Consider the following 115,343-nt stretch of genomic DNA (forward strand, 5'->3'; position numbering starts at 1 on the left):
CCATGGGAGATTATTTTGATTACTATAAATATAACATAATCCGGGGAACCGGTTTGCGGGGTAAAATGAAGATTATCTAAAGCGAGTGTATGGCGTATTGTATAATATTCAAAGCTAGTGTAGTGGGGATTTGAGAATGACAAATGCGAGGGTATGGGCCTTTAGAGAATATTAAAAAAAGGATATTCCACAGGGTTTTAACGGGATCAAAAAAAATATCCGGGAATKCCAGGAGAAAAAGGCATTCCCGGATAGCTGATATTATTGTAACCGTTATATTGTTTGGTTTTCCGGTAGTTTATATGATGGTATACAATAAAAAAAAATATCGCATCATTAAACTTAATGCTTCAATACCCAAAGGCCCGTGCTACCTGGTTTTCTTTCATCTGTGGCTTTCTTTAACAGGGTATCGCCAACGGATATGTTGCCAAATATCTCAATGCCTGCATCCACAGTCATGCCTTGCCGGATGTCTACCCATTCTGCTTTACCTTGATGAACGCGGATCACAAACTTCTTTTCCTGGGTGGTGGCAACAGCAGCAAAAGGGACTATGAATGATGACGTACCGCGTTCCAGGGCTATCTTTACATAAGCGAAGGAGCCTGCTTTGAGTAAGTGATCACTATTATCTACCTGAAATTCCCATAACTCCGTGCGGGTGCCAGGGTCAATAGTTTCTGATTTACGGGTAAGCACTGCTTTGAAACGCTGTGTGGGATAAGCATCTACCCGGAAATCGATATTCTTTGAGATGCTGGCAGCAGCCGTATAGATTTCAGGAACGGCTGCACGAAGGCGCAGGGTCCGGTTATTCTGCACCGTGAGTAACATGGCATTGGAACCTACCAGCGATCCGGGGTCAGCTTTACGGGCAGTGATTACACCGTCGAAAGGTGCGGTGATATACAGGTATCCGGATACTTCTTTGTATGCCTGCGATTGTTTACTGGCAGCTACATAGGTAGCACTATCCGCCAGCATTAAATTGCGACTACGCTCCAGGTCTACAGGGGCTACAATACCCGGCGTTTTGGCCTGGGATGCCCGAAATAACCGGTCATAATTATCTCTGCTGGATGCCCATTTAGCCTTGGCAGACTGCAAAGCGGCTTCTGATTCTGCAAACCGGCTGTTAACTTCCGGTGCTTCTATAATGGCAAGTGTTTGTCCTTTTTTTACACGGTCGCCCAGATCTACTTTCATGGCACGTACAAAGCCCTGTACTTTTGCAAACAACTCTGCATTTTCATATGGAATCAGTTCCGCTGGTAACTCGATCGTTTTTTTAACGGTATCCTGTTTCAAAATAAATACCGGCACAGTATCCTGGACGGCATTTGCGCTTTCTTTTCCTGGTTGTTTCTGTACGTTACCACAAGCTGCTAATATTACAATGGCACTAATGAACGCGATGGATCGCATATAATTGAGTTTATTTTTATTATTGTTTATCATAGTGAGTACTGTTTGAATCATCCGGATCTAAAGAAACATATTTAAATGCCCTTCTGCCGATGATCAGTTGATATACATGAGGTAGAAAAAACAACACACCGATAGCGGAGAATAGCAATCCACCAATTACTGCGATGCCCAATGGGGCTGTTTGATCGCCTCCTTCCGAAATACCCGAAGCCATCGGGATCATTCCTGCTATCATTGCGGCACTCGTCATTAAAATAGGACGTAAACGCGCTTCGGCTGCCCGCATATGACCGAAGGGAATACTTTCTTTCCTGTTAAATTCAGCGTTTGTAATAAAAAGCACTGCATTTGCAATAGCCACGCCTACCGCCATGATCGTACCCATATATGACTGAATATTTAAAGAGTTGCCAGTAACTAAAAGGAACAACAACGAACCGGCAACTACCGCTGGTATAATGGATAAAGTAGCCAGTGCAACCCGGAAGGATTGAAAGTAAACGGCCATTACCAGGAAGATCACGATCACTGCTATCAATAATCCAAATTGCAGACTGGTAAGCGTTTGCTCCAGTAACTGCGGCTGACCGCGCAGCAGGATTTTGGCTCCGTTCGGAAGTTTTCCCATACCGGAGACCATCTTGTTTACTTTACTGAAAACGGTTCCCAAATCCTGTTTATGGACGTTCGCCGTAATAGTAATGTAACGTTGCTGATTAAGCCGGTCATATTCTCCTGCGACAATGGTGCGCTTCCAGGTGGCTACTTCACTCAAATAATGTGTATTACCAATGCCTCCGGATATTGGAATAGCTTCCAGCTGTGCGGTACTGTTCATCCGGTACTCCGGATATTGCACCTGCACCTGGTAAGCAGTACCGGTTGTTTTGTCCAGCCAGTAATTAGGCGAGGTAAAGCGACTGGATGAAGTGGCTATCGCAATTGAACGGGCTGCCTGATCTCCTGAAATGCCCAGCTGTCCTGCTTTTACTCTATCTACATCTAACCGGATGGCCGGGTAATCCAATGGAGTAGATATCTGAAGATCACGTAAAGAAGGAATGGCAGACAATTTATTTAATAATTCCTGTGCTGTCTTTCTTCCTTCTGCCAGGTTACGGTTCACCACAGCTATTTCTATCGGATTGGTACTACCAAGATTTAGCACCTGTTCCACGATGTCACCTGGTTCAAATGATATGCTTGCTTTAGGAATTTCTTTGGCAACTGCGGCCCGTAGTTTTTCCCTGAAAACAGCGATGGGAATAATATCTTTCTTCAGTTTTATTTTAGTCACCGATTCCTGTGGTCCACTTGTCCATAAGTGAATGTAGTTTACGGGGAAGCTGGAAGGCTGTGTTCCAATAAATGCCGATGTAATCTCCGTATTTCCTTTACCGGCAATGCTGTCAGACAATGACAAAAGTCGCCGGGTGGCATCCTCTGTTCGCTCAAAGCGCGTACCAACAGGAAGGCGCAAGCGGACCTGCGTTTGTCCACTATCGGTTTGTGGGAATAGTTCTGTTCCTGTAAATGAGAAGAGGAGCAAAACAAGACCGACTGAAATAACCAGGAATAATGTTGTGACCCATCCGAAACCTGATTGAAACCGTTGCCCTGCAGCAGCATACCGTTGTTTTATTTTAGCGTAAAATCCTTTATCCTGCTGTCCGTTTTTGTTATTCAGGTGATCTTTCAGCAACCAGTTGGAGACTACCGGTACAAAAGTCTGAGATAACAGGAATGATGCAATCATAGCGAATCCTACAGCCAATGACAGTGGCATGAACATGGCTTTAGGCACACCATTCATAAACATGGCAGGTACAAAAACGGCCAGAATACTCAGGAGGATCAGTAGTTTCGGTCCGGCTATTTCCCGACAGGCATCTGTGATAGCACGGGCTTTATTCTTGCCCATTTCCTGATGCCGATGTATATTTTCAATCGTTACGGTTGCTTCATCCACCAGTATTCCCACAGATAGGGCCAATCCTCCCAGCGTCATGATATTGATTGTTTGACCGGTGAGATATAATAAGGTGGCGGAAGAGAGTAGGGCCAGTGGAATAGTCATTATAACAATCAATGCACTGCGGCGATCCCCGAGAAACAATAACACCATCAGTCCTGTAAGTATGGCTCCTAAGCCACCTTCAAATAACAGGCTTTTCAGCGAGTTGATAACGTATCCTGACTGGTCAAATTCATAAGTAACTTTAATATCTGCTGGTATTGCGTCCTGCATATCCGGCAACGATGCCTTTACTCTCTGTACAACATCCCAGGTAGAGGCATCTGCACGTTTAGTCACCGGAATATACACAGATCGTTTACCGTTAATCAGCGCATAGCTGGTGGTAACGTCTGCTCCCAATGTTACGTTGGCAATATCTTTCACATATACTGCCGGACCTGCACCTAATTGCAGTGGCGTATTCTGCAGGTCCTGCAAGGTTTCGATGACACTGTTTTGTGGAGTGATATAGGTAGTATCACCGATGCGAACATTACCGGCTGGGGAGATGGTATTAAATTTAGCAATGGTCTGCACCACCTGGTCAGGTGAAAGATTATGTCCCCGTAGCTTTTCAGGATCTACCGTAATCAGCACTGTTTTTTGGTTACCACCGAACGGAGGAGGAGCAGATACACCTGGTAATGTAGAAAACATGGGGCGTACCTTAAACAACGCTAAATCCGATATCTCACCTAATGACCGGCTTTCTGAACTGAAAACCAATTGGCCTACGGGAACACTTCCCGCATCAAAACGGGTAACGAAGGGTGGTACAGTACCGGGGGGCATAAAAGCTCTTGCACGATTTACATACCCAACAACTTCCGCCATCGCCTGGCTCATATCTGTGCCTTCGTTAAATTCTATTTTAATAATAGCAGCACCCTGAATACTTTTAGATTCTACATATTTAACGCCTGTGATGTATAGAAAGTGGTACTCGTAATAGGAAGTAACAAATCCTTCTACCTGTTCGGGAGACAGCCCGCCATAAGGCTGTGCAACATATACTACCGGCAAACCAAGGCGGGGGAATATATCCACCTTCGCATTGCGGATAGACAGGAAAGAAAAAAAGAGGATGGCAATAACTGCTACCAGTATGGTGACGGGATGCCTTAATGCCGAAATGATTAGTTTCATAAAGAGCGTATCGTTATTTCAGTTTATCCGTAAAAACATTCAGGTTACCATTTGCCGCTGCCAGTTCCAACAGGGAATGCCATACCTGCAAAAATGTATTGGCTTCGCCAGCTTCGGCTTTTAGCAGATCATATTGCCCCTGAATCAGCCTTGTAAAATCTATCAGACCACTTTCATAACTAAGTTTCAATCCATCAAAGGCGAAACGGGCAGCGTGAGCCTGTACCAGTGATTGTTGTGCAATAGATAAATTCTGCTCATAATTAAATTGTGCAGTTTCTTTTTGCTTTTGTAGGTTTAGTTTGACCTGATCTAATTGTGCCTCGTCTGATTTAAGCAGCAGCTTGTACTGCTTTTTCTGGAGATTTACCTGTGAAAATTGCAGGATGGGAAAACTTATCTGTACTCCGGCGCCATAATTTCTACGGGATAAAGACCAGCCATCTGCTTTGTTGACAGATCCATCTGCCTGCACACCGGAACCACGCGCAAAGGCATTGGCCCAAAGATCAAGTTTAGGCCGCCATGCCCGTTGTACTTCTTTAAGGGCAGCTTCGCTGACTTCTTTTTTAGTCTGATAGTACTGAAGGGAAGGGTGGGAAGCAAAGCCGGAAGAGGTGTCTGCATCAACAGGCAATTGATTAATCAGCAAAGTATCTGATAATACAATACCATCCGGCTTTTCAGGTAAATTGGTTATCCGCGTGAGTTCAGAAATTTCTGCATAGTACTGACGCTGTATTGTCATCAGATCTGTTTGTGCCTGTGCCAGCACTGACTGAAACTGGGTAGTGTCGATACCTGGTCGCAAGCCTTGTTGTGCATATACCAGGGACTGTTGTAGCCCAACTTTAGTGCGTTCGATATTGGCTTCATAACTCTGCAGGAGTTGATGGAGATACACTGCATTCAGATAGGATGTTATGGCAAGGAACTGTTGCCGGAAAAGTGCATCATTGTAATAGGTGCCCGCCAGTTTATATTGTGCTGCTGCCTTTTCAACAGCCGCCTGCCGCTGCCCAAAGGTAAGCGGGTTCCATTTCAACAAGGCAGCTACGGCAGTACCGGGAACGGGATCATACACATTTCCGGCAGAAGGAGGGCCGGTCATTGGGGAGATTAACCCTGGGTAGCTTACCCCGATGATATTATTGTAAGTGGCATATCCAGCCTGGTAACCAGCTGTTAGTTCCGGCATCAGTGAGTTTTTCGCAAGACCTACATTATACTGTGCCGCCTGGGATTGTTGCTCATATGCTTTCACCTGCGGCTGCGATTGTACCAGGGATAGTAATTCCTTAATATGGATTGTCCTTTGTTGTGCTATAGCGGGTAAAGACAGCATGATTAAGCAACCATACATCCATACCTGCTTGTGGTAAACGTTCATTTATTAGTTATTTAGAATAGTCTTATCCGATCTTTCTGGCTGTATTCAGACGTTCTGTTTTTGGAAGTTTCTGCAATATAGCCTTTAAATTTATCCAACGTTTCCAAGGCTCCGTTAGCATCAATTAATTTTTCAATATTTTATTTTCCCGGAGGCTGTAAGCCAATGCACTGTTCGCATGTAAGATTCAGGCCCCTCCAAAGAGCAGTCCGGATTTAAGAAATTGGATGCTGTGCATATCATTGAATTTATGGGTGGTTATTGAATATGCTTTAGTAAAAGCCCGATACCTGCTGCCGCTAATATGATTACCGGCTCTGGCAATTTTTTAAATCGCAATAGCACTATCACTGTGATGATAGCCAGGGCAATCGTGTAAATATCTACCAGTGATCTTTTACCCAGTACAATCACAGCGCCGGATATGGCGCCGATGGCAGCAGCGGTAACCCCATCAACAAAAGCCTTTATGCCGGGATGTTTTCCATATTTCCTGAAATAAGGTGCAGGCACCACTGTAAAAACATAAGAGGGAAAGAAGGTGCCAAAAGCGGCCACACAAGCACCGGCCAAGCCGGCCACCAGGAACCCGATAAATGCTACGGTTATTACAACCGGGCCGGGGGTAATCATAGCTACTGCCACTGCATCCATGAATTGTTGCTCATTCAACCAGGCATGTTCTTTTACTACTCCACCATAGAGAAATGGAACGATAGCTAAACCGCTACCGAAAACCAAGGCTCCTGCTTTAGTAAAGTATAAGAGGATCTGCCAGAGCGTATTACCGGATGCACCGAATGAAAAATTGAACAATAGCGGGAATGAAAAAGATGTAATAAGTTCTCCGGCTTTTTTCTTCGGGGCGGATATTTTCTTCTTTGGAGATTTCACCCACCAGTAAATAATTCCGGCGCCGAGGAAAAGCAACACGTTTTCATTTTCTTTCCATATTGTATATGCGGCTGTAATGAGATAAATGGCGCCCAGCCACTTATCTGTGCCAATTGATTTACGGGTTAGTTTATAGGCGCTCATGGCGATAATGCCAATGACAGCTGCCCCAACCCCATAAAATACGGCCTGCATCCAGGGGATACCCTGCCACTGCGTATAGATGAATCCCAGGGTCACTACTATAATAAACGATGGCAGCACAAATGCTAAACCGGCGAGTGTTGCTCCCAGTATACGATAGTGTACGTATCCAATGTATATGCCCAACTGTGCGGCCAGTGGGCCGGGGGCAAGCTGCGCTAATGCGAGCCCTTCTTTATAATCTTCTTCACTGATCCACTTCCTTTTTTCAACCAGGTCACGGTGCATGTAACCTGCAAGAGCAACCGGGCCACCGAAGCCCCAGCTGCCTAACCCAAGAAAATAGCCTACTAATTGGCGTAGGCTATAAGTCGCAGTGCTATTATTGTCCATTACTATTTATTGATGTTTTATTCCAGGTATGTTTTTCGTCCTGGCGATATTTTGCCCGGCGATATAAGCATCATACACCTTTTTCCCTACGGCTGGTGCGGTAATCCACTTCACGATAGCTCCATTTGGCTACAAAGTCCGATTACCCGTTATTAATAAATAGAATGAAAACGAAGGTTTTGTATAGTTTTTACTTTTTCGGCAAACTTTTTTTGTAGGCAGATGGACTTTTGCCGGTATGGGTCTTGAAAATCCGGGTAAAATGGCTCTGATCTGAGAAGCCAGTCAGGTAAGCAATCTCCGTCATGGAGTGAGATGTATGGGTGAGTAGCTGAATAGCTTTGTCTATCCGTAGTTTGCGGATGTAATCTCCAAAGGTGAGATCATCAAAATATTTGGAAAACTCCCTTGAAAGATAGGCGGGGTGTACCTGTAGCGTTTCCGATAGTCCTTTCAGGCTAAGGTTGAGATTAGTATCTATCTGGTCCTGGATGATCTCCTTTAGTTCCTTTGCCCAATGAGGCACTTTTTTATTATCCTTTTCATCCTGAAGGAATTTCTTGAAAATATCCAGCAGTTGATTCTCGAAGGGTTGTTGGGTATGCTTTACGTGCTGAAGATATCTGGCCCAGCTATAGAGGGAATCATACAACAGCATTCCTTTCTGCAGCAATTGATAGTCATCCGGCTCATCATGCGCCATACCTGCGGAGATTGCCCATAAACCAGCAGCCTGGGGAGCAAGATCATGTCTGTCTGTATCTGCCCCCCGAATTATAGGAGCCAGGGCATGAATAGCCGGATCATCAATATTGTGTTTCTTTATGATGTAATCAAAGGTGCATAAATCATCGTAATGGGTATACTCAACACCAGCGAGATCAAATGGAATGGCATTCAATTCAGCAGCTTTGGTCAGCACTTCATTGAAGGGGACGTATATAAACTCTGCCTCCTGGTCTACAAATCTTTTGATCAGCCAGGGACAAGCCAGCCTGTCAATTTTGGGTCGCTCGCGGGTGATCCATTTCATATACAAATTGAATTCTACTTTCTTTAATTGTGCCGACACTGTCTACACAATTAAAGGCTAAATATTTTATCGTTGAGTATTTCCCCGTACAGGAGCGTACATCGGGGCATAAAAGGGAGAATAGCCACTGTAGCCGCCTCTGCTTACGCCAATGCTACCGGAAATGGAGAATGTTTTATCATTGCTGATATACATTACGCCTATTTTAGCATCTGAATAGGCGGCAAAGTTGTTCGTTTGCATAAAGCTATTGCCCTTGTTAACCGCAGGTTGATAAGGCAGGCTGTTGTAACGGAAAACGGAAGGTGTTATTGATACGCCTCCGAAGGCGTACAGGTTGTTGGTCAGTTGACGGTTAATCTGCAATGCCAAAGGTACTGACAGGAAGGAGCTGCTTCCTCCTTTAAATGCTACAAAGCCAGTGGAAACGCCTGCATATTTTGTAACAAACCATTTTTGATGGATGTTATTGGTATCGCCTACCTGGTGAGGGTGTTTGAAAGCAGACTCCATGCCATTCATAGCCCCGAAAGAGGAGTCTATCTGTGCATTTACAGTCATGCCCGACATTAAAATAGCAGCAAAAAAAATGGTCCGTAACATACAAATAAAGGTAAGTATCCTTTTTTATTTAAATGCTAACAAAATCACAATTATTGAATCTGGAAATTTAGACAGCGATTGTTACGCGTAAGGTGAAAACCTCATTATGAGCGCTGCCTCTATAGCAAAGTCACTGCAGTAGCCCCTCTTATTTTTGCTTTGAACATTACATGACACCAGAAAACCTTATACAGCTATTAAACCCTTTCTTCATTTTAAAACAACCCTATTTATGAAACGAATCAACTTCGTGCTATTATTTGCATTTCCCGTCACTTTATTAATGTCTTCCTGCAGGAAGGAAGCTGCGCCAGCTACTGCCGGAAAAGAAAAATCACCAGTACTGCCCGCCGCCGCAGCTGGTAATTCCATTGCTTCCTCGCTGGCCAGCTTGCCGGTGGGCCGCCTTAGTGGTCCTTACAGGATCGTCAACGAACAAAGCGGTAAAGTACTGGAGGTCGAATTGTCAGAGATCAATAACAATGGCGGAAAGGTGCAGCAATGGGAGTACCTGAATAAAGACAATCAAAAATGGATACTCACTGCCTTGGGCAATGACGCTTACATCATTACAAACGTCTGGAGCGGGAAGGTGCTGGAGGCGCAGGCGTCAACTGCTTACCAGAATGGTGGCCGGGTACAGCAATGGTCATGGTTGCAGTATGGCAATCAACAGTGGAAAATTTCCGGTAAAGCCTTCATCAATGTAGGTAGTGGCAAAGTTTTAGACCTTTCCTCTACTACTGTGTATGTTAATGGCGGGATTATCCAGGTATGGGACTGGGTAGATGGTGCCAATCAACACTGGACTTTACAGAATCCATGATCTGATGTAGATTCTTTATTTTTCGTTGTAGATAAGTTTTTTCTGTTGCTATTGTGGGAGGGGAAAAGCGTGGAATACATTTACAGCCATTCAGGCAGTATAATAAGAAACGTGTTCTCCTCCTTCTTCCAATGAACCACAAAATTAATAGCCCCTGATCCTTCCTCCATGCCTGGTTTTGGATGATGCCCCCAAACTGATCAATCAGAAAAGGTATACTTCTTTTGTAGTCATCTCAAAAAAAATAACACCAGGTACCCGAAATTTTCTATTTTAGAATATTGTTTTTATTTATTGTAGCCTGACCATATCATGCCAAAGTAATCATGTTTTTTATTTATTAAGTAACCATATCTCTTTTTTGAAACCTTTAAATTAAACATTGTTATGAAAGCCATGTCCGTAGGTGCGATTGCACTCTGCCTGCTATTCTTTGCCTGCTCAAAGAACGACAAGCCTCTTGAAAATCCTTCCACATCTGATCCGAAAGGAAAAGTAGCGGTTACATTCAGCGCAACAGGTTTTACACAGGAAACCGTAGATTTACCCAATAGCAGTGCGAAGCTGGCTGCTACCGATTCTATGGGAAGTTATGTCCGGTATTTCTGGTACCTGGCCTATGATAACCGCGGCAAAGAAGTAAGCAGGCAATTTCAGAAGTCTTCCATTGGAAGTGCCTTTGGAACCGTTAAAGATTCCCTTCAGCCAGGAGGGCCTTATACGATTGTGATGTTTGCTTCCCCCTTTAATATGCCGTTCAATGGCTCTGATACTTTGGGAAATGCCGGTTATCCGGATCGGAAGCCAAAGCCATTTCCGCTTGATTCAGCCTACCTGAGTTTTAGGGTGGTAAATTGGTATTGGCAAAAAGAAGCATTTTATAAGAAATTCACGATCAATATCAATACTGATACCATTGTGGCTGCAAGGGCACTGGACAGGATTGTTGGTAAAGTAGAAGTAAATATTTTAGATGCGAATGCCAACCAGGGTATTGAAGTGCGTCTGGATAAAGAATGTGGGTATTATTTTTTTAACACAGGTCTAACAGATGCTGTTTATACAGACCCGGCTATCCCCGACATCGACAGGCCCCAGATCATTAAACCTTTTGTGAGGGTGAGCGCCACAAAGTTCGAACGCTTTATCCTGAATAGAACGACACCCATGGTGGCCACTATTACGGCATGGGATGGAAGCGGTCATATAATGGCGGAGCGGAAAGTAAGATTCACTAATGAATGGAATAAGAAGGTGATCATTACCGGTAAGCTTTTCGGACCCGAGATTGATCCTCATTTTGGATTCAAGGTATCGCTGAATACTGATTGGAACGCGGATAGTACACAAATCGGGTTTTAGTAACCACGACGCGTATAATAATGAAACGGGATATAATTTAGCGATAAGTTATATCCCGTTTTTATTATAAACAACCTCAAAGACAGTCCTTATATTTCTTGTAATCAATAACTTAAAATTATTTCACAAAAACCCGATCATTTTGCGCGGCTCAATCGTCAATAAGAGAAAGCCAGACAAAATGGACAATTTAAAAGACAAAGTAGCCGTGGTATTTGCGGCATCGGGAGAAATAGCAGGAGCAGTTGCCCGCTCATTCGCCCAACATGGCGCAAAGGTGTATGTCACCGCACCCAACCTGGATGCAGTAAAAGCTTTGGCCAAAGAGATCGGGGCTAATGGGGGGCAAGCGGAAGCTGGCCAGGTGGACGCATTGAACGAGACGGAGATCGACAACTATTTACAAAAGGTTGTTGCGGACAACGGAAAACTGGATATGGTGTTCAATGGTATCGGGAGCTACTATAAGGATGCAGGTAGTGGCAGCCCCACGACAATGGTCACTTTCGGGCAATTTCTGAATCCTCTACAAAGAATTTGCGGGTCGCAGTTCCTTACTTCCAGAGCAGCTGCAAAGTATATGATCCAATCAGGGTCCGAGGGCACCATCTTACTGTTTACGGCTTCCATGTCGAGAACGAAGACCTCCAATATGGCAGGATTTGCCTCCGCCTGTGCGGCCATTGAAGGGCTGACGAGGGTAATGGCAGCCGAGTTTGGCCAGCATGGAATCAAATCGATCTGCATTTGCTCCGGCGCCTTGCTGGAAACAAAGAAGATTTCAGGAATGATCAGTGATTTTGCTAAACTATCAGGCATTTCCGAGGAAAAAATGGCTTTGCGATACACAAAATTTGATATCCTGAAGTCAGGGCCAACATTGAAACAACTAGGCGAGACGGCGGCCTTCCTGGTTTCTGAAAATGGAATGGCTTTCAATAGTCATATTGTCGATTTTGATTGCGGGAAACTTAATTTATTATAATATATTTAGTGGGTTGGAGGCTTCCTCTAAAGCCTGCAACCCGCTTTGTTATGAAGCACTAAATTGATTAAATGGAAAAAGAAGAAATACTTAAAAAAGCGTTGGCCGGTGATATCAACTCATTCCAAACGCTGTTTGCCGAATTTCAAAACCAGCTGAAATCATATCTCTATCGCTTATTAACCGATCGGAATGACGCGGATGACCTGACGCATGATACCTTCATCAGGGCATTCGACAAGATATCCACCTTCAACGGGGATTCCTCCCTCAAAACCTGGGTATTTAAAATAGGGACCAACCTGGCCTATGATCATTTAAGAAGATTAAAGAGATGGCCGGCAGATGCGCAGGATCAGGGCGCAAGTTTAGCCATCGGTACTAAGGAGATCCAGCAGTCGTTCAGGATTGTTCACCAGACTTTCAATGCCGGGGCTTATGAAATGAAAGAACATATCGATTTTTGTTTCACCTGCATCTCGAAAACCTTACCCATAGAAAACCAGGTAGCACTGATTTTAAAAGACATTTACGATTTCCAGGTCAAAGAAATTTGTCTCATTCTGGATAAGACAGAAGGAGTTGTAAAACATCTCCTGAACTTTTCCAGGGATACTATGACTAACATTTTTGATAACAGGTGTGCCCTGGTAAACAAAAATGGTGTCTGCGACCAATGCAGTCAGCTAAATGGAATATTTAATCCCAAGCAAGATCAGCAAGAGCAGCGGATGAAACTTGAATTGGTAAAAGAGTCGAAAAAATTTAACAGATCGGAGCTTTTTACCCTGAGAACAATATTAGTAAAAGCTATTGACCCGCTGCACAGTTCGGGCGCCGATTTGCAAGATATTATTATGAGATGTACGAGGACGGCTATCGGTGAAGTAAGTGATTTTTTTGACTCGTCTCCGGTTAACGCAGATTAAAATTCAATACCAGCGTTATAAGTCATCATCATTTCAGTAAGTCAATTTTAAATAAAACCACGATAAAATGAAAAAAGTAACCTTTCTTGCTGTATTCTTTTCTATTTATTTTTGTGCACAGGTAAATGCCCAGGAGCTTAAATCAAAATTTTTATTTGATTTGGAAATCACCGTCAACCCACCACAAGCGATTGGACCGGTGTTGAAAGGAACGCGACTTATTTTTCCGTTTAAAGAAGGTGCGATAAAAAGTGATAAAATTAACGGCAAAATGTTGGACTGTAGCGGAGAGTGGGGGCTTGTTGTAGATTCTACCACTTTTAAAATGGACGTTCGTGCCACTATTAAGACAGATGACGGTGCTCTTATTTACATCGCCTATACCGGGTATAACTACGCGAGTGCAGCAAATTCTGCTTTAATGCGTGTAGGGAAGGGCAATGAACTTCCGCCCTCTGAATATTATTTCAGATCAACTCCCGTGTTTGAAACCAGTTCTCCGAAATACGCCTGGCTCAATCATACTATTGCCGTTGGTGTAGGCCGTTTCCCATCACCAGGCAAATTAGTTTACCGTATATATGCCATTAAGTAAAAGGAATGAAAATTTGATATAAGTACGGCACTTATAGCCCTTATATTTTTATAAGCAACAAAACCCGCTACTATAGCGGGTTTTGTTGCTTGTGCCCTGTGTGTATATTAGATTGGCGGCTTCGTTCGCTMGGGCGGCAAACGATTACATCTTATTCACTTTTAACAAATGCTAAAATGGGATTTAATACCTGTTCCACATATTCCTGCTCCCGGGCGTTGCTTTTCTTACTGTTGGTAAAAGTATCGCTGATGGAATAATTTTTCATAAACTGCTTCTTCTGTTGACCAATGGCGTATTCCATGGTACCATGTTCCCGGGAAATATTGATAATCGTCATTTCTTCAAAGGTCATTAGCCGTTGTTTGAAAAATGGTGCGTTGATTTTGTAGATGACCTCCATATTCTTATCAAAAAGAAATTTCACATTGACATTAAACAGGTAATCATAGATCGCGTAAAAAACGAGTATAGCACCGATACCGTATGATATGTACCTGATATTGTAGTTCAGCCAACTGTCCGTAAAAGGAATTATCCCAAAAATTAAAACGGATAATATGGCGAATGCTTTTATCTTGGGCATAAAGCCATAATAGGGCTTAATGCTCAGTTCATGGGATGTTATTTTCAACTGATATTTATTCATACTTATCATCCATTTATGGCCTTCTTATACTATAGATGTTTCGCGTTATACCACCCGATCCTTCACTTTCTTTTTTGATGTGGTGGTATTCAAACTCTTTTAAAACAAATGTTTCGGGATGTGCGGCATCAAAACTGCCGGCATCCATTGAAAGCTTGCCGAAATCATTTGGAGAAGCTACCTGCCCGGTATGCGGGATCATGATAATGGTATTATTGGCCTTATCTGTTTTTACAATTTTAAACAGGGTGTATTTGCCCTCCGCGTTGGCGCTGGCATGTGCTTCAAAAATGCCCACCTGGCAAATGTCTCCTGCTTGTGGGTTCCTGATGTATTGCTCCGTATAGTCGCTTTCTATCTCATAAGATGGTTTCCCACTATTTTTTAAGATACCCAATTTATCCGCAGCGAATATTCCCGCAACGGAAACAATGCAGCCAATGAAAATGCCGATTACGCGCTTTCCTTGTTTGCTGAGTTTAACAGACGTTGTTAGTTTAGTAGTAGCTGCAGCTGTATTAAAGGCGGTGGTTATTTCAGGGCTCCAATTATTTTTGCTGATGGATTGCTTACAGGATGTGCAGGTGACGGTTGCCGATAGCTTGTTCAACCGTTGGATAACCACACCATCCTGCTCCTCCTGCAATAAAGTCATTTCAATAAATCCCTTCTGATGACAATGGGGGCAAGTCACATGCGCCAGGGGAAGGGTTTTTACCGGGAGATAATTTGTCGAAAATCCAAAAAGGTACATGCCTTGGTTTTTGTTCAGGTCAATAGGATCAGGTTAGGTTGCTTCAATTCCCATGATCTCCGTCACTTCATTGATCGCATTTTGCGCGGGTTGTTTGCTAAATAATCCCACTACTATAGGGACACGTTTCTCATTTCCATTCTGATCGAATATGAAAAAGGCGGTGCTATCCAGTGTTATAAAAAGATATTTGCTACTGAGTACATAAAAATTGTCAAAATTATCAAAGTGATAAATTACTTCGCCGCTCAGCGCATTGTTTTTATGGATAACGGTTTTTGCGTTGGGATCAATTGTTAGTTTTTTGGTTGTTTTTAATAAGTTGATCAACGCAAAAATGAGGAATAGTAGCGCCGCCCAGATGCCGATTTTCTTTTCTGCCGGAATAATAAAATACAAGGCTGCGCCTATAGCCAGGCATACTACCGAACGGACAACTGCCGTGGACATACTGGTTTTTAAATGAAATTTGTTCCCTTCCTGCGTGAAGTATTTATAATTACCCATGTTCTGATTTTTAAAGTGTTGACTATATCAATTGCAGCTGATGTAAAAAAATCTACAGGCGCTCCTGCATTTTTATCCGCTTCCATCGGGCATATGCTTTGTAAAAGAATACAGCGCCCACCAGTAGCAAAAGAGCAAGGATTCCCCATTTACCAGCATGTTTATAGAGCAGCTGCTGGAAGTCGTTCATTTCGATGATGCCGCCTGCTATTTCCCATTTTTGAATCCGGATAAATTGATAAATGCCGGCGCCTGCAAAAAACAGCCCAATGAGCAGATGGACGATCACCCTGGAATAGGGGTCTTTTTTATTGCCTTCATATATATGATCTCCGGCGAAATGTGGGTCATCTTTTTCTGTTTCAATTTTCATCTGCTTCAGTTTATTTCCTGTAAATCATTTGTACATTCCCTAAAAGTTTCTTATCGGGCGCAGTAAACCGGAGGCTTTTATAGTCCGTCCTGGAAAACGACATTTCATTTCCGGGTTTAAAATCCGCATCAGCTACAGGGGCTTCACTGGCATTGGCAGGAACGTCGATGCTTTTATCGGAGGCGATGGCCTTTACCACATCATTAGCTGCATCTATGGCCGTTATTTTAAATAATCCCTGTTGGTGGCTATCGAAAAGATATACCAATACCAAGTCTCCGGGTAGGGGACTGGCCGCATATTGTTCGGATTGCTGTACCTGCACTTCCCGGTTTGTGCCAGTTTTAGTTGTTTGCTTAGGCCCGATGCGGTGGTAAATAAATAAACCTGCAAACAGCAGGAAAATGGCGCCGAAGAACAGGATGTTCAGCCAGATCAGGATTCTCCCTACTTTTCCTGCATTAAAAGAGGACTTTACCTGTATCTGTTTCTTTTCAGCTTTGTAAAAGGCATCCAGTTCTTTGTCCCAACGCACCACTGGTACGTCCCGGTGGCAATTTTCACAAGAAACGGCAGCCGTTATTTTTTTGGTGTTGCGTACCCAACCTGCTTCCAGCTGCAGCTGATAGAAGGTCATTTTCATTTTGCCCCTGTCCTGACATAAAGGACAAGGGGCATCGGGTACTGGGATCGTTTTAAGGAAGAGATGATTTTTGTTTATTCTCGTAACTACTATCATGACATTAAAATTCCAGGGTCATTTCAGTACAGGCTCAGTTAATGAAAGCAAATTTGTCTTCGAACATTTTGCCAAATACCGGAACCGGCTTTTCAGCGCCGTTGCCGGCATTAATCATTCCGAGTATCCAGAATACTGTTAAAACATATCCCACGAGGCCCAGGAAAGACAGCGCCGGAACCACATAGGCAATAATATTCAGAATGATGCTGACAGCAATGCTGATAATCGCCAGACCTAAAGACTGCTTCAGGTGGTATTTAAGTAAATTGTCTGCCCGGTCTTTTCCGGAAAAATAGGCAATCAGCCATCCAATCAGTGTAATGTAGGAGATAATAGATAAGGTACGGTTGTTCATAAAATGTAAGGGTTTGTCGGGGCAATATTGCCTGGCACAAATATGCGCCTGCCACCCATGATTTTCCAAAACCTGCTATGCTACAAAGCGTCTACCCCTTTGGGCTAAGCGTCTACAATACGACTACATCTTAATAATATCATTGAATGTCAAATATTTATAGAGATGATAAATATTCATTTTATTATATTCTTACAGCCGCTTTTATCAATTTATAGTAATTTGCCGGCATGAAATTCCTGCTTCATTCGATATTAATATGCATTTACATTAGTTTGTCATTGGATGGTTTCGCACAAACAGAAGCTGCTGAAAATTCGCGAACTCGCAGTAAAAACGCATTAAACGGAAATGCCCAGCCAGATATATTATATCAGCAGGCCGAAACTTTTAGGGTCAATAAAAACTATAGTGCTGCGGGGTCGACAGCCAGACAAAGTATCCAGACAGCCTTACAAATTAAAAACTATACAGCGGCAGCCAAAGCGTACACACTGCTGGTAACTATTAAATACAACAGCCAGGAATTAGCCACCCTGACACAAACAAGCGACTCTGCCATGTTAATGGCGCATCGGGCGAATGATCCTGTAGCAATGGCCTATGCTTATTATGCCCGGGTGCTGGTATATAAAACCCTTGATGACCCGGAAAATATGGTAAAAAATTGCCAGTCTGGCCTCAAAGAACTGGAAAAACGGATGGACTATACCGTTGCCGGTAAATTATATTACCAGCTTTACGTGGTAAATTCAGACTGGAACAATGAAGCCAAAGTAAACTTTTATGCACGGAAAGCAACGGAAAATATCCTGCAAACGAAGGACTATAATATGTTGAGCAACTGCTATGCTGCCCTGTCGGTGGCCCATGAATATAACTATAACGCTCAAAAAGAAAAGCGGGAACTGGACAGTACCTTGTTTTATTTAAGTCAATCGGAGGCCCTTTACCGGCAATACCCCGGACAGGTGGCCGATTATACTTATGCCATTACCTGTATTAATATCGCCAATTGTTACATGAAATATTTTCCGGAAACGGACGACGGAGCCAAAGCTCAGGCTATCCATTTCGCCAATACCGCCAGAACCGTGCTGAAAGATGCAAGCAACTGCCAGGAAGTGATTGCCAGCAGCTTAGGCATATTAAGCGAATATGCCCGGAGGGAGAATAACAATGTACAGGAAGAGCGTTATCTGTTGGAGGCTTACGAGGTAATGAAAACAGAACAGCCGCCCTATTACTATACAATGATCAATGTGGTAAGAGGCTTATCTGGTTTTTACAAGCGCAAAGGCGATTATCAGAAAGCACTGGACTACCAGGAAAAAGTAACGGAATACAGTAATAAAAACTTTAGCCAGAAACAGGCGCAGAATGCACAAAAGCTGGAAATACAATACGAAACAGAGAAGAAGGATAATGAAATGCGGATCCTGAAAGAGCGGGAAAAAAGCCGGATGCTGCAAAACTATTTATACGCCTGTATCGCATTGGCTTCCCTGCTTGGCCTGATGTTTATGTTCCGTTCCTATCATTTCCGGTTACGCTACTCCATGCAACGGGAAAAGCAGCTGCAACTGGAAAAACAGGATTCCGAGTTACAGATAAAGCTGCAAAAAGAAGAACAGGCAAGGCTGAGGGCAGAGCAGCAGCTGATGGAAACCCAGCAGCAACAGCTTCAAAAGGAAGTAATGGCCAATGTATTGCACCTGGAACATAAGAATCGCATGTTGCTCGACATAAAAGATAAATTATCCGAAGGCGGTTCAGTAAACATGCAAAAGATTTTAAAAGAAGAACTGGTAATTGACAACGATTTTGAAAATGCAAAATTGCAGATCCAGCGTGTACATCCTGATTTTTTTAGCCTGATCAACGAAAAAGCACAAAGAAATCTCAGCCCACTGGACCTGAAACTATGTGCCTACCTCTATCTAAAAATGGATACGCGACAGATAGCCCAGCTGATGCATATCGAAGCCAAAAGCGTCCGGATGAGCCGTTACAGGATCAAGCAAAAGCTTGGCCTGGGAAAAGACGAAGACCTGAATATTTTCCTGCAAGGTTTGGGCAATTGAGCCTGGAAAGGCCCACATTAACTGTTCCCCAGTGATGTATTTGCTAACCAGGAACCGAAATCATTCGCCAGCCGCTTTGATTCTCCCGAATCGTGCATATAAATCCAAACCGAAAAGTTTCTTTTCAATTTTTTGTTCTATGAGTGCTATGATCATTTGTTTGATGTTCAGTTTTAACCTATAAACGTATAGTAATAGGAGGAGAAAAATCAAATTACAGTCATTCTTTTCTTTATTTTAATTAGCTTTATTGCCAACCAGTCCGGCATATATGAAACAGGAAATACTTACTCAGATTCAGCGTTTAGGCGGAAATATAGATCATGTGAAAGGCTTCTCACTGCAGGAAGACCTGGCTGCAATAACATTCCCGCATCCGTTGTACCCGGATTATTATGGTGACGAATTATATGGTGCAGACAAGTTTTATGCTGACCATCATCAGCTTTATATAGACGATAAGCAAAGCTTTTATAAAAAACTGGGAGATCACTTTTTTTCTGATCATGAAATTCCATATGGACAAGCATTCTTTAGGAATAGACTGTTCACTCCATTTAAAGAGGGGACATTTGACTTTGATGAATGGAATGATATGTTTATGGACGAAGAGGAAGTGGATTTAACCGAAATTTATAAGGTTACGGAGAGCACCACGCCCGACTTTATGCTCATTACCTATAGTTACGGTTTTCCTGATGAGTATTATGTTTGTCTGAATGATAGCAACCCCGAAAATCCAACTGTGTTTGGAACGGACCATGAAGTTTTTTTTAGTGAAATTACCAACAGCGGGACTTTAGAAGATTTTTTTAAACGCTTTTTGACAAAAGATGAATTTCTCAAAATAGTTGAAAACTATATTGAGCATCAAAAAACAGATAAGTAACAGGTTGTCAGCATTACTGCTTATAGATATATTCCAAAGCTTCATCTTTATTATTAATAAAATTTTCCGAACGGTAGGTGATGGCTTTGTCGGGCATTAATGCCCCTTTCTTGCCTTTCCAGTTCTCCCAGTACCTGGTGGAATAGTCGATCATCATTTTAGTATTAGGAAGCCTGAATCCGCGGACTTCTCCATAATGATTTATATTACCACTCGTCATTTGTCCAACCAAAATGGCGTGGGTATTTCTTTTAAGCTCAACGGCATTCATTAATGCAGAGGAGAAGGTTGACTTCCCGATAAGCACAAAGAAGTGCCCCTTTTTATTTAAATAACTATGCTCAATACTATCTATGAAAGGTCTCAAAACCCCCGAATTACCGCCATCATTAAAGCGTAAGTCAATAATTATTTTATGGGGTTGCGTGCTGGCGATTTTTGAAAACAACTCATTGCTGAACTGAGAGAATGGGTGATTATTATCTTCTGCACAACGTGCAAAATCAAAATAGAGTATCTTCCTTAAGGTGTCGTATTCATACCAATACGCTTTACCATCTTCCCTGTAAGGCAACATCGTCCGGTATTGGTTGGCCAGCGCTAATTTTAAACTATCCTTACTAAGGGAACCAAGTGTTACATTGAGCATTTCATGATTAGAATTTTGCAAAGTGAATACTGCACTTGTATCTGAATTCAGAATACCTAATCCTTTCAGGAAAGAAGGGTTGTTTAAAAATTGCTGTCTGTAAATCTCAAAATAGGATGTATTGTCGGCTTTAATTACTTCCCTGAATTTCCTGTTGATTTCATCTATAGGATGCCCGTTTATGGCCATCAGTTTAGATAAAAGACAGGTTGATTTTAGAGAATCAATACCGGTAACAAAAATGCCATCATCAAACATTTCAAATTTTATTGGCAGAAACAGATGGAATCGGGGCTCAATCCTGGTATGTTCATCGCCGATTGATACGTTTAACTTGAAAAGTGCTATCATGAAAGTTTCATAATCCAGGCTATCTGCTTTTGAAGCTATCATGGAAACTTTATGCTCAAATTCGGACTTGCTTATTTTATCATACAGGTTTTTATGCTTTACTGGCAATGTATCTCTGTAATACATCAGGTCTTCAAGCAATTCTTTTTTTGTCAGGTGCTGTGAAAAACAACAATCAGGAATTAAAAAAGAGCATACAAGTAAAAAAGGAAAGTACTTTTTCATCTGGCACTGTTTTGTTTTATTGTTAGCATCCGGGTTGGTATATACTTATCTTGAAGTGTTAACTTAACCTGAATTTCTGCCTATGCAGGTGTCCCCATCTTATCAATGCTTCTACTACAGGTAAAATAGTTTTTCCATGCTCAGTGATCCCGTATACAACAGTTACAGGTTGCGTATCGCAAACGGTTCTGGACACCAATTTATTTATTTCCAAATCCTTCAATTCACTTGAAAGCACCTTGGCAGAAATGCCACCGATGTCACGCCGCATTTGCATAAAAAACTGTTTCTCGTCTTTGCTGGCGGCAAGATATACCAGGATGATCAACTTCCATTTTCCGCCACATAGATCGAGGCTATCTTTTAAGGCGAGCAATGGGCCACGACATTGTTGGGTAGGTAATTCTTTTATCTCCGTCATTTTTTTATAGATAATAGTTACTTCCAGGTTATTAGTTACCTGCGGTTAACCTGTCGCTAAAATACATCAATTCGGTCGATTTTTGTATTACACCAAACAATCCATTAACCCATATTTAAATTTATGCAAAACAGTCAAAAATTAATTTTGGTTACAGGTGCAACCGGTCAGCAAGGTGGTGCGGTAGCCCGTCATTTGCTGGCAAAGGGGTACAGGGTCAGAGCCTTCACCCGCAATGCAGATACTTTTGCCGCACAGGTATTGCGCCTGGCTGGTGCAGAAGTGGTGGAAGGTGATCATGATAACCGGGAATCTTTAGACATAGCGATGGAAGGTATTTATGGCGTCTTCAGTGTTCAGCCTTCTGAATATTCACCCGGTTTTACACGGGTTGGTTTTGGCTATGCTGATGAAGTCGGGCAGGGCAGGAATATTGCTGATGCTGCACAAAAGGCGGGTGTCAGCCATTTTGTTTATTCATCAGCGGCAGGTGCTGAGCACCTGAAAGGTACCCGTAATTATAGTAAATGGGAAATGGAGGAGTATATCAGGGACCTCCGGTTACCGGCCACTATTTTACGCCCGGTTTGGTTCATGGAAAACTTTACCGATCCTCTTTTTGGTTTACAAACGGGTACCTTTTCAACGGCTATAAAACCCGACGTAGCAATACAACTTATCGCAGCAGATGATATTGGTGCATTTGCGGCCATTGCTTTCCAGGAACCTGATCATTTCATTGGAAAGAGCCTGGAGATTGCCGGTGACGCACTGACCCCATCACAGATTGTTAGTGCCATCAACGGCGTAAAAAATGGCCCCATCATTTCTTATACTCAGATTCCGGTTGAGATCATTCGTCAACATAGCAGCAGTGCAGCGCGCGTATATGAAGTAATCAATGAAACAGGTTATAACGCGGATATTCACACTCTAAGAACGCTGCACCCGGGATTAATGAATTTTGACAACTGGCTGCAGAAAGAAGGGAAAATAAAGCTCAATACGCTTATGCACACGAACGGATTTTAATCTGATGATGCCCCGGCCAATGCTTCCTGATATACTGGAAGGATGCATTGGTATTAACAAATTGCATAAATGAAGTGGGGTGGTATTCGCTGCTGATCTTGATCCTGACATTTTTATGTGGCGATTATTGATCCCGGTTACYACCTCACTCATTCATCCTTTAAACGKAAATACTTTCCCGATCAATGGTCTACCAATTTGGTATAGAAAAAGATTATTTTATTCAATAAAAAACTCTACATTTGAAATTGTCGGGCATGAAAAACTAACGCGCGTAATTTTAAGGTGAACATGAAACCCAGGGTATCAAAACCTTTATACCATTTTCTATGAGCATTTTCGACTAAATCTGTTATTTCCCGGATCTTATACTGTAGAAGGAAACCTTCGTCAACGAAGGGGCGTGCCATTGTTATACATATCTATCTCTCCTAAAACAAAACCAAAATCAATGAATCAGAAAAACAAAACTTCATCATCGTGTTTAATGCGTAGAATAGCCCATGCACTAAGGATCTGATAACGACTGTACTATTGTTTTTTAATATTCCCTTCAGCTACTACGTTGTGGAATAGCATTGCTATGCCTGGAAACGGCATACCGCGTTTACCTTATTTCCTAAAAGTAATCCTGATTATGAAAACAAAGCTACTCCTGTTTTTCGGGTGTTGTCTGTTATCGCTGTTTGTACGGGCGCAACAAGGCAACCCCACTGAAAGAGACTATCGTATTTTGCATGTTAATAAAAAATTCACTCCCGGAAAAGGATTCCAGGTAGATAATGTCGCCATCCGCTCCAGCGGCAAGAATGCAAAGGTCCTGTTTGCAAAGAATGACTATTTCCTGGTGCAGTTTGATCAGTTGCCCACAGAAAATCAAAAAGCAGCACTTAAAGGGCTGGGCATCACATTGCTGGACTATTTCCCTAACCTGGCCTATTATGCGCATTTCAGGAAGGAAGTTAATTCTGATCAATTATCAGGATTAGGAGTGCGAACGATATTGCCGGTAGATGAAAGCCTTAAGCTGTCGGACAACCTGTATAATGCAAAAGTTCCTGCTCATGCCAGGAGAGGGGATAATATAGAGGTGCAGGTGGTACTTTATGCCGGGGCTGATGGCAGCGCGGCAGAAAAAAGTATTCTTCGGTATGCTACCATTGTTGAGCGGACTTCCCCAACAAAGTTGAAATTGCTGGTGCCGCAGCATAAATTGAGCGCGCTGGCCAATGTAAAAGAGATCAAATTTATTGAGCCGGTTAGCGCAGAGCCCATACCGGAAAAGGAAGTAAATGAGCCACGGAAGGAAGATATATTCAGTAATGACTATGGCCGCTCCAATTACGTAAATTCAGGTTTCGGTGGCATATTGTATAATGGCGATGGCGTAAATGTGATGGTCCGGGAAAATGGGATGTATAGCGGTCCCGATCTACAGGGGCGTGTAATGGACGGAACTTATCAGCCTGGAGATCCGGGCAGCCATCCATCCGGAGTGGCCAGCTATCTGGGCAGTGCGGGAAACGTTAACCCGCGTGACCGCTCMAATGCCTGGGGTGCTAATATCCTGGCTGTTTCCGGTCAGGATACCTATACGCTGTATGATGATCCCGTAAAAAAGATCCGTGTTACAAATATGTCTTACGGCTGGTGGAATACCGATAATCATACTGTTACTGCGGGTTATAACAGTACTTCACAGGAGCACGATAATTTTGAACGTACCCGTCCTGAGGCGATGCTGGTATATTCTTCTGGTAACGTTGGCGACTATACGACCCTTGGCGGGAAATACAATGGTATGGCCGGATGGGGCAATCTCTCAGGGGAGGCCAAGAATGCAAAGAATATATTGACAGTAAGCGGTACAGACTATGAAGATAACTTCCTGGACTGGACCTGCAAAGGCCCCGCTTACGATGGCCGCATCGTTCCCCAGCTGGCTACAGAAGGCCAGGGCGGCACTTCTTTTGCTGCCCCTAAAATTTCCGGCATTTTCGCCATCCTTTCCCAGGCATATAAATCTGAAGTGCAGGCACCTGTACCCGCGGCTTTGATTAAAGCGGTGATGATGAATACTGCCGATGATGTTTATAATCCAGGTATTGATTTTAAAAGTGGTTTTGGTCGCCCCAATGTACGGCGAGCTTATCTGGCCATTAAAAACAGGCGATATGCTACTGATACCATCACGCAGGGCAGTCATAAAAGTTTTCCGGTTTCCGTACCTGCAGGTACTTCACAGGTACGCGTGCTGGTGTATTGGACCGACTATGAAGCCACACCAGGTGCAGCACAGGCATTGGTAAACGATCTTGATTTAACGGTAAGCGATCCGTCAGGCAATATTACACTGCCATGGGGACTGGATACTACTGCCAACGCCGTTAACCTTAATGCATTGCCTACCCGGAAGATTGATCATATTAATAACGAAGAACAGGTAACTATTGATAATCCATCAGCCGGTACCTATAATATATTTATAGATGGATTTAACATTCCACAGGGCCCGCAGCAATTTTTTGTCGTATATGAATTCATAAAAGACGAAGTCGTGCTGAGCTACCCGCTGGGTGGTGAATCAATGGCGCCGGGACAACAGGAATATATCCGCTGGGATGCATTTGGTACACCGGGGACTTTTAACCTGGAATACTCTGCTAACAACGGCACGAGCTGGGATACCATTGCCACCAATATTGCGGCAGCCAAAAGGCAGTTTAACTGGAAAATACCCGATCTCGCTGCCAACATACTGGTGAGGGTAAAACGGGGAACACAAACCAGCGCTTCTGCCGCAGTACATGTGATGCCCGTTCCATCCGGACTGAAAACAGACTGGGTATGTGATAATGCACTGCAGTTGTCGTGGAATAAAGTTCCAAACACCGGTGTGCACTATGAAATTTTTAAGCTGGGACAAAAGTACATGGACTCCATAGGCATCACCACAGACACCATCTTTAGCGTAAGCGCACCCAATGCTTCAAAGGAAGAGTGGTACGCTGTGCGTGCTGTTGGCGCCAACGGAGAAACAGGGCTGCGCTGTAATGCTATCCGGAAAGATATTGGCCTGTTTAAATGCAACAGCGTTATTACAGGTATTGCATTTAATGTCAGGAAAGACAGTGTATTATTAACCGGGAGCGTAAATGCATTAGGTAAAACGCTTAACAACGTGGCGTTTGAATATGGACCCACCACCGCATACGGGTCGGTCATCACTATCCCAGGCACTTTCACCGGTACCAGTTTTACCCCGCTTCAGCAACAGGTTCCTATTGCCATCCAATCCGGCGAAACCTGGCATTATCGTCTGAAAGGTAAACTGGATGGCATAGATGCATTTGGTGAAGACCATAGTTTCCAACCGGCACCGGGCAATTCTATGAAATTCAATGGTGCAGAAACCATGACGCTGGGGCCTAACAACGCCGTGAATGGGAATAAGCCAAGAACCATCGAATGCTGGGTAAAAACCAGTGTATATAACAGTGATGGTGGTGCGATTACCCTTGCAGGTGGCACCGGTACCACACTGGGAGATTTTACATTGGCCACCAATGGCGGCGATAACCTGTGGAAGTTATCATTGTGGAATGTAACGCGCTCGTATACACTGCCCAACAATAAAGGAGAATGGCATCATATGGCCATCACCTATAACCCGGCAAATACTACAGCAGAGCTGTATTACGATGGCACCCTATGGGATTCCTGGAGCACAGGCGGAGCACTTACCACCTTGCCTGGTAACATACGTCTGGGGGTTCGGGTAAACGGATCTTCTTTTTATTATAATGGCGAAATGGATGAAGTACGGATATGGAATACCGTACGGACTGCGGCACAGATCAGGGAGAATATGCATCACCCCTTAAAAGGAACGGAGACAGGATTGGTGTATTATGTAAACTTCGATAATACAGAAACAGAAAGTTATGATGTCACCGGCAAAACAGCGCTTTCTCAAACGGGGTCATTGCAGAAAGTAAAAGCACGTTATCCATTCGGAACCGGCGCTACCTTTGTGAGCACAGAAGCTGCCGGCAGTAATGTTTTTGGCAATGGCGCCGATGTAACGGCTTTCTATAATGCGCAGGATGGCAAACCAGCATCGTTTTCGAAGATTGATCTTACTTCCGCCGTTTTYAATGATTTTTCTCCTTCGGCCTTCCGTGTGGGGAAGGAGTTCTGGATAGGGCACCGTTATGCCACCACAGCCGGCGCTGTAAATATGAACCTGACGTTTACAACTGCAGCTAATATTACTACAGATGATGTTGCTCATCCCGGCAAAATACTGGTATTTACAAGATTGCCTTATACCGATGGTAAATGGCAATATAGCGGAACCGCCAATGCGGCGGATAGTGTAGCCCATACCGTTACCCTTAATAGCCAGACGAGCTACCAGCAATACCTGCTGATGAAAGATGAACAACCTTTTATGTATGCTTCAGCAGATTCGCTCATGCTGGCAGATGCAAGGGCCGGGGTAACTACCAGGCCGCAACAATTCACGTTATCGGGTGCTAACCTGCCGCCAACAGTAAGTATCACCGCCCCGGCGGGTTTTGAAATATCTGTCAACGATACCACTTACGTTAATTCATCCGCTGCGCTTTCTATTGCGACTACCGGAGGAACATTACAGCAGGCAAAAGTATTTGTTCGCTTTGCACCTGTTACGCCTGGCATATACCGGGGCAGCATACTTATCAGCGCGGGAGCTGCAACACTGGACAGCATATTATTAAAACAAGAAGCTGTTCCCGTGGAAACCACCGCCGGCAATGCGATGAGCTTTGATGGAAACGGTGATTACCTGGAGATACAAAACCTGAACTGGCAGCCTGCCGAATTTACTATTGAATGGTGGTTGAAACCAAGGTCATACAAAAATTATAACCAAAGCATCGGCAACGGCTGGGGTTCTTTCCTGGCACATGCCGACAGCGGTGGTGGCCTGAATATAGGTGTGGCTAACAATACCAATTCAAGACTCCTGGTAGCATCCGCATACACCGATCTGAATACATGGCACCATTACGCCTATACGTTTAAAAATGGTGCGGCAAAAATATACCGCGATGGAAGACTGATAGACAGCAAAGCAACTTCGGCTTATCCTCCTAACTGGACCACCTTCCGCATCGGCGCAGCTTCTGCAGATGCTATTGATGGAGAGTTGGATGAATTCAGGATGTGGACCATCGCCAAAACACAGCAACAGATCCGGGAAGGTATGCACCTCACCACCGAGGGCACTGAACCTGGGCTGAAGCTTTGTTTACAGTTCCAGGCCTCTCAAAACGGCGTGGTGGATATTTCCCCTAATGGTTATCCCGTGCGGGTAGTGAACGCGGTAAGAATTCCTTCCAACGCACCGATTGCCAAAGGAATCAGTGAAACCAAACAGATATTGGCGCCGGGTATCACCAGTTTCTCTCAAACTGGTATCAGTATGGATTTTTCTTCTGCCGGCACGCATCCAAACGGAGAAGTAGTAGTCAGTAAACTGAATGGTATTCCTGCTAATGATTTATTGCCATCCGTGCAGGATAGTACCTGGTGGGTAATCAATAATTACGGAAGTACCCCTGTTTTTACCGGACTAACAAAACTCAGCATCAGCAGTAATGCAGGCAACACAGATCCGGGTATCTATCGCTTATACCGCCGTGGCTTCAATGCCTTTGGAAACAACTGGGTATTCAATAATAAAACAACGGAAACTTCTGGCAACAACATCATATTCAACTTTAATGGGGCTGATTCACTCACCACTTTCGGACAACTGGCATTTAATAAAACCAGTGGTATTGAACAGGTGGATACGCTGCCCGGACAAGCCTATAAATTTGATGGCAGCGATGCTGGCATAACCGTTAATGGTCTTAACTGGAAGCCTGATGTATTTACCATAGAATGGTGGCTCAAGGCTAATACCGCCAGCAGCTGGAACCAGCAGATAGGTAATGGATGGGGAAGCTTCCTGGCGCATGCGAATAACGATAAGAGCATGAGCATAGGAGTAGCTAACAATACTGCCTCCCGCGTAGAGATACCAGGCGCGTTCAATGAACTGAATACCTGGCACCATTATGCCTTTACTTTCGACAATGGTGTGGTTAAAGTTTACCGGGATGGAGAACTGGCAGGTACTAAAACAGCCTCCTCTTTCCCTGCTCTCTGGTCAGGATTTATTGTAAACAATAGGGGTGGAGATGGCATAAATGGATCACTGGATGAATTCAGGATCTGGAGCACTGCCCGTACGCAATCGCAGATCCGTGAAAACATGCATCACACCATAGCCGCCGGTACTCCGGGATTAAAAGTATACCTGCAGGGACAAGGACAACAGCAGGGAGCATTTTTCACTGAGGTATCCGGGAACGCATATATCGTATCTGCCGACAGCAGCGTACAACGCGAGGTGTCTACTGCGCCTGTTGCCAAAGGTGTCAGTCAGTCACTAGTGATAGACAGTGCAGGACGGTATTATTTAAACCAGGCCGGACTGACCTTACAGTATAAACAGGAAGGTAGTTATCCAAAAGGAGAAGTGGTGGTAAGCAGGCTGAATGCTGTACCATATGCGGCTCCGGCAGGTGATAGTTATCATGGACAATATTGGATCGTCAGAAATTACGGCGACTCAACGGCAACGGCAGTCAGCACAATAACACTGTCTAATGCGGCGGATACCATGCGTAACCTGCAGCTTAACGGTCGTCCATTCAACGCATCCGGGAATTGGAGAACGATTGCAAACGGTGTCACTGCACCAGGAGAAGCAGATGTTACTTCGGGTACTGCAGCTACAGATATTCGTAATAACCAGTTGGTATTTATACAAACCGCCAATGCGGCACCCACATTTGCAGCACCTGCGAATATTACTGTTATCAGAAATGATAGTTGCCATTATAATATAGCGCCGGCTGTTACCGGTGTTCCTTCAGCTGTGCAGGATGATACGGATTCTCTTCCGGCTGTAAGTTATACCGACACCACTGCTGCAGGTTCCTGCACCTCAGCGCTGTTGATTACCCGTACCTGGGTGGTCAGAGACAATGCAGGAAGATCTGCACGTCACGCGCAATTGATCACCGTAAAAGATACCACTGCGCCGTTGATCAGCTGCAAAACTGATACATTGCGGCAGGCTAACAGTGGTGGTTGCACTTATACCGCCACCGGCACGGAGTTGGATATCACGGCTACTGATAATTGCAGTGCCATCAGTTTCAGCTACTCACTGAGCGGCGCCACTACTGGCAGCGGTGTAACCACATTGGCTGGCGTTGCATTCCATAGTGGTGTAACAAATATTAACTGGACAGCTGAAGATGCGTGCGGCAACTCAAGTACCTGCAACTTTACCCTGACAGTTAACAATGCGCAGCTGTCAGCAATCATTCCTGACGTATATGCAGTTAACCCAGGCGGAGAAGCGAACACTATCTATATCGGCTATGGTCCTTCATCGCTTAAACTTGCTACGCAGGTGACTGGCGGTAAAGCACCGTACACTTATAGATGGTCAACTGGTAGTACTGCTGCCACTGCACAGGTAAGCCCATCTGTGCCGGGTACATTTACCTATACCGTAACTATTACGGACGCAAATGGCTGTACTGCCTATGTAACCAAACAAATGAAGGTGACAGATATCCGTTGCGACCACGGTAGTGTAATGGTATGCCATCAAGCCGACGGAGGTTCATTCCAGCTATGCATTAATCCATCTGCCGTGCCGGCACACCTTGCACACGGTGATAAGCTGGGTACCTGTGTTGCTACCGGAGCTTTCAAAGCTACCGGCGAAAACACATTCCAGGTGATGGTAAGCCCTAACCCAAGCAGGCAATACTTTACACTGCAGTTGCCTACCTACGGGGAAGGTACTACGTATGTAAAGGTGTACGATCTCAATGGAAAACTGGTGGAAGAAGCCAGGGGGGCAGATAAAACAATCACCTTCGGAGAGCGGTTGATTCCTGGTACTTATATAGTAGAGATAGTACAGGGCAGGAACAGGGAAACAGTGCGAGTGATTAAACTATAGGAAAGTATGGAAGAGATAAAATGGCCGGGGAAATTTCTCCGGCCATTTTTGATGTCTGGTGGTCATTGCATATTCTTTTGTAAATGCCCGATACCCGCTGCCACTAATTTAGTCATGGACAGGTTATTCGATCCATCTTCGGACCTTCCAGGTAATCCATTTTATATACAAATTCGATTATTGTTCTTCTTTATTTATTTGCGCAAACAACCCGAAGTACTCCGTCAATACCGCTAAGAATTGTTGGGATTGTGTAAGATTTAAAACAATCGACTTCTCGAAATTATCTACGTTCTTAAAATCTTCGGTATAAATTCTCTGGCGTTCTTCCCACTTGCCTGCCACCTTTAGGTATAAATTTTTTATATAGAAATTTATTGCTTCACCTTGATGATTTTCAAGTGAATTATTGGAGGAGATTTTAAATAAAAATGCACGTAGATGAGGAATGGGTTTTAATTGTGTATCCCAGATGTGATTCTTTAAATGTGACTGGACAAATGTCAATATTTCGGACTGGTCAAAGGTTAATCCATGACTATATATGTCTTCCGGAAGATGCAGGTACTTGTGGTCAAATAACCATTTTGCCAGTAATAAATAGCTCTGTTGCACGGTATTAAACTCATTCTTTGGATTGAAACTGGAATGTGAAAATATCTCTCCTGCCTCAATGAGGGCCAGTTCAATAGCCGTTATTTCCATTTGATCCCGTACAAACCATACTTTTATTTTTGTTATATCATTAAGGGGCTTTTGGAAAAATATTTGATTGGAACTGCTGCTACTTTGATGATCAAAGTAAGCAAGGCATTCTTCGAGAGAACTTCCCGGATGGACAAAGCCTTCCCAAAAGTCCGAAGGTTTAGGGTCAGTTTTTTTTCCTTTACCTGATTTAGGAAATACGGAGATATTAGTAAGATAATTTTCGAATTTATATTGATCGTTCTTAGGGCTTACCGGGGGATAAAATTTATCATTGATGATCTTAAATTTGAAATTATATCGGATGGAATTTTGTTTGTCTTCAAAATCTTTATCTCTCTGATTGGTGGTAATTGTTTTAGGAGGGGTGCCTAGATTATGTTGTTCAAACCATTGGACAATCTTCGGATCGGTACTTTTTATTCCTATTAAGTTTACTAAATCCTGTATGATCATTGTTGTGATTTTTATAAATGCGATGTTATTATGTGTAACCGGCCGTTATTAAGACAGGCTTATTTGCATAAGCTTCAAAGTTAAAGAAATAATTAACTGTTTCTTGAATTAAGAAGTGATGCGCTACATTATGAAGCCTGTCTACGTGCAACAATTACCTGGATGATGACGTTGTACATATCGTCATTGTATTAGTACCAGGATACTGGAAAGAATAATAGCAGCAGACAACTATTTCCAGGATTTTGTCGTTTTTATCCAAACAGGAATAACCACCATTCTATAACTTTACAAAAAGCATAAGATCTATGGCAGACACTCATTCTGATAACAAGTTAAAACATGGGCAGGTACAGTATATTGAATTCCTGTCAAAAGACCTTAGCCGCGCCAAAAAATTTTATACAAAGAGTTTTGGATGGAAATTTGTCGACTACGGTCCGGACTATACGGCATTTGAAGGTGATTATGTAGATGGTGGATTCACTTTAGGGAAACCGGTAAAAGKTACTGTTTTAGTCGTCCTCTATTCAAACGATATTGAAGCGACTCAAAAAAAGATCATTGCGGMAGGAGGCACCATCGTGAAGGATATCTTTGATTTTCCGGGCGGTAAGCGATTCCATTTCACGGACCCTGATGGTTACGAGCTGGCAGTCTGGTCTTTGTAATAAACAAGGTACACCACCAGTGAATTACATAAAAGCACCCAACCCGCTATTATAGCAGGTTGGGTGCTTTCACGCAATACCGGTACTCCTTTCAGATTGTCTTGATGTGGTAAAAGAACAGGCGAGGTTCTTTGTTGCCAGGGTGATTTATATGGAAGATCTAAAAATCAACTTCTCCTAATTCTATTTCTCCAACTTTATATCCCAATTCCCTGGTTGCATTATGTTTAATCACCTTCACCCAAAGCTGCCACTCTGCATCTTCCATTAATCCCGAGAATTGCAGACCACCAGGTTCTACTGAGGCAGAGATATGCTTTTCTTCGTCATTATAACTAAACCAATAAGGTATTCCTTTTTGACCGAGATCGCCGCCCTTTCCGTACCCCAGCCAACCGTTCAGTTGGCTGTAAATCAGTGGGATTTTATCCCATATTTCGTCCTGGGCATCGTACCTGATATTTAAAATCATCTCCTGATATTGCATGACGACAAATTTAAGGATTATCGACCTTCAAACAAACCAAAGCAGTATGAACGTTTTAAGAATGCTTTGTTGTACATGAGGAGATGGAAAATTTGAGATACATTATTCAGCGCTCACAAATTAAAATGGATAAATCAGAGTTTATCCCAGTTTGTCCATTTTATTCAGTACAAATCAGTAGTGGTATGATGCTTTCATTGCCCCGTCAATCGCGCTGTCTGGCATATTTTAGTCTGTAACGCTTGTAAGCGTATTGTCCACCGCCTAACTGAGATCTGTCATTGTCCAGATAGGTAATCCAATAGTCTCCACCACTTTCAAAATGCCAGTTACTTTTTTCAAGTACAGTGTCGTTATTGCTGACCTGGTAGGTCTTGTCCTCTTTTAATTCCAGAATGCAATGGTCACAGTTAGGGTAGTCGGTCAGGTAATAAATGCCTACATGATCCAGTTGACCTTTTTCATATCTTTCCTTCAACCAGGAGTTGAACTTGAAAATTAAAAAGCAAAAGAAGGCACTGCATATTAACGTCCAGGGTTTGGCCGATCTGTTTGCCTTAAATGTCGATACCAGGAAAAAAATAGCGGCCAGTCCGAGGAAAACAAATATGAGGTATGGGATAAGGTCACTTATAGCGCTCAGCATTGTAATACCGATTTAAATGGAAAAGGAAATCCGCCATGGCCTATTTTAGGCGCTCATTGATCAGATCTACCAGTTGCTTAAATTCTTCCGGTGAATAACCAACAGACGAATAAATAACTTTCCCATTCTCATCTATCAGGAAATTTCTGGGAATATTCTGTGCAGCGAACAAGCTGAAAATCTTTCTTCCTTCATCCGGTAAAATAGGGAAATCAAATCCTTTCTTTTCTTTAAAAGGTTTTAATTTTTCCCATCCTTCTTCCCTGCCAAAAACAAAAAATGCAAAGCGCGGGTTATTCTTATGCGGCGTCCATATCTTTTTTTGTACTTCAGGGAGTTCTGCATTACATGGCGGGCACCAGGTGGCAAACAGATTCAGTAATACCAGTTTCCCTTTGTAGTCCGCGATATTCACCGTTTTGCCTTCTGTTAGTTCAAAACTGAATGAAGGGACATTGTCTCCTGTTTTGATATACGTGTCCTTATCTTGTGCATAGCTGCTATACGTGCTGAAGAAGGTAAATAAACAAACAAGGAATTGTTTCATGAAGCGTATTTTTAGAAGTTAAATTACAATATTTATAGGAATCCAATTGTCATAAGTGGGTGTCTTGAAAGCTTTATTCATGAAATATAATAGTGTAGGCTCAAATTTACCAGTAATGATGTGTCTAGTATCATGCGGACACATTTAGTGGATATTCGTAAAGCAATTGTGTTCCAGACAGGTGTTTCCAGGTATCATCTGCAGGGCCTGGAGAAGCGGATTGATAATGTGTTGGAAGGGAAAGATAAATAGCATGGATAAAAGGGTGGGGAACAGGAATGTCTCAGCCTTTTTTGTTTTTTATGAGCATCAGGTTGGAGAGTAAGTCGAAATCATGCTGATTGATTTCAAAAGAACCCGCCCGGAACGGATATCCCCAGCTTTTTTTATTTTGAATGAACTCGAGTTGATCTATAAGTGGTAAAATCGAAATATCATGATGAGGGAAGAAGTCCACATCTCTTCTGAATGCAGAAAAATCAGGCGAGAGCTGCACTTCATATATTTCTTTGTCCTTAATTTTCCCGATGGCGGTGAACTCCTGGCATTTATCCAATTCTCCAAAAGTTAGTTTGGACGAGTAATAAATAATAAAGTCGCCCGGATGCATGCGTTTTAACGGAGAAGATTTTCCGTGTCCTGCCTGTGCAATGCCTTCAGCAATCCCGTTTTTTACGTGGTCTTTGGAAGCCACAACAATCCAGTATTTAGGGTATGAGGTAGTAGTCATAAGATAAAGTAATCATTTTTTTTGATACTTTCAATTGTCGGATGTGATATATCCGGCGCTATAACATTATCCAATAAATGAAATTTGAGACTTACCAGCCATGTGATATTTTAAAGCCTTTTATCAGGTCTTTTGCTATCGCAGAAATCACCAGGGAACATACTTACACCGTGCTGCCAGATACCGGTCTGATTATTTGTTTACAATATAAAGTGCAGTCTTCCTTTCGTGCCAATCATTTGTTCCTTCCTTCCTCCGGACTTACCGGCTTGCAGGATAGTTACCGCACTTACAGCGGTGCCGCCAATATGGGGTCGGTGTTAATTCGTTTTAAAGCAGGAGGTGCTGCCGCTTTTTTTAAACAGCCCATGCATGAAATTTTTGGCGGAAGTATTTTGCTGGATGATTTTATGCGCCAGTCTGAGCTAATCCTGTTAGAAGAGCAATTATGCGAGGCGGCCACTGATATAGAAAAGATCAGCATCATTGAAGCGTTTTTGATAGCCAGACTGCAACATGATCCGTTAGATGAGCTGGTTACAGCTGCCATGAAAATTATTCATAGCAATAGTGGTAATATCAGGATAAAGGAATTGATGCAGCAGTTATATATCAGTCAAAGTGCATTGGAAAAAAGATTTCGCCAGGTGGTAGGGGCATCACCTAAAAAATTTTCAATGATCGTTCGCTTTAAACATTTCATTGAAAATTACAATCCGCAAGTTCCCTTGTCAGATCAGGGATGGGAAGCAGGATTTTATGACCAGGCTCACTTTATAAAAACATTTAAATCTTTTACAGGCGAAACGCCGGAAACTTTTTTTAGTAAAAGATGAGAAAAACGATTTTTTACAATGGCAGCTCACAGTGATTGCGGACCTTGCAGGACCCAATATGGGAATTACAAAAGCAGTATATATGAGTACATCCACCAGTATTTCAATTGAATTCAATCACCTGATTATCTTTGCAAAAGACAAGCAGCAGTCTGCCGTTTTTTTAACTACACTATTGGGCCTGCCTGCACCGCAACCGGCAGGATTCTTTCTGGCCGTGGATTTTAAGAACAATGTGACTTTTCAGTACGCTGAACCCGGTGTAGATTTTATCATGCAACACTATGCATTCCTGGTGTCGGAATCCGAATTTGATGAAATATTATCGCGTATTCAGGAAAGAAAACTCGAATATTGGGCCGATCCACGTCAGCAAAGGCCCAATGAATACAACTGTAATCATGGTGGGAGAGGACTGTATTTTCTGGATCCCTCCGGGCATGGGATGGAGATCATTACACAGCCCTATGGTAGTGGGGAGTAATAAGGATGATATGATTTCGTTTTTTGCAGGTATTGACAAGGTTTACTATCCTGGCCGTCATCATCAGCATATTTCAGAGGTGAATGAAGATCAATATGGGCCAATCCGCATATGCTTTTGAATATAGTCATCCAGCTGATTGTGATCAGCGGCTGATACTAACTTTTCCAAAGCTTTATTTTTCGTTATACCAATACCTTTTTTGTATACGTTGACCAGCGCCATCAATCCTGCTTTTGCGGGGGCTACGTTATCTTTGTAGGAGTTGTTGGCAATACAATAACTGGCATATCTTGCCATATAAATAATCGTGAGATGCGGGTTCTTTTCCATCATCTTAAAAAAGTCTTCCGATATTTCAATTTTCACCATGGGAGATCCGTTGACCCAGTCAAAAATAAAACCACCGGCTTCCCGCCTTATATCCGTTTGTTTATCAAGGTCCGTTTCTTCCAGCCAGTCAGCTACGTCTTTTACCAGCGATTCATATTTAACATAGTCTTCTTTTACGCGCAATTCTTTTTCACCGGGAAGGTCCGGCAATTGCTGTGCCTGTGCAGGATAGGCAGAGGCGGTAAATATGATAGCTACTATAGTGGCGAAGATAAATTTCATGGCAAACAGGATTACATTATTACTACTAATTTATTTATTATAGCGTAAATTAAGCCGTTTAATAATTAATAGTAGTTTCGTTTTTTTTACGGATAATCATAAGATGACCATGTCTGATAGTATTACATATTGTTATCCCGTTCCTTCTGTACTGCATACTGCCGGCGCCTCGCAGCAGCTGATGCTGGCAGGATACAGCGAAGTGGAGAAAGTGCAGGCCCGGGAGTTTTTCCAGGGCACACTGGAACAACCCTATATTACCGCCCGTTGCCTGATAACTTTATCGAACGTGGTGAAGTCGAATTTTACCTTAACACCGGCGCAGGCGTCTATGATGAAAGACCCGATTGTAACGGCAGGCGCAGATAAATTACGCTTCGAAGGATTTTCGCATTGCGCGGGCGTATACGCCCGGGTGGATGTATTGCCGGGCGGTCATCAGGGTATATTCCCGGCTAACGGTACGGTAAACGTAGATTTTAATCAGCCTATGATCAATGCCCTGGGTAGTGTTGGCAGAAATGCACACTTGCAGTTATCGGTAGGTGCACAGGAAATTAACCTGCAAAGCCGGCCGGAGGAAAGGATTACAGAACGTAAAGTGCCCCTGCCCATCAAGTGGATCAAGGGGCTAACTACTGTGCAGTTATTCCTGGCAGCGGCAGAATGTACCCATCAGTTTAATAAAATGCAGTTGCGACAATTGTTTCAGAGCATACCTTCCCGCAATGTAAAAGCTGATTATTACCTGGTAAAACAGGGTAATAAACCGGTGTTTACGCCAGCGAAATCAGCGAATGCCATTTGCATAGGAGGTATTCACCGGCTTAAGCTGCTGGAACCTTTGCTGCCATTGGCTGATGAATTAAGAGTGTTTGCCCACCCGGATATGCAGAGTACTACCTGGCAATTGTATTTTGGCAGCGTACGATTCAGCTTCACCTTATCACGTGAAGCCTGGAGAGGCTTTTCCGGCGAGGGCGCTGCCCTGGAATCTTTGATAGCCGATGTGCCGGATCACCTGGTGGTGGCCATCGACAAATACGGCTATGTGAACCAGGAATTTAACGCCACCTTGCTGGCGGTAAAAGAACATATCCCTTTTGAACAGGTGGATCAGCTTACCGGCCGCCTCGCGGCAATGGGCCTGCTGGGCTATGACCTGGATGAAAACAGCTATTTCTATCGCCGCCTGCCTTTTAAACTGAGCAGGATACTGAGCCTGAACCCCCGTATGAAAGATGCCGAACAACTGTTGGCAGATGACAAAGTACTCATCGTTGCCGATGCAGCGGGCAAGGTAGAAGCGCGTGTAGCCGGTACCGGTATCACGCATACGGTTATACTTGAAAAAGACAATGCCCGCTGTACCTGCACCTGGTACGCAAAACATCAGGGCCAACGCGGATCCTGTAAACATATCCTGGCAGTAAAAAAGAAAGTATACCAGGACTTTTGATTTCTTAACCCATATACAATTGCTGACAATGACGCATCCGGAAGAGCTGCAACAAATGCTGGAAAAGGAATATGAACAGGAAATGATTCCGTTCCTGCAAAGACTGACACCTGCTGAAAGAAAAGCATTGATACCCACCATAAAACAACAATTCAACTACTATAACGAAATAGTGGAAATCAGGCAAAACGTTTACAGCACAAGGATGTCTGTACCGCAGGGAAATATGCTGGCCATGGCGGCTTTCGTGTGTTATGACCGGGCTGCTGTGCAAAAGACTAACTTTCTGTCGCCTCTGTTCAGACATAAACTGCTGGAGAAAATTTCCCCCTGGTACATCGCTCCGTGGTTTGATTCAATGATGGCGGAACTGGCAGAGAAAGATGCTTTACCAGGTGACCTTCCTTATGAGACCATCATGGAGCTGGCGGTACAAAAGCTGCTGACACCTACCATTCCGATGGTCGTGAGCCGGCTTCCATATTCGATTTTTGTCAGCGGAAAGAGAAACCGTTATGATACGGCTATCCTCTTTAAACACAAAGAAACACTGTCTGAACATATCTGGTATCTATTCGAATACCCTTCCAATATTCATTTCAGCGATCGCTGGAATGCTGTGGCGGAGGAGGCGTACCCAAACGAAGAACCCAACTGGAGAGGGGTGATAAAAAGATTGACCGGAGATGGCACCCTCGACCGGATGCGGGTAATGGAAGAGAGCCTGAAGGCTGCTAACAGGAACTTTAATAAATTGCTGACAGGGTGGTTCATGGATCTGCTGGTAAGTCTTGAGCCGGTAAAAGCTGAGTTGCTGCAACTGCAACCGCTGTTGCTGTTAGCGCTTGACTCGCCACAAAGTAAAGCGGTCAGCACTGCCCTGAATTTCCTTAAAACATTATCCACAGAAGAAACCTTTAGCTATACCGAATTACTCGATCATCTGCCGCAGATCATTGCCACCGATAAAAAATCAATTCTTTCCACTACAATTCAAATACTGGAAAAAATCTGTAAAAAATATCCGGCAGTACAATCGCAGGTATGTTATGAATTATGCCAGGCCTTTATTTCGAAAGATGAAGAAGTGCAAACGAAAGTGGCTAAGCTGTTACTCCAGTTTGGCGATACCAACGATAGCGCACTGAAAGAACAACTGACATTGTTTAGAGACAGTATGCTGGTCGGCACTAAAAAAACACTGCAGTCGTTTTTTGACGGAAACAGTGTAGCCGTTACCGTGCCGGAAGATACAGCAGCGCCACGGTTGCCGCTGATAGGCGCTCACAATCTCATCCCGGAAATCACGGACCCTAATGAGCTCGTATTCCTGGCCAGCCAGGCCTTTGAGAATAACGAGACGTATCATATTGATCAACTGCCGGCGCTGCTCGTAGCGATGCAGGATAGTATCACTACAGACATCCTGTTGCAAATGGATCCCGCTTTTCAACGGGCCGCGACCATTTTTAAACAGCTGCCATCAGGTGCAGGTCTCCTGGATCAGGCACTCGCCCTGTTCTTCCTAAACTACGGCAAGTGTATGGCGGATGCCCGCCCGGAATATGCCGAACAGCTCAATATTATTAAACATGCAAAACATTGGTGGCGCAATCGCCTGGAGATCCCGGTACTATCCAGCTGGAAGGCTTCAAGGGATGAACAGGCGGTTTATATCCCTTACAAAAAGTTGCTGATAACGGCATTGCGGAAGATAACGGATAAGGATACACTGCCTTTATTATATACTCCTACGCATAGTCCTGCCTGGCTGGACCCGGTAGTGCTGGTACAACGTTTACAACTATACGAAGCTGCCCGGGTGGCGCCAGACGAATTCGATCTTCAGGTAGCGATTGCCCGTTGCGCATTAGAAGATACAGATGCGGCCCAAGCGCTGGTGGCCACAATGCCGCAAGGAGAGTATCAGCGTTTACTGTCATTCCTGTTGAATACCTCCGAGCTACCCCAGGCACCGTTTACCACCCCATCTGCCTGGATGCAGGCGGGTAACACCAAAGCCCCACTGATAGCATATGAAGCATTCCATGATTTTTCGTATAACCGTTTGCCGGTAGCCTTCAGGAATGGTAACTTCCCATGGAAAGTACATCGCCGGCCATATGAAGCCTATGGTGAATATAACCTGGAAAAGAAAGGATACGACCGCTATTGGTCAGAAGAAACGGTGATGGAAATAACTTTCGAAGAAGCAGGAGACCGGCTGTTAAAAGGCCCTGCGCCCTTGCTGCAGGAATATTTGAATGGCGTTGGAAAATATTTGTTTATTGCTATTGCCGATATTAAAAGGCTGCTGTTCCTGACGCCCAACAATCCTTCCGTACTGCTGGCCAGGGTCATGAATACCTGTCAGACTTACTCGAGCTACTACGAAGTACCGGAAACCTCTATGGTAACAGGTGCGCTGCAGGCCATTCAGGAACTGGATATAGTGCCGGATGACATCATCTACCTGTTTATTGCCTGCAGTATGCTGCATGCCGACAAAACCGTCAGGGCCTATGCGGCCGCGTATTGGAGCAGCCGGGTATCCGACCGGATCAACAGTGAACGCCTTGGCCGGATGATCAGCCACCTGGAAAGCATACAGTGGGCCCCTTTAAAGCGTTTCTGTGACCTGGTGCATGCCAGTATGGTAGCTATCAGTCGTCCCCATAATGAGGCCCTGGAAACGATGCTGACAGCCTCCCTGGAGCATTTTGAACCTACACCGGTAAAGGACCTGAAAAAACTGCTGGAGATTTATACGGAGGTACTGGCACTCAACGACAGCCGGATCAGGAGTCCGCACCTGGCGCGACTACTCCCGGAGTGGCAAACAAACAGTACCCTGAAGAAAGTCGCCGTCAGGTTACAGCAACTGTTGACCGTTTCCCAATAATCATCTCCTATATACAAATGCCCGGGCAGTAAATTTTATTTACCACCCGGGCATCTGCTTTAAAAGAAGAAAATACCCGTTTAACGCAATTCAGTATTAGCCTTGAACAATTCACTATTAGATTTGATCATACATTTTTAATTACTTTTGGTTGAATAACTAACAAGAGCCACTTGTTGATTAACGAACACGATTTCCACTATGAAAAGGGACTGCTGTCACGTATGTCCGCCCACGACCAGTCTGCCTTCCAGGCGCTGTACGAACGCTACCATCATGCTTTGTACCGGCAAGTCTTCCAATTACTGCGTTCCGATACAGAAACAAAAGATATTTTACAGGATGTTTTTATTACGCTTTGGGAAAAACGGGTAGAACTTGATGGAGATCGTTCCGTTGGCGGCTGGCTGTTTACAGTAACATTCAACCGTACTATGAATCACCTGAAGCAAAAACTCCGGGAGAAAAACCGGGCATTGGTAGCAGCGGAAATTCATGGCTCGCCGATCGACCGTAAAGAGGTGGAAGCCCAGTGGATGGTGCTGGAGAAAGCCGTGGCGCAGCTGTCGCCCCAGAAAAAGAAAGTGTTCCAGCTCTGTAAAATGGAAGGCCGCACCTATGAGGAAACCTCCCGGCTGATGGGTATTTCCCGTTATACTGTAAAAGAATACCTGGGAGAGGTGATGAGCGCTATCCGGAACTATGTACGCCAACATCCTCCATACGACGCATCTATTATTATATGGCTGGTGCTGGAAAATTTTTCCAGATATTTTTTTTAATACCCCCCCTTTTTCTCCTCCCCGTTGTATATATCATTAACAACCAGCAATCACACTTTTGAAAAGCGATGTACAAAAGCTAAAAGAATTACTGGCATCTGATCAACGGTCTGATGAAGAAGAGCAATGGTTGCTGAACTACCTGGAAACGACCGATACAGCGGAATTACGGGAACTGGTAGCAGCACAATACGAGAAAGACCTTTCAACAGGTGTCAGCATTACAGATACTACTTCCCGTCAGCTATGGGATCAGATACGCATGCGGTTAGACGAGAACCCTCGTGCGCAGGTGGTCCGCATGAAAAATCGTGGCAGGGTACTTAAGTGGGCTGCGGCAATTATGTTATTAGTGGCGGGAAGTTTTTATTTATGGTATCCGCGTACACGTAACTACGTGGCTGCGGTGGCAATAACACCAGGCAGCAGCAAAGCGATGCTTACGCTGGCAGATGGAAAAATAGTAAAGCTGAACGACACGGGCACACAGGTAATCCGGCAGGGTACTACTAATATCCGCCAGGATAATGGACAACTGCAATACGCAACCACAGGCAATGAGGGGGCCGCTGGTTATAATCTGCTGACAACCCCACGTGGAGGAGCGTTTCGTGTAACGCTGCCAGACGGTAGTAACGTGTGGTTAAACGCCGCCTCTTCTTTAAAATATCCTACCAGCTTTAATGGAAAAAGAATGGTAGAACTAAAAGGGCAGGCATACTTTGAAGTAGCAAAAAATGCCCGTCAGCCTTTCGTGGTAAAAGTGAACGATATGGAAGTACAGGTGCTGGGAACCAGTTTTGATATCATGGCATATCCGGACGAAGCAGCCGTGAACACCACCTTATTAACCGGTGCAGTGATCGTAAAACATCAGCACACTGAAAAAAAATTACAACCTGGCCAGCAGACCGTACTAAATACCACTTCCGGCGCCATGACCGTACAACCAGCGGACATAGAAAAAGCAATGGGCTGGAAGAATGGATTATTTGATCTGGAAGATACCGACCTGCCTACATTATTGCGTCAGCTCTCCCGCTGGTATGATATTAATATCATTGACCAGTCAGGAGGCCATGCCACCCAACGTTTTGGGGGGAGAGTAGGGAGAGATATGAGTTTAACCGATGTACTAAAAATATTGGAACAATATGACGTTCATTGCAGGATAGAAGGAAGAACGCTGACGGTATTGTCAGAAAAGTAGCGCATCACTGCATTTATAACATTGAAAACAGCATTGTAACATGAACCCGGCCCGCCGGAAAGTGAACACTATGCCCGTACTGTAAGAAAACCAAATCAGCACCAATTCCGGATTAAAACCACCGGAAATATATGATGACGAATAAATAAACAAACAATTACTTTTTTATCACCCAATTCCACTAACGTATGAATCTTTATGTTAAAAACAATCCTCCGGAGTTCCCGGAGTCAGACTCCCTTACGCGGTATCATTGGTGTAAAATCCCTGACAGCATATTTCGTGGTATGAAACTGACAATATTTCTCCTGCTGATAGTATCACTGCAGGTTTCAGCCCAGGGCACCGCCCAAACAATTACACTCACCGCCAAAAATGAGTCCCTTAAATCTGTATTAAAGAAGATTGCAAAACAGGCAGGCGTATACGTTGTATACGAAGAAAGTGATGTGCAGAATATTGCCCCTGTTAACATCGAAGTAAAAGCCGTTAGTTTGAAAGATGCCCTGGATATCTGCTTCAGAAATCAACCGCTGATATATGATATCATGAATAAAACAGTGGTGGTAAAAAAGAAAAAAGAAAGCATTGCACTGGCACGTGAACGGGAGCCCAGGGAACAGAGAGAACCCCGGGAGGTCCGCTCCATCAGGGTGCTGGGACGGGTACTGGAAGCAAAGGATCCGCCTGCACCATTGCTGGGTGCCAATATCACCATCAAAGGTGTGGCGAAGTCAGTGGCCACCGACAAAGACGGCGTTTTCCAGATCTATGTACCCAGGGAAAGTGTACTGGTGATATCGATGGTGGGATATAAAAAGCAGGAATACCTGGTGCGGGAAGAACAGGCTAACCTGATTATCTCCCTGCAGGAAGATTTAAAAATATTGGACCAGGTAGTGGTAACCGGTTTCGGTAGCCAGAAAGTAAAAAATATAGCCAGCTCCGTTAGTACGGTGAACATGGGCAATGTAAAGAATAAACCGGTGGTGCAACTGTCGCAGGCCTTGCAGGGCGGTGCTACCGGTATACAGGTATCACAAACCACCGGTCTTGTTGGTAGCGACCAGGCCAACATACGCATCAGGGGAGTGGGCACCTTACTCAATGCAGCCCCTTTGGTGATGGTGGATGGTGTGCCATTCGATATGAATAATTTAGATCCCAATACCATCGAAAGCATCACCGTATTAAAAGATGCAGCATCGGCTTCTATGTATGGTGCAAGAGGTGGTAACGGGGTGATCATCATCACTACCAAAAGGGGAGTAGCGGGTGTTCCCAACATGGAGTATAATGGTTTTTATGGTATTCAGCGGCCGCAGTATATGCCTGATTTTGTGGATGCCGCCACGTGGATGCGGTTAAACAATGAGGCGATGCTTAACTCCGGTGGTAACCCCATCTACTCGGATGCCGACATCAACGCTACAAAGGATGGCAGCGACCCGGTTAAATATCCCAATACCAACTGGCCGGATTTAGTGCTGCGGAAATCTATTCCTATTCAGCAACATTCCCTGCAGGTGTCCGGTGGTAATACCGCTGCACGGTTTGCACTCTCCCTCAACCAAACCAACCAAAAAGGACATGTACGTAATTCAGATTACAGCAGAACCACACTTCGCGCCAACACAACAGTCGATCTGCTGAAAAATCTGTTCATCTACATGGACATTTTTGCTTCCCGCACCAGCCAGAACCAGCCATATGCGAGTAACCGTCTCACTACAGATATTTACCGGAGAATGTACACCGTTCCACCAAACATTAATTCCAGGTATCCTGATAAAGCAGAAAATCCGGATTATACCTATTACGGGATCTACGGCGAAAGCTGGAACCCGGTAGCCATGCTGGAAAAAGGCGGATCACTGAATAAAACGAGGGATGAAGCATTGATTAACATCCGTCCACAATGGAATATTTTACCCGGCTTGAGTTTAAAAGGACAAGCCAGCTACCGCGTAGCTTCCGGTCTTGATAAAGCCGACCAGGAATCCTATATCTTCTTCGACTATTTCACCAACCGCACTGCAGGCGTAAATTATCCTACCGTAAAAACAGCTACGCTGACGGCCAGGGAAAATTATATCTATTTCGGTGGCAACTTCGATTATACCCATGCTTTCGGTAAGCATGATGTAAATGCCATTGCAGGATACACGCAGGAACTGAGGACCTACGAATCCTGGAAAGATGTGGCGCTGAGATCCCTGTTCGCCAAAGCTTTCTATACCTATGATAATCGTTATTTGCTGGAAGCTGGTATCAGAAGAGATGGTTCATCCCTCTTCGCCACCGGTAAAAAATGGGGCATCTTTCCTTCTGTAGCTGTTGGCTGGAACATAGATCAGGAAGCCTTTTTCAAATCCAAGGCTATCAACAGCTGGAAGGTGAGAGGCTCCTATGGCGTGCTGGGAAACAATGCAATTGATCCATATCTCTATCAAACTACCATTGATGGTGGTAATGGTACAGAAACAGTGATCGGTAATCCAAATGTTACCTGGGAAAAAGTGAATGAGCTGAATATAGGTACAGATATCAGTCTGAGAAACGGATTGAGTATGACGGCTGAATGGTACAACAAAATCACCACCGATATGATCATCACGCCGCAGCCTAACTATACATCCGGTATAGGGATCGGCAGCGGCAATAGTGGTGCACCTGTTAACGTGGGCAGTGCAAGGAACAGGGGGGCGGAAGTAAAACTCACTTACGTGAAAGCCGTTTCAAAAGATTTTGCTTTCAATGTAAGCGTAGGCTATTCCAAAAATAAAAGTGAAGTGCTGAAGCTGGTAGGCAATGACCAGCCTATCATTAGCGGTAATACTATTTTGTATGTAGGCGGCGCGCTGAAAGAGTATTATGGTTATGCTACCCAGGGCTTGTTACAGGAGAAAGACATGGCAGATGCAAAAGTGATGAAGATCAGTGGCCAGGGAGCAGGAGATATTCATTTTCTGAACAGCAATGGCGATAGTTTGATCAATAACCTGGATAGGGTACCGCTGGGAAGTACAGAGCCTACAGATGTATTTTTTGGTAACCTCGGTTTCCGTTACAAAGGTTTTGATTTTGAAACACTGTTTTCCGGCGAGTCCGGCGCACCACTATTCTACACCGGGTTAATGGCTATTCCTCTGAACATTGGTGGCGAAAGCGGCACCCCGCAAAAGTCGCAACTGAATTACTGGACGCCGGACAATCCCAATGCAGAACGTCCACGGTTAACGCCAACACCAGGAACGAACGGCAATTTCTCCGATTTCTTTAAGATGAACGGCAGATTTTTGAGAGTGCGGTATATACAGTTAGGTTATGCCTTACCTGCAAACGTTTGCGCGAGGATAAGAGCAAAGAGCCTGCGGTTTTATGTGAATGCACAGAACGTATTCACTTTTTCAAATGTAAAACTGATAGACCCGGAAAGTGGGGGCGATCAAACAACGGTGCCACTTCTGAAAACCTATACACTGGGTTTAAATCTTAGATTTTAAAACACCCGAAAATGAAAAAAGTAGCTATAAATATCGTCAGCGCATTTTTAATTACAACAGTTCTGTTCAGCTGTAATAAATCGTTCCTGGAAAGGGATAGTCCTACTGCCACTACAGACGCTAAGTGGTGGCGGCTGGAGTCGGATCTGTATAATTACCTGGAGGTGATTTACAACAACCAGGTTTCTCCCGGCGCATTGATCACGTCTTCTTCTTACCAGGCAAATTGTCGTATGCATATGTCGGGTACCACAGATGAATCTGTATTCCGTGCAAACTTCGGCAGCTGGAATTCTTTTCCATTGGGAGCCGTCACCGCAACAGATGGTTACCTGGCAGACCTGTATCGTCAGAACTATAAAGATATCAGGAATGCTTCCCGCATCCTGGAAAACTATTCGAAGATTTACATGGAGAACCCGGTGGTAAAAGAACAACGTGCCGCTGAAGCCAGGGCGCTGAGAGCCAGGGCTCACCTGACACTCTTCCAGTTGTTTGGACCGATACCCATTGTAGATACCAGCATTTCTCCTGCAGACCCACAAGCCATCCCGCGTAATTCGCAGGAAGAAGTGGTGACTTTTATTTCTACAGAACTGKACAAGGCAGCGGAAATTTTACCGGCTACTTATCCCACCAGTGATGCATACAGGATAACGAAAGGCGCCTGCTATGCCATGCAGGTGCAGCTTTACCTGACTATCAAAAATTATGAACAGGTTATTACCTACGCACGTAAACTGATTGACCTCAAAGTATATGACCTGCATTATGCCAGTGCCCCTGGTGTAAATAGTTATGGGCAGTTGTTCAGCTATGATGCATTGGAAAACAAGGAAAGAATCCTGTTCAGAAGAACCGGAAACTCCGGCGCCTTCTTCCGGCTGGCGCCTAAGAGCTTATCCGGGCAGGCGGCCAACGGGCCAACAGCGGCTATGGTGAACTCCTATGAAACACTGCAGGGCAAAACCTTACAGGAACTGGGCGATGATAGTTTGCAGTTGTACTGGAAAAACCCACTCTATAAAAATAACCGCGATCCCCGCCTGGCAGCGAGTGTATTATTCCCGGGGCAAACATTCGTAAACAGGCTGTTGGATCCTTTCACCGCCGGATCTGTTGACCAGATAGGTGCGGCGCAGTCAACACAAACAGGTTTCTGGGTAAAAAAGTATCTCGATGCAAGAGATGTTTCCCGGAATAACAGTGGTACCCTCAACTTTATGGTGATCCGCTATGCAGAAATGCTGCTGAGTTATGTGGAGGCCCTGGTAGAATCCGGACAATGGCAGCATGCCGATGTACTCATCTACCTGAATAAAATAAGAAACAGGGCAGGGATGCCAAATGTAGATGTCAACGTTTATAATACCCAGGAAAAAATACGCACCCTTTATCGCAGGGAAAGAAAAGTGGAACTGGCTTTTGAAGGTACCCGGTTATTTGATATCAGGAGATGGAAGATAGGAGAAGAGGTGCTGACCGGTCCGGCACAAGGTGCGATTAATCCTACAACAGGTAAGCCGGTGATCGTGGAAACACGGGTGTTCAATGCGGCAAGAGATTACCTGTGGCCTATTCCATTAACGGAGATTAATGGCAATACGGCTATGAAACAGAATCCTAACTGGTAAGATAATACGGCTGTTAATTTAGAATAAGGAAAGCCCTTTCATTCTTGAAAGGGCTGTTATTATTTTAATCATGTGTGGCTACGGCCGTTTTTTCTGCAGACGGCCCCTTTTCTTTTTCTTCTTCTTCCACCAGCCATTTGGTGACCTTATATTTTGGCAGTAATTGTTGCAGCTTTTTCGTCAGCCATTTGGAAACGATCTCGAAAACAATAAAACCAATCACAATGGTGATGATCCATTCCATGTTGCTGTAGGTATGCTTGTCTACTACCGTTTTACGTGCTGTAAGCCCCCATAAATTGCGGATGCTGCGGGTGGTGAAGTAATGCGATACCAGGCGGGTGGACATCATGCCTATGACGAATCCTAAAAAGTTGCCCACATAGTTATTGTATACGTATTCCAGGAATTTTCTGATCAGTTTAATTTTCATGTACAGGGATCTTTATATGCTAAGCTAATATCTAATTCGGGAAAATAACAGTGATCATTAAAAATTAACAGCCTCACGTACAGAAAAAAATATTTCCGTGTTACTGTCCAATTTGGCATTACTCAATACTTATTGTAGTGTAAACAGTCATTATTCGTCATAAAACAATATAACATTATGAATACCCTTGTTTCTTCCGCAGCGGCTTCCCGCACCCGTATCATTGCCTTCTGGTTAACCACCGGCATCATCGCACTGGAAACCGGCGTAGGGGCCATATGGGATCTCCAGAAAATAACATTTGTCCGCACGGTGATGGTGCAATTGGGTTATCCTGAATACATCCTCAACATTATGGGCATATGGAAGGTATTAGGCGTACTGGCATTGTTGGCGCCTGGTTTCCCTCGTTTGAAAGAATGGGTATATGCAGGGTTGTTTTTCATTTATACGGGTGCCTTTGCCTCGCACCTGGCAGTAGGCCAGTTTCCGGAGGCAGTAGGGCCTGTAATTTTCGCCGGCATCACATTGGCGTCCTGGGCGCTTCGTCCGGCAGAACGCCGCGATTTTGGGCCTTTATTGAAGGATTTCAAGACCTCCTGGCGTACTACTACAGCCTATTGGATAACAACCGCACTGGTGGTGTTTCAACTGGGATCCGGTGGCGTGGGCGATATCCTGCGGCCAGCCTACCTGGTGGAGGGTATGACGAACCTGGGCTACCCGGTTTACTTCTGTGTAATATTAGGCATCTGGAAAGTGCTGGGAGCCGTGGCCGTTATTATTCCCCGCTATCCCCGCTTAAAGGAATGGGCTTATGCAGGCGCCTTCTTTGATCTTACAGGTGCGGTTGCTTCTCATTTATGGTCCGGAGAGCCAGCTACCAGGGTAATATTTCCGATCCTTTTCACAGGGTTCGCATTGGTTTCCTGGGCACTGCGTCCGGTATCCCGCAGGGATCTGTCATATTAAGGAAGGAGGTTGCCGGCAGCAATAAAATAATTTTTTAGATGTTGGAATATAGAAGGCGATCAGGCTATGATTGTCTTCTATATTTTTTTATCCTTGTGATTTTTGTAAAGAAGAATAATGAATCGTTTGTAACCGCCCATTTCCAAATACATCAAATACCACTGTCTGCGAATGCTGCCCCTGCAAAGTGAGCGTCACTTTGTTGGCGCCTTTCTTTAAAGGGATGCGGGTGTAATAGATAGAGTGGGGGAGACTTTGCCAGTTCCTGGTATCTGCTTTTTCTGTTAGTATATTCAATAAATTAAGTGCTTCTCCCAGTGATTCATTTTCTTTTTTTACCTGTTGTTCTGCTAATTTTTTGATGGTCAGCCGTGTGAGTGCCAGGCCCATTTCTTTTAAAAATCTTTCCTGCAACGTGCGGAAGGCGAGCTGGTTGATGTCTTCCACTTTTTCCAGGGGCGTAATAAGACTGCTGTCTCTCTGTATGCTGGCATTGGTGAAATACAGCGGCTGCTCCACATATTTGGGAAAGGCAATCCGGAATGCATCAAAATGTCTGCGGAGTTGCTGGCAGGAATCGCGGGAAAGCAACTGGAAGTCGAAGGGAATAAAGATGGTGTTATCCGGGTCTGTAAATACAAAATTTCCCGGCCCCCGTTCGGTAAGGGTAAAGAAGAAATTGGCTTCCGCTTTAACAGGCGCCAGCCCGTTTTCCCAGAACACGAGTACTTCTCCGCCATCACTGCTATTTACAGGTATATAACGGCGTCCGAATTGTTGTTCGTAATAGGCCAGTTCCTGGTGAAAACCCAACTGCCATGCAGTGCGCAACAGATCATCCTGTAGTTGTACCGGTAAGGTAATACCATAATAAGTTTTGTCGGGTTTGCCGAGAAACAGGTCCGCCGCGTTGCGATAGGAGATAAAGGCATTATTGATATCACCACCGCTTTCATATACCACTCCTTGTATGATCATGGAGAATGCATCGTTGGCGTATTTGTTGGCGTTATTATTTTTGCGGTCATTGAGCGCATAGCCGCTGAGTGAAATACGTCTTGCTTCTACGGTGGCATCTTCCATCATGTTTAGCTGCAGGTAGTTGATGGACTTGTAATAATGGATCAGGAGTTTTTCAAAATCTTCTCCACGATATACCTGCATGGCAGGATTGGTAACGAGGCCCAGTGCCTGGTCCCAGAACTTATTCCTGCTGCCGTTGTCCAGCAAGGAATCGGCGGCGTTAAAATAGCTGTTGCTTTCCTGGTAATGTCCCTGCAGAAAAGTGGTCTTCCCTTTTTCGAGGTAAAACAATAGTTTGTTGCGGCCATATTGCAGAAACCTGTTGTCGTCCAGTTGCCGGGAAGCTTCCTCGAATCGTCCTGTTGAAATAGCGCCATAGTAGTGACCGATGGCATCATTGTAAGTACGGCAGGAGAAAAGGAAAGTCATTACCAATAACAGCGGCAGTAGCCACTTCCATTGATCTGATATCTTGTTCATTAATAATGATGATGTAGGTAAAAAGGCGCCGGCCGTATGCAGGACCGGCGCACAGTGGAACTGGTTGTAGGTATTAGTTCTTTACGTATTTCGCGATCTTCTTATTGCCAATCCACACGACCTCATTGCTTTGCAGATCTGTTAGTTCCAGATCTACCTGGTAGTACAATACCATTTGTTTCTTATGGGAGTCTACAATCGAGTTGATGGATCCCTGCAGAATATAGTCGGCTCCTACTTCCAGTCCCCATTTTTTCATGGTAGATGTGGACGCATTCTTTTGCTGATCCGCCCGTTCACCTCTCAGTTCCTCTCTTTTAGCGCCACCTTGTACCAGCCGTATTTTTTGGGTGGTAACAAAAGAGCGTTCCATATCTTTTACAAAAGTTTCGGCATCAATATGTTCATGGCTTTTGTTGGCTACCATACCTACTATCACTACGGGTTTCTTGCCCTGGTGCTGCTGCTGGAAATCAGACAACCAGTTTTCTCCCAGTACGCGGGTAATCATTTCTTCTGCTGCCAGGCGGGAGTCGGTATTGTTCCAGCGGCCACTGATATCTATCTGTTCTTTTTCATCTACCCGTGTTACTTTTCGCGGGGCACATCCCTGCAGTAAAATACCAGCCAAAAGAATCCCTGTAAATGCAGCTGCATTAATTTTAAACATCACGTAAGTTTTTATGAATTATGTTATCTGAAAAGAATATAGGCGCCTAAAGCGATGGCGGTAACGGCGGCCACATCATTCCATCTGAAGCCGGAGTTATAGGAATGATAGGAAGGATAACCGTAACTAAATGGCGTGCTATAACTATAGCCGCGTGCATAGTCGTTGTAGGAGTAGTCGCTCCAATAGCCGGTATTACGGGCCATCCGCCGATCCTGCCGCCACTGTCTGCGTTGGTCCTTACGCTCGCGCTTCGCCTCAAAATATTGGTAAGCTTTATAGGTTTGTTGCACGGTAGTGCCTTCATTCACAGTCAGTGAGTCCTCTTTCAACAGGTAATGCTGCAGACTTTCCTGGTAGCGGGGATTCTGATCGGGGAGCAGGGTCTGCGCGGATGCACCCATCGTAAGGGTCAGACATAGCATTGTAGCCAGACCCGGTAGCAGTAAGCGTTTGATTAAATCGTTATGCGTCATCATACAATAATTAAAAAGCTCCTTTGAAAGCTGCTTTGTTATATGACGCATGCAATTTACAGATCCCCTATCCGATGGCAGAATTTTTTTGATCTTATTTATGGAACGATTTAATCATTTCATCCAGGTCCTTATCCGGGGTGCTATGCATGATCTTTTCCTGCTGCCTTACTTCTTTTTTAAAGGCGCTGAGCACCGCTTTCAGGGCGTTTTCGCCGTATAGCGATTGTATCATTTCATCAATGCTGCTGTTCTTTTTGGCTATCCGGAGCTGCTCCTGTTTTTGAGTCGTATTTGTTAATATTTTTATAATGCTCTTTTTATCTTCTTCTTTAATATCATGATATAAAAGATAAGAGACTTTGTAGAGATAATAACCTATCTGTACGAGCAAGGCTTTGCCCTTATCGGTAAGACTCACCAGCCTCGCACGCCTGTCTGCCGGATCATCCTTTTCAACAATAAGCCCCTTTTTTTTCATACGGTTCAATATGTCAATGCCGGTAGACTGTTCCATATTACTCAGGCTGATGGCATCCGTTTTTTTCGCTTCTTTTTTAATACTGATCACATTCAATAAATAAAACCATTCCAGTTCTATGTCCGGCATCTCTTTGATCGCCATCCGGGCATAGGCTGTATGCAACCCGCCGGTTTTGCCAATCAGTGAAGCTAATACGGAGTCTGCCTGCTGGGTGGGGATGGCATCGGCTGAACTTCCGGCAGGATGTTTTTGGAGATATTTCTCACAGAAATCCGCTACTGTAGGCGATGTGGTCTTCGATGCGTAACTATCCCATTCGGTGATCAAGGCTACTAATGGCTTCATATTATAAAACGGTTTCGTTCTAATTATTAATCGGATTCGTTGTTTATTTAACGGGAATATCCTTTCTTTGCAAATATAAACAACGAATCCGTTCAATAAATCATGGGTATATGAATCATATCATACTGGAGCAATTATTCAGAGATAGCTGTGTGCAGGATCTCACAACGGGATTAACGGCAATAAAACAACTGGAACATCTCATTGAAAAGCATACCACCAGGCGGCTGGACGAAGAAGCGTACAAGCAGGTGTTTGCGCAGCGGGAAGAGCTGTTGCCTCTTCAACTGGAGAGCAACGATCTTACACGCATCACGTATTTCCTCTTTTATTTATTGATGAATTATCCGGACAGGTCGGCCGCTGCTGCCAGATGCCTGGTAAAATGCTACGATAAGTCCCTCATGGAAGGGATCTGTCAGGCCCTGGAAGTATACTGGCAGAAATGTGATGAAACCACCTGTTACCTCACAGACGCTATCACACATAGTTGCGCTTTTGAAGAATTCAGTCCACATGTACTCACCCTGTTTAAACAACTGAAACAGGAAGGGTTGCCGGAAACAAAAAAGGTGATGTCTGCCAAGTTCGCCTACTATAAAAAATTTTACGGGTTTATTGAATAACATATGAAGCCAGCAATTGCAGTATTAACACTGGGCGTGACCGACCTGCAAAGAGCGGTGCATTTTTATCGTGATGGTTTAGGCTGGCCTACCAACGGTATCACCGGCGGCGAATTCCCATATGCCGCCGTTGCATACTTTGAATTACAGCAGGGTTTGAAGCTGGCGCTATGGCCAAAGAAAAGTATTTCGTTTGATACTAAAATACCTGTCAGCACTCCATCTGCTACAGAATTGGTGCTGGTACATTATGTAGCCCACCAGGAAGAAATAGGCGTGATACTGGAGAAGGTAAGCGCCGCAGGCGGTACTATTATCAAGCCGGTAACCGACAACTTCTGGAAAGGCTGTGCTGCCTATTTTCAGGATCCGGACGGACATCTCTGGGAGGTGGCCTGGAATCCGGAAACGTCATCATAACATCTCAGAGGTTATTGTCTTGAATGACAGCTGGATATTGCGCCTATACCCAATGAGAGGACCGAGTTTTCCCGTAAAGGGAATGACAGACATTTGTTTTGCCATGGGAGATGATTTTGATTACTATAAAATATAACATAATTCGGGGAACGTGTTTGCGGGCTGGATGGAAGATAGCTAAGGGCGTGTAATGGGTATTTCCATGACGCAAAATCACGCTATAAATTTCAGTCGCAGGAGCTATTTTTGAGGTATAAATGTTAACCCTATGAACAGAATCGACAGATTAATGGGCTTACTCAGCGTATTGCAGTCCAGGAAGTATGTATCCGCCGAAAAACTGGCCGAAAAATTTGATATCAGCCTGCGTACCGTATACAGGGATATTAAAGCACTCAATGAAATCGGTGTCCCCGTCAACTTTGAAGTAAACCGCGGTTATTTTATTGCACAGGGATATTTTCTTCCCCCGTTATTGTTCACCGTAGAAGAAGCCAATGCCCTCATTTTATTACAAAGCCTGGCTGGTAGATTTGCTGACAAGTCTGTTTCTAAAAACAGTGTGTCCGCGCTTAATAAAATTAAAACAGTCGTGCGCTCACATGACGGAGAAGCGGTGGAAGAAATAGCTGCGCAGACGGACATATTTGTGTCTGCAAATGGACAACCAGAAACTACCTGGCTTACGGCCATCCAGCAGGGCATTGCCAGTAAGTATTGCATTAAAATAGGGTATACTGATACTAAAGGCAACCATACTGTAAGAGATATAGAACCGGTAGGCCTGGTATTTTATACCAGTCAATGGCACCTGATCGCCTGGTGTGACCTTCGCCTGGGTTATCGTGATTTTAAAGTACCCATGATCACGTCTCTCTTTAATACTACCGTCCCATTTACAAAACAACATACCTTCAAAATAGAAGATTATATCAAGTTTTTTTAGGTGGCCCAAGCGGGGTTGCTATTGGGCCGCAGGTATACTTTGTAAACGGTATCAAAATGTATAAGATAAACATTCCCTTCCATGGCGTGAATAGCCAGGGAAGGGATATGCGCCTGTTGTTTTAATGCAGACTAATTACCCTCGCCATTTTCCAGGTATTCCCATCCCGTTGCCACAACGTAACAAATTTACTGGCGTGAGAAGGTGCACCCGGTTCCTGGTTATTATGAAATCGATGATAACCGATTTCTACTGCGCCGTAATTAGGGATAGGATATACTTCTATACTACCAGGCATCAGCTCCCGCGTAACTTTGCCACAGATATTTTTCTTAATAGAGGCAATGAGATCTTTTTTAGAAGTAGTTAAGCCTCCTCTGTCGTGATAAAACTCAATGGAGTCGGAGGTCATCGCCGCCATCTTTTCCAGGTTACAGGTATTGTAGGTATCAAAATAAAGACTATCCATCCGTACAATCACATCATACAATGGCTCTCTCGAAGGAACATAAGGTGCAGGCTCATATCTTTTGGAAGGAGGGTCAAATTGCGTTTTTACCAGGAAATCCGTTTCCTGCGTCATCTTCCAGTCGCCTGCTGTTTTTTTCCAGGTGCGTGTAAATTTGGATGCTTCTATTAATTGCTCCGGCTGATTTTTCCGTATCACATACAAGTGTTGTACGCCTGTTTGAACGGCTTCATCGGTACCCACCGCAAATGCCTGTAAGCTGCCCTTTACAATTTCCCGCCGCATCTTGTTATCCGGGTTAGCGCAAAACTTTTCAAGGTTGGTGGTGAAGCTGGAGAGACTTTGATCCACCGTTACACCATCATATCCATTGTCGTGGAAAAACACGAAATCCTTTGATAAAACAGTGCCGATCGCTTTTACATTACAGGTGTTGAATGCGATATCAAACAGCATGCTATCCTTGTAGGCAAGTTGGCGATACAACTCATCTGAGGCTTTGGCATTTTGTGCATTTGAAGTTTGTATACGGAATCCGGTAATCAATATGGCTGTATTTAATAATATAAAGCAACTTTTCATGATGGTTGATTTTTAACGGCCTGTGAATAGGGCGCTAGTGTTATGCAAAGATATATGTTTTTAATAGTAGTATGCAATGCAATATACTGAAATTTATTTTACCTGATCAAATTGGTCCCGGAAAAAAGTTGAGCTGTCACATTTGTAAAGGGTTGTATCACATTCGGGAGGTTTCATCACGGGAGAAGACCATCTTGTACTAAAATCCGCCCGTATGAAAAGACTTATTTTAATCGGACTCTTATTTCATCTCTTCCTGAGTATCCATGCCCAGCATCTCGTATCCTTCGGACAACGGGACAGCGTTTATTCAACGATATTAGATGAAAACAGGCCGTTGTGGATCTATAGTCCGCCGGTAGATACCACCTGGTTTGTACAACCATCTTATCCGGTGTTATATGTGCTGGATGGCGACTTCCATTTTGCTACACTGCAAACAATGATACAACAGTTGGGGGTGATTAATGGTAATACTGCTTTGCCGCAAATGATTATCGTTGGCATTCCCAATACCGGCCGGAATCGTACAAGGGATCTCACACCGGCAACAGATAGCTCTGATGCCAGTGCTGGTGGAGGAGAACAATTCACCGCTTTCCTGGAAAAAGAATTGGTGCCCTATATCAATAAGAAGTACCCTGTAGCGCCTTATAGCATTATTGTAGGGCACTCCCTTGGAGGCCTGCTCGTCACCAATGCGCTGCTGAAACATACCCATGTGTTCAACGCATACGTAGCCATAGAACCCAGTCTTTTCTGGCACAACAGCCAGCTGTTAGGGGAGGCGGACAGCCTGCTGTCACAACATTTTAAGGGCAAAAAATTTTTCCTTGCAGTATCACATACTATGAAAGCAGCGCTGGACACGCAACAGCTGAAAAATAACCCCGATCGCGGCGCCATCCATACCAGCGCTATCCTGCAGTTGGGGGAGAAGCTGAAAAAATATAACGGGAATGATTTAAAATGGAACCTGAAATATTATGCAGACGATGACCATATCTCCGTGCCACTCATTGCGGAGTATGATGCCCTGCGTTTTATTTTTAAAGAGAACAGATTTCCTACTTATCTCTACTTTGAAAAAGATGGCAGCACAGATTCCCTGAAACAATTGATCATTCATCATTTTCAAACATTGTCACAGGAAAGAGGCTATCCCGTGCGCCCATCAGAGCAGGCATTCAATCAATTCGCATATGGGCATTTGCATGATAAACATTTTGATAAAGCAAAAATGTTTTTTCAGCTGAACATCGACTATTTCCCGGAAAGTTTTAATACTTATGATGGGATGGGAGATTACTGGATGGAACTCCATAATCCTGCACAGGCCATTATCTACTGGAAAAAAGCATTGTCCATCCGGTACACTGCTGAGATAAAAGAAAAGATCGAAAAGGCAGGACCAAAGCCATAAATAAACTACGTGTAAATACATTTCACAAGCAGGCAAGGGACTCCCTTGCCTGTACTTTTTAGTGTTACACACAAAAAAAGTTTGCTATTCATAAAAAAAGACAATAGCTTAGTGATAGTATAGGATAGTATAGCATAGTATACTGTTGCTAAAATTCCACGATATGGCAATGCCACGATTACCGGTACTACCAGTTTTTATATCACAACCATTGTACGCACCTGCAGGTGCCATCATTCACTATTTGCTGATTTGTAGCTATGCGGAATATCTATGAACAAATACATGAACTGGAAGGTATTCCCGGTTTATCCAAACATGAACAGTTTGTGCAAGGCATCATCAATTCCATCAACGCCAAAACATTGAGCCGCGGGGACCAGTTACCATCCGTAAATCAGCTGATCAATAAATTGGGATTTGCCCGGGAAACCATTGCCAAAGGATATAAAGAACTGGTAGCGCGGGGAATTGTGCAATCCAAAAACCGGAAAGGCTTTTACGTAAGCAGCGATGACACCGGTCAACAGCTGAAAGTGGCCTTGTTACTCTACGCCTTCGATACCTTCCAGGAAGCTTTCTATAAAACATTCCGCGCCAACCTTGGTATGAACATTCACATCGATGTATTTTTTCACCATAATAATATCGAAATCCTGGAGGCCATCATCGCCAACGTCAAAGGACGGTACGGCATGTATGTAGTAGCGCCTATTCCGCATCCTAAAACATCGGGTATCCTGAGCGCGCTCCCTATGGATAAGTTCCTGATGATAGACCGCTATGAACCACTATCTGCTAACTGTTCCTGTTCCTATATTGTACAGGAGTTCGGAGAGGCTTCCTACAGTGCTTTTGCAACATTGAGCAAAACTATTGAGACCTTCGATGAAATGATCTTTTATTATCGCCCGGCAACAGATACACCTATTGAAATATTAAAGGCGTTTAAAAAGTTTATCAGCGACTATAAAATCAAGGGTGTTATTAAAACCGAATATACCCCCGGCACCATAGAAAAAGGAAAAGTATATTATACGATCAATAATACGGAACTTTGGGCCATCCTGAAAGATTGTGTCGAACAGAAACTGGTACCAGGTAAGGATGTAGGCATTCTTTCCCATAATGATGATATCGTGAAAGAAATCATTTGCAACGGGATCACCACCTATTCCACTGATTTCCGGCTCATGGCAAAGAAAGCAGCTACTTTTGTATTAAACAGGGAAAAGATCCGGGAAGTATTACCAACGGTTTTAATCAGAAGAAAATCATTATAGCAGTTAATGCACGCATCAACCATTATAAGTTTTGTCATTTTTGTGGTGATTGTAACGGTGTTGTCCTGGTACATCACCAGGAAACACCAGATGAAAACAGCGTCAGATGTATTTCTGGGTAGCCGTAGTTTAAACTGGGTGGTGATAGGAGGGGCATTGTTCATGACCAACATCAGCGCCAACCAGTTTATAGGTGAAAACGAATCGGTGTTTATGAATAACATGTCGATCATGGCATGGGGCGTTACTTCCGTTTTTGCGATGCTTTTTGTAAGCGAATTTTTCATGCCGGTGTATCTTCGTATAGGCGCCGTTACCACACCCGATTTCCTTGCGGTGCGGTATGATCAGACCACTAAAAAAATTGTATCAGTCGTGTTCCTGGTGAGCTACCTGGTAAACCTGATCCCCGCAGTACTATACGGCGGCGCCGTCGCTTTTAACGGCATCTTTCACCTGAATGAAATACTGCACATCAGCTACTGGTCCACCATCTGGCTGCTGGCCTGCCTGATTGCCGTGATAGGGTACCTGTACAACGTACTCGGAGGCCTCAAGGTGATCACCATGTCAGATACCGTGCTGGGAGCCGGCATGATTGCCGGTGGTTTACTCTTACCTTACTTCGGATTTAAATACCTGGGCCATGGAGATGTAACAGAAGGACTGCGTATTGTACTTGGTACCGACACCAGTCATTTAAATGCTATTGGTGGTAAGCACGACCAGGTGCCTTTCTCTACCATTTTCACCGGTATGCTGCTGGTAAATATTTATTACTGGGGCATGGAACAGTTCATTGTACAACAGGCACTTGGGTCGGTCAACCTGGAACAAAGCCAGAAAGGAATAGCGCTGGCTTGTTTATGTAAACTATTGTCGCCACTGATGCTGAATATTCCCGGACTAATAGCGGTGCATCTGTATTTTCATCCGGAAAGTACAGCAGAGATTTTTCCGAGACTGGCCGCCGATGTATTGCCTCCGGTGTATACGGGTCTCATTGCCGCCGTAGTTTTTGGAGCGGCGCTCAGCACCTTTAATGCGGGGTTAAGCAGTGCGGGTACACTCTTTACCATGAACCTGTACAAGCCTTATATGACGGAGAAGAAGGGTAGCGTAACAGATAAAAAACTGCTCAGCACTACCTGGATCTTCCAGGTAATTGTGATACTGATAGGTATTGGTATTGCACCTTTTATTATGTTATTTAAAGGAGGATTTTATAATTATATACAGATGTTATCCGGCTTTTTCAGTATTCCTATCTTCACGATCATGATCGTAGGAATGGCTACCAGGCGTATTCCTGCCATAGCGGCTAAAATCGGCCTCGGATTCTTTTTTGTAGCGAATATATTTTTTCAACTGATCTTGGATACCGGATTACATTACCTGCACCTGTTGGCGATACTCTTTGTAGTCACTGCCATACTGATGCTGATAATAGGTAAATTATGGCCGATGGCTGTTCCCTATGCACCTGTCAGAACATCTAACCTGATACTGCAACCATGGAAACACCGTCACTGGTACAGTGCTGTGCTGATTATACTGATGGTGTTGTTGTTCGTACTTTTTTCTCCGTTGGGATTGGCCAGATAAGAGAATAGTAAATCATAAATAACGAATTATAATGGTGTTGTCCTTTAAGTATTGCAGATATATCCTGTTTGCCATGGCCTTGCTTTGTCTTGTAACAAGTTTATCCGCACAACAATCCGGGGATGTAAAGCATATCCCTTTCGGTAAAAATAGCCGGATCAGTTATGATTTGCATTCCGGTAAATACAGCGTATGGGTGAATAGCAAAATAATGATCAAAGATGCTTTCAGCTGGTATGAAGATGCCCAACAGCCGGACACCGAAAAGATCCGCCGTAGCTTCACTATAGCGCCGTTAAAAGATCAGACCGGCACAGGTAAACAATATGTAATCACATCTTCCGGAAATGGTATAAAAAAACAGCAATTCTTTTATGTATACAACGGAGACAACGGTTTTTATACCGCACTCGTATTGCGTGGTACCGGCGCCCGTTCCCGTTCTATGAGCCCTTTGACCACCACGGCTTTGCAGTTCCCTGTAAAAGATACCATACGCGCGGTACACGTGCCTTTCGATAATGATACCTGGGTGAAATACAGCACGGAAGACCTGCCGGCCGCCAGCTTCACCAGCGCCGAAGTAACTGCCGTTTATAATACGGTCAACAATAATGGACTGGTGATAGGCTCCGTGGAGCATAATAACTGGAAAACAGGTATTGCGCTGAAAGGGACTACTGCTCAGCAAACGATGCTTTCTGTGATCGCCGGCTGGACAGACAGCATCGGGACCCGCGATAACATACCGCATGGTATGGTCAGCTCCGGGGATACCCTTTGCGCCTCTCCTAAAATCTATGTACTACCCGGCAGCGACTGGAGAACCGGCATGGAGCAATATGCGCAGGCCAACCGCAAAGCAGAGCCGCGCTACATTTTTAACTGGACCGCCGCCAAACCTTTTGGCTGGAACAGCTGGGGCAGCATGCAGACAAAATTATCACTCGCCAAAGCAAAAAAGGTGGTAGACTTTTTCGCCGATTCCTGCAAAGGATTCCGCAACGCAGATCATACCCTTTACATCGACCTGGACTCTTACTGGGATAACCTCACCACCAATGGTATGACCGGCGATTTCAGTCAACTGGCGGCTTTCAGTGCCTATTGTAAAGCCAGAGGATTTAAGCCGGGTATCTATTGGGCGCCATTTGTAGACTGGGGCAAATCTCCCCGTAAAGTAGAAGGCAGCCAATTTAACTATCAGGATACCTGGACAAAAGTAAACGGACAATACCATGAGCTGGATGGCGCCAGGGCCATGGATCCTACCCATCCGGCTACCAGGGAAAGAATCGCTTTCCTCATCAAACGGTTTAAAGACGCCGGCTTCGAAATGATCAAAATAGATTTTATTGGTCATGCTGCCATTGAAGCAGATTCATTTTATGATCCCACCGTCCATACGGGCATGCAGGCGTTCAGAAAAGGAATGGAATACCTGGTAGATCAACTGGATGGGAAGATGCTGGTATATGCAGCTATTTCGCCCAATATAGCTACTGGCAGATATGTACATACCCGCCGTATTGCCTGCGATGCGTTTAAGAATATAGACGAAACGGCCTACACCATGAATGGTACCAGCTATGGTTGGTGGCAAAACTGGTTGTATGATTTTTCTGATGCTGATCACGTGGTGTTTGAAGGCGCCGCTGACGGTCCTAACAGGGCAAGATTGTTATCAGGCATCGTTACCGGCTCCCTCATTACCGGGGATGATTTTTCAGTGTACGGCCATGCTTCTGAAGCCGCTAAACAGTTCCTGCAAAACCAGGACCTGCTGGAGGTAGCCCGCCAGGGTGGCGTATTCCGTCCGGTAGATCATCACAGCCGAGATCAGTCTTCCAACATCTTTGTAAAAAATTCCGGGAGATATACTTATGTAGCAGTGATGAACTATGCACCAACATCCGCCACTTTTTCCCTGAACCTCCAACAGGCAGGCTTATCGGTAAAAGAGGCCTATACCGCGAAAGAATTATTCTCCGGAAAAATATCAACACAAAATAAAACTATGCAAATAACACTGCCGGCAGCAGATGCAGTGATTTATCGGCTCGAACGAAAATAATAGCAAAGCGGGGCTGGCCATTGATAATGGAGCAGCCCCGCCTATTTTCCGGCTGGATGATAATTCCTGTTTTTCCTTTATCTTTATAGCGATGTTTGATCCCAATAAGCCCTACTATGCCGGGTGATTGTCTTAGTACGGACCATTGATGTTTTTAATCCTTTATAAACCCTGAAGATGAAACGTCACTTTAGTAATTTATCCGTTTTAGTGATTTGTATATTCCTGTTGGCGATGGGTAGTAAAGCCCAGGCCCAGAAAGCATTTTCAAAACTACCGTCTGCTACGGACAGTACCTATGGATATACCAATACGAACCCGATAAGACTCAAAAAAGGGAATACCGAAAAGAGTATTATGCAGGAGATGAACTACCTGTCCGGGCTTACCACGAAGGATAAGCAACACCTGGTTCTGCTGCATCGCAGCGCTGTAGCCAATCCTGGTTATAAGGAGCCATTACTCAGGGATTTGTACAACAGTAAAGGAGGGGTGCTGGATAAATATGTTTTTTTAACGGCCAATACAAAGGATACCATTACGCTTTTCATCGATATTTACAGCAAAGGCACCCTGATGCTGCCGGCGGGACTGATGTATGAGTTGCCATAACAGCAGCCAGGGGCTTTAAAAAAAACGGCTGTCTCTAAAAGTAAGAGACAGCCGTTTAATTATGTGAAGTGTTACCTACTCAACAGGCGTCAGATAGGTCGCGGAAGCATATCCTTCTGCGCCGCCATCTGTACGGATCAACCACCACTGATCGCTTTGTTTGCTGATCAGGGAAACAGTTTCGCCATGTGCCGCTTTGCCTACGACAGGCTGGTCGGTACCCGGCCCCTTACGAATGTTGAGGTTGGTAGACTCAGTAGTTACCTTCAGTTTAGCACCTGCTACTGCAGTAGCTACATTAATATTCATTACCACGTCGCCGGTAAGGAAGTTGGGGTCAATCTTTCCATAGATATCCCATAACTGGTCCTTTACTGCGCCGCTCGGAGCTTCACCATCTATATGAAGTACACCATCTTGTTCATTAACCTGCAGATTGCTGGTGCCCGCAGATTTTGCGGCGTCAATCAGCTCTTTGTATTTATCCTGTAATGCCATGATTGTTGTATTTAGAGGGTCAGCGATTTACTTTACTTTCAAACCGGAAGCATCTACTTTTTTAGGCTTCAGTCCATCCAGTGCAACTTTCAGCTTTTTCCAACGATCAGCTTTAGATTCACCGGTAATAATGATCACGCCGTCTTTAACATCAGCGGTGATACCAGGAAAGTCCTTAACAATACCATCTACGGCTGTCTTCAGCGCTGCATCGGCAGGTGTAGCAGCAGCTGGTGCAGGAGGAGGTGGTGGTGGCGGCGGTGTTACAGTAATATTGTTGACAACGCTCTTTACACCCTGGCTTACTTTAGCTGCATTTTCTGCCGCATCTTTGTCTGCCTGGGTGGCTACCGCTCCGGTCAGCGTAACTACACCATCTTTAACATCAGCATTAACGCCTGGAGTTGACTGCAATGCAGCAACTACAGTAGCTTGGATGTCTGCATCTTTGGGTTTCCCTTTACAGGAAATCATAAATATTAATCCCATGGAAAGGATTACTGCTGTCAGGTGTTTCAGTTTCATAGTAATACTGAGGTTTTAATGATGAAAAAATACATCTTAAGTTAAGTATCTTTTTTCATCTGGCAATAATGCTTCAGTATGTTGTTTATTTTTTAATAAATGCCATCCCACACTTTTTGCTTTACCATCTCACCCGGTACACCTGGCAATGCAAAGGTGATTCCGGTAACGGTGTAGTATGTACGTAACGCCGTTTTTTCTCTCACGAAAAGATTTTTATATTTTTTTTCAGATCGCTTATGGAATTTTTTGCCTGCCTGCATCATGCGGCCAGAGAAGATTTTGTGCAGACAGATAAAAGTAGATATTTTATTTTACAATAATATGAATATCATTAACATACGAAGTATATATTCACGTTATGATAAAGAGTGGCCGGATTCAGGCTAGTACATATGCCTTATTGTTATACCTTATATTGATAATATAAAAACATATACCTTGAAATATTTCCTGATACTGCTGCTATCCCCTTTTTCTCTTTTAGCACAAAATAGTAAGGTAGTAAACCCGGTTTATTCGAATGCGTATCAGCGTTTGATAAATGCTGATACCAATACGGTAACCATACCAAAATCAAATCTGCATCGTACACTGCATGTAAAAAGTATTTTTACTACAGATACCCGGTTCAGGAAAGTAAGTTGCCATAACAACGAGCTGCTGCTGCGTCCGGGCTATAAGAAAGAGTTATTGATCTCTGGTAGTTACGCTGCCACTTTCGCACTTAAAACAATCAACCAGCTGCCGTCACTGCAAACAGATTTTGTACAGGGACGCTCACTGCAGGGAGCCCTGAGCTGGCAGGGTGCGGAAACAAACGAGTTATTTAGCTATGGACCATCCCGCCGCACACTAGAATATGATGGAGATCCTTATTTGTATGACAGCAACGGAAAACTGGTACCGGCAGGCAGTGGCAACGGGCATCACCCTACCGCCTATACGAATAACATATTCAGAACAGGCACCCTCTTTTCCCAATCCTTCAACCTGAAAGCAGTCCTGCTCGAGAATCAGATCAATGCACGGGAGTTTAATATTAACCTGGGGCAAACCAGTGAAAAGACGTTTATTCGCTACAACGATAATAATACAAAAAACCTGGATGCCTCCCTGGGCGCCAGAATAAAGTGGCTGCACCTCGTGGGCAAATACAGTTACTCGCAGGATCAGTTTTCAAATGCCAACAGAAACGGATTCCTGAATAAGGCTTACCAGCAATCGATCCTGACACCGGTGAGCTTTGATAACGGGCAAGGGTACACGTTGGGGAGTGGTCAGCGTAGCTATAGTAAACAGGCAGATAATACTGATTTTCTCCTCAGAGATAATGATAACAATTTCAACGCCACCCGGCAGCAGGTGAGCCTGCTCATGGAACGGAATGTATATAATCGGGTGAAATATGTGATCACACAATCGTTCGATGATAAAAGAGAAAACAGCCACGAAGGCTATAAGCCTGGTAGTGCAGACTTCCCCGATGGAAGACCACTGTACCGCAGTAAGGAAGACAAATTATACCAGTTAAAAGGAGAAGTAACCGGGACCGTTCTCTACAGGAAGCGGTTATGGTCAGGGGCTTTTACCGCCAATTATATTTTCACGGACGCGCATTCCGGCATCCATTATCAACCGGCATACGGCAACTATTTATACCAGCGCTCCGCACATGAGATAGGCGTTAACTACCGGAATATATTTAATAGCAGGAGATGGTATGCCGAATTCATGCTGGGAAATAAGAGTTATGTTTCCAACACGGTAGCGGCGAATAATTACTTCCAGCCTGCAATGGATATTACCGCAACATATCTTTCCCCAACAGGATGGTCGCTGAAATTCAGATCATCCTATGTGGAGGCAAATACGGAATTGCCGGTCAATAATTCACTTGCTTATGTGAACCTCCTGCGTTATTCCACCGCCGAAGCAGGACACTATTTTCCCACACAGGAAATAAGCAGCTTTGACCGCCTGTCCCCGGTACGTCACAGAGATTGGAGCAGCAGCATCAGCGGTGGCTATAAATCTCTGCTGAACTTTTCCGCCCGCGCATTCATAAGAAAAATAGAACAGGACTTGTTCCCCATATACGAAAATCAGGAGCTGGTATTAAAAAATATTGGCGACTACCGGACCAATGGAATAGATCTGGAGCTGCAACTACTGGATATAGATAACCGCAACTCAAACATCACCACGATGCATGTTCTGGGATTCTTTGCCTATAAAAACAAAGTCACCGATGCCTACGGCAGCGTTAACGGGATACCCCTGGCAGGTTTCAGAGATGTACATACTACGCTCGTAAAAGGGCAGCCACTGGGAGTAATCACGGGCAGCACCTGGGAAAGAGATGCCGCCGGCAACAGGGTAATAGGCCCGGACGGATTTCCGCTGGTAGCAAAAGCCCCCGCCATCATTGGTAATCCTAATCCCGATTTTGTGATGAAGTTGACGAACATGGTGCGCTGGAAAAAACTTACCCTGGAAGCAGCCCTGGAATGGAAGAATGGTGGCGAACGATGGAACGGTACACAAGCAGTACTCGATTACTACGGAAGATCACAGGCATCTGCCGAAGGCAGAACCATCACAAATTATGTTTTTCCCGGTGTACAAATGAATGGCGCCCCGAACAATACCCCCGTAGATTTTTACAACCCCAAGCTACCCATAGAAAACAACCGGTGGGTGAGATACGGTTATAGCGGCGTTGCAGCAGACTACATCGAGCGGGCCGACTGGCTACGCCTGAATGCCCTGAAACTAAGCTATCAGCAGCCTTTCAGGCATATTATTCAAAAGTTGACCCTGAGTGCCTACATCAATAATGTGATGCTGTGGACGCCATATAGCGGCGTGGATCCGGAACAGTTGTTATTCGATCAGGCAAATAGTACCGGCCTGGATTTCTTTAATCTTCCCGCTACTAAAACTTATGGCTTTAACGTAACCCTTCAATTCTGATACCCATGAAAAATATTATTACGCATATATGCATATACCTGTTGATGGCGGCTACCTGTTGGGGACAGTCATTTGATTATGCTAAGTACAAAGAGAAAATCTATATCCACACCAGCCACGTTTTTTTTCAACCCGGACAGGACGCGTTCTTTAAAGTATATGTGGTAAACGCGAAGGATCAGCAACCAGCCACATTAAGTAAGGTGGTTTTTGTAGAAGTACTGGACCCTTCCGGGAACATGCTCAAAAAATTAAATTATAAAATAACAGATGGATTTGCCGAAGGCTCTTTTACTTTTGAAGATAAAGCCCCCGGCRGTATTTATAAGCTCAAAGCTTACACTACGTGGATGCGCAATGAAAGCGACAGCACTTTTTTTGTAAAGGAACTGACGCTGCAAAAAGTAATCGCTCCCCGTATATTAATGAAACTGGATTTCCCCAAAAAGGGCTATGGTCCCGGCGATGAAGTGATCGCTGACTACTCCATCCGTAATTTATCTGATCAACCCATTGCCAATTATAAAGTAAATTATAAGGTATCGCTGGGTGGCAATGTAGTGAGTACCCAGGTGGTCACCACCAACGGCGACGGTAAAGTACAATTGAAGTTCAAATTACCGGATGACCTGAACACAACAGATGGTTTGCTGAATGTGACGATAAACTATGATGCCTATAAAGAAGCCATCTCCCGGAGTATTCCTATTGTGTTGAATAAAATAGATCTGCAATTGTTACCCGAAGGAGGCTCCCTGGTAGCAGGACTCACCAGCAACATTGCTTTCAGAGCCATCAACGAACACGGTAAACCAGTAGATGTAAAAGGAGAAGTATGGGATGATGCAGGGAATAAACAGGCCGACTTTGAAAGTTACTATGCAGGTATGGGACAGTTTCCTTTTACGCCACAGGCGGGGAAAAAGTACACGGTAAAGATCACTTCACCACTGCATATCACCAAACAGTATGCTTTTCCGGCCTTCACAGCAGAAGGTGTGGTCATGAATTTTATGAAGAGAGATGGAAAACTTTTCCTGAATCTGTCTGCTACCAGCAACCAGCGGGTTACTTTAACCGGGCAGACAAAAGGCATCACCTACGCCGCCAGTGACCTTATCCTGAAGAAAGGTACGCATACCGTTGAAATAGATCAGTCGGGATTTCCTGCTGGTATCGCCAGGTTTACCCTGACGGCCGGAAATGGATTACCAGTGGCAGAAAGACTGGTATTTCTGAATAAAGACAACACCCTGCAGGTTAAAATCACGACAGACAAATCACAGTACCTGCCACGGGAAAAAGTGGTGATGACCCTCAAAACAACAGATGCCAAAGGAACGCCACTGGCTTCCAACCTGTCGCTGGCGGTCATGGACGATAAGCTCTGGTCCTATGCGGATGACAAACAGGATCATATACTATCCTGGTTGCTCATGAGTTCCGAATTGAGTGGAAAGATTGAAGAGCCCTTGTTTTATTTTAAGAAAGAAGAACCTAAATCAGATCCGGCGCTCGACCTGGTAATGCTGACACATGGCTACCGGTATTTTAGCTATCTCCCTGAATTAAACGAAGGGAAAGCCCTGAAGTACCTGCCGGATGATGGTTACGTGATGAGTGGCACTGTCTTCAATGCACAGGATAAACCGGTAAAATCCACGGTATTCCTGATTAATATGGCGGAAAAAAGTAAAGCCATCCAAATGAATACAGCTGATGATGGACAGTTTTTCTTTGCCGGGCTGGACGAACGGGCCCATTATTACCTGATAGCGAAGTCAGTTAAAGGAAAAGAAAAAGTGAAGATCCGGGTGGAGCAGAACAGTATCGATTATAATGTTATCCGGACTAAAAAATTATTGGAAGAAGGGGTCAGCTTTAAGGAGTATGCCGGTATCCGGCCCGCGGCGCAAAAACAGGAATATGCAAATGCGGAAGAAGAAATAAAAAAGAAAGTAGATGCGTGGATAAAGAATATGGGTGATGATAAGGGACTGAATGAAGTGGTAGTTGTTGGCTACGGCGCACAACGAAAGGCGAATATGACTGGCTCGGTTACTTCGATTGTTGCCAATGAAATTAATGTTGTGCAGAACATGGATCAGGCGCTGCAGGGTAGGGTAGCAGGGGTACAGGTAGTGCCACAAGCCAATCCTGGAGCAGCCAAAGAAATCAGGATAAGAGGCAATAACTCACTGACCGGCAATAATCAACCATTGTTTATTATAGACGGGGTGGCATTTGAAGGAATGCTGCAAGACTTAAATCCCAATGACATCACCGCGATAGAGGTCTATAAAGATGCAATGGCATCAGCACTTTATGGAAGCCGTGCTGCTAATGGTGTGATCCTGATCACCACCAAAAATGCCGGAAGAGCAGCGATCAGGTTGAGATTGAATAAAGAAGACTATTACAACACCAAATACGTTCCCGGCATTGGAAATGCTTATGACGTGGCCAGGGTATTCTATGCGCCCCAATACGCCACTACGGTAACAAAAGAGCGGAGTGATTTCCGGGAAACGATTTACTGGAACCCGGTTGTGCAAACAGATAGTAGTGGCGCCGCCACGCTGGAGTTCTACAACTCCGATGCCGCCACTACTTTCCGGGCAGTTGCCGAAGGAATTGCCTGGAATGGTCAGCCCGGCAGAACAGAAGCCACCTGGTCAGCACGGAATGCATTGCAGATAGATGCGAAGATTCCTCCCTACCTGACAGTGGGCGATCGCGCGCTGATACCGCTGGTGCTTAAAAATAACAGCGCAGCCAGCGTGGAACTGGATATCACTATTGCATTGCCAGAGAAAATGAAAAAAGGAGAATATGAAGAGAGGGTTGTACTGGATGCGAACACTTCCAAACAGGTACTGATTCCACTGGAAGCCACCGCAGCCTGCCGGGGTGATATCAAATTTATGGTGAGTGGTAAAACGGGCACAGAAACATTATCTCTTCCGGTAATAGCGGCAGAGAAAGGTTTCCCGGTGTTTAAAACCTTCTCCGGTGATAAATCAGTCAGACTTCCTTTTGAGCTGGGCCAGCCGATAGCCGGCAGTATCAAAACAGACCTGAGGGTATTCGCTACATTGGAAGGGCAATTGCTCGATGGAATAGCATCTATGTTGAGAGAACCTTACGGCTGTTTTGAACAAACGTCTTCCAGCACTTACCCTAACATTTTTATCCTCAAATATCTCCGGGAATCGGGGAAATCCAATCCTGATGTGGTGGCTAAAGCCATGAACTATATTGAAACCGGGTACAAACGGTTGATCAGCTTTGAAACCACAGAGAATGGTTTCGAATGGTTTGGCCATGCACCGGCACATGAAGCGTTAACAGCCTACGGCTTACTGGAGTTTACGGATATGCAGACTTTCATCAACGTAGATAAGGATATGCTGGCCCGAACCAAAAAATTCCTGTTGAGCCGCAGAGACGGTAAAGGAGGCTTTAAACTGGCTTCCGGTGGCTATGATAAGTTTGCATCCGTACCCAACAGCGTGGCTAATCTCTATATCGTATATGCGTTAACGCAAGCCGGCATTGGTAAAGAAATACAACCGGAATATGAAGCCGGCGTACAAAAAGCATTAGCAACTAATGATGCTTACCAGCTGGGATTAATGGCGCTCGCTGCCAGCAATATGAAAAATACCACCGACTACAACCGGCTGATGCAGGCGTTAAAACAGAGCTATGAAAAAAACAACTTCACGGCAGCCACGACTGTGGTAAATTCCAGGGATGCTTCCCTGCGCGTAGAGTCGTTATCGTTATACGCACTGGCGCTGGCCAGGGAACAAACGCCTGATCTTGCCACCATAGCAGTAGTCATCTCTAAAGTGCTGTCAGATAAATCATACTACGGTTACGGCTCCACGCAGGCAACCGTGATGGCACTGAACGCCATCGTAGAATTCGTAAAGATAAAAGGACGCGCGGAAAATGCCGGTACTGTTGATTTCGAACTGAATACGCAGAAAGTGGCGCTGGGCAGCGATTTCAGCAATTTATTGAAAGCAGGTGCCAATACTTTTGCGGTGCATTACAGCAATGAAAAATCCGGTATTCCTTATCATCTGGAGGTTTCCTATTACACTATGCAACCGCCTAACAGTCCTAAGGCCGACTTACATATCAATGCTACACTGGCGGATACCCGCACTAAAATCGGGGAAACCGTCAGGATGAAAATTGATGTGAAAAATGAAAAAGGCATGCTACAACCTATGTCTATTGCCAAAATAGGCATACCTGCCGGCCTTTCTCTGCAGCCCTGGCAGCTCAAAGAACTGAAAGAGAAAAAAGAAGTCGCCTATTATGAAATCTTTGATAATTACCTGGTGCTTTACTGGATGGGATTCAGCCCGGATGAAACTAAAACTATCAACCTGGACCTGAAAGCAGATGTTCCCGGCACTTATAAAGCCAAAGCCAGCAACTGTTATCTGTATTACACGCCAGAGCATAAACATTGGAACGAAGGCACTGAAATAGAGATCCTGCCATAGTTTCATTATCCCTACACCTATTCCTTCCGCAGCGTTATCCCGAAAGGGAGCGCTGCGGAGTCATGTAATAACCCGCCGGTACCATCACCTGCTACGCATCTTCATCCGTTATTCGCTGTTGTCATCCGAAAATCATCTTTCCTTGTTGGGAATTACATTTTGCCAGTTTCCTGACTTCTCCTATCTTGGCATTTAGATAGTTGTCTAAATATATGTTTATATGAACAACGTGTTCAAAGCACTCAATGATAAAACCCGGCGGGACATCCTCGAGTTGCTCAAAACGGAAGACCTGACCGCCGGTCAGATCGCAGAGCATTTCAGCTTTTCCAAGCCCACCATCTCTCATCATCTCGACCTGTTGAAACAAGCGGAGCTATTGACCAGCGTGAAAAAAGGGCAATTCGTTTTTTATTCTCTCAACACAACGGTGATGGATGAATTACTGAAATGGATGCTCCAGTTTACCGCCGATACCTTACCACTCACAAAAAAAACAACAGCCCGGTATGAAGGAAAATAAATGGTGGAAAGAAGTACCATTGATAGTAGCCATGGCTTGCCCTTTCCTGGTATATTATTACCTGAAACCATTATTGCCGGAACTGGTACCTTCTCATTATACGATAGATGGCAGCGGGCAATGGGTGGTAAACGGACGTATGGCACCGGGAGGATTCGTGACTGCCATGTTCTTTGCCTGTTTGGTAGTCTACCTCTCATTGAGCTTTCCGTTGTTTGCAAAGAAATGGCAGGCAGGTCTCCGGCAGCAATCCGTTTTGCTAACCCCCATATTATATTCACTGAAAGCAGGACTGATCCTGTTGTTCAGCGCTATCCCGGTGTATGAAATGCTGGTGGCTGCCGGTAAATTAACCGGTGGAAGTGCTACTATGTGGAGTTATATTGGTGGCATTGCTTTACTGGTGTTGCTCAATCTGTTTATTTACAGGTTATATTCGGTGCTGTATCGTCATAGCGAAGAAAAGCCGCTGGCACGTAAATCCTATGTGATCATCTGGGTCAGCACACATGTAGTCGTGTCGATTGGTCCGCTATGTGTTTTGCTGGTAGCAGGACGAATAAGTGCCGACAAAATGATTCCGCAGTTTATCCTGGTATTCCTCGCCATTTGCGGCAACCTGCTGTATAATGTACGCCCCAATCCTTACCTGGGCATCCGTACTCCCTGGACGCTGAAAAATGAAACGGTATGGCGTAAAACGCATCGGATGGGAGGGATCATGCTATTTGTATCTGGGGTGGCTGGCTTTATCGCTACACTCATTGCCAATGAACACCAGTCGCATTATATCCTGTTGTCGGTGCTGTTCATAACTGCCTTGGTGCCTGCAGCTTATTCGTATATTATATACAAAAAATTGATTCATCAACCCTGAACATATGAAACGCTTCTTCTTTTTCGTCCTGTCGTTCTGCCTCATTCAACACGTTGCTGCACAACAGCAAAATGTGGTAGTCAAAAGCTTCTTTGAGCAAATGAGCAAAGCTAACTGGACCAACGCAATGCAATACATGGCGCCCGCCATGAAAGAAAAACTGAATGCAGACATGCTGAAAGGTGTATGGTCGCAGGTGGAACAGGCCAATGGAAAGTGGGAGGCGCTGACCTCGCAAAAAACAGTACGGGAGGGGGAACATTATATCGTTACCGCAGAGAATAATTTTGAACGCGCTACCCTGACATTCCGCGTGGCATTGGATAATGACAACCGGATAGTGGGCTTTTTCATCACCGGATCTAAGCCCAAACACATGGTGCTGAATGCTAACGAAATAACAGATACTGTCAACACTATTGACGGTGGGGTGTTATACGGCACGCTTACACAGCCGGAAGGTCAGCAGCATGGCCCGGTAGTGCTGATCATCGCCGGTTCAGGCCCTACAGATCGTAATGGAAACAGCCTGTTTCTTCCGGCGGCGGAAAGCTTTTCCTATCAGCAACTGGCCCAGGGACTGGCAGCCAACGGTATCGCTTCTTTGCGGTATGATAAACGTGGTACCGGGCAAAGCACCGCCTTCCAAAAATCACTGGCTACCCTGACAATGGATGATTATACGGCAGATGCGGAGGCCTGTATAGCCCATCTGCAGCGAAGCGGGAGGTTCTCCAGTATATCCGTTATAGGGCACAGTGAAGGCGGCATCATTGGACTCATACTCGCGCAGCATAGCCACCTGAAATGCCTGATCCCCTTATCTACCCCAGGAGAAACGACTGATAAAGTGCTGCTGGAACAACTGAAACCAAGATTGTCGGACTCGTTATATCAGCAATCTGTCAGCATTTTAAATGACCTTCGGCAGGATAAAACGCCCGCCAAAGTGCCCGCGGACTTACATATTTTGTTTAACACCGGTAACTTTAACTATTGGAAAAGTACCTTCCGTTTTGATCCCTGCGCCTTACTGCCAACCCTGACAATGCCGGTGTTGATAGTGGGTGGAGCGGCTGATGTACAGGTGTCACCCGCCCAGGTAACCATGCTGCAGGACTGCAAACCCGGTACTAACCTGGTGCTGATAGAAGGCATGACACACGCATTAAAAAACAGTAACGGTATTTCTCCGGATAAAAAGACTCCATTACCTTTGTCGCCTGAATTAATACCGGCACTGGTATCTTTTATCCGCCAATAATTATTTTTCAGGCACGTAAGGGTTTATGACCATTCAGGTGTATTAGTAGTATATATAACAGCAAAAGTGGCCATTGGAGAAAGATAAACACGATGATAAACTGGCTTTACAGGTTGAACAATACTTTCATAACCATTATGAAGGATTGCATCGTTACGCCTTTACTATCCTCAAAGACAATGATAACGCCAAAGATGCTGTGCAGGCAGTGTTCCTGAAATTATGGGAGAAGAGAGACACATTAGACGAAGAGCAATCTGTAAAATCATACCTGTATACAGCAGTATATCATTATTGCCTGAACATTAAAAGACACGACAAGGTCCGAGCCAGGTATGAATCGGAAAATGACAGCGCAGTGCATGATACAGGGAATAAACTGATCAGTAAAGAAATTAACCGACAAATCATGGATCATATTGCAGCCCTCTCACCTCAATGCCAGCTTATTTTTACCAAGAGCCGGTTTGAAGGAATGAAGTATGCAGACATTGCAGTGGAAATGGGACTGTCCATAAAAACAGTAGAAGCACAAATGGGCAAAGCATTAAAGATCTTACGTGCAAAATTATTTGATATTATGATCAGCGTTATTATATTATTTTTCATGTGAAAAATAGAAGTTAGAACTTTAAATGATGAATAATCCCGGTCACATACAAGAAGAGGATKAATTACTGGCAAAATATCTTTCCGGGGAAGCTACTCCGGAAGAAGCCATGGCTGTGGATAATTGGGTAAAAGCTTCCAGTGAAAACCATGCTTTGTTTGTGCAGGCAATGGCGGTGTGGGAGCAAACAGCTGCCGGGAGTACCTGGCAACTGCCGGATAAACTAAAACTATTAGCCGCGATCAAAAGAGACAGAAAGCCCGTCAAAACGGGTACTGTGAAAATGCTCCGCTGGAGCATCGCTGCGGCCATCCTGCTGCTGTTGGGCGCTGCAGGTGCCTACTGGTGGCTGCAGCCATCACATGTCACCGTCCCTGACTCGTTCGTAATACGGCAAGCCGATAAACAAATGGTAAGGGATACCCTGCCCGATCAATCGGTAGTGGAAATCGCCACCGGAGCAGCAATAAAATATAAAAAAGACTTTCTCGGCAATACCCGAAGTATTCACCTAACCGGAGGCGCTGTTTTCAATGTAACATCGGATCCCGTGAAGCCGTTTATAGTAAGCGTGGGAGACATACAGGTAAAAGTATTGGGCACTGTTTTTCAAGTAGCAGAAGATACTGCCCAAATAATGGTAGTCGTGAAATCAGGTGCAGTTAGTATGTATAGAGGAGACAGCGGTATTACATTAAAGGCGGGGGATACCGGCACCTACAATAACAGTAGTCACCATTTTGGTCTGACAGTGGCGGATAGCACCCACCAGCAAATTAGGTCTTTAAATTTTACCAATGCCAGTCTGAAAGAGATCGCCACTCAAATGGAAAAAGCTTACGGCATCAAAGTCATTTTTAAAAATAAGAAGCTGGAAGCCTGTACCATGAGCAGTTCTTTCGATAATAAATCTATTGAATTCATTTTTGAGGTTATATCAATCACGTTGAATGTCCAGTATAGGATCGAAAAAGATACCGTGTATATCAGTGGTATTGGATGTAATTAAATATATAGCAGCACTGTTAATCCCGATTATAGCAGTTTCTGTTTGCAGTGCACAGCAAAACCGGATTAATTTGCGGCAGAAAATAGTATTGCCAGCGAAGCAAATCCGTCTGGATTCCCTGCTCAGTATCGTCAGCCGTCAAACCGGTGCGAGATTTTCACTGAACACCAGCAAGTTTCCTCCTTCGCGTATCATTCACGTTCCCAACGGCCCCATGCCGGTAGCGCAGTTGCTCACTGCCATCAAAGAAGATACCGGTATCTTTTACACCGTCCTGGGAGGACATATCATTTTTATTGATAACCCGCCCCGCAAGCCTAACCCGCTGCCAGCTAAAAAATATTCGACCAAAAAAGAATCTGTCAGAAAGAACACCAGTGAAAAATCACTTGCGAAACAAGCCATGAAAACAGGGCCCGCATTACCGGATCTGCAGTCAATACCCACCATTTATTTTGTTGCTGATACATTGGTAACTTCAAGTGTGGTTATCCCGCCCGATTCTGGCAGGCTCGTTTCCGGAGCGGTTATCCCAGCTGACACGATCAGAAAAACAGATTCCGTCTTTGTATGGGGTGGCTCAGGTGATACCATCAGGAAACCAGATTCCTTAAAAGCTGGCTTGGCTGGTAACCTCAAACGCGATTCCATCAAAAAAGAAGACACGCTGCGTATTGCCTTTGCATCCGGTAACCGATACGACGGTATTAAAACAACAGGCTCCCGGCTAACCTATTATTCTACCCCCGCAGATGCTGCACACAATCGATTGTTACGCTTCAGCAGCTGGCAGTTGGATTCATCATTGCTCTGGGGCTGGGGTAGGGGCACAGGAGATACACTGCGCAATAAAATAATCACTATTACCGGGAAAGATTCAACGAATATAGCGAAGCAACAGTCCGCAAATGATGCAACAAATCAAATTTTAAAAGTCGCAACAGACAATAAAATGAAGAATACGGAAATAGTTACTGCATCTGCATCTCCCCGGGATATAATAATACAGCAGTCAACAACCACCGCCAAAACTTCACTGGTAAAATCGATCCTTCAAAATACATTTTCCAACCGCTATCAAAATCCCGGTGGACAAGGAGTACGAAGGAGTGGAGAAAAGGGGCCATTTTCTTTTTTACTGAATCTGGGCGTTACCGGAGATGAAAGTTATTACGTTAACCCCACTATACAGATAGGACTTCCTTTTCTTTATGGTATTGCTTCCGCCAGCACTAATTTTAATCTGGTGGGCTTTAGAGTCGGAGCTGGTATTGCTGCCCGCATATCCGAAGACTGGCGAATACACCTACAGATGACTACTGGTAAACAGCTTCACGATTTCAAATACGGGAACTTCGCGGATACCGTCGGAGAACATATATCGGGATCGGTGAACATGCGTTTAATGAAATTTTCCCTGGTGGCCGAAAGAAAGCTGGGTGAACGCTTTCGTTTGCAGGCCGGTCTTGTATTCAACAGCCAACGGCTGTTATATAGAGCAGACAGTAACACGGTTTATACGCCGCAGATGGTTTATCAGAGGATTAATATCATTCACGCGCCTTATACCATTAGTGATACTTATAACGGCTATCGCAATACCAAAACATGGATAGGTTTTCAGGTAGGGATATTTTATAACATAAATTTTAAGAGAAGAAAGTAAGGATTTTTTATTTACAGCGTGTAATAATAAGAGACCTGCAACTGTTTATTCTACACTGACAATACTGCTTTTCAGCAGTATGTATTGGTATACAAAATAATTCCTCTTCAAGCTATTCGGCGTAAATGGTACATACTGATTTTTATCAGGATGGGAGCGGGTTTCACTGTCCTGATTATTTCGCAACAACCACCCAATGATATACCTCTTAGCACACCAACACCGGTATTAGCATTTTTATAACATAAATTTTAATAACAGACTATAAGGGTTTTTTATCTATTGCGTGTAGTAGTAATGCATCGGTATAATGGAGATGTCCGTTGTACTTTTTTTTCATTTTAAGATGGTTTTACAAATGATCGCATTATTAAAAACGGCAGAAAGAACCAATAATTCGTCTTACATTAATAATTACGTATTTCAGCGGCATGTATTCGCCTATAAAGCAATTCCACTGGAAAGCCTGCAGCACAAACAAGTGCTTGAGCTGGGCTGTGGGGAAGGATATGGGATGGAAATGCTGGCGCCTCATACGGCACATTATCGCTCTGTAGATAAAAAGAAACCGATCAGTAAATTACCAGATAACGCTTCTTTTCAACAGTGCAATCTTCCGGCCCTGGCAGGTATTGCAGATAATAGTTATGATACGGTGATCTGTTTCCAGGTAATTGAACATATCAAAGAGGACAGTGCTTTACTGCATGAAATCAGACGTGTGCTGAAACCTGGTGGCCGCCTGTATTTAACCACGCCTAACCGGCTGACATCTCTCAGCAGAAATCMGTTTCATATAAGAGAATACCTGCCCAGGGAGATGTTTGCTTTAATGAATTCACATTTTCCTACTGCAAAAGTAGAAGGAGTTTATGGTAATGAAGTGGTGATGGCCTATTACGAGGAAAACAAACGCAGTGTAAATAATATTGCACGATTCKATATTTTTCGGTTGCAATACAGACTGCCTGCTTTTTTACTAAGAATCCCCTACACGTTACTCAACAATATGAATCGCTTACTGCTGCTTAAAAAAATGGAAGATGTAACTGCAGGGATCAGCTACGATGATTTTTATCAGCATAGCTTACGCGATGACTGTCTCGATTATTTTGTAACAGCTGTCAAATAGCACTTTTAACTATACCTGTTTACCTATTCCTATTAACTATACCTATCATTTCGCCATGGATATGCCGTATTGGAATAACCCCTTTCCTCCCAGAAGCCCAATTTGTTGGTAGTAAGGAATTCTATGCGGCGTATCCATTTCGCGCCTTTCCAGGCGTATAGTTCAGGGGTAATCATTCTTACCGGGCCACCGTGCTCCATCGGCAGCGGGGCGCCTTCTATGGTATGCACGAGCAGCACATCCGGCTTGAGCGCTTCTTCCAGGGAAACGTTGGTGGTATAGTCATCATATCCATAACAAAGGATATGCGTGGCGTTATCTGCCGGCTGCACCAGTGCTGCCAGATCCAGCAACCGTACACCTTTCCAGTTCATATTCAGTTTAGACCAGGAGGTCACACAATGAAAGTCGGAGGTATCTTCCGTTTGCGGGAGAGCCATGAACTCCTCCCAGGTTAATTCCACAGGGTGTGCTACTGCACCATTCAGGATCAGCCGCCAATCTGCTGTTTCCACCTCAGGCTGTATGCCCAGATCCAGCACCGGCCATTTATGTGTAATGGTTTGTCCTACCGGTATTACCGGCATACCGTGCCGGTTAGGATTTCCCGAACCCTTCGGTTTGCTGTCGGCCATGGAGGGTGTTTGCTGCATCTTCGCCTCAAAGCGGGCTTTTAGCTTCATCCTCGCTTCTACTACGCGTTTCAGTTTATCGGAGTCTTCCATAAAACGGTCTTTCCATAAAGATACGGCTTTAGCCGCAGGCACGAAATGCTTTGAATATTCCGGTTTAATTTGTACTTTGTTTAAACAATATGTTACTTTGTACGAACAAATGAATTTCCGCCCGTTCCACCTATTTAAATAACAGCGTTATGGCCTTCTTTCAGACTTTATTCCACGAACTGATTTCTTTCCTGGGCATTTCACAACTAATAGAAGTGTGTAAAACCGGTAACTATAAAGTCTTACTGACATTAAACGGTATTTTCTCCGTCATTTCTCCCCTGATTCCTTTCCTGTTACTATTGGAAATTTTCAGGGCCATCTTTTATAAACGCTTTAAGATAGAAGACTACAAAATGCCTTTCTTCATCTTTGTGGCGAACCGTTTCATCTCCCGCTTTATCTCTATTGCAATGGTGGCGTTTTGTATCGGTGTGCTGGAAAAATATGCGCTGTTCAATACTTCGCTGAAATGGTACTGGTTTATTTATGGTTATGTGATCTGGGAGTTTTCGCATTTCATCTATCATTATTTCGGGCATAAGGTGCGCCTGTTCTGGTGCTTGCACTCTACGCACCATGCCCCGCAAACCATGAACCTTTCTGTGACCTATGCGCATTTCTTTTTGGAAGCACCCTATGCAGATGTGATCCGTACCAGCATCTGTATTTTAATGGGCGTAAATCCGCCGTTGCTGTTCATCATCATGTTTATTGATGGTACCTGGGGTTCGTTTATTCATGTGGGTGAGAACCTGATTAAAGACGGGCGGCTGGGCTTTCTGAATTCCATTATTCTGACACCTTCACATCACCGGGTGCATCACGCAAAGAACCCGTTATACATGGATACCAACTTCTGTAATCTGCTCAATATCTGGGATAAGGTGTTTGGTACCTTCCAGCACGAAAAGCGGGAAATGCAGATTGAGTATGGTATTTCAAGGGAAATAAATCCCGATAGTTTCCTGGATGTATATTTTGGGGAGTTGTATTGTCTCTGGAAAGATCTCCGGAAAGCACCGGGTATAAAGAATAAGTTCCTGTACATCGTCATGCCGCCAGGATGGAGTCATACCGGTGATCATAAAACGGCTAAAGTGGTGAAACAGGCATACCTGCAGGAGGCATCCGATCAGGTCATCTGATCAAACAGGTAATACAGCGGCGACTCTTCGAGTACAATGCGGCTGGGTCCATTTTCATCTTTCTTCCACTTAATCAGGCGGATAAATCCTTCTGCTATTTCAATGCCGGTGATGTCGCCATCACTAAAACAGCAACAGCCGGTGTTGAAGTAGGAGGGATGGGCCATGGTTTTTACAAATTGTTTGCCTGTATATTCTGCTTGTCTTGCTGATAAAGCTTTTTGTAAGATGCTTACCTGTGCGGCGTCTCCTTTGCTTTGTGCTTTTTCCAGTTGCTTTGTGAGGCGGTCTATATGATCCAGCGAAGCAAATACGGGTTTATGTGTATGGCCGGAGATGAGGAAGGTATGCTGATACTGCATACTCCACTCATACATGATAATGTTGTGGCGGTCGGCCAGGTCGAAAGAGTCGGAGAGGGTATCGGTATGAACCTTAAAGAATCGCTGCACTGGTGTCCAGATAGCGGCTACAAACCATTTGCTGAAAGCATTGCCATCGCTGCGCATGTCGCCCTGGTGACCATGTGTCAGGAAAAGGCGAAATTCATTGTCCTGGTACCGGGTCTGTAAAATAATGCCTTCATATACTTTCAGCTTCTTGCCAAACAGGGGCTTCAGGAATTGCTGCCGGGGTACATTATAATGCCACTGCAGATCATGGTTGCCAAACACCCGGAAATAGCGTTTCTGTTGCAGAAAACGGGCTTCTTCGAGCAGGGAAGTACGGTTTTCTGCGATCACCTTTGCAGGCGGGCATTCCCATAGCTCTTCACAGTCGCCCAGGTTAATGAAGGTAAAGCCCTGGTCGTAATAGTAGCCGAGGGCGCTGAGGTAGTTCTGCTCTGCGGCCATGAAATCATCTGCTCCATCTTTACCTCCTTTATGCTGATCCGAGAAGATAATAAAACGGGCGCTTTCCTGGTCAAAGGGAATCACCAGGCCTTTCTGTCGGTTGCCTTGCAGAATTTCCTGTTGCAACCGCGATAAAGAGGCAAAAACCTGTTGTCTGTCTGGTTTGGAAGAGAATCTGTTGGATAGCCAGATAATAGGGCGTTGGAAGAGTTTTTTCAGCGGATTTGGCACGGCATGTTCTTTTAGGTGTTGTGGGGCATCTCATCCTTACCACGCACAAAAATGAGCGGTTATCCATAACCGCTCAGATTCTATTTATTTCAAAAAGGGCAGAMCTACTGCAGACTACTGTTGCTCTTGTTGTTGCTGCGGCGGTGGTGGTGGCGCCTGTTGCGCTTGCACCTGCACTTTAACTTCTTTCTTTACATTTACAGCACTTGGACCTTTCTGTCCACGCTCTACTTCAAAAGTAACTTTGTCTTTTTCCTTAATCAGTTCTGTTAACTGGTTAATGTGCACAAACACGCTGTCCTGCGTTTGCTGATCAATGATGAATCCGTAACCTTTGGATTCATTGAAGAACTTTACCACACCTCTGCGTATCAGCTCAACCGGTTCAGAAGGCTCATGCCTGGTGGCACCTAACTGAATGTCTTCCACATTGATTTCTTTTCTCTTTCTTGGATCGGGAGGAGTAGAGGAGATGTTGCCGTTTTCATCGATGTACGCCATCATGTCTTCCAGACTCTTTCCTTTTCCACTGTTTGCTTTGCGTTCTTCCTTTCTTTCTGCCTTGTCCTGGCGTTGTTTCGCTTTTTTCTTTTCTTTTTCTTTTTTACCAACTGTTTCCTGGGATCTAGCCATATTTTGATTATATATTTTGATATGCTGCAAAGATCGGCTTTTTTTGCGTAAGCAGCCGGAAATATAAGCGTCTGCAGGCGTTATGCACAGCCACTTTCCGCCAGGATGTACTGCAGGGGCTATTCTATCTTTTTTGCACATTCCCGAAATGGATAGCCTCACCTGCTATAAATGCGCTAAATACCATTAACTTGTTACATATAACATTAACAATATCTTTTATCAGATTTACATAGATTAGCAAATCGATTTTATAATACGCAACAACAAATCAGACCACCAAAAGTCTGTTCAAACATCTAAACGCTTATGATGAAAAGAGCTGCCCTGATTTTTCTCGCCGCTATGGCAGGGAAACAGGCAATGGCACAGGTAGATGCAGGCCTGTTCCGCTATCCTGACGTGTCCCGGTCACAAATTGCATTTTCCTATGCAAATGATATCTGGATTGTGCCAAAAACAGGTGGTACCGCCATCAAACTGATTTCTCCTCCCGGCGTGGAAACATTCCCTAAATTTTCTCCGGATGGCAGCAAACTCGCCTTCAGCGGCAACTACGACGGCAACACAGACGTATATGTATTACCGGTAGCCGGTGGTGTACCATTGCGATTGACCCAGTTCGGCGGCGCCGATCGCGTGGTAGACTGGACCCCGGATGGGAAACAGGTACTCTTCGCTTCAGGCAGAGAAAGCACCAAAGAACGCTTTAACCAGTTTTACACCATCCCGGAAACAGGTGGCAGTGCTACCAAACTACCACTGGCCTACGCAGAATTCGGATCTTACTCACCCGATGCCGGCAAAATAGCCGTCACCACCCGCTCCCAGAGCTTCCGCAACTGGAAACGCTACCGCGGCGGTATGAAAGCAGACATCCACGTATTTGACTTTGCGAAACAACTCTCTGAAAATATTTCCGCAAAAAGTGAAGCCGGTGACGAATTCCCGATGTGGTACAACAACTACATCTACTTCCTCTCTGACCGCGGCGCCGAGAAACGCATGAACCTCTGGCGCTACGATACCAACACAAAAGCATACGATCAAATCACTACGTACAAAGACTATGATGTACATTTCCCTTCCATGGGACCAGCCGATATCGTGTACGAAGCCAATGGCAAATTGTATGTGATGTCATTGGCAACACAACAATCCACCGAAGTGAAAATTACGATCACAACTGATCTGGCTGCGCTAAAACCCAGACTCGTTCGTACAGTAAAGTACATACAATCCACGGCTATCAGCCCCGATGGACAACGGGCATTGATCAGCGCCCGCGGTGATGTCTTCTCTGTACCCGCCATCAACGGATACGTAAAAGACCTTACCCGCAGCAGTGGTGTTGCAGAACGGTACCCTGCATGGTCTCCCGATGGCAAAAACATTGCCTGGTGGAGCGATAAATCGGGCGACTATGAACTGTGGATGGCACCTGCCGGCAAAGAAAACGAAGCCAGGCAAATCACCCACTATGGCCCCGGCTTCCGCTACGCCCCATACTGGTCACCGGATAGTAAACAACTGGCCTTTATCGATCAAGCCATGAAAATATGGGTACTTGATGTTACCACCGGAAAAACCACCGCAGTAGATCAGGCCCTCCACTATTCACCAAATGTATTTGAGGGCTTCCGCTTCAGCTGGACCCCCGACAGCAGATGGCTGACCTATAGCCGTGACCTGGATAACCTGCACGAAGCGGTATTTTTGTTTGATACAAAAAACAACCAACGCCATCAGGTCACCAGCGGCTTCTACGACTGCAGCAGACCAGTGTTTGATGAGGAAGGCAAGTATCTTTATATACTCACTAATCAATCTTTCAAACCTACCTACAGCAGCATCGACAATACCTTTATCTACGCTAATGCCACTATGATAGGGGTGATCGGCCTGGAGAAAGCAACGCCTTCTTTACTCGCTACCCGCAACGATGCAGTAGATGTAAAAGAAGATAAAAAAGAAACAACACCTGCTGCCAAAGAAAAAGGGAAGAAGGACAAAGAAAAGAAAGACAAAAAAGAAACACCAGCTGCAGAAAAAAAAGGAACTAACATTGACCTGGACAACATGGAAGCCAGGCTCGTGTTACTGCCGATACCCGGTAGTAACTATTCCCGCCTCGGCGCCACCAAAGGAAAGATCCTGTTTCTCAACAGCACGCCACCGGATGATGAAGAAAGCAGCGGTGAATCTACCCTGCAGTACTATGATATCGCTACCCAACAGGTGAAAACGATCATCAAAAATCCAGGCTCTTACGAGATTTCCGCCGACCGTAGCAAAATATTGGTTAACAATGGCCCCTATGGCATCATTGAACCGGCAGAGAATCAGAAAATAGATACGGCCATGCGGGTGGAAGAAATGGAAATGACCGTTGATCCGAAAGAAGAATGGAAACAATTATTCATGGATACCTGGCGCATGGAAAGAGACTTTTTCTATGATCCACATATGCACGGGGTAGACTGGAATGCGGTGAAAGAGAAATACCTGCACCTGCTGGAAGGCGCCCGCACCCGTGATGAAGTGAGTTTCGTGATCAATGAAATGCTGGGTGAAATGAATGCTTCCCATACTTATAACTTTGGCGGTGATGTGGAAGAAAGTAAAACAGAAAGTGTCGGCTACCTGGGTGTAGACTGGCAGGCCGATGGTCAATACTATAAAATCAAACGGATCATCCGTGGTGCTCCCTGGAACGCGGAAGCCCGCAATCCACTGGATGAGCCAGGCGTGAATATCAAAGAAGGTGACTATATTCTAGCAGTGAATGGTGTACCGCTTACTACCGCACAGGAGCCTTACAGCGCGTTCCAGTCGCTCGCAGGCAAGGTAGTAGAGCTGACTTACAACAGCCGCCCTTCCCTGGAAGGTGCTAAGACTGCTATCGTAAAAACAATAGGGAAAGACTACCGGCTGCGCCACCTGGCATGGATAGAGAGCAATCGCAAACGCATTGCAGATGCCACTGATAACCAGGTAGGCTATATCTACGTACCCAGCACCGGTATTGACGGACAGGATGAATTGATCCGTCAGTTCAATGCACAATGGGATAAAGCCGCGCTGATTATTGATGAGCGATTCAACAACGGCGGGCAAATCCCCGATCGCTTCATCGAAATGCTGAACCGCAAGCCACTGGCGTACTGGGCTACCCGTGATGGTAAGCCTTCACCATGGCCGGGATATGCCAACTTTGGTCCCAAAGTAATGCTTATCAATGGATGGAGCGGCTCCGGGGGAGATGCATTTCCTGACTACTTCCGTAAAGCAGCACTGGGCCCCATTATCGGAACCCGTACCTGGGGCGGATTAATTGGTATCAGTTCCACACCCGGATTAATCGATGGCGGCGTTATCACCGTGCCGTCATTCCGTATGTTTGAAAGAGATGGTACCTGGTTCCGCGAAGGACATGGCGTAGACCCTGATATCGCAGTAGATGAAAACCTGGGCGATATGGCTAAAGGAATAGATCCGCAGATAGAACGTGCTATTACTGAAATTAAAAACCTGTTGCAGACAAAGTCTTATAAGGCCCCTGCACAGCCGCCTTACGAGGTAAGATAAAAAGCCGGATCATCGTGATAGCTGGTAATCATTGCCAGCTATCACGATGATCCGCTATTTGTTGCAGTATATGGTTGCCCCAGTGAAGATCATTTTCAGCTATAATGATGGTGTTGAAATGATGCCGATCCCCCTCGATAGCTACGCCTGGGGAATCATCTATATGCACATCAATATTAAACGCCGGTGGATATTTGGAAATAAGAGTGGCCTTTTCCCGTAATGTTTTATCATGCAGGGTTTTATTGATGATCTTCTCCGGATAAATACCATAAGAAAAAAACAAACGCCTGATATAAGCCGGAGACCTGTAAGAAGTAGTATATACAAATATCCTGTGTTCCCCGGCCTTTAGCGCCTTCATCAAATCAATTGTACCTGCTCTGATTTTTTCACGACTGAAAAGCTTTTGCCATATTCCCCTTTGTTCTGTAGGAAATTGTTTCATACCAGGTATGAGGGTATCGTCCAGGTCAAAGGAGATAATCATGAGATGTTATGCTGACAGTTGTTGTAATACCTGCATCGCCTTTTCGGCATCTTTGCTGGCTACAAAGATATGATCGTGGTAATAGGCGGCGACTACGTTGCAACTAATATTTTGCTCAGATAATGCGGATGAAAATGCTGCCGTTAAACCTACTGCCTCAAGAGAGGAATGCACGGTTAACGTAATCCAGGCGGCTACAAAGGAATAGGGCAGCTGTAACTGGTCGGCCAGTTGCCGCGGAATGATGATGGCAACAGCTTCCTGTTCACGGAAAAAACAAATTATATCCGCAGGGTTGATAGCAGAGATATCTGTTACCGTACAGAAAGCATACTCTCCTGCATTCAATACAGGCGTCATTGTTTTAAGCAGGGTGCTGAGATTTGTAATACCTGTTGTCATAAGTGCTAAGATAGTAAGTAAAGAGAAATATCTGCCCCACACCAGTAAACTGATATAAGGCAGACAAGTTTTTGTGAATCTGTTAACGTCTTGGCTGGAAATTCCATTTCAGTCCGCCGCTGAAGAAATAATTGGTGCCGAGACGCGCATTGGGTTTGTCGCTGAACATTTCAGATAATTTTTTCTCGTTGAAGCTGGTTTGGTTCAACAGGATAGAACCGCCCGTTGCTACAAAATCTATGTGCTTGCTCAGGTGCCAGGTGTTCTCCAGTCCAATGCTCATCTCAGTATGACCCATCAGTCTTTTTTTGTCTGCACCTCTTTCTACATCATATGCCGCACCATTCATACGGAAGGCCAGTCCCAGGTCTGTGTATTTATTTAAACTGGTGGATACACTTATTTTTTCAGGGAAGTTGATATCGATTCTGTATTTATTCTGCGTCTGCCATTTGACCATGAATGCAGGTAATATCATAGGCGTACCAAAGCTATTGGTGAGCATAGCGCCCAAACCGTAGGAGAACCTGGGATTCACCTGTTTTATAAACAGCACGCCGCCATTGATGAAAATATCGTTCTGGTCAATTTTTTCCATATCGGTGAAAAGCCCTACGGATAATATGCCTACCATACCCCAACGCTTGTTGATGTTACGGTAATGCTGCAGTGCTAACTGCGCGCCCAGTAATTCTTCCGGGAATATTTTACTATCATAATCTTTATTGGTGAGTTTAGTGTAACTACCGCCAGCCGCGAGAGACCAGTTTCTAACCTTGCCGGTAGCGGTATCTACGCGGTTGCTCAACATAAACATCGCACCAAAATTGTAGCGAACCTGGGTAGTAGTGGATTTTGTTTTCACACTATCTTCTCCTCTGATATAGTGGGAAGGAGGCAAATAATCTATACTGAGGCCTATTCCGGGACCATTCGGTGTAGCGGCGCCTAATTGTGCCCACAGGCGTTGCGCGGGAGTGAGGGCGAATAATGCGAGTAACAAACAGGTGTAACCTTTCTTGTGATTCGATTGTTGCAGGTGTGTTGGCTTACGGCTCATAATGACGTTCTTACTTAAAGTGATTTTTTATTGCTTTAGAGTACGACAGCATGAGTACCTTCTACCCCTACGGGGAGAGGAAAAATTTTTTTAGCTTTTAGCCATTAGCTTTTAGCTTTTAGCAAAAATGCAGCGAAGGAAAACATAGCTATTATGTTCTTCGCTGCATTTTTGCTAAAAGCTAAAAGCTAATGGCTAAAAGCTATTTTTATATTTTCCGGAAGACAACAATACCATTATGTCCACCGAATCCGAATGTATTGCTCATGGCTACGGATACTTTTTTTTCTATTGCAGTAGTCAATACAATCTGCAATCCTGTAGGTATAGCCGCATCCAGTTGCTGCGTATTAATAGTAGGAGGGATGATGCCCTGTTCTATACTCTTGACGCTTGCAATGGCTTCTATAGCTCCTGCAGCGCCCAACAGGTGGCCTGTCATCGATTTGGTGGCACTGATGTGCAAATGATCCGGTGTGACCCCAAATAGCTTACCGATAGCGGCAATTTCACTCAGGTCACCTACAGGAGTAGATGTAGCATGTGCATTCAGATAGTCTACCTCTTCTTTATTCAGTCCTGCATCTTCCAGGGCGAGCTGCATGGCGCGGAAAGCGCCCAGTCCTTCGGGATGAGTGGCGGTCATATGATAAGCATCGGCTGTCATGGCTGCACCGGCGACTTCTGCGTAGATATGTGCGCCTCTGGCTTTGGCATGTTCGTATTCTTCGAGAATGAGGGCGCCGGCGCCTTCTCCCATCACAAACCCATCCCGGTCCACATCAAACGGACGCGATGCCGTGGTAGGATCTTCATTACGGACAGACATGGCTTTCATGGCGCAGAAACCACCTACGGAAGCCGGGGTAACGGGAGCTTCGGACCCACCTGTTACCATCACTTTCGCCTTACCTATACGGATATACGTTAACGCATCCATAATAGCCGTGTTGGAAGTGGCGCAGGCAGATACGGTTGTATAGTTAATACCCATCAATCCGTATTTAATGGAGATCATGCCGGAAGCCATATTGGTAATGAGTTTGGGCACAAAATAAGGACTGAAGCGAGGGTTGAAATCGCCTGTAACATACTCTGTTACCTGCTCTTCGAAGGTTTGCATACCACCCTGGCCGGAGCCCCAGATGACGCCTGTATCAAATGGGTCCATGCTGCTAAAGTCCAGTCCGGAATCCCTGATGGCCTGGTCTGCAGCCACCAGTGCATATTGTGTAAATGGATCCGTTTTGCGTACTTCGGCTTTGTCCAGTAATGCAGTGGCATCAAAGCCTTTCAGCTCATGGGCGAAGCGTGTACGGAAACGGCTGGCGTCAAAATGGGCAATAGTGGCAGCACCACTTTTCCCGTTTATAAGACTATTCCAGAAATCCGTTACGGTGTTACCGATAGGAGACACCGTCCCCATTCCTGTAATGACAACTCTTTTCATAGTATGTTATTTTTGACACAGATCTTCCAGCAACTGATCCGTAATACTGCGGAAGGCTGCCGGTCCCATTACCCTGGATAATAGCAGGGAAGACTGTAAATTGGACATGATGATAAGGGCCCGCGCCTGGGCAGGTCCTTTAAAGTGAATACATTTATTTTTCCGGCCCTGCTCCAGGCAGTTAGTCAGCCAGGATACAATGCCATCGGCCATTTCCTGCACCTTCGCCTGCATAGCGGGTGAAAATGTTTCAAAGTCCGTAGCCAGTGAGCCCATCAGGCAGATATTGCCCTGGTTATTGTGTTTACGAAATACATCCACCAGTTTGGCCAGCTGCTCATTCTCCGGCAACTGTTTCCATTTAACGGTGAAGCTGTTAAATTTTTCAATCTCCTGGTCAATCACTTCCACTCCCAGGTCCGATTTGGCCGGGAAGTGATAATGTACTGCCGCATTTTTAATATCCAATGGCGCTGCAATATCCTTATAACTAAAGGCATTGAAGCCTTTTGTCCGTACCAGCCGGTCAGCCATGGATATTATTTTATCTTTCGTTTCTGACATATATATGCCTTTTGGCGTCACAAATATACTTACTTAGTAGTAAGTAAGCAAATGAGACAAAAAAACGACTAATTGCGGTAGTGCAATTTTTCTTCTATCAGCTGTAGGATCCGCGTGAACTGTTGCCGGTTTTCAAGTAAGAGTGGAAGATAACATTCCTGCCAGGTAGTATGGAGCAATATGCTGTCGCCAAATAGTTTAGAGGGTACCAGCTCCACAGACTTTATATCGCTGTAGGCTATAAAGCGGTATTTCTTTTTGAAATAGATGTCAATGATGGGGTTGTTGTTACTTCCACGGCTCCAGCCGGACCTTCCCCATACCATATCTTTAAAGAGAAGGCCGTTTGTTCCGATTTCCAGTTGTATGATTTTTTGTCTGAAAATGAGGATACACAGAAAGAGTAAGCCTAAACCCAGCAACAGGAGACAAACGGATAGTATAAGGATAAATAGATCCGGATGACCGCCGAACAGGTCAATGATCATGTTGATGGACATCCACAGCAGCATACATCCCATGAAAAATAAGGCGCCGGCGAGTAAGTATTGTCTGAAGGGAGAAATATAAATCCGGGTGCCGTTACCAGGTAAACCAGGTACTACTGTTCCCTTGTCTGCGCGTGGTTCCGGGGTGGTTTTTGAAGCGCCCTGCTGGCTGCCCGTTTTGGTGGTGATTAAAGCAGCCAGTAGTTGTATATCTTTTCCGGAGAAATTATCCAGCCTGAGGTGTACGGACGCCCCGGTCTTCATATTCAGATCCAGCCGGTAAAATTTGTACCCGTTGATAACAGCATCTGTTAGGGTACAATGATGGATATCTCTGTAATAATAAAAAGTTTCCCTGTTTCCTGAATTCTTCGCCGCCAGGCCATCAGCATAAGTGTCTATATAACTGATGCTATCGGCTTTATAATGGGAGTCATATACATACCAACCCATTGCAGCCAGCAGGAGGGCGATAAAATAGTAAACAGGGATTTCATAGTTTAGGTTTGGGACAAGGTACCAGTATAACAGGTAGGTTAAGGCAGCAAAAATGAAGAACAGGAATATCAACTTATAATGGCGGAAGGAGAAACGCTGTTCTTTCATTTAGTTTGCTTTTGAGCTGGCCACGATATATGGCACAATGGAATCCTTGTAAAACTTCTCAGCTTCTTTGGCGGCACCGGGCAGGGTTTCGAAATAAATCTTATTGTCTGCCTTGTTTTCGAAGCCTACAAAGGTGTACGGACCATAGTCCTTAAAATTCAGATTAAATGAAAAGTGGGCATAGGTTTCATTGGTTTGTATAATATAAAAGCGGCTTTTGCTGAACTTTACTTTTACCTGGTGTATGCCCTTCGGAATGTTGATGACCCCGGTGGGAAATACGGTTTTTACTTCCAGGCTGTCAATACTGGTGATCTCTATATTATTACCGGTATAAAGTGATACACTGCTGTCGCCATGTATCAGATGTTTCAGTGAACGGATATTACTGCGTCCTTTGATTTCTGTACGTGCAAAGAAAAATACGCCCAGTAACAGGAGCAGGATATAAATAATATTCTTTAGTATTTTCATCAGTCAACGGTTAAAATCTACGGCTAAACTAATGACTTCGCCTGTTGCTGACCGTTCTTAATGCATATTCGTAGGTACCTATTGTATATTCGTCTTATCTAGTAGGATCTGCGTGATAAAAGTAATGGCCGGCTCATAGTTTCCCATGAATGACCGGCCATTGCCTTTGTATCTGTTGAATAGATTATTCTGCTTTTAAGCTCTTTACTGGGTTCATGAGCGCGGCTCTGATAGATTGGAAGCTGATCGTCAGCAGGGCTATCATCATGGCTGCCAGGCCCGCCAGTGCAAATACCCAGTAGTGAATCGTTACCCGGTAAGGGTATTTCTCCAGCCATTGGTCCATGGTATACCAGGCCACCGGGAAGGCAATGAGTGCTGCAATACCCACCAGTTTCAGGAAATCGGCAGACAGTAACCGGGTGATACCCGTAACACTGGCGCCCAATACCTTGCGGATACCAATTTCTTTTGTTCTGCGTTCAGCCGTATACGCTGCCAGGCCAAATAAGCCAAGGCAACTGATGATGATGGCCAGGGCGGCAAACAAACGGGAAAGCTGCTGCATCAATGTTTCATTTACAAACATGTCATTGAACTGATCGTCTGTAAACCGGTAAGTAAAGGGATAGGCAGGGTTGTATCGCTTCATCACTTCACCTATTTTAAGGAGGCTGGCTTCTTTGTTGGTGCCGGCATTCATTCGTACATACATGAGGGTAGCTTCTTCCGGCATGCAGTAAAATACCACCGGATCAGGGGTACCATACATATTGCCGTATACGTAATCTTTTATGACACCCACAATCCTGGAATGGACAACGCTGTCGCCATGAGGAGTCAATAAAGTTTTGCCAACAGCACTTCCTTTCCCCATTGCCTTTTCCAATGATTGGGTAATCAGTACATCCATGCCATTGGCCGCCGCTACCGGCTTGAAATCACTACCGGACACTATTTCCATACCGGAAGTACTAACAAACTCCGGACTGATGAGTCGTTGGGAGATCAAAATTTTATCCGTTTCCGGTTTGCCTTCCCAGGTAAGAGCATTTGTATTATTACCGCCGTCAATGGTAGCATGATCGGCCAGTGCCACATTTTGGACGGTACCAGTGGCCAGCAATGCATTTTTTATAGCGGGGAAATGCTGCACCATATCTCCTTTTACTTCCATGGAAATCAGGTTATCCTTATTGAATCCCAGGTTCCTGTTTTTTACATGTTGTATCTGCTGGTAAATGATCGCCGTACAAATGATTAATATGATGGACACGCTGAATTGCGCTACTACCAATCCTTTACGGATAAAAGTGGCACTGCCGGCCTTTATTTTCATGCCTTTCAATACAAAAACCGGATTGAAGGAGGAGAGATATAACGAAGGATAACTACCCGCTACCACACCGCAAACCATGGTGATCAACAATAGCGATCCGATGTGCATCGGATTGTTGAGACCCACAACGAGGTTTTTATCTACCAAAGCATTAAAACCCGGTAATACCACACATAATATTAAGAGGGCTATTCCTGCTGCCAGCAGCGACATGAATAATGCTTCGCTGATGAACTGTATGATCAGTTTACCTTTTCCGGCGCCCATTACTTTTCGGATACCCACTTCTTTTGCCCGCTTTTCACTCCGCGCGGTAGCCAGGTTCATGAAGTTAATACAGGCAATAAAAAGAATAATCCAGGCAATCAATGAAAACAGGTGCACATATTCAATCCGACCTCCGCTTTGCTGCCCGTTTTGAAACCGCGCCCGCAAACGCCAGTCGTTCATCGTAAATAAAAAAGCATGATTGATAGCCGCTGGATCATATCGCTGTATATAATTCTGCAGTTGATGATTAATCTTCCCCAGATCCGCATTAGGAGCCAGTTCCACATAGGTGCTTACGGCGTTGGAGTTCCATCTTTTTAAGTAACTATTGGCATTAACAGCTACATCAAAAGGAGCCACCCAGTCAAACCGGATACTCGAATTCTCCGGTATATCTTTTATCACACCAGATACCACATAAGGTTGTTTATTATCTACCATCACCGTTTTGCCAATCACATTTTTGGTATCACCAAAGAATTTCCGGGCAGTTTTTTCAGTAAGAACAATGGAATATAACTGCGGAAAGGCAGTGGCAGCATTACCGGATACAAATGGCAGCGTGAAAATATCAAACAGGCTGGAATCTGCGTACATACCTCCTGCATACAATGCTTTATCACCAATCGTAAACAAGGCGGTCGTCAATTCTTCTGTTGTGCGACAGGTTTGCCGGATACCGGGTATGTCTGCTTTAATGGCTGGGGCCATCGGACCGGGAGTAGACGAAAAGGTGCGGATACCATCATAATTCCAGTTCTCCATCACCTGGTAAATCTGATCTTTTTTTACATGACTATTGTCGAAAGTCACTTCATCTTCAATCCATAAATAAATAACCCCTGCACAAGCCAAACCTATTGCTAACCCAAAAATATTTAGGAAGCTGTAAGTCTTGTTTTTCCAGAGTGTTCTTAATGTGATTTTAAAGTAATTTTTAAACATCATGATATGTTCACCTTTTACAATAATGGTGAGGTTTGCATAAAAGACCAAGATAATGCCATGGTACTAATTATTGATAATTAATTATTTAGATAATGATCCCTGTCCGCTTTTAATGATACGGTGTCCGGTTTTGAACAATTAGTTTTTTTGATGATATCCCTTCTCACCATACGGCTCCAGCTCCATCATCGCCAGTTTTTCCATGGTCTTCACTTCCTGTTTCACGTCCACTGCGGGATCATTATTCTCTTTTATTACGGCTACTACCTCATACGCAAACTCTGATTCCCCCAGTTCCAGCCAGTCCCGCTGCAGTTGTTCATTAAAATGATTGCCCGTTTGTAACTGTACCCGCAGGGAGTTCCAGGCCCTGTCCAGGTCCATACTGCTGCCAATAAATACTTTGTTATTACGTGTATTGCGCAACTGATAAACCCCTTTTCGGAAAGTCATTTCTCTATATGCCTGCTTCAGTTCTTTTTTTGATGTCATGTGTTTAATTTTTTAATTGTCCGTCTATTAAATTGCCCGCCTGTTTCAGAAAAGCCGTGTAGCTTTCCGGATGCCGCCTGTTCAGGTATAAGGTGAGTAAGCCGATAATGCCATACAATAGGGCGGCTTTTTTTAACCCTGCATCCCTGGATGTCAGCATGCGCTTGTCGATACAGTAGGTCCAGTCGGCAGCGCACAGATCTTCGAGTAAGGATGTGACCAGCGCTGTGGTGGCTCCTTTGTTATCCATATCAGATAGCTTCTCCACAAAAAATAGTTCAAAGATGCCCGGGTATTGAATGAAGTATTCCATATAAGCCAGCATAATGGCTTTTAACCGTTTGTTGCCCGGTGTTATAGCCGCAGTATGACTCACCACATGCTCCCGGCACTCTTCCCGGAAATCCTTCACACAGAGGAATACCAGGTCCTTCACATCCTTGAAATAATTATACAGGGTAGCAAAAGAATAGCCGGCCCTGTCCGCAATATTGCGCACACTCACACTCTTCAGTCCCTCACTTTTCAGGATGTCTTTGGTGGCGGCAATAAAGTATCCTTTCACCCTTTGTTCCTGTATTTCCTTTTTATTCATAATTGTGCAAATATATTGAACACTGTTCAAAATGTGAAATAGTGTTAAATAAAGATACTTTTGCAACCTTGTAAGCGATTCATTGTTATGTGAATGCCTGTTTGATACGGTGCGCCAAATTGTTGGACTATGACACATAAAAAAAAGTGGAAGGTGGTACTGCTGATCCTGGTTGGCGGCTTTATTGGAATACAATTTATCCGCCCGCAGATAGATCATCCGCCGGTAACAGCAGATATGGATGTGCCACCCGCCGTAAAAGCAGTGTTACGAAAGGCTTGCTACGACTGCCATTCCAACGAAACCCACCTGGCCTGGTTCGATAAGATAACGCCCGCCAACTGGTTGGTCGCCAGCCACATCAGGGAGGGGAGGCAACTATTGAATTTTTCTCAATGGGATAGTATACCCAAAGACCAGCAAAAAGCAAAGCTCTTCGAATGCTTAAATCAGATGTCCTTTGACAGAATGCCCATTCCACAATATACCATGCTGCACCCGGAAGCAAAACTCAGCCCTGCCGATATCACCGTGCTGAAGGACTATCTATCCGGGCAGTTCGTGGCAGGGCCACCGGACAGTACCAAAACAATCGCTGCCAATAAACAATTCAATGCCTGGCTGGCGGCACCTTTAACACCATCAGTCAAGCCTGCGCCCAATGGCATCGGCTTTTTCCCGGAATATAAAAACTGGCAGGCTATCAGCACTACACAACGACTCGATAATGGCACCATGCGTGTAATTATGGGAAATGAGGTGGCCGTAAAAGCTATCCGGGAACAGCAAATCAATCCCTGGCCAGACGGCGCCACCTTCGTTAAAATAGCCTGGGATGAACAAACAGATACCCAGGGAAATATTATTCCGGGTGAGTTTAAGCAAGTGGAGTTTATGATCAAAGACAAACATAAATACGCCGACACGGATGGTTGGGGATGGGCCAGATGGAAGGGAATGCAATTGCAGCCCTATGGGAAAAATGCAATGTTCACAATGGAATGCACTGGCTGCCATAAACCCATGCGTGACAATGATTTTGTGTTTACCAAGCCCATTAACCTTTCAACGAAATAGCCATGAAGTATCGCTTATTTTTCATCGCCAGCATGGTACTGCTTAGCTGCGGTGGCAAGCATAGGACCAACGATTACAATACCGCTGCCGCCTTGCCGGATACCTTGTTGCTTCAACCGCAGGAATGGAAAGTTATTACCAGTAGTATCAATAAAACTACCCAAACCATGTCTACACTATATGGTAATGAGCTGGCAGTGAAAGCCGCCAGGAGCGGGCAGAGGGTCTATCCCGCCGGTGCATTGCTGTCGTTGGTTACCTGGAAACAACAACCGGATGATCACTGGTTTGGTGCCATTATTCCCGGCGCAGTGGAGTCTGTAGAACAGGTGTCATATACTGCAGGTAACATCTCCCCGGTATATACAAAGTATACAGGTAACAGGCTGGCGAAAAGTACGGAAAGCCCGGAAGATAGCCATAACAGGGCGAACTGGATCATACAACAGCGCGCATCTGTGATGCCGTGAAACATGCAAGCGGTATCAACTTATCCGTTTCGCCTTCTTCAACGCAATTTTAAAAACGAACATCATGTAAAGTGATCGATAGATATATATGGAAAATTGCTGAACGGTGAAATGCTGCTGCTTTTAATTACCAGCTCTCCGGCAAACGGTTTGTTCAGTTCTTTCACGGCCATCTGGGTGAGCCGTTCCTGCTGACTATACAGGACACCACCTGCTATAGTCACTAATAACACAAACACGCCTATGATGATCAATAGTAGTCTGATGATTTTTTTTCCCCTCTTCATGTAAACTGCCTTTCTATGCGATAAAAGTATGAAAAAAGCATACTGAAAATTTATCATCTCTAAAACGCCACACGTTTTTTATTATTTTTAACGATTCATATTAATTGCAGCTACATGAAAAAAATAATAGCGTTGTTACTATTGGCGGGAAGTGCGCAAATCAGCACGGCCCAGCAGAAGAAGTTGGATAAGCTATCCGGCAACCCCGTATTCCCGGGCTGGTACGCTGATCCGGAGGGCGTGGTATTTGGTAAAACATACTGGATTTATCCCACCTGGTCTGCTGCCTATGAGCAACAGGTATTCTTTGATGCTTTCTCTTCTCCTGACCTGGTTACCTGGACAAAGCATCCGCAAATCCTGGACACGGCTGCCATCAAATGGGCGAAACGTGCCATGTGGGCGCCTGCCATCGTAGAAAAGGGCCAGCGTTATTACTTATTCTTCGGAGCGAACGATATTCAAAGCAATCAGGAAACCGGTGGTATTGGTGTGGCGGTAGCAGATAATCCTGCCGGCCCCTTTAAAGATTACCTCGGCAAACCCCTCATCGATAAAATCATTAACAAAGCCCAGCCTATTGACCAATACGTTTTCCGGGACAGTGACGGGAAGTATTACCTCATCTACGGTGGCTGGGGACATTGTAATATTGCCCGGTTAAAGGATGATTTCACGGGCTTCCTGCCTTTTGAAGACGGCACCACCTTCCGGGAAATTACGCCGGAAAAATATGTGGAAGGCCCTACCATGTTCAAGAAGGACGGTAAGTACTACTTTATGTGGTCAGAAGGCGGCTGGACAGGCCCCGACTACAGCGTAGCCTACGCAATCGCTGATTCCCCCATGGGGCCCTTTAAACGGATCGGCAAAATACTGGAGCAGGATCCGGCTATCGCTACCGGCGCCGGTCACCATTCGGTGATTAGCATACCAAACGAAAATCGCTGGTATATTGTGTATCATCGCCGTCCACTCACCGAGAAGGCCGCCAATTCCCGCGAAACCTGTATCGACAGAATGTATTTTGATAAAGACGGACACATAAAACCCGTGAAAATTACGCGCGAAGGCGTCACCAAAGCCGTGATCCGTTAGACAATTTCCGGATTGCGTAAAAAAGATTCCGGATTGGATCACCGGGCCAGTCTTGCCTGCACCAATTTTGCACCACTAAAAAGCAAAACATGAGCAAGCAGACTGGCTTTGTATTTCTGATAATGGCCTTCCTCTTTACTTCAGTGCGGGTAATGGCAGAAGATGAAAATGGTGGTACTATCAGAGGTAAAGTGTTGACTACAGACGGTAAAGCCGCTACAGATGTCGTAATTCTCCTGAAAGAAACCAACGAATCGGCCATATCTGAAACAGACGGTTCTTTTACATTTGACCACGTGAAGCCGGGTAGTTATCACCTGATTGTTACCCTGATGGGATATACTCCGGTAGAAGAACAGGTGATGGTAAATGCCGGCAAAACCACTAATATCCGCCTGCAATTGGCCGTATCCAGCAAAGCACTCAAAGAAGTAGTGGTAACAGGCACCCATAATAAACTAATCAAAACATCCAGCTATGATGTGGCTAAGATGCCACTGAAAAACCTCGAGAATCCGCAGGTATATAGTACCATCACAAAAGATCTGCTGCAGCAGCAGGTAATATTTTCGGTAGATGATGCACTGAAAAATGCACCCGGATTAACGCGCATGTGGGATGCTACCGGCCGTGGTGGCGATGGTGGCGGCTATTATAACCTTCGTGGTTTCATTGTACAGAGTAAACTGCGCAATGGCCTGGCAGGAAATGTAACAGCTAAAATTGATGCCTATAACCTCGAACAGGTGGAAGTGATCAAAGGCCCTTCGGCTACCTTATTTGGTAACAGCCTCACGTCTTATGGCGGATTAATTAACCGCGTCACCAAAAAGCCTTACGATCATTTTGGCGGAGACGTGACTTATGCCATGGGGAGCTATGGCTTTAACCGCGTAAGCGCAGATGTAAACACGCCACTGGACAAGGAAAAAGATGTATTACTGAGAATCAATACCGCTTATAATTATGAAGGCAGCTGGCAGGACTATGGCTTCAATAAAAACTTTGCTTTCGCTCCCAGCTTATCTTACAGGGTCAACGATCGCTTGTCGTTTCTCTTCGACGCGGAGTTTTCTACCGGACAAAATACAGGTCTGAATGTGTTTTTCTTCCCTTATCAGCAAACCGTTGCATCGCTGGGAACTAATCGTGCCGATGAGCTGAAAATAGATTATAACCGTGCCTATGCCCGGAATGACCTGTACCAGACCTCCCGTAATACCAATATTTTCGGGCAGATGAAGTACAAAATATCTGAACAGTGGAACATGAGTACCAATATCAGCTCCACCAACAGCTTCTCAAATGGTCCTTCGCCTTACTTTTATCTCTTGTCGGATGCTGCGGCCACCGGCGTATCCGGCGCGACAGGCAGTAATTACATATCCCGCAACGACCAGTTTACCGATAACAGTAAAGATAATATCCTGGAGATACAACATAATTTCAACGGCGACTTCAAAATCGGTAGCCTGAGAAACCGGTTTGTAGGTGGACTGGATTATTTCTATCATAATTCCAATCAGTTCTTTGGTGGAGGGACTTACGATACCATTCCTTCTCATGGTGAAATTCCAACTTACGCCAACTTTAACCGACGTAACCTGGACACCTTGTATGCTAATCACGCTCTTGGATTTACGTTTCCATCCCGTGCCCTTTCCAGTACCTACAGTGCTTACGTTTCGGATCTGCTGAACCTCACGGACAACCTGATGGTAATGGCCGCTCTGCGCGTGGATTATTTTGATAATAAAGGCAGCTATAATGATGTGAAAGGAATCTACGAAGGGGGCTATAATCAGACGGCATTCTCTCCTAAACTGGGTATCGTGTACGAGCCACTGAAAGACAGGGTTTCCCTGTTTGCCAACTACCAGAACGGATTTGCCAATCAGACAGGTACTACGGCAGCAGGTAAAGCATTTAAACCGGAGCAGGCCAATCAGCTCGAAGGTGGTGTGAAACTGCAGTTATTTAATGGTCGTATCAATGGTACCTTCAGTTATTACAACATCAAAGTAAAAGATGTGCTTCGTCCGGATGCTGCCAATCCCAATTTTTCTGTACAGGATGGAACGCAGGTGAGCAAAGGGTTTGAGGCAGAAGTAATTGCTAACCCTTTCCAGGGATTTAATGTGGTGGCAGGTTTTGCTTACAACGATTCTAAATACGAAGCGGCTGCGAAAGACGTGGAAGGCATGCGGCCCGCTACCGCCGGCGCACCTTCTGTGGCGAACCTCTGGCTCAGCTATCGCATTTCTGCAGGTGTGGCCGATGGATTAGGGTTTGGATTTGGTGGTAACTATGCCAGCGATAATAAAATTCAGAATGACAGAACAGTAGGTACTTTCTTCTTACCCTCTTACACTGTGTTAAATGCCAGTATCTTTTACGATCAGCCACGTTTCAGGGTAGCATTGAAAATGGATAATATTACTGATAAACACTACTGGATCGGCTATACGACAGTGAATCCACAGAAACCAAGAAGCGTTACCGGTACGGTATCGTTTAAGTTCTAATATCATTGTAATCCGGATCAGGCAAGTGTTTAGGGGATTAAAAAGGGGGCTTAGCCCCCTTGATAGTTTATAAGTTTGGGTTACCAGGCTCAGAACTATAAACCTGGCTAACGATTAAAAAAACCTTTCCCGGGTGTGGTTGACATCTGCCTCAGGTGCCAAGTTCCAGCTGGTTCCGGATAAGCTCAAAGTATTTGTTTCTGCTTTGAACCAGCTCGGTATGCGTACCGTGTTCTATTATTTCTCCTTTTTCCAGCACAATGATCTGATCGGCATTCTTAACGGTACTCAACCGGTGCGCAACGATGACTACTGTCTTGTTTTTCATGAAACTATCAAGGTTATTAATAATGGCCTTTTCATTTCTGGCGTCAAGAGAGCTGGTGGCTTCATCTAAATAGAGGAAGTCGGGATTTTTATAAACTGCTCTTGCAATCAATATTCTTTGCTTTTGCCCACCGCTGAGATCCGCTCCGGAATTACCTATTTTAGTATTGAATTTCATTGGCAGGCTATTAATGAAATCATCAAGACAAGCAATTCTCAGCGCTTCCCAGAGGCGTTGGATATCAGGGGTCTCGTCCGATAATGCAATATTTTCCAGTATGGTACCGCTAAAAATATATCCATCCTGCATAACGATACCACAACGGTTTCTCCAGTGATCTGTATTCACGTTTCTCATATCAGTGTTATCAATTGAAATGCGCCCGTTTTGTAGCGAATAAAACCCAAGTAACAATTTAAGGAGGGTTGTTTTACCGCTCCCACTGCTACCTACAATGGCCGTAATTTGCCCTTTGGGAATGTGTAGGGAGATGTTTTTAAGCACATAAGGCTGATAACTCCCATCATATTTAAAACTCACATCCTCGAGGAATATTCCATCGTGTATCACATCCGGAGGAGGGACTTTGTCCGCATTGTTTTCGTCCTCTTTCCTATGGATTTCGTCAATGCGTTCCACCGAAATGATTGCTTCCTGTGCTATGCGCATAAAGTCAGCGAGCGACTCTATGGGTGCGGAAAGCATGCCGGTAATATAGCCTATGCCCATCATTTCGCCTATGGTAATGTTGCCGTGTATCACCCAAACGGCGCATAAGGCATTGATGATAATATTTTTAAGCTGGGTAATTGCACTTACGCCCATCGTTTGATAAAGATTAAGGCGAAGTGATTGCAATTTTAACTGGTAAAGCTCCAGTTGTATCTTTCTCCAGGTACTGACCTTATTTTGCTGGGCATTATTGATTTTCACCTCGCGCATACCAGTAATCAACTCCATTTGTGCATTTCGGTTTTCTGAAGCCAGCCGGAAATTGTAATAGTCAATATTCTTTCTTTGCGCCTGGAATAAGAATATCCAGGTGATGGAAAACGCGCTCATAAAGAAGAATACCGGGAAGACCGGCGCATTATAATGAAGTAGCCGGACAGACAGTATTGTTATCAGTACAATGGAAAACAATGTCTGAATGATGCGTTGAGTGAGGAATAATTCTATCCTCTGCTGATCATCAATTCGTTGAAGTATGTCAGCGTTCATTCTGTTGTCAAAAAAACGTACCGGCAGCCTTATAAGTTTATAGAGGAACTGTGAAACCACTTCCATACTCACCTGAGTGCTGAAACGTACACCTATCAAACCACGCAGCCAGTCAAATAAAATCTGCCCCATCAGAATCCCCCCCTGGAAAAGCAATACCGCCCATACTACATTGATGTTTTTTTGGTTGATACCTTTATCAACGAGTTGCTGCATTGTAATGGGCAACAAATAGGCCAGGGAAGTACTCAAAAGAAGAAAGACTATGAGCAGTAGCAGTTTTCCGCGGTGCGCCCGAAGATGATGCACCGTAAAGGCTATCCCTTTTTTTAAGGCTTCCCATTTTTGCACCGGCGGGCAAGGCGCAGCAAGAAATTCTTCTGTCGGTATTAATAGCAAGGCAACGCCTTTTTCATTGTTGCCTTGCCACATACGCACAAATTCACGGGCCGGCATTTTTATTCTGCCATAACCGGGATCTGAAATATAGAAATAACCTTTTTCTGATATTTTATATAACACCACAAAATGATCCTGCTTCCAGTGCAATATACATGGCAGTACTTTGTTCCTGGTCAGGCTTTCTACCGTCATCTGGTATACCGTTGCATTAAAATGCAGTGCCCGGGCTGCAGTGATCAGGTCGCCCATTGTAATTCCGGATCGCGTTACAGCACAGATGTCGCGCAGGTGGGCAAGACTACAATCTTTTCCGTAGTACTTCAGGATGATTTTCAGGCAGGTTGGGCCGCAATCTGAAAACTCCAACTGTGTGAAGTGAGGGAATCTTTTCATCATCATGCAGTAGTTTAAACGGTTGGCGCCGTAATAGCCGTGGGGCTTACGCCCAATTTTTTCTCCAGGGTATTACAGAACATTTCATAGTTGTTATGCTTTGTAATATCGTATTCATACTGTAACAATAAATCCAGAAAACAACGGATGACCAGCTTCTGTACGTTCTTGGCAGCTTGTCTGAATGAGTCAAAGCAGTCGTTCAGCATCCCGATAAATTCAACAGGGCTTCCATGATAATAAGTATGCAATAGCATCACTATATCAAAGCCATCCTTGTTAATAGCCGGTGCCGCTATTTTCTCGTAAATGGAAGCACATAACAGGCGCATAAATGTGTCCTGCTCGCTGCTGCTAAAAACACCGGGGCGCTGCAGTTCCATCAGCATCTGACGGAAGATATGCCAGAGCATTGTACGCTGATCGTCCGGTTGCAGGGCGAGCAAAGCAGTTGTTATATATTCCTTTCCTGGTTTCCGGATTCCCGTGAACGTGAAGCAGAAGAGGCTTTCTGCTTCTATACGTGCAGCTTCCAGGTCTTTTTTCCGGAACTGCACCCGCAACCTGTTCAGCCATTGTTCCTGTATAGAGGATACTATCAAAGGAAATAGCTTAGCCTGTTCTTCACAATGCTGTATGGCTGTGTCAAGTTCCTGAAGAGCTACATCCAGGTTGCCCTGTACATGTTGCCGGTAGGCCGACATCGCCCAGAAGATTAGTTCCATCCCGGCTTTTATGCGACTATCAAAATTCCGGTCAAGTGCAACAATTTTTCCAAACAGCATCTCAGATGTATGCAGCTCCCTTTTCTTCAGGTGTTGCAGGCATGTTTCATAACAATAGAAATGATAGAACATCTTCCTGATTTCATCATTACTCAGTTCTTCGCTGTAGGCTTCTTCCAGCTTATTATAAATATGATAGGTGGCACTTTTGCCGGAAGGGGCATCAATGGCTTCTATTGAACCAAACTGATACAGGAAGTTATCAATCGCATTATTCATTTCGTAGTTGTTCATATATCGTTGTATGGAGGTGAGGAATAATTGAAATAATGAAAGGGGCCATCCGTTTATTGGGTTAGCATTTTTCTCAAAAACAACCGCTCATCGATATTGAATTTAAATGATGGGCATGCAGGAGTACCAAAATTCCACTCTTTGGGGCAAGAGCCGCCGCAAACAGGAAGAAAAGTACATTTCTTGCACCAGGTGTCGTTGGTAGGGATTTCGTCGTACCAATGTCTCATAATAGCATTGCTGGTGTCTACTTTTTCGACCTGCCGAAGATTTCCTGATACGTAGGGTGTATTAAAATAGGAGGTAGTATAGGGTACATCCCAACAGGTTGAAATATTGCCATGCGCATCGAACACTTCTGCGGATTCATCAACCACCATACAGGTATAGGTACTGCGTTGAGGTATCAGGTTGCCGGGATTGAGTGCTTTGTATTCCTGCAGCTTCATAAAAACTTCTATCTCGAACTGTGCAAAGTCTTCTTTACTGATACCATGCACTTTGCTGGCTCCGTTATCCCCCCAGTCATGCACCGCTGAGATATAAAAACCAACTTTACCCAGTATACCAGCTGCATTCATCTGTTCCAGCAGTTCAAATACATTTTCTTTATTCTCTGCGTCAACATTGCAACGGATATTAATGCGCGCGCCGGATGTGGCAAAGAAATCAGACAAGGCTATGGCCACCACATTATTGAAAATGATCTCAAAAGAGGCAGTACCATTTTTCAGCATCCTGCGTTTATCGTGAAAATCGGCGGTCCCGTCAATGGTAATCTGGTAGTCCATTATTTTATATTGCGTTACCAGTTTTTCAAAGAGGTCTTGCTTCAGTGCCAGCGCGTTGGTGATAATTTCTGCTTCATATCGCAGGTTATGTACAGCGGCCAGTTGCATGAGCCTTTGCGAGTTGTATTCAATGCTGCTCAGCCCTGTGATGGGTTCTCCGCCATACCAGGTAATATACAGTATACTGATATCCTTTCCTTTGGAAATAATTTTTTCTTCAATCCTGCTGATCATAAGGTCAGCCACCGTTTCATTCATCACATGCTTGGTATGGCTTTGTCCGCAGTAATGGCAACCTAACTGGCAATTGGCGGAAGGTTGGATGGTGTAACTAAGTGTTTTACGATCCTTTACTTCTGTTTTATTATATTCAAGAATACTCTTCAATTCATCTTCTCCTTCAGGAACCAGCACTTCGTTGCGTATCAGTTTTTTCTGCAGATCTATGGAAAGTTGCTCATATTCGCCTGATTGAAGCAATGCCACATGATTGTTTGGCAACTCAATGGCAACACCTGTTCTGGTAACATATACGAGTGAGTGATCAGGCATTATATCAGCATCCTGGCTCACGTATACATACCTGGATAATTTAAATTTCATAATAAATATTTTATGTGAAAAACGGATCATTAAAGAACAATACTGCCTTACGGGGCGGTATTGCCTGGAGATGATGTAATCATTCCTGGTACAGATGACTAATAAATCTTACAGCCATTATCAGTACAGTCGCAACTACTCTTATAGGTTCCGCAGGTATTGCCGGCGCAGGTGCCATCAGATTCTACCTGATCTATACATGGGCCGGCAGCGTTACCACCCTGCAGGTGAAACGTACTTTCTTCATTGATGATCAGAAAATCATCCTGGTTCTCTTTTTGTTGTTGCAGCGCAATATTCTGCCGAAGCATCAGCGCTTTGAGTTTTGAATTTTTCATAAATTGAGTTTAAGGAAAAATAACAGGCATAGCGATTTACATCTGTATGCCATTCAGATGCACCGGGTGTTGCAATCAACCGGTTTTTATATATCCGGAATATATTTCTTTGTTACCAGGTAATAACTTTGCTATGCATTGCAGGCAGGTCCTTTACGACGATGCCTGGGGTTACTTCATATGCCTGTCTATCGTTGGGTTAACGCCGGAATGCTATTGAACTCTATTGGCTTCTTCTCCGTTACTGGTACTTTTTCTTTTTACCGCTTTTATTTTGTTGCTTCCTATCTTTTGGGTTATTGTAATTCTTATAAATCGTGTATCGCTGAATCCAGTCATATCGGATACAGAGAAATCATTTATGCTATAAAAGTGTTTTAATCGTTGCGTGTTAAATATATCTCCTGCATATAAGGAAAGCTGTGTATTCCAGGCGGGTATCTTTCGTAAAAGGCCGATTCCCACCTCTCCGAATCCTGTAATTTCGCTGTTGGCGCTCACTATCTTACTCAGGTAGCTTCCGTTAAATGAAACATCAATTTTACTGTTAAAGACATTGCTGAATTGCTGTGACAGGTTACACATATATAAGAAATTCCTGGTATTGCTTATGACCTGCGGCACATCAACGCTTTGTTTAAAGAGGGAAAAAGAATTGGTTAACGTGATTTTCCATCTGTTTTTCATCAGTGATTTATTGATGATACTTGTCAGGCCCCATTCATCAGAATTGCCATAGTTAAACCTGTCCAATAAAGTGGTGTCGGGTGGAATTACAATAGCTATTTGTTCAAAAAGGTGATTCTCCCTGGTATATCGTGCTATGAAAATATAGTCCTTATGGAGCGTATAAGTGATCTCTGCAATCATGCTGTTGGACGGCCTTAGCTCCGGATTCCCTTTTACCAGGTATTTATCACTGATGATATTTATGAAAGGGTTCAGTTGCGAGTAGGAGGGGCGCCGGATATCACTTCTCACAGCAAACGAGAGTACATTTTTGTCATTGATGGTATAATTGAGGTAGGCTGTGGGGAAGAAATTAAAGTATTGGCGGGAGCTGGTTTGTTTTGATGTTATTTGTGCTGTTTCCAATGATGTTTCTTCTATTCTTCCTCCAGCCTTTACTTCTACATGTTCATTAAATTTCCTGTATAAAGAAACATAGGCAGCTGCTATACTTTCTTTGTACCTGAACTTATTGGATCGGTTTGTATTGATGATCCATTCTCTGGATACATAATTATCTGAGAGGAGGTCGTTATTTGTTTGTGTCCGTGAAAAACGTACGCCGGTCTCCAATTTAATATTACCTGAAAGCGTCTTTGTGTAGTCCGCCTTGACAGCATAGTTACGGATATGCTGCGAAGTCGCGTTACGATATCCGCTATGAACGCTATCAGGATTGCTCTTGTTATATGACAGAAATCGTGCAAGCTGATCGTTCTGATAATTGAAGTAGTCAGCACTGATCATTAGTTCCTGTTTCCTTTTAGTATCAGTAAACTGGTAGTTAAGGTTGAAGGATAAGTAATTAGTATTTCTCCTTTCCGGGTTCTCATTATAATACTGTTCTTCCTTCTGACCACTATCAATGTAATTAATAATATTATATCCACTGTTATCATCATTAGCGTGGGCTGTTCTGTATTCTGCTACTGCACCTATAACGGATTTCGGGCTGAGGATATAATCTGCAGATGTTGAGAAGCCAACATAATTTTCGGGTTTCTTTATGGTCTGGTTATGGATTAGTTCTTTTTGTTTACCGGTATAGGTAATGTCATTGTCGCTATAATAATACCCTTTGCGGGAGCCACTATTTACCGTCAACTGCTGGCCATACTTTTTACTACGATAGTTCAGGGCTATGTTTCCGCTTTGTGAATTATAGGTGGCCTGGTTATCTGTAATGCCAACGGATCCATTCAACCCTTCTGTTTCATTTTTTTTGAGCACAATATTTATGATCCCTCCCGGGTTCCCTGCTTCATATTTACTGGGCGGCATGGTAAACACTTCAATCTGTTGAATGTTGTCGGAGGGTATACTACTCAGGTATTGTTGCAGGTCTTTCCCGCTTAAAACGCTTTTCCGGTTATTTATATATACAGAAACGCCTTGTGTCCCCAGGAGCGATAAGGTACCCGATTCCTGTGCATTCACCATGGGGGTCTGCGTTAAAACACCCCAAATATTGTTTCCCGCAACCAGGCTGGTGTTTTGAACATTAAAAACAAACCGGTCAATCTCCTTTTTAAAAACGGGCCGGCTTGATGTGACGGTTATTTCTTTTAATGTCCTGGTAGGATCCGAAAGATTTACAGTAATGAAAGTATCCCGTTGCATAGGGATTATCAGCTTGCCGGCAAGCTGATAATTTACGCTATTAATTTTCAGTTGATAACGCTGCCGGGCGAGATTATTAAAAGTAAACTTTCCGAGTTTATCAGTGACGGTATTGTACTGCCTGGCACTATCAACAGACACGAGTTGAACAGGTATATCGGACAACAGATGATGCGAACTGTCGGACATTACGCCTTGCAGTGTATGTTGCGCTAATGCTGTGGTACAACAGATAGATAAAAGAAAAAATAAACAGATAGTTCGTACAGTTGTGGTATAACAGGGTCTATTCGTCATATCATCTGTTTTCAAAGGGATATGACTATTGTATGGTATTTAATGTCAGTTTTCCTCTCCTGGTTTAGGATAAGAGTAAGGATATATTCAATCACCTTAAATCGTAGAATGGCTAACAATGAGAAATACATAAAATAGGGTTGGATAATTGGGTCAAGTTCATTCCGTGATGAAATTAATTATTTCCGTTGGAATTATTCATCAAATCTATATCAAGATAATAAATAAGTAGAATTACGTGCCATAAATAATGCGTAGACATACTTATTTATGTATTTTCTATATATAATAATAACATTATCTTTTTAGATAAGCTGGAAGACGTACAAAACGAAGAGGCGGGAACAATCACGCTGCCATTTTCGCACCATTTGGTATCTCATATGGCGTGGTGCGTATTTTTTTACGGTAGTTCACAAAGATTACGGTAGCAATGGCGCCTGCCAAACCAGCTACGAATACGGTTAACCGGGGACCAATAAAGTGAGCCAGCAATCCGGTAAGCAAGCTACCCACCGGGATAATACCCTGGAACGCCATGATATAATAACTGATAGCCCTGGCCCGCATTGATGGGATAGCATGTGTTTGAATGTAGGTATTGATAGACGCCGTTTGTGCCATCATGCCCACGCCGGAAAGCATCATGAATAACAATGCCAGTGGCAACCAGCCGGAAAAGGCCAGCAACAATACACTCAACGAAAATACCAGGCTGGCGGTTATCAGGATCTTCACCAGGTCTTTATTGGGCTTTAGTTTGGCCATGTAGATGGCGGACATAATAGATCCCAGTCCGGCGGCACTTTCAAACCAACTGAATGTTTTAGCATCTCCATTGAAAATATCTTTTGCAAATACCGGCATCAGGGTATTAAAAGGAATGACGAATAAACTGCTGGCACTTAGCATCAGCAGGAGGGAGGCCAGGTCTTTATCTCCCGAAATATAATGAAAACCTTCCTTCAGCTCCGCCCATATACTCCTGTCGGATTTAATGACGGGAGGCAATACAATTTTCATCATCCACAACGAAATCAATACGGGTATATAACTCAGAAAGTTGCTGACAAAACAGATGTCCTCACCAAAAGTACTCAGTATAATCCCTGCCAGCGCCGGACCCGCAATACGCGCAAAGTTTGCCATGGTAGAATTCAGGGCGATGGCATTGGGGAGGTCTTCTCTTTTCTCCACCATCTCTACCATCAGCGACTGACGGCAGGTGACATCGAACGCATTGATCACGCCCTGTACAAGTGAAAGAAAAATGATCCCCGGGATATTGTAGTTACGTAACAGGATCATCAACGCCAAAGCACCCGCCTGCAACATCGAAATGATCTGCGTGATCATGAGTATGCGGTAACGGTTATGACGGTCTATAAAGCTACCCGCATAGGGCGATAGCAGCAGGGAAGGAATAAGACTTACAAAGCTCACTACTCCCAGCAACACGGCCGAATTAGTGAGGCGGTATACGAGCCAGCATACCGCAGTTTTCTGCATCCAGGTACCTATAAGTGAAATTGATTGTCCGTAGAAGAAGAGCCGGAAATTCCGGGAATTTAAAGCACGAAAAACATCCATCTGATTAACATATTTGAGGCAGTAGGCCATTTATAATCTGATGCAAATTTCGGGAAGATCGATATATTTGTTAAATAGATTGTTTTAATGATATTCATTGAAAAAAACGATTGATATATGGAGCTACGCCAACTGATGTATTTTGTTAAGGCCGCCGAAACAGCCCATTTCACGGCCGCTGCAGCAGCGCTGTATATTACGCAGTCGACTTTATCGCAGCAGATCAAGCAACTGGAAAATGAGCTGGGCATGTTGTTGTTCGACCGGATTGGCAAACATGTACACCTCACGGAAGCCGGCGGCGTATTCCTGCTGCATGCCCGGCAAATATTGCTGGACGTAGAGAAAGGGCGACAAGCTATCCAGGACCTGCAAAATATGCTGAGCGGGGATTTACGTATAGGCGTTACGTATGCTTTTACTTCTTTCCTGTTGCCTGCACTGACTACCTTCCCGGTAAAGTATCCTGGTATCAAAATATATATTGAATATGGTACCACGGAGTTGCTGGAAAGTAAACTGCGGGCCTCGGAACTGGACCTGGTACTGGCTTTTCACCAGGAAGCCTTTTATAAAGATCTGGAGACAAAGGAACTGTTTCGCTCCAAGATTGTAGTTGCCGTATCGAAAAAGCACAAGCTGGCAGGAATGAAAAAAATCAACCTGCAAAGTCTGACGGGCATGGACCTGATCTTTGCCTCCCGGGGCTTCAGCGCCCGCGACTCTGTAGATGAAGTGCTGGAGCGGAATAAGATTCAACCGGCTGTTAGAATTGAAATGAATGATGTACACTCTATCTTGTCGCTGGTAGAAAAGGGACATTGGGCCACGTTACTGAACGAGCGGGCATTGCTGGGCTGGAAAAACCTGGTGGGCATTCCTCTCGAGGGCAGGGAGTTACAACGCCGTGCTTATATTATCTGGCAGAAAGAAACCTATCATAAAAAAGCGGCAGATCTGTTTATCCAGGAACTATTAAAAGGATTACCCGTAGAAGGGAAGTAGCTGCAAATATTTTCCGGCAGGCATGACCGGAACAGCAGATGTCAAATGGCACTCAGCAGCGGCATAGTGCCGCCGCCGGGTGACCACAAGTAGGGGTTATTGTGCTTTTCGCAAATCCGCGATGTTACATTTATAATATTGTTCAAATTCCTCCGTCAGTTCTTCCCAACTGTTATGTTTGGTGAAGGTGGAAATATACGTGAGGGTATGATTTGTTTCGGTGATCATTTTAAACGCGAGCGCCATGTTTTCCTGCTGTATCAGTGCATTCACCGGAATATGGTATTCCTGTTCAAAGGGTCTGTCCAGGAACTCAGGTACTACGCCGAATTTGCTGCAGAGATTTTCTACGCTGCCCGCTTCTGCTGGGTGCTGAATAATATAATGGGCAATTTCCCGGAGTTGTTGCTGGTGACTTTCCTTCAGCATAACCGGAGCTATGGGAGCGAGGTAACGCAAATAAGTACTGTAGAAGTCAATGGCACTGCGCCGGAAAAAAAGATCCGCAGCTTTGCCAATCAGCTTACAGTTCAGTATCCGGTTCATCACCTGGTAGTTCACCTCATTCAGCCGGAATGGGAGCCTGTTGGAAGGGTTTAACGCTTCTTTTACGCCTACTTTGTTAATGATGCCAAAGAGGGGAAATTCTTCTTTCAAAGCTGTCAGGTGGTGAATGTTGAGGTTTACGTGGAAGTTCATGATGAACTCTCTTTCCGTAACCACCGTACCATCGTCCGAGGCCGGGTTGAAAGCATCCCCTGCTTTTTTGCTGAGCCGCATTTTCATGGAAACGGGCGTGTTGTTGTCAGCAAAACCGGATACGGTGGCTGGTAGCAGGTATTTGGATGGAGGCACCGTTGTTAGTTCCACCCCTTCTTTCAGATGTATCAGGTGGTAATAGATACTAAGCCCGTCCATTTGCAGTTGCTGGTCTATAATAATGCCGTTATCATCAATATCTGTATAACATTTGGCATAAGGGATCAGCTGGGACTGGAGGTAGCTGGGAATGCACTCGTAGGTGGTGTAGACGCGATCATTCCTGTCAATCAGGAGGTACTTGTTTTCTGGTTGCTTCATGGTTACTTGCCTTTGTGTTGCCTATTATTTGAAATGCAGTGTGCTGTCTGCGGTAAAATAATAATCAGTTCCGGTAGTGGCTTTTATCCCTTCGAGGAGAAAACCGATAGGCGTTTTCTTGTCCAATAAGCCGGTAAAAGGTCTGCTGGCGATTTCAGGATTGTCCAGGGATGCGTGGACGCCGTACCAGCGGAAAATAACGTTACATATTTCATCCATTCGTGTGTCTGAGAAACAATAAAGTCCCTTCTGCCAGCCCAGTTCAACGGTGGCGTTAAACGGTTGTGTATCAATGGTGGCGTTTTCCTTATGGAAGATGGCCTGTTGTCCGGGTTTCATCATAACGGTCTTTTTCCCGGCTTTCATTCTCACTTTACCATCTACCAGGGATACTTTTACCACGCTGCTATCGTAGCTGTTCACATTAAAGGTAGTACCCAATACTTCTACAGTACTATTGGGAAGGTGCACCAGAAAAGGCTTACCTGCCTGTTTGGCTATTTTAAGATAGGCTTCCCCGTTAAGCGTGATTTCCCTGTTGTTGCCTTTAAAGCTAAAAGGGAAGTCCATTCGGGTGGAAGCATTGAGCGTTACTACGGAGCCATCCGGGAGGGCTACTTCATAGCTCTTACCCTGCGGCACGATCAGTGAATTCATACCTGCAGGTAATTCTTCACCGGTATTGAGAAAGAGCGTATTATCCTTGTTAATAATTTGTTTGCCGCCAACGTTGATATTGCCGGTAGATTTTGTAAGATTGATGGTAGGCTGACCGGCTATTTCCAATAGTACATCGGGAATGACCACCGCTGCCTGGGCTTGTTTACGGGGGAAGATAGCGTCCCATTTCCAGGCTGTCAGGGCTACCAGTGCCAGCACGGCCGCTGCTGCCGACCATGTCACGAGTACGCGGCGCAGGGATTTCTTCGGTTTAAAATCGATCACCTCCAGCCAGGGGGCCGGTGGTGGAGGTATGGGGATCATAGAAAGTTGTTCCCATTTCTCCCGTACTGCAGCATCTTCTTCGATTAGATCCTCCAACAATTGATCATCCGCTGCGGAAATTATTCCCGCAAGCTTTTCAGTCATTAGCCTGTATATTTCGTCTGCGCTGTTCATGTACACTATTAACCGTTTATTTAATTGGCCGGGGTATTAAAAAAGGATTTTTTTTAAAGATGCCCGTAAAGTTTTCAGCGCGGTGGCGACTTGTTTTTTCACAGTTTCTTCACTGGTGTCCATGAAAGCCGCAATTTCTTTGCGTGTTTTGTGCTCCTGGTAAGCCAGTCTGAAGGCGATTGATTGGCGCTCCGGCAGCTGGCTGATGGCGGTTTCCAGCTGTTCCTTCAGTTCGTTGTTTTCTAACCTGCTTTGTGGATATGTGTAGGTTTCAGGCAGAATGATGTCTTTTAATCTTTTGCTTCGCGTGGCATCCTTAGCTATTTTATTCAGACAGCGGTTACGGATGCTGACAAATAAGAAATTTTTCAGAGAATTGGTGGTACTTAGGTCTATCCGCGCACTCAGGTCTTTTTGCCAGAAATCAATAAAAAGATCCTGTACCAGCTCCTGGGCCTCCGTTTCGTTTTTCAGTATAGACACAGCAGTTACGTACAGCCACTGACGGTAGGCACTGTAAAAATACTGGAAAGCCGGAAGACTGCCCGTCTTCAGTTGTGCAAGCAATTCAATATCGTTGATAGATGCACTCATGCTGGGATTTAGTTGATAATGGCAAACCCGGTATCTGGTTGCTGATTTTTCAAGGGTGTTATTACGCGGTTATTTAATGGTAACTGTCAGTCAAATTCACATAAAGCACTGAAAATGACCTTCTGAAAGACAGTTTGTTTTTTCGATACACTTACATGCACATGTTTATATTCGATGCAATTGGCGGGACGGATTTTTATTTACCAGCGAAGTTTGTTAATGAATTGTTATTCCATTAACAAATGCTTCTAAAATCCCCCGCCGCTGCTTTGCCGCAAAAAATCAGTTGTCCGAAACCTGGGCATCAAGTCCACCTCTGCTACAGTGCTTTTATAGGTACATAGCGGGCACTAAGCGTCCCGGCATCAAGCCCACCTCTGCAGCAGTGCTTTTATAGGTACATAGCGGGAGCTAAGCATCCCGGCATCAAGTCCACCTCTGCAGCAGTGCTTTTATAGATACATAGCGGGTGCTATGCATGGGATCGACAGCGTCTGCATCATGAAAAGCTAACTATCACGCGCTGGATGCCCTGAGTCGCCCGGCAGAGAGCGCAGGATATATGTAACAGGAGACGTTACACAAATATGCTGAAAGCAAAAAGCCATTGTGTAGTAGCATAAAGCGTAAATTATTCGCTTATATCTCGTACACAATGGCTTTCAGCTTTCAGCCTTCAGCTATTTCTTTTTGGCACCGCGCTTTTTAGGCTTGCCATATTTCAACATCATCTTTTCTTTATGTGTCACCTTCTTGTTGGTCTTCCTGTTTTTGGCCAGCTTTTCGTGGAAAGCCGGGCCTACATCCTCCCGTTTAGGTGCTTTCACCAGTACATTACGCATATGTATCTTCGGTTTTTCATCTTCCGTCAACACATCAGAAATAGTTAAATCCTCTGGTAAAGGTTGTTCAGGAATCACGTAATTCATCAGGCTTTCTATCCGCGACAGATTTTCTGCTTCTGCGTCTTTGGTAAAGAGAATAGAAATACCTTTTTTATCCGCTCTACCGGTTCTGCCTATACGATGTATATAGCTTTCGGGTACTTCCGGCGTGTCAAAGTTAATGACATGGGTTACCTCGGCAATATCAAGTCCACGGGCAATGATATCGGTAGCAATCAGGAAACGGTATTCATTCGCCTGGAATTTGCGAACAGTATTGAAACGATGATTCTGTTCTTTATTGGAGTGAATGATACCTACTTTACCGGGAAATTCTTTCTCCAGCTGCTCATGCAGGTCATCGGCCAACTGCTTGGTTGCCGCGAAGATGAGGGTTTTGGTCATCGTCTGATCTTCCGTAATCAGCAATTCCAGCAGGTTTACTTTCGTATAGAAGTTAG

95 protein-coding genes (1 of these 95 running past the window's edge) are annotated in these 115,343 nt (G+C 44.5%); 43 read left to right on the forward strand and 52 right to left on the reverse strand.

The genetic code is table 11. From position 1 onward, the window contains the following. Window positions 1-342: 342 nt before the first annotated feature. From AC1DCV_RS28045 to AC1DCV_RS28070, 6 genes are all read right to left on the reverse strand, one after another. Window positions 343-1,428 (reverse strand): efflux RND transporter periplasmic adaptor subunit, encoded by a 1,086-nt coding sequence (locus tag AC1DCV_RS28045; RefSeq protein WP_477026284.1) that lies wholly within the window; start codon window positions 1,426-1,428, stop codon window positions 343-345. Between the two features lie 19 nt (window positions 1,429-1,447). Next, window positions 1,448-4,594 carry an efflux RND transporter permease subunit gene (locus AC1DCV_RS28050; RefSeq protein WP_477026285.1) on the reverse strand — a complete coding sequence of 1,049 codons (3,147 nt, stop codon included), beginning with the start codon at window positions 4,592-4,594 and terminating at the stop codon, window positions 1,448-1,450. Between the two features lie 13 nt (window positions 4,595-4,607). After that, window positions 4,608-5,984 carry a TolC family protein gene (locus AC1DCV_RS28055; protein WP_477026286.1) on the reverse strand — a complete coding sequence of 459 codons (1,377 nt, stop codon included), beginning with the start codon at window positions 5,982-5,984 and terminating at the stop codon, window positions 4,608-4,610. 258 nt (window positions 5,985-6,242) lie between these two features. Further along, the gene (locus AC1DCV_RS28060; RefSeq protein ID WP_477026287.1) at window positions 6,243-7,415 is read right to left on the reverse strand and encodes a chromate transporter; all 1,173 of its coding nucleotides are present in this window, start codon (window positions 7,413-7,415) and stop codon (window positions 6,243-6,245) included. A gap of 190 nt (window positions 7,416-7,605) precedes the next feature. Continuing rightward, entirely contained in the window at window positions 7,606-8,487 is an 882-nt protein-coding gene (locus AC1DCV_RS28065; protein ID WP_477026288.1) for a chromate resistance protein ChrB domain-containing protein, read from the reverse strand. Between the two features lie 27 nt (window positions 8,488-8,514). Continuing rightward, entirely contained in the window at window positions 8,515-9,051 is a 537-nt protein-coding gene (locus tag AC1DCV_RS28070; RefSeq protein ID WP_477026289.1) for a hypothetical protein, read from the reverse strand. Between the two features lie 232 nt (window positions 9,052-9,283). Here AC1DCV_RS28070 and AC1DCV_RS28075 point away from each other — a divergent pair, with 232 nt between their 5' ends. The 5 genes from AC1DCV_RS28075 (at window position 9,284) to AC1DCV_RS28095 (ending at window position 13,748) form a co-directional block, all read left to right on the forward strand. Next, complete coding sequence (locus tag AC1DCV_RS28075) at window positions 9,284-9,877, forward strand: RICIN domain-containing protein (protein ID WP_477026290.1); 594 nt, start codon at window positions 9,284-9,286, stop codon at window positions 9,875-9,877. A 387-nt stretch (window positions 9,878-10,264) separates the two neighbouring features. Beyond that, window positions 10,265-11,239: a hypothetical protein gene (locus tag AC1DCV_RS28080; RefSeq protein WP_477026291.1), complete on the forward strand. Its 975-nt coding sequence runs from the start codon at window positions 10,265-10,267 to the stop codon at window positions 11,237-11,239. Between the two features lie 142 nt (window positions 11,240-11,381). Continuing rightward, window positions 11,382-12,224, forward strand: a complete 843-nt coding sequence (locus AC1DCV_RS28085; RefSeq protein WP_477026292.1) for an SDR family NAD(P)-dependent oxidoreductase — start codon at window positions 11,382-11,384, stop codon at window positions 12,222-12,224. Between the two features lie 71 nt (window positions 12,225-12,295). Further along, window positions 12,296-13,153 (forward strand): RNA polymerase sigma factor, encoded by an 858-nt coding sequence (locus AC1DCV_RS28090; RefSeq protein ID WP_477026293.1) that lies wholly within the window; start codon window positions 12,296-12,298, stop codon window positions 13,151-13,153. A gap of 67 nt (window positions 13,154-13,220) precedes the next feature. Continuing rightward, window positions 13,221-13,748, forward strand: a complete 528-nt coding sequence (locus AC1DCV_RS28095; RefSeq protein WP_477026294.1) for a DUF3237 domain-containing protein — start codon at window positions 13,221-13,223, stop codon at window positions 13,746-13,748. Window positions 13,749-13,899: 151 nt separating this feature from the next. Here AC1DCV_RS28095 and AC1DCV_RS28100 read toward each other — a convergent pair whose 3' ends face one another. The 6 genes from AC1DCV_RS28100 to AC1DCV_RS28125 are packed head-to-tail and all read right to left on the reverse strand — an operon-like array spanning window position 13,900 to window position 17,128. Continuing rightward, complete coding sequence (locus AC1DCV_RS28100) at window positions 13,900-14,397, reverse strand: hypothetical protein (protein ID WP_477026295.1); 498 nt, start codon at window positions 14,395-14,397, stop codon at window positions 13,900-13,902. A 13-nt stretch (window positions 14,398-14,410) separates the two neighbouring features. Further along, complete coding sequence (locus AC1DCV_RS28105) at window positions 14,411-15,151, reverse strand: hypothetical protein (protein WP_477026296.1); 741 nt, start codon at window positions 15,149-15,151, stop codon at window positions 14,411-14,413. A 33-nt stretch (window positions 15,152-15,184) separates the two neighbouring features. Next, entirely contained in the window at window positions 15,185-15,658 is a 474-nt protein-coding gene (locus AC1DCV_RS28110; protein WP_477026297.1) for a hypothetical protein, read from the reverse strand. 52 nt (window positions 15,659-15,710) lie between these two features. Beyond that, window positions 15,711-16,031 (reverse strand): hypothetical protein, encoded by a 321-nt coding sequence (locus AC1DCV_RS28115; protein ID WP_477026298.1) that lies wholly within the window; start codon window positions 16,029-16,031, stop codon window positions 15,711-15,713. A gap of 10 nt (window positions 16,032-16,041) precedes the next feature. Further along, window positions 16,042-16,770: a hypothetical protein gene (locus AC1DCV_RS28120; protein WP_477026299.1), complete on the reverse strand. Its 729-nt coding sequence runs from the start codon at window positions 16,768-16,770 to the stop codon at window positions 16,042-16,044. A 34-nt stretch (window positions 16,771-16,804) separates the two neighbouring features. Next, the gene (locus AC1DCV_RS28125) at window positions 16,805-17,128 is read right to left on the reverse strand and encodes a magnetosome magnetite crystal formation protein family (RefSeq protein ID WP_477026300.1); all 324 of its coding nucleotides are present in this window, start codon (window positions 17,126-17,128) and stop codon (window positions 16,805-16,807) included. A 230-nt stretch (window positions 17,129-17,358) separates the two neighbouring features. Between AC1DCV_RS28125 and AC1DCV_RS28130 the strand changes: the two genes are divergently transcribed. Then, window positions 17,359-19,212 carry a helix-turn-helix transcriptional regulator gene (locus AC1DCV_RS28130; RefSeq protein ID WP_477026301.1) on the forward strand — a complete coding sequence of 618 codons (1,854 nt, stop codon included), beginning with the start codon at window positions 17,359-17,361 and terminating at the stop codon, window positions 19,210-19,212. Window positions 19,213-19,483: 271 nt separating this feature from the next. Continuing rightward, window positions 19,484-20,101: a hypothetical protein gene (locus AC1DCV_RS28135; protein WP_477026302.1), complete on the forward strand. Its 618-nt coding sequence runs from the start codon at window positions 19,484-19,486 to the stop codon at window positions 20,099-20,101. A 13-nt stretch (window positions 20,102-20,114) separates the two neighbouring features. Here the strand turns inward: AC1DCV_RS28135 and AC1DCV_RS28140 are convergent, their stop codons facing one another. Continuing rightward, window positions 20,115-21,008 (reverse strand): S41 family peptidase, encoded by an 894-nt coding sequence (locus tag AC1DCV_RS28140; protein ID WP_477026303.1) that lies wholly within the window; start codon window positions 21,006-21,008, stop codon window positions 20,115-20,117. Between the two features lie 376 nt (window positions 21,009-21,384). After that, on the reverse strand, window positions 21,385-21,747 hold the full coding sequence (locus tag AC1DCV_RS28145; RefSeq protein ID WP_477026304.1) for a winged helix-turn-helix transcriptional regulator: 363 nt from the start codon (window positions 21,745-21,747) through the stop codon (window positions 21,385-21,387). Between the two features lie 123 nt (window positions 21,748-21,870). Between AC1DCV_RS28145 and AC1DCV_RS28150 the strand changes: the two genes are divergently transcribed. Next, on the forward strand, window positions 21,871-22,779 hold the full coding sequence (locus AC1DCV_RS28150) for an NmrA/HSCARG family protein (protein ID WP_477026305.1): 909 nt from the start codon (window positions 21,871-21,873) through the stop codon (window positions 22,777-22,779). 637 nt (window positions 22,780-23,416) lie between these two features. Then, on the forward strand, window positions 23,417-30,859 hold the full coding sequence (locus AC1DCV_RS28155) for a LamG-like jellyroll fold domain-containing protein (RefSeq protein ID WP_477026306.1): 7,443 nt from the start codon (window positions 23,417-23,419) through the stop codon (window positions 30,857-30,859). A gap of 177 nt (window positions 30,860-31,036) precedes the next feature. On the opposite strand, the gene AC1DCV_RS28160 is transcribed toward AC1DCV_RS28155, so the two are convergent. Next, window positions 31,037-32,020, reverse strand: coding sequence for a hypothetical protein (locus AC1DCV_RS28160; RefSeq protein WP_477026307.1), 984 nt, complete (start codon window positions 32,018-32,020; stop codon window positions 31,037-31,039). Window positions 32,021-32,328: 308 nt separating this feature from the next. On the opposite strand from AC1DCV_RS28160, the gene AC1DCV_RS28165 reads away from it, so the two are divergent. Further along, window positions 32,329-32,691: a VOC family protein gene (locus AC1DCV_RS28165; RefSeq protein ID WP_477026308.1), complete on the forward strand. Its 363-nt coding sequence runs from the start codon at window positions 32,329-32,331 to the stop codon at window positions 32,689-32,691. A gap of 160 nt (window positions 32,692-32,851) precedes the next feature. On the opposite strand, the gene AC1DCV_RS28170 is transcribed toward AC1DCV_RS28165, so the two are convergent. The 4 genes from AC1DCV_RS28170 to AC1DCV_RS28185 form a co-directional block, all read right to left on the reverse strand. Continuing rightward, window positions 32,852-33,178, reverse strand: coding sequence for a hypothetical protein (locus AC1DCV_RS28170; RefSeq protein ID WP_477026309.1), 327 nt, complete (start codon window positions 33,176-33,178; stop codon window positions 32,852-32,854). A 205-nt stretch (window positions 33,179-33,383) separates the two neighbouring features. Continuing rightward, window positions 33,384-33,824 carry a hypothetical protein gene (locus AC1DCV_RS28175; protein WP_477026310.1) on the reverse strand — a complete coding sequence of 147 codons (441 nt, stop codon included), beginning with the start codon at window positions 33,822-33,824 and terminating at the stop codon, window positions 33,384-33,386. A gap of 40 nt (window positions 33,825-33,864) precedes the next feature. Further along, window positions 33,865-34,371, reverse strand: coding sequence for a TlpA family protein disulfide reductase (locus AC1DCV_RS28180; RefSeq protein WP_477026311.1), 507 nt, complete (start codon window positions 34,369-34,371; stop codon window positions 33,865-33,867). 283 nt (window positions 34,372-34,654) lie between these two features. Beyond that, the gene (locus AC1DCV_RS28185) at window positions 34,655-35,101 is read right to left on the reverse strand and encodes an EVE domain-containing protein (RefSeq protein ID WP_477026312.1); all 447 of its coding nucleotides are present in this window, start codon (window positions 35,099-35,101) and stop codon (window positions 34,655-34,657) included. A 77-nt stretch (window positions 35,102-35,178) separates the two neighbouring features. Between AC1DCV_RS28185 and AC1DCV_RS28190 the strand changes: the two genes are divergently transcribed. Together AC1DCV_RS28190 and AC1DCV_RS28195 are read left to right on the forward strand one after the other, a co-directional pair. Continuing rightward, window positions 35,179-35,937 carry a helix-turn-helix domain-containing protein gene (locus AC1DCV_RS28190; protein WP_477026313.1) on the forward strand — a complete coding sequence of 253 codons (759 nt, stop codon included), beginning with the start codon at window positions 35,179-35,181 and terminating at the stop codon, window positions 35,935-35,937. An 82-nt stretch (window positions 35,938-36,019) separates the two neighbouring features. Next, window positions 36,020-36,421 carry a VOC family protein gene (locus tag AC1DCV_RS28195; RefSeq protein ID WP_477026314.1) on the forward strand — a complete coding sequence of 134 codons (402 nt, stop codon included), beginning with the start codon at window positions 36,020-36,022 and terminating at the stop codon, window positions 36,419-36,421. Between the two features lie 90 nt (window positions 36,422-36,511). Here AC1DCV_RS28195 and AC1DCV_RS28200 read toward each other — a convergent pair whose 3' ends face one another. Next, window positions 36,512-37,036, reverse strand: coding sequence for a hypothetical protein (locus AC1DCV_RS28200; RefSeq protein WP_477026315.1), 525 nt, complete (start codon window positions 37,034-37,036; stop codon window positions 36,512-36,514). A gap of 109 nt (window positions 37,037-37,145) precedes the next feature. On the opposite strand from AC1DCV_RS28200, the gene AC1DCV_RS28205 reads away from it, so the two are divergent. The 6 genes from AC1DCV_RS28205 to AC1DCV_RS28230 all read left to right on the forward strand — a co-directional run bounded on the left by AC1DCV_RS28205 (window position 37,146) and on the right by AC1DCV_RS28230 (window position 48,529). Then, complete coding sequence (locus AC1DCV_RS28205) at window positions 37,146-38,495, forward strand: SWIM zinc finger family protein (RefSeq protein WP_477026316.1); 1,350 nt, start codon at window positions 37,146-37,148, stop codon at window positions 38,493-38,495. 28 nt (window positions 38,496-38,523) lie between these two features. Further along, the gene (locus AC1DCV_RS28210; RefSeq protein WP_477026317.1) at window positions 38,524-41,397 is read left to right on the forward strand and encodes a DUF6493 family protein; all 2,874 of its coding nucleotides are present in this window, start codon (window positions 38,524-38,526) and stop codon (window positions 41,395-41,397) included. 173 nt (window positions 41,398-41,570) lie between these two features. Next, window positions 41,571-42,179, forward strand: a complete 609-nt coding sequence (locus tag AC1DCV_RS28215) for an RNA polymerase sigma factor (RefSeq protein WP_477026318.1) — start codon at window positions 41,571-41,573, stop codon at window positions 42,177-42,179. A gap of 58 nt (window positions 42,180-42,237) precedes the next feature. Continuing rightward, window positions 42,238-43,389, forward strand: a complete 1,152-nt coding sequence (locus AC1DCV_RS28220) for a FecR family protein (RefSeq protein ID WP_477026319.1) — start codon at window positions 42,238-42,240, stop codon at window positions 43,387-43,389. Window positions 43,390-43,676: 287 nt separating this feature from the next. After that, a complete protein-coding gene (locus tag AC1DCV_RS28225; RefSeq protein WP_477026320.1) occupies window positions 43,677-46,895 on the forward strand; it encodes a SusC/RagA family TonB-linked outer membrane protein in 3,219 nt (1,072 codons plus the stop codon). 11 nt (window positions 46,896-46,906) lie between these two features. Then, the gene (locus AC1DCV_RS28230) at window positions 46,907-48,529 is read left to right on the forward strand and encodes a RagB/SusD family nutrient uptake outer membrane protein (protein WP_477026321.1); all 1,623 of its coding nucleotides are present in this window, start codon (window positions 46,907-46,909) and stop codon (window positions 48,527-48,529) included. Window positions 48,530-48,593: 64 nt separating this feature from the next. Here AC1DCV_RS28230 and AC1DCV_RS28235 read toward each other — a convergent pair whose 3' ends face one another. Further along, window positions 48,594-48,962 (reverse strand): hypothetical protein, encoded by a 369-nt coding sequence (locus AC1DCV_RS28235; RefSeq protein WP_477026322.1) that lies wholly within the window; start codon window positions 48,960-48,962, stop codon window positions 48,594-48,596. 177 nt (window positions 48,963-49,139) lie between these two features. Between AC1DCV_RS28235 and AC1DCV_RS28240 the strand changes: the two genes are divergently transcribed. Then, on the forward strand, window positions 49,140-49,934 hold the full coding sequence (locus AC1DCV_RS28240; RefSeq protein WP_477026323.1) for a DoxX family protein: 795 nt from the start codon (window positions 49,140-49,142) through the stop codon (window positions 49,932-49,934). Between the two features lie 87 nt (window positions 49,935-50,021). Here AC1DCV_RS28240 and AC1DCV_RS28245 read toward each other — a convergent pair whose 3' ends face one another. From AC1DCV_RS28245 to AC1DCV_RS28260, 4 genes are all read right to left on the reverse strand, one after another. Further along, complete coding sequence (locus tag AC1DCV_RS28245) at window positions 50,022-51,437, reverse strand: COG3014 family protein (RefSeq protein WP_477026324.1); 1,416 nt, start codon at window positions 51,435-51,437, stop codon at window positions 50,022-50,024. 73 nt (window positions 51,438-51,510) lie between these two features. Continuing rightward, window positions 51,511-52,107 (reverse strand): penicillin-binding protein activator LpoB, encoded by a 597-nt coding sequence (locus AC1DCV_RS28250; protein WP_477026325.1) that lies wholly within the window; start codon window positions 52,105-52,107, stop codon window positions 51,511-51,513. 23 nt (window positions 52,108-52,130) lie between these two features. Continuing rightward, complete coding sequence (locus AC1DCV_RS28255) at window positions 52,131-52,586, reverse strand: hypothetical protein (protein ID WP_477026326.1); 456 nt, start codon at window positions 52,584-52,586, stop codon at window positions 52,131-52,133. Window positions 52,587-52,677: 91 nt separating this feature from the next. Beyond that, window positions 52,678-53,412, reverse strand: coding sequence for a MarR family winged helix-turn-helix transcriptional regulator (locus tag AC1DCV_RS28260; RefSeq protein WP_477026327.1), 735 nt, complete (start codon window positions 53,410-53,412; stop codon window positions 52,678-52,680). Between the two features lie 110 nt (window positions 53,413-53,522). Here AC1DCV_RS28260 and AC1DCV_RS28265 point away from each other — a divergent pair, with 110 nt between their 5' ends. From AC1DCV_RS28265 to AC1DCV_RS28275, 3 genes are all read left to right on the forward strand, one after another. Then, window positions 53,523-54,038: a hypothetical protein gene (locus AC1DCV_RS28265; protein ID WP_477026328.1), complete on the forward strand. Its 516-nt coding sequence runs from the start codon at window positions 53,523-53,525 to the stop codon at window positions 54,036-54,038. A 3-nt stretch (window positions 54,039-54,041) separates the two neighbouring features. After that, window positions 54,042-54,458 carry a VOC family protein gene (locus tag AC1DCV_RS28270; protein WP_477026329.1) on the forward strand — a complete coding sequence of 139 codons (417 nt, stop codon included), beginning with the start codon at window positions 54,042-54,044 and terminating at the stop codon, window positions 54,456-54,458. Between the two features lie 268 nt (window positions 54,459-54,726). Next, a complete protein-coding gene (locus tag AC1DCV_RS28275; RefSeq protein WP_477026330.1) occupies window positions 54,727-55,404 on the forward strand; it encodes a helix-turn-helix transcriptional regulator in 678 nt (225 codons plus the stop codon). Window positions 55,405-55,525: 121 nt separating this feature from the next. On the opposite strand, the gene AC1DCV_RS28280 is transcribed toward AC1DCV_RS28275, so the two are convergent. Then, window positions 55,526-56,455 carry a nuclear transport factor 2 family protein gene (locus AC1DCV_RS28280; protein WP_477026331.1) on the reverse strand — a complete coding sequence of 310 codons (930 nt, stop codon included), beginning with the start codon at window positions 56,453-56,455 and terminating at the stop codon, window positions 55,526-55,528. Between the two features lie 214 nt (window positions 56,456-56,669). Here AC1DCV_RS28280 and AC1DCV_RS28285 point away from each other — a divergent pair, with 214 nt between their 5' ends. The 5 genes from AC1DCV_RS28285 (at window position 56,670) to AC1DCV_RS28305 (ending at window position 63,452) form a co-directional block, all read left to right on the forward strand. Beyond that, window positions 56,670-57,878: an alpha/beta hydrolase-fold protein gene (locus AC1DCV_RS28285; protein ID WP_477026332.1), complete on the forward strand. Its 1,209-nt coding sequence runs from the start codon at window positions 56,670-56,672 to the stop codon at window positions 57,876-57,878. 260 nt (window positions 57,879-58,138) lie between these two features. Continuing rightward, the gene (locus AC1DCV_RS28290) at window positions 58,139-59,161 is read left to right on the forward strand and encodes a GntR family transcriptional regulator (protein WP_477026333.1); all 1,023 of its coding nucleotides are present in this window, start codon (window positions 58,139-58,141) and stop codon (window positions 59,159-59,161) included. 6 nt (window positions 59,162-59,167) lie between these two features. After that, a complete protein-coding gene (locus tag AC1DCV_RS28295) occupies window positions 59,168-60,766 on the forward strand; it encodes a solute:sodium symporter family transporter (RefSeq protein WP_477026334.1) in 1,599 nt (532 codons plus the stop codon). A gap of 31 nt (window positions 60,767-60,797) precedes the next feature. Continuing rightward, complete coding sequence (locus tag AC1DCV_RS28300; RefSeq protein ID WP_477026335.1) at window positions 60,798-62,840, forward strand: alpha-galactosidase; 2,043 nt, start codon at window positions 60,798-60,800, stop codon at window positions 62,838-62,840. Between the two features lie 177 nt (window positions 62,841-63,017). Further along, window positions 63,018-63,452, forward strand: a complete 435-nt coding sequence (locus AC1DCV_RS28305; RefSeq protein WP_477026336.1) for a hypothetical protein — start codon at window positions 63,018-63,020, stop codon at window positions 63,450-63,452. 75 nt (window positions 63,453-63,527) lie between these two features. Here the strand turns inward: AC1DCV_RS28305 and AC1DCV_RS28310 are convergent, their stop codons facing one another. Next, window positions 63,528-63,950 (reverse strand): SH3 domain-containing protein, encoded by a 423-nt coding sequence (locus AC1DCV_RS28310; RefSeq protein WP_477026337.1) that lies wholly within the window; start codon window positions 63,948-63,950, stop codon window positions 63,528-63,530. A 27-nt stretch (window positions 63,951-63,977) separates the two neighbouring features. Further along, window positions 63,978-64,475, reverse strand: coding sequence for a BON domain-containing protein (locus AC1DCV_RS28315; protein WP_477026338.1), 498 nt, complete (start codon window positions 64,473-64,475; stop codon window positions 63,978-63,980). Between the two features lie 441 nt (window positions 64,476-64,916). On the opposite strand from AC1DCV_RS28315, the gene AC1DCV_RS28320 reads away from it, so the two are divergent. The 9 genes from AC1DCV_RS28320 (at window position 64,917) to AC1DCV_RS28360 (ending at window position 79,055) form a co-directional block, all read left to right on the forward strand. Beyond that, window positions 64,917-67,451, forward strand: coding sequence for a hypothetical protein (locus AC1DCV_RS28320; protein WP_477026339.1), 2,535 nt, complete (start codon window positions 64,917-64,919; stop codon window positions 67,449-67,451). A gap of 5 nt (window positions 67,452-67,456) precedes the next feature. After that, a complete protein-coding gene (locus AC1DCV_RS28325; RefSeq protein ID WP_477026340.1) occupies window positions 67,457-71,974 on the forward strand; it encodes a TonB-dependent receptor plug domain-containing protein in 4,518 nt (1,505 codons plus the stop codon). Window positions 71,975-72,194: 220 nt separating this feature from the next. Further along, entirely contained in the window at window positions 72,195-72,497 is a 303-nt protein-coding gene (locus tag AC1DCV_RS28330; RefSeq protein WP_477026341.1) for an autorepressor SdpR family transcription factor, read from the forward strand. Beyond that, window positions 72,484-73,374 carry an SdpI family protein gene (locus AC1DCV_RS28335; protein WP_477026342.1) on the forward strand — a complete coding sequence of 297 codons (891 nt, stop codon included), beginning with the start codon at window positions 72,484-72,486 and terminating at the stop codon, window positions 73,372-73,374. Before AC1DCV_RS28330 ends, AC1DCV_RS28335 begins: the two co-directional genes overlap by 14 nt. Before the next feature lie 4 nt (window positions 73,375-73,378). Then, window positions 73,379-74,638: a serine aminopeptidase domain-containing protein gene (locus tag AC1DCV_RS28340; RefSeq protein ID WP_477026343.1), complete on the forward strand. Its 1,260-nt coding sequence runs from the start codon at window positions 73,379-73,381 to the stop codon at window positions 74,636-74,638. Between the two features lie 73 nt (window positions 74,639-74,711). Further along, window positions 74,712-75,251, forward strand: coding sequence for an RNA polymerase sigma-70 factor (locus tag AC1DCV_RS28345; RefSeq protein ID WP_477026344.1), 540 nt, complete (start codon window positions 74,712-74,714; stop codon window positions 75,249-75,251). Window positions 75,252-75,273: 22 nt separating this feature from the next. Next, a complete protein-coding gene (locus AC1DCV_RS28350; RefSeq protein ID WP_477026345.1) occupies window positions 75,274-76,257 on the forward strand; it encodes a FecR family protein in 984 nt (327 codons plus the stop codon). A gap of 70 nt (window positions 76,258-76,327) precedes the next feature. Next, on the forward strand, window positions 76,328-77,923 hold the full coding sequence (locus AC1DCV_RS28355; protein ID WP_477026346.1) for a hypothetical protein: 1,596 nt from the start codon (window positions 76,328-76,330) through the stop codon (window positions 77,921-77,923). A gap of 358 nt (window positions 77,924-78,281) precedes the next feature. Then, window positions 78,282-79,055 carry a class I SAM-dependent methyltransferase gene (locus AC1DCV_RS28360; RefSeq protein WP_477026347.1) on the forward strand — a complete coding sequence of 258 codons (774 nt, stop codon included), beginning with the start codon at window positions 78,282-78,284 and terminating at the stop codon, window positions 79,053-79,055. 32 nt (window positions 79,056-79,087) lie between these two features. On the opposite strand, the gene AC1DCV_RS28365 is transcribed toward AC1DCV_RS28360, so the two are convergent. Beyond that, window positions 79,088-79,780 carry a sulfite oxidase-like oxidoreductase gene (locus tag AC1DCV_RS28365; protein WP_477026348.1) on the reverse strand — a complete coding sequence of 231 codons (693 nt, stop codon included), beginning with the start codon at window positions 79,778-79,780 and terminating at the stop codon, window positions 79,088-79,090. 149 nt (window positions 79,781-79,929) lie between these two features. On the opposite strand from AC1DCV_RS28365, the gene AC1DCV_RS28370 reads away from it, so the two are divergent. Further along, window positions 79,930-80,928: a sterol desaturase family protein gene (locus tag AC1DCV_RS28370; RefSeq protein WP_477026349.1), complete on the forward strand. Its 999-nt coding sequence runs from the start codon at window positions 79,930-79,932 to the stop codon at window positions 80,926-80,928. Here AC1DCV_RS28370 and AC1DCV_RS28375 read toward each other — a convergent pair. Both AC1DCV_RS28375 and AC1DCV_RS28380 read right to left on the reverse strand, forming a co-directional pair. Then, window positions 80,916-82,013 (reverse strand): metallophosphoesterase, encoded by a 1,098-nt coding sequence (locus AC1DCV_RS28375; protein ID WP_477026350.1) that lies wholly within the window; start codon window positions 82,011-82,013, stop codon window positions 80,916-80,918. The two genes, AC1DCV_RS28370 and AC1DCV_RS28375, sit on opposite strands and share 13 nt — an antisense overlap. A 114-nt stretch (window positions 82,014-82,127) precedes the next feature. Beyond that, entirely contained in the window at window positions 82,128-82,646 is a 519-nt protein-coding gene (locus AC1DCV_RS28380) for a cold-shock protein (RefSeq protein ID WP_441576941.1), read from the reverse strand. A gap of 309 nt (window positions 82,647-82,955) precedes the next feature. Here AC1DCV_RS28380 and AC1DCV_RS28385 point away from each other — a divergent pair, with 309 nt between their 5' ends. Next, window positions 82,956-86,234: a S41 family peptidase gene (locus AC1DCV_RS28385; RefSeq protein WP_477026351.1), complete on the forward strand. Its 3,279-nt coding sequence runs from the start codon at window positions 82,956-82,958 to the stop codon at window positions 86,232-86,234. Between the two features lie 28 nt (window positions 86,235-86,262). On the opposite strand, the gene AC1DCV_RS28390 is transcribed toward AC1DCV_RS28385, so the two are convergent. The 10 genes from AC1DCV_RS28390 to AC1DCV_RS28435 form a co-directional block, all read right to left on the reverse strand. Next, complete coding sequence (locus tag AC1DCV_RS28390) at window positions 86,263-86,724, reverse strand: hypothetical protein (protein WP_477026352.1); 462 nt, start codon at window positions 86,722-86,724, stop codon at window positions 86,263-86,265. A gap of 6 nt (window positions 86,725-86,730) precedes the next feature. After that, window positions 86,731-87,126 carry an ACT domain-containing protein gene (locus tag AC1DCV_RS28395; protein ID WP_477026353.1) on the reverse strand — a complete coding sequence of 132 codons (396 nt, stop codon included), beginning with the start codon at window positions 87,124-87,126 and terminating at the stop codon, window positions 86,731-86,733. 82 nt (window positions 87,127-87,208) lie between these two features. After that, a complete protein-coding gene (locus tag AC1DCV_RS28400) occupies window positions 87,209-88,186 on the reverse strand; it encodes a DUF6268 family outer membrane beta-barrel protein (RefSeq protein WP_477026354.1) in 978 nt (325 codons plus the stop codon). A 208-nt stretch (window positions 88,187-88,394) separates the two neighbouring features. Then, window positions 88,395-89,636 carry a beta-ketoacyl-ACP synthase II gene (fabF, locus tag AC1DCV_RS28405; protein ID WP_477026355.1) on the reverse strand — a complete coding sequence of 414 codons (1,242 nt, stop codon included), beginning with the start codon at window positions 89,634-89,636 and terminating at the stop codon, window positions 88,395-88,397. Between the two features lie 6 nt (window positions 89,637-89,642). Then, the gene (locus AC1DCV_RS28410) at window positions 89,643-90,200 is read right to left on the reverse strand and encodes a TetR/AcrR family transcriptional regulator (RefSeq protein WP_477026356.1); all 558 of its coding nucleotides are present in this window, start codon (window positions 90,198-90,200) and stop codon (window positions 89,643-89,645) included. 68 nt (window positions 90,201-90,268) lie between these two features. After that, a complete protein-coding gene (locus AC1DCV_RS28415) occupies window positions 90,269-91,294 on the reverse strand; it encodes a hypothetical protein (protein WP_477026357.1) in 1,026 nt (341 codons plus the stop codon). Further along, entirely contained in the window at window positions 91,295-91,768 is a 474-nt protein-coding gene (locus tag AC1DCV_RS28420; RefSeq protein WP_477026358.1) for a hypothetical protein, read from the reverse strand. Between the two features lie 184 nt (window positions 91,769-91,952). Then, a complete protein-coding gene (locus tag AC1DCV_RS28425) occupies window positions 91,953-94,325 on the reverse strand; it encodes an ABC transporter permease (RefSeq protein WP_477026359.1) in 2,373 nt (790 codons plus the stop codon). 138 nt (window positions 94,326-94,463) lie between these two features. Further along, window positions 94,464-94,817, reverse strand: coding sequence for a GIY-YIG nuclease family protein (locus AC1DCV_RS28430; RefSeq protein WP_477026360.1), 354 nt, complete (start codon window positions 94,815-94,817; stop codon window positions 94,464-94,466). A 4-nt stretch (window positions 94,818-94,821) separates the two neighbouring features. Beyond that, complete coding sequence (locus AC1DCV_RS28435; RefSeq protein ID WP_477026361.1) at window positions 94,822-95,412, reverse strand: TetR/AcrR family transcriptional regulator; 591 nt, start codon at window positions 95,410-95,412, stop codon at window positions 94,822-94,824. 129 nt (window positions 95,413-95,541) lie between these two features. On the opposite strand from AC1DCV_RS28435, the gene AC1DCV_RS28440 reads away from it, so the two are divergent. Together AC1DCV_RS28440 and AC1DCV_RS28445 are read left to right on the forward strand one after the other, a co-directional pair. Continuing rightward, window positions 95,542-96,489, forward strand: a complete 948-nt coding sequence (locus tag AC1DCV_RS28440; protein ID WP_477026362.1) for a heme-binding domain-containing protein — start codon at window positions 95,542-95,544, stop codon at window positions 96,487-96,489. 2 nt (window positions 96,490-96,491) lie between these two features. Continuing rightward, window positions 96,492-96,959 (forward strand): cytochrome P460 family protein, encoded by a 468-nt coding sequence (locus AC1DCV_RS28445; RefSeq protein ID WP_477026363.1) that lies wholly within the window; start codon window positions 96,492-96,494, stop codon window positions 96,957-96,959. A 62-nt stretch (window positions 96,960-97,021) separates the two neighbouring features. Here AC1DCV_RS28445 and AC1DCV_RS28450 read toward each other — a convergent pair whose 3' ends face one another. After that, entirely contained in the window at window positions 97,022-97,246 is a 225-nt protein-coding gene (locus AC1DCV_RS28450) for a hypothetical protein (protein WP_477026364.1), read from the reverse strand. Window positions 97,247-97,360: 114 nt separating this feature from the next. Between AC1DCV_RS28450 and AC1DCV_RS28455 the strand changes: the two genes are divergently transcribed. Both AC1DCV_RS28455 and AC1DCV_RS28460 read left to right on the forward strand, forming a co-directional pair. Beyond that, the gene (locus AC1DCV_RS28455; RefSeq protein ID WP_477026365.1) at window positions 97,361-98,344 is read left to right on the forward strand and encodes a glycoside hydrolase family 43 protein; all 984 of its coding nucleotides are present in this window, start codon (window positions 97,361-97,363) and stop codon (window positions 98,342-98,344) included. Between the two features lie 89 nt (window positions 98,345-98,433). Beyond that, entirely contained in the window at window positions 98,434-100,869 is a 2,436-nt protein-coding gene (locus tag AC1DCV_RS28460; RefSeq protein ID WP_477026366.1) for a TonB-dependent siderophore receptor, read from the forward strand. A 151-nt stretch (window positions 100,870-101,020) separates the two neighbouring features. On the opposite strand, the gene AC1DCV_RS28465 is transcribed toward AC1DCV_RS28460, so the two are convergent. From AC1DCV_RS28465 to AC1DCV_RS28490, 6 genes are all read right to left on the reverse strand, one after another. Further along, the gene (locus AC1DCV_RS28465) at window positions 101,021-103,219 is read right to left on the reverse strand and encodes a peptidase domain-containing ABC transporter (RefSeq protein ID WP_477026367.1); all 2,199 of its coding nucleotides are present in this window, start codon (window positions 103,217-103,219) and stop codon (window positions 101,021-101,023) included. A gap of 8 nt (window positions 103,220-103,227) precedes the next feature. Further along, window positions 103,228-104,232, reverse strand: coding sequence for a hypothetical protein (locus AC1DCV_RS28470; RefSeq protein WP_477026368.1), 1,005 nt, complete (start codon window positions 104,230-104,232; stop codon window positions 103,228-103,230). A 53-nt stretch (window positions 104,233-104,285) separates the two neighbouring features. Then, window positions 104,286-105,626 carry a radical SAM protein gene (locus AC1DCV_RS28475; RefSeq protein ID WP_477026369.1) on the reverse strand — a complete coding sequence of 447 codons (1,341 nt, stop codon included), beginning with the start codon at window positions 105,624-105,626 and terminating at the stop codon, window positions 104,286-104,288. A 98-nt stretch (window positions 105,627-105,724) separates the two neighbouring features. Beyond that, the gene (locus AC1DCV_RS28480) at window positions 105,725-105,964 is read right to left on the reverse strand and encodes a hypothetical protein (RefSeq protein ID WP_441576962.1); all 240 of its coding nucleotides are present in this window, start codon (window positions 105,962-105,964) and stop codon (window positions 105,725-105,727) included. Between the two features lie 213 nt (window positions 105,965-106,177). After that, window positions 106,178-108,610, reverse strand: coding sequence for an outer membrane beta-barrel protein (locus AC1DCV_RS28485; protein ID WP_477026370.1), 2,433 nt, complete (start codon window positions 108,608-108,610; stop codon window positions 106,178-106,180). A 348-nt stretch (window positions 108,611-108,958) separates the two neighbouring features. Next, window positions 108,959-110,200, reverse strand: a complete 1,242-nt coding sequence (locus tag AC1DCV_RS28490) for an MFS transporter (protein ID WP_477026371.1) — start codon at window positions 110,198-110,200, stop codon at window positions 108,959-108,961. Window positions 110,201-110,317: 117 nt separating this feature from the next. On the opposite strand from AC1DCV_RS28490, the gene AC1DCV_RS28495 reads away from it, so the two are divergent. Beyond that, complete coding sequence (locus AC1DCV_RS28495; protein WP_477026372.1) at window positions 110,318-111,205, forward strand: LysR substrate-binding domain-containing protein; 888 nt, start codon at window positions 110,318-110,320, stop codon at window positions 111,203-111,205. Between the two features lie 96 nt (window positions 111,206-111,301). Here the strand turns inward: AC1DCV_RS28495 and AC1DCV_RS28500 are convergent, their stop codons facing one another. The 4 genes from AC1DCV_RS28500 to AC1DCV_RS28515 form a co-directional block, all read right to left on the reverse strand. Continuing rightward, a complete protein-coding gene (locus AC1DCV_RS28500; RefSeq protein ID WP_477026373.1) occupies window positions 111,302-112,285 on the reverse strand; it encodes a helix-turn-helix domain-containing protein in 984 nt (327 codons plus the stop codon). A gap of 24 nt (window positions 112,286-112,309) precedes the next feature. Then, entirely contained in the window at window positions 112,310-113,374 is a 1,065-nt protein-coding gene (locus AC1DCV_RS28505; RefSeq protein WP_477026374.1) for a FecR family protein, read from the reverse strand. Between the two features lie 66 nt (window positions 113,375-113,440). Then, entirely contained in the window at window positions 113,441-113,998 is a 558-nt protein-coding gene (locus tag AC1DCV_RS28510) for an RNA polymerase sigma factor (RefSeq protein ID WP_441576968.1), read from the reverse strand. A 680-nt stretch (window positions 113,999-114,678) separates the two neighbouring features. After that, window positions 114,679-115,343, reverse strand: the end of a protein-coding gene (locus AC1DCV_RS28515; protein WP_477026375.1) for a DEAD/DEAH box helicase. The gene runs 667 nt beyond the window's last position; the window shows 665 of its 1,332 coding nt (coding positions 668-1,332); its start codon lies off the right edge, out of view; its stop codon occupies window positions 114,679-114,681.

This window comes from Chitinophaga sp. 10T418 (assembly GCF_056394125.1).

Coding starts and splice junctions, on each gene's coding strand:
- AC1DCV_RS28190 (WP_477026313.1), top strand. CDS start 35,179: ATGAAATTTGAGACTTACCAGCCATGTGATATTTTAAAGCCTTTTATC.
- AC1DCV_RS28500 (WP_477026373.1), bottom strand. CDS start 112,285: ATGAAGCAACCAGAAAACAAGTACCTCCTGATTGACAGGAATGATCGC.
- AC1DCV_RS28185 (WP_477026312.1), bottom strand. CDS start 35,101: ATGACTACTACCTCATACCCTAAATACTGGATTGTTGTGGCTTCCAAA.
- AC1DCV_RS28480 (WP_441576962.1), bottom strand. CDS start 105,964: ATGAAAAATTCAAAACTCAAAGCGCTGATGCTTCGGCAGAATATTGCG.
- AC1DCV_RS28170 (WP_477026309.1), bottom strand. CDS start 33,178: ATGCAATATCAGGAGATGATTTTAAATATCAGGTACGATGCCCAGGAC.
- AC1DCV_RS28090 (WP_477026293.1), top strand. CDS start 12,296: ATGGAAAAAGAAGAAATACTTAAAAAAGCGTTGGCCGGTGATATCAAC.
- AC1DCV_RS28290 (WP_477026333.1), top strand. CDS start 58,139: ATGCGGAATATCTATGAACAAATACATGAACTGGAAGGTATTCCCGGT.
- AC1DCV_RS28495 (WP_477026372.1), top strand. CDS start 110,318: ATGGAGCTACGCCAACTGATGTATTTTGTTAAGGCCGCCGAAACAGCC.
- AC1DCV_RS28100 (WP_477026295.1), bottom strand. CDS start 14,397: ATGAATAAATATCAGTTGAAAATAACATCCCATGAACTGAGCATTAAG.
- AC1DCV_RS28430 (WP_477026360.1), bottom strand. CDS start 94,817: ATGACATCAAAAAAAGAACTGAAGCAGGCATATAGAGAAATGACTTTC.
- AC1DCV_RS28435 (WP_477026361.1), bottom strand. CDS start 95,412: ATGAATAAAAAGGAAATACAGGAACAAAGGGTGAAAGGATACTTTATT.
- AC1DCV_RS28150 (WP_477026305.1), top strand. CDS start 21,871: ATGCAAAACAGTCAAAAATTAATTTTGGTTACAGGTGCAACCGGTCAG.
- AC1DCV_RS28490 (WP_477026371.1), bottom strand. CDS start 110,200: ATGGATGTTTTTCGTGCTTTAAATTCCCGGAATTTCCGGCTCTTCTTC.
- AC1DCV_RS28105 (WP_477026296.1), bottom strand. CDS start 15,151: ATGTACCTTTTTGGATTTTCGACAAATTATCTCCCGGTAAAAACCCTT.
- fabF (WP_477026355.1), bottom strand. CDS start 89,636: ATGAAAAGAGTTGTCATTACAGGAATGGGGACGGTGTCTCCTATCGGT.
- AC1DCV_RS28410 (WP_477026356.1), bottom strand. CDS start 90,200: ATGTCAGAAACGAAAGATAAAATAATATCCATGGCTGACCGGCTGGTA.
- AC1DCV_RS28420 (WP_477026358.1), bottom strand. CDS start 91,768: ATGAAAATACTAAAGAATATTATTTATATCCTGCTCCTGTTACTGGGC.
- AC1DCV_RS28275 (WP_477026330.1), top strand. CDS start 54,727: ATGAACAGAATCGACAGATTAATGGGCTTACTCAGCGTATTGCAGTCC.
- AC1DCV_RS28365 (WP_477026348.1), bottom strand. CDS start 79,780: ATGGAAGACTCCGATAAACTGAAACGCGTAGTAGAAGCGAGGATGAAG.
- AC1DCV_RS28285 (WP_477026332.1), top strand. CDS start 56,670: ATGAAAAGACTTATTTTAATCGGACTCTTATTTCATCTCTTCCTGAGT.
- AC1DCV_RS28510 (WP_441576968.1), bottom strand. CDS start 113,998: ATGAGTGCATCTATCAACGATATTGAATTGCTTGCACAACTGAAGACG.
- AC1DCV_RS28250 (WP_477026325.1), bottom strand. CDS start 52,107: ATGTTTAAAATTAATGCAGCTGCATTTACAGGGATTCTTTTGGCTGGT.
- AC1DCV_RS28195 (WP_477026314.1), top strand. CDS start 36,020: ATGAGTACATCCACCAGTATTTCAATTGAATTCAATCACCTGATTATC.
- AC1DCV_RS28045 (WP_477026284.1), bottom strand. CDS start 1,428: ATGCGATCCATCGCGTTCATTAGTGCCATTGTAATATTAGCAGCTTGT.
- AC1DCV_RS28450 (WP_477026364.1), bottom strand. CDS start 97,246: ATGAAGAGGGGAAAAAAAATCATCAGACTACTATTGATCATCATAGGC.
- AC1DCV_RS28070 (WP_477026289.1), bottom strand. CDS start 9,051: ATGTTACGGACCATTTTTTTTGCTGCTATTTTAATGTCGGGCATGACT.
- AC1DCV_RS28140 (WP_477026303.1), bottom strand. CDS start 21,008: ATGTTTGATGATGGCATTTTTGTTACCGGTATTGATTCTCTAAAATCA.
- AC1DCV_RS28415 (WP_477026357.1), bottom strand. CDS start 91,294: ATGAAAGAACAGCGTTTCTCCTTCCGCCATTATAAGTTGATATTCCTG.
- AC1DCV_RS28305 (WP_477026336.1), top strand. CDS start 63,018: ATGAAACGTCACTTTAGTAATTTATCCGTTTTAGTGATTTGTATATTC.
- AC1DCV_RS28340 (WP_477026343.1), top strand. CDS start 73,379: ATGAAACGCTTCTTCTTTTTCGTCCTGTCGTTCTGCCTCATTCAACAC.
- AC1DCV_RS28470 (WP_477026368.1), bottom strand. CDS start 104,232: ATGAACAACTACGAAATGAATAATGCGATTGATAACTTCCTGTATCAG.
- AC1DCV_RS28460 (WP_477026366.1), top strand. CDS start 98,434: ATGAGCAAGCAGACTGGCTTTGTATTTCTGATAATGGCCTTCCTCTTT.
- AC1DCV_RS28505 (WP_477026374.1), bottom strand. CDS start 113,374: ATGACTGAAAAGCTTGCGGGAATAATTTCCGCAGCGGATGATCAATTG.
- AC1DCV_RS28255 (WP_477026326.1), bottom strand. CDS start 52,586: ATGATGACGCATAACGATTTAATCAAACGCTTACTGCTACCGGGTCTG.
- AC1DCV_RS28445 (WP_477026363.1), top strand. CDS start 96,492: ATGAAGTATCGCTTATTTTTCATCGCCAGCATGGTACTGCTTAGCTGC.
- AC1DCV_RS28465 (WP_477026367.1), bottom strand. CDS start 103,219: ATGATGATGAAAAGATTCCCTCACTTCACACAGTTGGAGTTTTCAGAT.
- AC1DCV_RS28050 (WP_477026285.1), bottom strand. CDS start 4,594: ATGAAACTAATCATTTCGGCATTAAGGCATCCCGTCACCATACTGGTA.
- AC1DCV_RS28385 (WP_477026351.1), top strand. CDS start 82,956: ATGATGAAAAGAGCTGCCCTGATTTTTCTCGCCGCTATGGCAGGGAAA.
- AC1DCV_RS28475 (WP_477026369.1), bottom strand. CDS start 105,626: ATGAAATTTAAATTATCCAGGTATGTATACGTGAGCCAGGATGCTGAT.
- AC1DCV_RS28135 (WP_477026302.1), top strand. CDS start 19,484: ATGAAACAGGAAATACTTACTCAGATTCAGCGTTTAGGCGGAAATATA.
- AC1DCV_RS28440 (WP_477026362.1), top strand. CDS start 95,542: ATGACACATAAAAAAAAGTGGAAGGTGGTACTGCTGATCCTGGTTGGC.
- AC1DCV_RS28330 (WP_477026341.1), top strand. CDS start 72,195: ATGAACAACGTGTTCAAAGCACTCAATGATAAAACCCGGCGGGACATC.
- AC1DCV_RS28425 (WP_477026359.1), bottom strand. CDS start 94,325: ATGATGTTTAAAAATTACTTTAAAATCACATTAAGAACACTCTGGAAA.
- AC1DCV_RS28175 (WP_477026310.1), bottom strand. CDS start 33,824: ATGCTGAGCGCTATAAGTGACCTTATCCCATACCTCATATTTGTTTTC.
- AC1DCV_RS28270 (WP_477026329.1), top strand. CDS start 54,042: ATGAAGCCAGCAATTGCAGTATTAACACTGGGCGTGACCGACCTGCAA.
- AC1DCV_RS28485 (WP_477026370.1), bottom strand. CDS start 108,610: ATGACGAATAGACCCTGTTATACCACAACTGTACGAACTATCTGTTTA.
- AC1DCV_RS28390 (WP_477026352.1), bottom strand. CDS start 86,724: ATGATTATCTCCTTTGACCTGGACGATACCCTCATACCTGGTATGAAA.
- AC1DCV_RS28055 (WP_477026286.1), bottom strand. CDS start 5,984: ATGAACGTTTACCACAAGCAGGTATGGATGTATGGTTGCTTAATCATG.
- AC1DCV_RS28400 (WP_477026354.1), bottom strand. CDS start 88,186: ATGAGCCGTAAGCCAACACACCTGCAACAATCGAATCACAAGAAAGGT.
- AC1DCV_RS28200 (WP_477026315.1), bottom strand. CDS start 37,036: ATGAAATTTATCTTCGCCACTATAGTAGCTATCATATTTACCGCCTCT.
- AC1DCV_RS28080 (WP_477026291.1), top strand. CDS start 10,265: ATGAAAGCCATGTCCGTAGGTGCGATTGCACTCTGCCTGCTATTCTTT.
- AC1DCV_RS28245 (WP_477026324.1), bottom strand. CDS start 51,437: ATGAACAAGATATCAGATCAATGGAAGTGGCTACTGCCGCTGTTATTG.
- AC1DCV_RS28115 (WP_477026298.1), bottom strand. CDS start 16,031: ATGAAAATTGAAACAGAAAAAGATGACCCACATTTCGCCGGAGATCAT.
- AC1DCV_RS28205 (WP_477026316.1), top strand. CDS start 37,146: ATGTCTGATAGTATTACATATTGTTATCCCGTTCCTTCTGTACTGCAT.
- AC1DCV_RS28235 (WP_477026322.1), bottom strand. CDS start 48,962: ATGAAAATTAAACTGATCAGAAAATTCCTGGAATACGTATACAATAAC.
- AC1DCV_RS28395 (WP_477026353.1), bottom strand. CDS start 87,126: ATGACAACAGGTATTACAAATCTCAGCACCCTGCTTAAAACAATGACG.
- AC1DCV_RS28315 (WP_477026338.1), bottom strand. CDS start 64,475: ATGAAACTGAAACACCTGACAGCAGTAATCCTTTCCATGGGATTAATA.
- AC1DCV_RS28160 (WP_477026307.1), bottom strand. CDS start 32,020: ATGATCATACAGGATTTAGTAAACTTAATAGGAATAAAAAGTACCGAT.
- AC1DCV_RS28145 (WP_477026304.1), bottom strand. CDS start 21,747: ATGACGGAGATAAAAGAATTACCTACCCAACAATGTCGTGGCCCATTG.
- AC1DCV_RS28310 (WP_477026337.1), bottom strand. CDS start 63,950: ATGGCATTACAGGATAAATACAAAGAGCTGATTGACGCCGCAAAATCT.
- AC1DCV_RS28370 (WP_477026349.1), top strand. CDS start 79,930: ATGGCCTTCTTTCAGACTTTATTCCACGAACTGATTTCTTTCCTGGGC.
- AC1DCV_RS28455 (WP_477026365.1), top strand. CDS start 97,361: ATGAAAAAAATAATAGCGTTGTTACTATTGGCGGGAAGTGCGCAAATC.
- AC1DCV_RS28265 (WP_477026328.1), top strand. CDS start 53,523: ATGAATCATATCATACTGGAGCAATTATTCAGAGATAGCTGTGTGCAG.
- AC1DCV_RS28180 (WP_477026311.1), bottom strand. CDS start 34,371: ATGAAACAATTCCTTGTTTGTTTATTTACCTTCTTCAGCACGTATAGC.
- AC1DCV_RS28335 (WP_477026342.1), top strand. CDS start 72,484: ATGAAGGAAAATAAATGGTGGAAAGAAGTACCATTGATAGTAGCCATG.
- AC1DCV_RS28120 (WP_477026299.1), bottom strand. CDS start 16,770: ATGATAGTAGTTACGAGAATAAACAAAAATCATCTCTTCCTTAAAACG.
- AC1DCV_RS28260 (WP_477026327.1), bottom strand. CDS start 53,412: ATGAAGCCATTAGTAGCCTTGATCACCGAATGGGATAGTTACGCATCG.
- AC1DCV_RS28280 (WP_477026331.1), bottom strand. CDS start 56,455: ATGAAAAGTTGCTTTATATTATTAAATACAGCCATATTGATTACCGGA.
- AC1DCV_RS28225 (WP_477026320.1), top strand. CDS start 43,677: ATGAAACTGACAATATTTCTCCTGCTGATAGTATCACTGCAGGTTTCA.
- AC1DCV_RS28210 (WP_477026317.1), top strand. CDS start 38,524: ATGACGCATCCGGAAGAGCTGCAACAAATGCTGGAAAAGGAATATGAA.
- AC1DCV_RS28075 (WP_477026290.1), top strand. CDS start 9,284: ATGAAACGAATCAACTTCGTGCTATTATTTGCATTTCCCGTCACTTTA.
- AC1DCV_RS28125 (WP_477026300.1), bottom strand. CDS start 17,128: ATGAACAACCGTACCTTATCTATTATCTCCTACATTACACTGATTGGA.
- AC1DCV_RS28295 (WP_477026334.1), top strand. CDS start 59,168: ATGCACGCATCAACCATTATAAGTTTTGTCATTTTTGTGGTGATTGTA.
- AC1DCV_RS28095 (WP_477026294.1), top strand. CDS start 13,221: ATGAAAAAAGTAACCTTTCTTGCTGTATTCTTTTCTATTTATTTTTGT.
- AC1DCV_RS28240 (WP_477026323.1), top strand. CDS start 49,140: ATGAATACCCTTGTTTCTTCCGCAGCGGCTTCCCGCACCCGTATCATT.
- AC1DCV_RS28060 (WP_477026287.1), bottom strand. CDS start 7,415: ATGGACAATAATAGCACTGCGACTTATAGCCTACGCCAATTAGTAGGC.
- AC1DCV_RS28130 (WP_477026301.1), top strand. CDS start 17,359: ATGAAATTCCTGCTTCATTCGATATTAATATGCATTTACATTAGTTTG.
- AC1DCV_RS28300 (WP_477026335.1), top strand. CDS start 60,798: ATGGTGTTGTCCTTTAAGTATTGCAGATATATCCTGTTTGCCATGGCC.
- AC1DCV_RS28380 (WP_441576941.1), bottom strand. CDS start 82,646: ATGGCTAGATCCCAGGAAACAGTTGGTAAAAAAGAAAAAGAAAAGAAA.
- AC1DCV_RS28110 (WP_477026297.1), bottom strand. CDS start 15,658: ATGGGTAATTATAAATACTTCACGCAGGAAGGGAACAAATTTCATTTA.